Origin of the sequence: Amycolatopsis palatopharyngis (assembly GCF_003385185.1) — a bacterium.
Taxonomy (GTDB): Bacteria; Actinomycetota; Actinomycetes; order Mycobacteriales; family Pseudonocardiaceae; genus Amycolatopsis; species Amycolatopsis palatopharyngis.
In genome coordinates this window covers 57,444-147,346 of sequence record NZ_PQHZ01000014.1, presented here as the reverse complement: position 1 = coordinate 147,346, position 89,903 = coordinate 57,444, and the positions used below count along the sequence as shown (strand labels likewise).

74 protein-coding genes, 3 tRNA genes and 1 pseudogene (1 of these 78 only partly in view) are annotated in these 89,903 nt (G+C 67.5%); 47 read left to right on the top strand and 31 right to left on the bottom strand.

Translation table 11 applies throughout. The features are described from left to right. On the bottom strand, nucleotides 1-486 hold a 486-nt coding region (locus D0C15_RS13840), incomplete at its 3' end, for an epoxide hydrolase family protein (protein WP_170161339.1). Nucleotides 487-748: 262 nt separating this feature from the next. Here D0C15_RS13840 and D0C15_RS13835 point away from each other — a divergent pair. Beyond that, the gene (locus D0C15_RS13835; protein ID WP_116044978.1) at nucleotides 749-1,975 is read left to right on the top strand and encodes a cytochrome P450 family protein; all 1,227 of its coding nucleotides are present in this window, start codon (nucleotides 749-751) and stop codon (nucleotides 1,973-1,975) included. A gap of 29 nt (nucleotides 1,976-2,004) precedes the next feature. Continuing rightward, nucleotides 2,005-3,471 (top strand): MFS transporter, encoded by a 1,467-nt coding sequence (locus D0C15_RS13830; RefSeq protein ID WP_245975765.1) that lies wholly within the window; start codon nucleotides 2,005-2,007, stop codon nucleotides 3,469-3,471. Between the two features lie 67 nt (nucleotides 3,472-3,538). Here D0C15_RS13830 and D0C15_RS13825 read toward each other — a convergent pair whose 3' ends face one another. Together D0C15_RS13825 and D0C15_RS13820 are read right to left on the bottom strand one after the other, a co-directional pair. Further along, nucleotides 3,539-3,928 carry a YciI family protein gene (locus D0C15_RS13825; protein ID WP_116045031.1) on the bottom strand — a complete coding sequence of 130 codons (390 nt, stop codon included), beginning with the start codon at nucleotides 3,926-3,928 and terminating at the stop codon, nucleotides 3,539-3,541. Between the two features lie 152 nt (nucleotides 3,929-4,080). Next, nucleotides 4,081-5,001 carry a prephenate dehydrogenase gene (locus tag D0C15_RS13820; protein WP_162830072.1) on the bottom strand — a complete coding sequence of 307 codons (921 nt, stop codon included), beginning with the start codon at nucleotides 4,999-5,001 and terminating at the stop codon, nucleotides 4,081-4,083. 483 nt (nucleotides 5,002-5,484) lie between these two features. On the opposite strand from D0C15_RS13820, the gene D0C15_RS13815 reads away from it, so the two are divergent. Next, on the top strand, nucleotides 5,485-6,312 hold the full coding sequence (locus D0C15_RS13815) for a helix-turn-helix transcriptional regulator (protein WP_116044973.1): 828 nt from the start codon (nucleotides 5,485-5,487) through the stop codon (nucleotides 6,310-6,312). A gap of 122 nt (nucleotides 6,313-6,434) precedes the next feature. Here D0C15_RS13815 and D0C15_RS13810 read toward each other — a convergent pair whose 3' ends face one another. After that, nucleotides 6,435-8,102 (bottom strand): (2,3-dihydroxybenzoyl)adenylate synthase, encoded by a 1,668-nt coding sequence (locus D0C15_RS13810; protein ID WP_116044971.1) that lies wholly within the window; start codon nucleotides 8,100-8,102, stop codon nucleotides 6,435-6,437. Between the two features lie 201 nt (nucleotides 8,103-8,303). On the opposite strand from D0C15_RS13810, the gene D0C15_RS13805 reads away from it, so the two are divergent. The 4 genes from D0C15_RS13805 (at nucleotide 8,304) to D0C15_RS13790 (ending at nucleotide 11,986) form a co-directional block, all read left to right on the top strand. Further along, a complete protein-coding gene (locus D0C15_RS13805; RefSeq protein ID WP_162830071.1) occupies nucleotides 8,304-9,575 on the top strand; it encodes a glycosyltransferase in 1,272 nt (423 codons plus the stop codon). Between the two features lie 12 nt (nucleotides 9,576-9,587). Next, entirely contained in the window at nucleotides 9,588-10,295 is a 708-nt protein-coding gene (locus tag D0C15_RS13800; RefSeq protein ID WP_116044966.1) for a class I SAM-dependent methyltransferase, read from the top strand. A gap of 124 nt (nucleotides 10,296-10,419) precedes the next feature. After that, entirely contained in the window at nucleotides 10,420-10,839 is a 420-nt protein-coding gene (locus D0C15_RS13795) for an SgcJ/EcaC family oxidoreductase (RefSeq protein ID WP_116044963.1), read from the top strand. A 130-nt stretch (nucleotides 10,840-10,969) separates the two neighbouring features. After that, nucleotides 10,970-11,986, top strand: a complete 1,017-nt coding sequence (locus D0C15_RS13790) for a methyltransferase (protein WP_245975763.1) — start codon at nucleotides 10,970-10,972, stop codon at nucleotides 11,984-11,986. A 77-nt stretch (nucleotides 11,987-12,063) separates the two neighbouring features. Here the strand turns inward: D0C15_RS13790 and D0C15_RS13785 are convergent, their stop codons facing one another. From D0C15_RS13785 to D0C15_RS13745, 9 genes are all read right to left on the bottom strand, one after another. Beyond that, nucleotides 12,064-13,254, bottom strand: a complete 1,191-nt coding sequence (locus D0C15_RS13785) for a cytochrome P450 family protein (RefSeq protein WP_116044961.1) — start codon at nucleotides 13,252-13,254, stop codon at nucleotides 12,064-12,066. A gap of 80 nt (nucleotides 13,255-13,334) precedes the next feature. Next, nucleotides 13,335-14,174, bottom strand: coding sequence for a ChbG/HpnK family deacetylase (locus D0C15_RS13780; protein WP_211323190.1), 840 nt, complete (start codon nucleotides 14,172-14,174; stop codon nucleotides 13,335-13,337). Then, the gene (locus D0C15_RS13775; protein WP_116044954.1) at nucleotides 14,171-15,388 is read right to left on the bottom strand and encodes a glycosyltransferase; all 1,218 of its coding nucleotides are present in this window, start codon (nucleotides 15,386-15,388) and stop codon (nucleotides 14,171-14,173) included. The genes D0C15_RS13780 and D0C15_RS13775 overlap by 4 nt, the downstream gene beginning before the upstream one ends. A 310-nt stretch (nucleotides 15,389-15,698) precedes the next feature. After that, nucleotides 15,699-16,400, bottom strand: a complete 702-nt coding sequence (locus tag D0C15_RS13770) for a type 1 glutamine amidotransferase domain-containing protein (protein ID WP_116044952.1) — start codon at nucleotides 16,398-16,400, stop codon at nucleotides 15,699-15,701. Further along, complete coding sequence (locus D0C15_RS13765; RefSeq protein WP_116044949.1) at nucleotides 16,397-17,428, bottom strand: cupin domain-containing protein; 1,032 nt, start codon at nucleotides 17,426-17,428, stop codon at nucleotides 16,397-16,399. The genes D0C15_RS13770 and D0C15_RS13765 overlap by 4 nt, the downstream gene beginning before the upstream one ends. Continuing rightward, complete coding sequence (locus tag D0C15_RS13760; protein WP_116044946.1) at nucleotides 17,394-18,899, bottom strand: pyridoxal phosphate-dependent decarboxylase family protein; 1,506 nt, start codon at nucleotides 18,897-18,899, stop codon at nucleotides 17,394-17,396. The genes D0C15_RS13765 and D0C15_RS13760 overlap by 35 nt, the downstream gene beginning before the upstream one ends. Continuing rightward, a complete protein-coding gene (locus D0C15_RS13755) occupies nucleotides 18,892-19,212 on the bottom strand; it encodes a hypothetical protein (protein ID WP_116044944.1) in 321 nt (106 codons plus the stop codon). The genes D0C15_RS13760 and D0C15_RS13755 overlap by 8 nt, the downstream gene beginning before the upstream one ends. Then, nucleotides 19,209-20,027, bottom strand: a complete 819-nt coding sequence (locus tag D0C15_RS13750) for a hypothetical protein (protein WP_116044941.1) — start codon at nucleotides 20,025-20,027, stop codon at nucleotides 19,209-19,211. The genes D0C15_RS13755 and D0C15_RS13750 overlap by 4 nt, the downstream gene beginning before the upstream one ends. A 196-nt stretch (nucleotides 20,028-20,223) precedes the next feature. Beyond that, the gene (locus D0C15_RS13745; protein ID WP_116044938.1) at nucleotides 20,224-21,171 is read right to left on the bottom strand and encodes a DMT family transporter; all 948 of its coding nucleotides are present in this window, start codon (nucleotides 21,169-21,171) and stop codon (nucleotides 20,224-20,226) included. A 73-nt stretch (nucleotides 21,172-21,244) separates the two neighbouring features. On the opposite strand from D0C15_RS13745, the gene D0C15_RS13740 reads away from it, so the two are divergent. After that, nucleotides 21,245-22,135, top strand: a complete 891-nt coding sequence (locus D0C15_RS13740; protein ID WP_116044935.1) for a LysR family transcriptional regulator — start codon at nucleotides 21,245-21,247, stop codon at nucleotides 22,133-22,135. 440 nt (nucleotides 22,136-22,575) lie between these two features. Here the strand turns inward: D0C15_RS13740 and D0C15_RS13735 are convergent. From D0C15_RS13735 to D0C15_RS13720, 3 genes are all read right to left on the bottom strand, one after another. Continuing rightward, a tRNA-Arg gene (locus D0C15_RS13735) sits at nucleotides 22,576-22,649 on the bottom strand. A 305-nt stretch (nucleotides 22,650-22,954) separates the two neighbouring features. Further along, nucleotides 22,955-23,359, bottom strand: a complete 405-nt coding sequence (locus D0C15_RS13725) for a peptidase inhibitor family I36 protein (protein ID WP_116044930.1) — start codon at nucleotides 23,357-23,359, stop codon at nucleotides 22,955-22,957. Nucleotides 23,360-23,551: 192 nt separating this feature from the next. Further along, a complete protein-coding gene (locus D0C15_RS13720) occupies nucleotides 23,552-24,634 on the bottom strand; it encodes a LacI family DNA-binding transcriptional regulator (RefSeq protein WP_116044928.1) in 1,083 nt (360 codons plus the stop codon). A 93-nt stretch (nucleotides 24,635-24,727) separates the two neighbouring features. Between D0C15_RS13720 and D0C15_RS13715 the strand changes: the two genes are divergently transcribed. The 9 genes from D0C15_RS13715 (at nucleotide 24,728) to D0C15_RS13675 (ending at nucleotide 39,314) form a co-directional block, all read left to right on the top strand. Then, nucleotides 24,728-25,939 (top strand): MFS transporter, encoded by a 1,212-nt coding sequence (locus D0C15_RS13715; protein ID WP_245975761.1) that lies wholly within the window; start codon nucleotides 24,728-24,730, stop codon nucleotides 25,937-25,939. Nucleotide 25,940: 1 nt separating this feature from the next. Then, nucleotides 25,941-27,965, top strand: coding sequence for a bifunctional copper resistance protein CopD/cytochrome c oxidase assembly protein (locus D0C15_RS13710; RefSeq protein ID WP_211323189.1), 2,025 nt, complete (start codon nucleotides 25,941-25,943; stop codon nucleotides 27,963-27,965). A gap of 202 nt (nucleotides 27,966-28,167) precedes the next feature. Continuing rightward, entirely contained in the window at nucleotides 28,168-28,626 is a 459-nt protein-coding gene (locus D0C15_RS13705) for a single-stranded DNA-binding protein (protein WP_116044923.1), read from the top strand. Between the two features lie 101 nt (nucleotides 28,627-28,727). Further along, nucleotides 28,728-30,404, top strand: a complete 1,677-nt coding sequence (gene ettA / locus D0C15_RS13700) for an energy-dependent translational throttle protein EttA (protein ID WP_116044921.1) — start codon at nucleotides 28,728-28,730, stop codon at nucleotides 30,402-30,404. Between the two features lie 66 nt (nucleotides 30,405-30,470). Then, entirely contained in the window at nucleotides 30,471-32,768 is a 2,298-nt protein-coding gene (locus D0C15_RS13695; protein ID WP_245975760.1) for a hypothetical protein, read from the top strand. Between the two features lie 96 nt (nucleotides 32,769-32,864). Next, nucleotides 32,865-37,847, top strand: a complete 4,983-nt coding sequence (locus tag D0C15_RS13690) for an NAD-glutamate dehydrogenase (protein ID WP_116044918.1) — start codon at nucleotides 32,865-32,867, stop codon at nucleotides 37,845-37,847. 41 nt (nucleotides 37,848-37,888) lie between these two features. Continuing rightward, complete coding sequence (locus D0C15_RS13685; RefSeq protein WP_116044915.1) at nucleotides 37,889-38,290, top strand: acyl-CoA thioesterase; 402 nt, start codon at nucleotides 37,889-37,891, stop codon at nucleotides 38,288-38,290. Further along, a complete protein-coding gene (locus D0C15_RS13680) occupies nucleotides 38,283-38,918 on the top strand; it encodes a DUF8010 domain-containing protein (protein WP_116044912.1) in 636 nt (211 codons plus the stop codon). The genes D0C15_RS13685 and D0C15_RS13680 overlap by 8 nt, the downstream gene beginning before the upstream one ends. Nucleotides 38,919-38,969: 51 nt before the next feature. Then, on the top strand, nucleotides 38,970-39,314 hold the full coding sequence (locus D0C15_RS13675) for a hypothetical protein (protein ID WP_116044909.1): 345 nt from the start codon (nucleotides 38,970-38,972) through the stop codon (nucleotides 39,312-39,314). Between the two features lie 13 nt (nucleotides 39,315-39,327). Here D0C15_RS13675 and D0C15_RS13670 read toward each other — a convergent pair whose 3' ends face one another. Then, nucleotides 39,328-39,963 carry a DUF305 domain-containing protein gene (locus tag D0C15_RS13670; protein WP_116045020.1) on the bottom strand — a complete coding sequence of 212 codons (636 nt, stop codon included), beginning with the start codon at nucleotides 39,961-39,963 and terminating at the stop codon, nucleotides 39,328-39,330. 180 nt (nucleotides 39,964-40,143) lie between these two features. Here D0C15_RS13670 and D0C15_RS13665 point away from each other — a divergent pair, with 180 nt between their 5' ends. Next, nucleotides 40,144-41,562 (top strand): LVIVD repeat-containing protein, encoded by a 1,419-nt coding sequence (locus D0C15_RS13665; protein WP_116044906.1) that lies wholly within the window; start codon nucleotides 40,144-40,146, stop codon nucleotides 41,560-41,562. On the opposite strand, the gene D0C15_RS13660 is transcribed toward D0C15_RS13665, so the two are convergent. The 3 genes from D0C15_RS13660 to D0C15_RS13650 form a co-directional block, all read right to left on the bottom strand. Further along, nucleotides 41,525-43,186: a glycoside hydrolase family 13 protein gene (locus D0C15_RS13660; protein WP_116045018.1), complete on the bottom strand. Its 1,662-nt coding sequence runs from the start codon at nucleotides 43,184-43,186 to the stop codon at nucleotides 41,525-41,527. The two genes, D0C15_RS13665 and D0C15_RS13660, sit on opposite strands and share 38 nt — an antisense overlap. 20 nt (nucleotides 43,187-43,206) lie before the next feature. Further along, a complete protein-coding gene (locus D0C15_RS13655) occupies nucleotides 43,207-43,608 on the bottom strand; it encodes a globin (RefSeq protein WP_116044903.1) in 402 nt (133 codons plus the stop codon). 66 nt (nucleotides 43,609-43,674) lie between these two features. Then, on the bottom strand, nucleotides 43,675-44,655 hold the full coding sequence (locus D0C15_RS13650) for a mechanosensitive ion channel family protein (protein WP_116044900.1): 981 nt from the start codon (nucleotides 44,653-44,655) through the stop codon (nucleotides 43,675-43,677). A gap of 220 nt (nucleotides 44,656-44,875) precedes the next feature. On the opposite strand from D0C15_RS13650, the gene D0C15_RS13645 reads away from it, so the two are divergent. Beyond that, nucleotides 44,876-45,643 carry an HNH endonuclease gene (locus D0C15_RS13645; protein ID WP_425455388.1) on the top strand — a complete coding sequence of 256 codons (768 nt, stop codon included), beginning with the start codon at nucleotides 44,876-44,878 and terminating at the stop codon, nucleotides 45,641-45,643. Between the two features lie 182 nt (nucleotides 45,644-45,825). Here the strand turns inward: D0C15_RS13645 and D0C15_RS13640 are convergent, their stop codons facing one another. Next, the gene (locus D0C15_RS13640) at nucleotides 45,826-46,236 is read right to left on the bottom strand and encodes a hypothetical protein (RefSeq protein ID WP_116044897.1); all 411 of its coding nucleotides are present in this window, start codon (nucleotides 46,234-46,236) and stop codon (nucleotides 45,826-45,828) included. Between the two features lie 298 nt (nucleotides 46,237-46,534). Here D0C15_RS13640 and ctaJ point away from each other — a divergent pair, with 298 nt between their 5' ends. Together ctaJ and D0C15_RS13630 are read left to right on the top strand one after the other, a co-directional pair. Further along, the gene (gene ctaJ, locus D0C15_RS13635) at nucleotides 46,535-46,777 is read left to right on the top strand and encodes an aa3-type cytochrome oxidase subunit CtaJ (protein WP_116044894.1); all 243 of its coding nucleotides are present in this window, start codon (nucleotides 46,535-46,537) and stop codon (nucleotides 46,775-46,777) included. After that, a complete protein-coding gene (locus D0C15_RS13630; RefSeq protein ID WP_245975756.1) occupies nucleotides 46,764-47,258 on the top strand; it encodes a DUF5130 family protein in 495 nt (164 codons plus the stop codon). The genes ctaJ and D0C15_RS13630 overlap by 14 nt, the downstream gene beginning before the upstream one ends. A 111-nt stretch (nucleotides 47,259-47,369) precedes the next feature. Here the strand turns inward: D0C15_RS13630 and pepN are convergent, their stop codons facing one another. Then, the gene (gene pepN / locus D0C15_RS13625) at nucleotides 47,370-49,940 is read right to left on the bottom strand and encodes an aminopeptidase N (RefSeq protein ID WP_116044889.1); all 2,571 of its coding nucleotides are present in this window, start codon (nucleotides 49,938-49,940) and stop codon (nucleotides 47,370-47,372) included. Nucleotides 49,941-50,120: 180 nt separating this feature from the next. Between pepN and D0C15_RS13620 the strand changes: the two genes are divergently transcribed. After that, complete coding sequence (locus D0C15_RS13620) at nucleotides 50,121-50,750, top strand: mycothiol-dependent nitroreductase Rv2466c family protein (protein ID WP_116044886.1); 630 nt, start codon at nucleotides 50,121-50,123, stop codon at nucleotides 50,748-50,750. Here D0C15_RS13620 and D0C15_RS13615 read toward each other — a convergent pair. Together D0C15_RS13615 and D0C15_RS13610 are read right to left on the bottom strand one after the other, a co-directional pair. Continuing rightward, entirely contained in the window at nucleotides 50,743-51,453 is a 711-nt protein-coding gene (locus tag D0C15_RS13615; protein WP_116044883.1) for an MBL fold metallo-hydrolase, read from the bottom strand. The two genes, D0C15_RS13620 and D0C15_RS13615, sit on opposite strands and share 8 nt — an antisense overlap. Next, on the bottom strand, nucleotides 51,450-52,244 hold the full coding sequence (locus tag D0C15_RS13610) for a 2-phosphosulfolactate phosphatase (RefSeq protein WP_245975754.1): 795 nt from the start codon (nucleotides 52,242-52,244) through the stop codon (nucleotides 51,450-51,452). Before D0C15_RS13610 ends, D0C15_RS13615 begins: the two co-directional genes overlap by 4 nt. 58 nt (nucleotides 52,245-52,302) lie before the next feature. On the opposite strand from D0C15_RS13610, the gene D0C15_RS13605 reads away from it, so the two are divergent. After that, the gene (locus D0C15_RS13605; protein ID WP_116045011.1) at nucleotides 52,303-52,776 is read left to right on the top strand and encodes a ribose-5-phosphate isomerase; all 474 of its coding nucleotides are present in this window, start codon (nucleotides 52,303-52,305) and stop codon (nucleotides 52,774-52,776) included. A gap of 4 nt (nucleotides 52,777-52,780) precedes the next feature. After that, nucleotides 52,781-53,590: an Fpg/Nei family DNA glycosylase gene (locus D0C15_RS13600; RefSeq protein ID WP_116044881.1), complete on the top strand. Its 810-nt coding sequence runs from the start codon at nucleotides 52,781-52,783 to the stop codon at nucleotides 53,588-53,590. A 19-nt stretch (nucleotides 53,591-53,609) separates the two neighbouring features. Here the strand turns inward: D0C15_RS13600 and D0C15_RS13595 are convergent, their stop codons facing one another. Beyond that, nucleotides 53,610-54,368, bottom strand: coding sequence for a hypothetical protein (locus tag D0C15_RS13595; RefSeq protein WP_116044877.1), 759 nt, complete (start codon nucleotides 54,366-54,368; stop codon nucleotides 53,610-53,612). A gap of 75 nt (nucleotides 54,369-54,443) precedes the next feature. Further along, a pseudogene (locus D0C15_RS35705) lies at nucleotides 54,444-54,794 on the bottom strand (C40 family peptidase); the annotation flags it as partial. Between the two features lie 799 nt (nucleotides 54,795-55,593). Between D0C15_RS35705 and D0C15_RS13585 the strand changes: the two are divergent. Together D0C15_RS13585 and D0C15_RS13580 are read left to right on the top strand one after the other, a co-directional pair. Continuing rightward, a complete protein-coding gene (locus D0C15_RS13585) occupies nucleotides 55,594-56,463 on the top strand; it encodes a TIGR03619 family F420-dependent LLM class oxidoreductase (RefSeq protein ID WP_116044875.1) in 870 nt (289 codons plus the stop codon). An 11-nt stretch (nucleotides 56,464-56,474) separates the two neighbouring features. Beyond that, nucleotides 56,475-56,918, top strand: a complete 444-nt coding sequence (locus D0C15_RS13580) for a nuclear transport factor 2 family protein (protein WP_116044872.1) — start codon at nucleotides 56,475-56,477, stop codon at nucleotides 56,916-56,918. A 51-nt stretch (nucleotides 56,919-56,969) separates the two neighbouring features. On the opposite strand, the gene D0C15_RS13575 is transcribed toward D0C15_RS13580, so the two are convergent. Then, complete coding sequence (locus tag D0C15_RS13575) at nucleotides 56,970-58,322, bottom strand: HNH endonuclease signature motif containing protein (protein ID WP_245975751.1); 1,353 nt, start codon at nucleotides 58,320-58,322, stop codon at nucleotides 56,970-56,972. Nucleotides 58,323-58,494: 172 nt separating this feature from the next. Next, nucleotides 58,495-58,568: transfer RNA gene (locus tag D0C15_RS13570), tRNA-Gly, on the bottom strand. A gap of 82 nt (nucleotides 58,569-58,650) precedes the next feature. On the opposite strand from D0C15_RS13570, the gene D0C15_RS13565 reads away from it, so the two are divergent. From D0C15_RS13565 to D0C15_RS13535, 7 genes are all read left to right on the top strand, one after another. Next, nucleotides 58,651-58,724: transfer RNA gene (locus D0C15_RS13565), tRNA-Pro, on the top strand. Nucleotides 58,725-59,019: 295 nt separating this feature from the next. Beyond that, nucleotides 59,020-60,480 (top strand): trigger factor, encoded by a 1,461-nt coding sequence (gene tig / locus D0C15_RS13560; RefSeq protein ID WP_116044870.1) that lies wholly within the window; start codon nucleotides 59,020-59,022, stop codon nucleotides 60,478-60,480. A 140-nt stretch (nucleotides 60,481-60,620) separates the two neighbouring features. Next, nucleotides 60,621-61,226 carry a ClpP family protease gene (locus D0C15_RS13555; protein WP_116044867.1) on the top strand — a complete coding sequence of 202 codons (606 nt, stop codon included), beginning with the start codon at nucleotides 60,621-60,623 and terminating at the stop codon, nucleotides 61,224-61,226. 28 nt (nucleotides 61,227-61,254) lie between these two features. Beyond that, the gene (locus D0C15_RS13550) at nucleotides 61,255-61,878 is read left to right on the top strand and encodes an ATP-dependent Clp protease proteolytic subunit (RefSeq protein ID WP_116044864.1); all 624 of its coding nucleotides are present in this window, start codon (nucleotides 61,255-61,257) and stop codon (nucleotides 61,876-61,878) included. A gap of 299 nt (nucleotides 61,879-62,177) precedes the next feature. Continuing rightward, entirely contained in the window at nucleotides 62,178-63,473 is a 1,296-nt protein-coding gene (gene clpX, locus D0C15_RS13545; RefSeq protein ID WP_116044862.1) for an ATP-dependent Clp protease ATP-binding subunit ClpX, read from the top strand. A gap of 57 nt (nucleotides 63,474-63,530) precedes the next feature. After that, nucleotides 63,531-63,872 carry a hypothetical protein gene (locus tag D0C15_RS13540; protein ID WP_116044859.1) on the top strand — a complete coding sequence of 114 codons (342 nt, stop codon included), beginning with the start codon at nucleotides 63,531-63,533 and terminating at the stop codon, nucleotides 63,870-63,872. A 156-nt stretch (nucleotides 63,873-64,028) separates the two neighbouring features. Further along, nucleotides 64,029-64,958, top strand: a complete 930-nt coding sequence (locus D0C15_RS13535) for a sensor histidine kinase (RefSeq protein ID WP_116044856.1) — start codon at nucleotides 64,029-64,031, stop codon at nucleotides 64,956-64,958. A gap of 15 nt (nucleotides 64,959-64,973) precedes the next feature. Here D0C15_RS13535 and D0C15_RS13530 read toward each other — a convergent pair whose 3' ends face one another. Both D0C15_RS13530 and fdhD read right to left on the bottom strand, forming a co-directional pair. Further along, complete coding sequence (locus tag D0C15_RS13530; protein WP_245975766.1) at nucleotides 64,974-65,816, bottom strand: alpha/beta hydrolase; 843 nt, start codon at nucleotides 65,814-65,816, stop codon at nucleotides 64,974-64,976. Between the two features lie 150 nt (nucleotides 65,817-65,966). Next, nucleotides 65,967-66,797 carry a formate dehydrogenase accessory sulfurtransferase FdhD gene (gene fdhD / locus D0C15_RS13525; RefSeq protein ID WP_116044851.1) on the bottom strand — a complete coding sequence of 277 codons (831 nt, stop codon included), beginning with the start codon at nucleotides 66,795-66,797 and terminating at the stop codon, nucleotides 65,967-65,969. Between the two features lie 95 nt (nucleotides 66,798-66,892). On the opposite strand from fdhD, the gene D0C15_RS13520 reads away from it, so the two are divergent. From D0C15_RS13520 to D0C15_RS13500, 6 genes are all read left to right on the top strand, one after another. Next, nucleotides 66,893-68,257, top strand: a complete 1,365-nt coding sequence (locus D0C15_RS13520; protein WP_116044848.1) for an L-lactate MFS transporter — start codon at nucleotides 66,893-66,895, stop codon at nucleotides 68,255-68,257. Continuing rightward, entirely contained in the window at nucleotides 68,257-68,388 is a 132-nt protein-coding gene (locus tag D0C15_RS35480) for an MFS transporter small subunit (protein WP_281270704.1), read from the top strand. The genes D0C15_RS13520 and D0C15_RS35480 overlap by 1 nt, the downstream gene beginning before the upstream one ends. Nucleotides 68,389-68,487: 99 nt before the next feature. Beyond that, entirely contained in the window at nucleotides 68,488-71,040 is a 2,553-nt protein-coding gene (locus D0C15_RS13515; RefSeq protein ID WP_245975750.1) for a M14 family zinc carboxypeptidase, read from the top strand. Nucleotides 71,041-71,066: 26 nt separating this feature from the next. Continuing rightward, complete coding sequence (locus D0C15_RS13510; protein WP_116045001.1) at nucleotides 71,067-71,489, top strand: VOC family protein; 423 nt, start codon at nucleotides 71,067-71,069, stop codon at nucleotides 71,487-71,489. Continuing rightward, entirely contained in the window at nucleotides 71,486-72,268 is a 783-nt protein-coding gene (locus D0C15_RS13505; protein WP_116044845.1) for an SDR family NAD(P)-dependent oxidoreductase, read from the top strand. The genes D0C15_RS13510 and D0C15_RS13505 overlap by 4 nt, the downstream gene beginning before the upstream one ends. A 69-nt stretch (nucleotides 72,269-72,337) precedes the next feature. Further along, nucleotides 72,338-73,018, top strand: a complete 681-nt coding sequence (locus D0C15_RS13500) for a GOLPH3/VPS74 family protein (protein WP_116044842.1) — start codon at nucleotides 72,338-72,340, stop codon at nucleotides 73,016-73,018. Between the two features lie 18 nt (nucleotides 73,019-73,036). On the opposite strand, the gene D0C15_RS13495 is transcribed toward D0C15_RS13500, so the two are convergent. Further along, the gene (locus D0C15_RS13495; RefSeq protein WP_116044840.1) at nucleotides 73,037-75,355 is read right to left on the bottom strand and encodes an FdhF/YdeP family oxidoreductase; all 2,319 of its coding nucleotides are present in this window, start codon (nucleotides 75,353-75,355) and stop codon (nucleotides 73,037-73,039) included. A gap of 86 nt (nucleotides 75,356-75,441) precedes the next feature. Here D0C15_RS13495 and D0C15_RS13490 point away from each other — a divergent pair, with 86 nt between their 5' ends. The 8 genes from D0C15_RS13490 to D0C15_RS13450 form a co-directional block, all read left to right on the top strand. Beyond that, nucleotides 75,442-78,090, top strand: a complete 2,649-nt coding sequence (locus D0C15_RS13490) for a valine--tRNA ligase (RefSeq protein ID WP_116044837.1) — start codon at nucleotides 75,442-75,444, stop codon at nucleotides 78,088-78,090. 367 nt (nucleotides 78,091-78,457) lie between these two features. After that, nucleotides 78,458-79,981 carry a sugar ABC transporter ATP-binding protein gene (locus D0C15_RS13480; protein WP_116044832.1) on the top strand — a complete coding sequence of 508 codons (1,524 nt, stop codon included), beginning with the start codon at nucleotides 78,458-78,460 and terminating at the stop codon, nucleotides 79,979-79,981. Beyond that, a complete protein-coding gene (locus tag D0C15_RS13475; protein ID WP_116044830.1) occupies nucleotides 79,978-81,018 on the top strand; it encodes an ABC transporter permease in 1,041 nt (346 codons plus the stop codon). Before D0C15_RS13480 ends, D0C15_RS13475 begins: the two co-directional genes overlap by 4 nt. Nucleotides 81,019-81,032: 14 nt before the next feature. Further along, on the top strand, nucleotides 81,033-82,046 hold the full coding sequence (locus D0C15_RS13470) for an ABC transporter permease (protein ID WP_116044827.1): 1,014 nt from the start codon (nucleotides 81,033-81,035) through the stop codon (nucleotides 82,044-82,046). After that, nucleotides 82,043-83,230 carry a substrate-binding domain-containing protein gene (locus tag D0C15_RS13465; protein ID WP_116044825.1) on the top strand — a complete coding sequence of 396 codons (1,188 nt, stop codon included), beginning with the start codon at nucleotides 82,043-82,045 and terminating at the stop codon, nucleotides 83,228-83,230. The genes D0C15_RS13470 and D0C15_RS13465 overlap by 4 nt, the downstream gene beginning before the upstream one ends. Next, the gene (locus D0C15_RS13460) at nucleotides 83,227-84,096 is read left to right on the top strand and encodes a sugar phosphate isomerase/epimerase family protein (protein WP_211323188.1); all 870 of its coding nucleotides are present in this window, start codon (nucleotides 83,227-83,229) and stop codon (nucleotides 84,094-84,096) included. The genes D0C15_RS13465 and D0C15_RS13460 overlap by 4 nt, the downstream gene beginning before the upstream one ends. Nucleotides 84,097-84,173: 77 nt before the next feature. Then, entirely contained in the window at nucleotides 84,174-89,561 is a 5,388-nt protein-coding gene (locus tag D0C15_RS13455; RefSeq protein ID WP_116044822.1) for a ThuA domain-containing protein, read from the top strand. A gap of 110 nt (nucleotides 89,562-89,671) precedes the next feature. Next, nucleotides 89,672-89,903 carry the 5' end (the start) of a hypothetical protein gene (locus D0C15_RS13450; protein WP_162830070.1) on the top strand. 368 nt of this gene lie beyond the right edge of the window, so only the first 232 of its 600 coding nucleotides appear in the window; it begins with the start codon at nucleotides 89,672-89,674; its stop codon lies off the right edge, out of view.

Sequence of the window (89,903 nt, the reverse complement as noted above, 5' to 3'; positions counted from 1 at the left end):
GGGCATGAGGGTGGTCCAGGTTTGGGCGACTAGGGGGATGGTCCAGCCGGTGTCGGGGGTGGGGCCGGAGAAGCCGAATCCGGGGATGGTGGGGATGACGAGGTGGAAGGCGTCGTGGGGGTTGGCGTTGTGTTTTCTGGGGTTGGTGAGGGGTTCGATGATGGTGAGGAATTCGGTGAAGGAGCCGGGCCAGCCGTGGGTGATGAGGAGTGGGAGGGCGTGGGGTTCGGGTGAGCGGATGTGGAGGTAGTGGATGTTGGTGCCGTCGATGGTGGTGGTGTATTGGGGGTAGGTGTTGAGGTGTGCTTCGGCGGTGCGCCAGTTGTAGGTGGTGTGCCAGTATTCGGTGAGTTCTTTGAGGTAGTGCTGTGGTACGCCGCGGTTCCAGGTGGTGTCGGGGTGTTCGGTGGGCCAGCGGGTGTTGGCGAGTTTGTGGTGTAGGTCGTCGAGGTCCTGCTGGGGGATCTCGATCCGAAACGGATCCATACAACACTCCTCATAGGACATAAGTCTTGATCGCCGACGTGTCTCCGGAATCTCACCGTACTGCCGCCGGGGGATGCGATAAAGATCGCCGTGGTCGATGAAGCAGTTTTGAAGACAGCGGTTTCGATCTGGATCGCTACGGTGGATATCGATGTTGGACTGAACGGCACCTGGTGGCAGCGGAATGCAATCCGTAACCAGTCGCGGCTGCCACGATGTATCCACCCCGCGTCGGTCTATTCGCAAATCTTGGAGGCATCAGATGGAAAGCCGTTGCCCTGTCGTTCTCGATCGAACCGGTAGGGATATCCACGCGGAAGGTGCGCGAATTCGCGCGCAGGGGCCGGTTTCCCAGGTCGAGCTCCCCGGTGGGGTGCTGGCCTGGTCGGTGTCCGGTTACGACCAGGCCAAGCAGGTGCTGTCCGACAGTCGTTTCGCCAAGGACCCGAACAAGCACTGGCCCGCGTTCGCCAACGGGGAGATCCCGCCGGACTGGCCGATGATCACGTGGGTGGTCATGGACAACATGACGACGCACGACGGCGCCGATCACGCTCGGCTGCGCAAGCTGATCTCGCGGGGATTCACCGCCCGCAGGATCGAGGCCACTCGCCCGCTCATCGAGAAGATCACCGGTGAGCTGCTGGACGATCTCGCCGCCACACCGGCGGGTGCGCCGGTCGACCTCAAGGCCAGATTCGCGTATCCGTTGCCTGCCAGAGTCGTATGCGACCTGTTCGGCGTGCCCGAGGCCTCGCGCGCCGATGCGCTGCGCGGGGGCGAGGTGAACGTCAGCACGACGATCACCCCGGAAGAGGCAGCGGCGAACGTGGAGCAGTGGCACGGGGCCATGCAGGACCTCGTCGAGACCAAGCGCAGCACGCCGGGCGACGACCTCACCAGTCTGTTGATCGCCGCCATGGAAGCGGACGGATCGAGACTGACCGACGAAGAGATGGTCGGGACACTGCATCTGATGCTCGGCGCCGGATCCGAGACGTTGATGAACGTGCTGAGCCAGGCTGTTCTCGCCTTGCTCACCCATCCCGAGCAACGCGAGCTCGTCACGACAGGACAGATCTCCTGGGAGGACGTGATCGAGGAGACCCTCCGGGTGGAGTCCCCGGTCGCGCAGCTGCCGTTCCGGTTCGCGACGGAGGACGTCGAACTCGGTGGCGTGACGATCGCGAAGGGCGACCCGGTACTCATCGGTTTCGCCGCGGTCGGCCGTGATCCCGAGGTACACGGTGAGAGCGCGGGGCGCTTCGACGCCACTCGGGCGGACAAGACGCACCTCTCCTTCGGCCACGGTGTGCACTACTGCCTTGGTGCGCCGCTGGCACGGCTGGAGGCGGCGATCGCGCTTCCCGCCCTGTTCGATCGGTTTCCCGGCCTTGAGCTGGCCGTTCCCGCCGCGGATCTGGAGCCGCAGGGAACGTTCATCATGAACGGCCATCGGACACTGCCGGTCACTCTCGGAAACCGTTAGGTGATCGCGCCCCGATGAAGGAGGTTTAGATGGACCTCGCTCAACTTCCGTCCAGCAGGATGGACCTGAGGGTTCCCGATCCACGCCGCTGGAAGGCGCTGATCCTGCTCTGCACGGCGAACTTCATGGTGATCCTGGACTCGCAGATCGTCATCCTGGGGCTGCCGTCGATCACCAGGGATCTGGGTATGTCGCCCGGCGGGGCACAGTGGGTGCTGAGTGCCAACCTGCTCACCTTCGGCGGCCTGCTCCTGCTCGGCGGACGTGCGGCGGACCTGCTCGGTCGGCGTCGAATGTTCATGCTCGGCACCGCGTTGTTCCTGATCGTCTCGTTGTTGTCCGGCCTGGCCTGGAACGCGGAGGTGATGATCGCGGCGCGCGCGCTCCACGGAGTTTCGGCTGCTCTGATGGCGCCGACGGCGCTGTCCATCCTGACCGCGACCTTCGCCGAGGGCGCGGAGCGTAACAAGGCGCTCGCGGGCTGGGCAGGAATCGCCGGAATCGGTGCTACCGCCGGCCTGCTCATCGGCGGAGCGCTTACCGACGGCCTCGGCTGGGAGTGGATCTTTTTCGTCAACGTTCCCGTGGCTCTGGTCATGCTGGTGCTGAGCCCGGCGCTGCTGCAGGAGAGCCGGGACCTGAAACAGCGACGTACCTTCGATGTCGCGGGCGCGGTCACGAGCACGCTGGCACTCATTCTGGTCGTGTACGCGGTCGTGGAGGCGCCGGCGAGCGGCTGGCTGAGCCTGCGAACCCTGAGCCTGTTCGCTGGTGCCGCCGCATTGTTCGCGCTCTTCCTGGTGGTGGAGCGGCGCTCAACCGCACCGCTGGTGCCACCGCGGATCTTTCACCTGCGCGCGCTGGTTGGCGGAAACCTGGTCATGGTCACCATGGGCATGCTGGCGTTCGGCCTTTCGGTGACCATCTCGCAGTATGCCCAGTTGGTGCTTGGCTATTCGCCGCTCGAGTTCGGGGTCAAGCAGGCAGTGATGCCCTTCATGGCGTTCGTCGGCGCGTATGCGGGACAGGCCGTGGTCACCCGGCTGGGCTATCGGCCGGTCGCCGTGGTCAGCGTGATCCTGATGGGAACGGGCAGTCTGATGCTGAGCCAGGTTTCTGTCGGAGGCGACTACATCGGGGAGGTCTTCTTCGGTCTTCTGCTCTTCGGCACCGGCCTCGGAGCAGGTTCGGTGGCGGCTTTGGCGGCGGCACTCGCCGGGGTGCACGAGCGAGATTCCGGCCTCGCGTCGGGGTTCAGCAATGCCGCACTGCAGATCGGCGGGGCTTTCGGCGTCGCGGTGGTCTCCAGCGTCATCGCTTCGAGTTCGATCGGCCCTGAACCCGCCACCGCCATGACCGAGGGCTTCCGGGCGGGATTCGTGGCCTGTGTCGTCCTCGCGGTCATTGGACTGGCCGTCGCGGTCGCGCTGCTCAGGCCGTCTGGACGCAGGGGCAGAGCGGACAACACGACAAAGCACTCGGTCCCGTTCCGCTGATCAGCCGGAATCGTGAGTGCTGATCGAGGGTCTGCCGCCATATCCGGTGCGGCAGACCCTCGACACGTCACATCTCCATACCCGCGATCTCCATGATCGGCCGTACCTCCACCGCACAGTCGCGGGCGTCGGGGAACCGCGAGGCGATCTCGGTAGCTCGTTCGGGGGTCTCGCAGTCGATCACGAAGTATCCGGCCAGGTGTTCCTTGGCGTCCACGAAAGGGCCGTCGGTGATCGCGAGGCCCTTGTCCCTCACCCGTACGGTCTTGCTGTTGATCGGGTCCGCCAGTGGGGCCGAGTCGATGAACTCACCCGACTCGGTGATTTCGGTGAACAGCGCGGTGAACTCGTTCATCCGCGCGTCTCGCTCCTCAGCGGGAAGTGTTTCGTGCTGGTGCAGAAACATCGGGTGTTCCCAGCGTGCGGGATTGCTGTAGATGAGTAGCAGGTACTTCATGGTGCTCCTCGCGGTCGTGGCGCCACCTCCGGCGCCTTTCAGTTCGGTGTCGAAACACAGTGGCGGATCTCGACGTCCGCGCGACGACTGCATACCATTTTTTTCAGTTCTTTCTGGTGCACTCATGGCGAGTGGCCCAGGCACGACGTGCCTCACCAGGTCCAGAACCACTCTTCCTCGGGGCCAGGAACGCCGTCTCCTCGCGAAGACGTCCTCCGAAAGTGTTCGACCACCTTGTTGTGGCCGCGTTTGCCCTGCCCGAACAGGCGCGCCGGTTCCGGCACGCTCGCACCGCCCCTGTTCCGCAGCCCCTTCGCGACCCTGGTCAGCTCGCTGGTGATCAGGTCCAGTTCGTCGGCGACGTGGTTCGCGTTCTGTTCCACCGTGTCACTCCACAGGGCCGGCGCGGCGGTCGCGACCGACAGCGTGTCGTGGAACCTCGAGCCGCGGACCGGGAGTGTGTTCTCGTCGGCGTCGGCGAACCTGGCGGCGACCGCCGCTGCGATCAGTCGCGGCGCATGGGAGACAGCGGCCATATGGCGGTCATGGACGTCCGGCGCGAGCAGGCGGTACCTGCCGTCGCACAGTTCGATCATCGAGATCACCGAGTCGATGGCCCGCCGCGAAGTCCGGGGAAGCGGACAGAGGTGCCAAGGCCGTCCCGCGAACAGGTCAGGGTCGGCCGCGACGGACAGCGCCAGGTCAGCACCCACGACAGGATGCCCGGGAACGTAGGAGTCGAGTTCGGGTTCGGCGAGGACGACGTCGGAGGCGATCCGGCTCTTGGTGCTGGCGACGTCGGTGTACACGGAGCCGAGCCCTCGTGCGACGGCATCGAGGAGAACCTTGGCCACCGTCGAAGGCGGACTCGCGATCACCACCACGTCGGCGGGAAGGTCATCGGGGGTCAGTTGGGTGCCCGCACCTTTGCGCTGCGCCTGGAGTATCGCCCCGGCGTCCGGATCGCACAGCCGGACGTCGATTCCGTGCCGCCGGAGTCTGAGTGCGATGGATGTGCCGACTAGGCCGGCGCCGACGACGGTGACACGCTGAATGAAATGCGACTGGCTCACCGTGCCGAAGGTAAGGGACCGCGCGTACGGCGGCCTTCTTCGAGACTGCTCAGTTTCGCGGAGCGGCGGAACTGAATACTGGTCGGCACAGCCGAAGATGACGTGTGGTATCCGGGCGCGGCATGCTGTGATTCGCGGTCCCGCACCCGCCAGAAATGGTGGCGAAAGCCGGCCGCGGCCGCAGGCGGTGTCGGACAACCCGCCTGTGGCCGCGGCAACCACCAGGTTGGCATTCGGGTAGACCCGAAAAAGGAACGTGATCCGCGAAATCTTTTCTCGGGATGTTTGTAACTCGGTTATTGGTCCTTGTGGGTGTATTAGACATCTTTTGTAATCTCAAGCCAATCTCCGTTGCAGCTATATGTCTGCCGGATTGAATAAGAGTAGGGCAGCTTCTACACCTGGGGGACTCAGGTTTCGCGGGACGATGCCCTTCCGGTCGAGGTCCCTAGCTGCTGTGCTCGCAGTGGACAAGGAGCGCTGATGCAAACGGTTGTCGAGAAAGCAATATTGTCGATGCGTGAGCGGTATTATGATCCGCTCACGCTCCAGGAGATCGCCGCGGAAGTGTTCGTGAGCCCGTTTCACTTCTCGCGGATATTCACCAGGGATACGGGGGTGACCCCTGGCCGTTATCTGACTTCCATAAGGCTTTTCGAGGCCAAACGCTTGTTGTTGACCACCTCGCTGACGGTGTCGGACATCGTGTGCAGTGTCGGCTACAGCAGCGTCGGTACGTTCACCACGAGATTCACCCAGGCGGTCGGGCTGACGCCGACCCAGTACCGTGACCCCGAGGTCAACGACCTGCTCGTCGCGGTAGCGACAGATTTCCACCGTGTTCCATCCATAATGGACCTGGATCGGCTCCGCGTGGCGAATGGCGGCGTACGAGCGGCCATGGGCGGCTCGATCTCCGGTACCCTGCACCTGCCGGACAATGCGGACCTGGCTCCGGTGTTCGTCGGAGTCTTCGGCAACAGCATTCCGCAACGCGGTCCGGTCACCTTCACCTCGGCACCCAGTGGGGGAACCGCCGAGGTGACGATGAACAACATTCCCGCTGGGGACTGGACGGTCATCGCCACCGCCCAGGGCGCCTCGCCAGATGCCGAGCCCGGCGAGATCTACGCCGGCAGGTCACGCAGGCCGGTGCCGGTGGTGGCCGGCCGGGTCACCCGCGTCGCGGTACAGCTGCGCAAGGTCACCCGGCTCGATCCGCCGATCGCGATCACCCTCGCGACCGGAGAGACACTGAGTGGGATGCGAGCTCGTGCTGCGCGTCAGCGCACTGTGCGGGCCGCGGCGTAGCCACGGGTCGCTGTCCGCATTGGACAGAGTCTGGTGGCCGCACCTCGTATCCGGGTGCGGCCACCACCACTCGTGCACCGCTGTTCGAAGATGGACGATTCGCGGCCCTTCCGGGGCGGGGCTCAGGCGGCCATTCGTGCGGTGATGTCCTCGCGCAGGGCTTTTTTGTCGATTTTGCCGATGTTCGTCACCGGCAGGGCGTCGACGAGGACGAGCCGATCCGGATGTTTGAAGCGGGCGACCCCGGCCTGCTCCAGCACCGCGAGAACGTCCCCCAGATCGATCTGTTCTCCCGCGCGCGGCACGATGTAGAGACAGACACGTTCGCCGAGTTCGGGATCCGGCATCGCCACCGCGGCGGCCTGAAGGATGCCATCGACCTGATAGGCGAAGTTCTCGACCTCCTCGGCGGAGATCTTCTCGCCGCCGCGGTTGATCATGTCCTTGTCTCTGCCTTCGATGATCAAATTTCCGTTTGTCAGTTGCCGGACGACGTCGCCGGTCCGATACCAGCCGTCGACGGTGAACGCGAGGGCATTGTGCTCCGGGGCCCGGTAGTACCCGCGAACTGTGTAGGGGCCGCGGGTGAGTAGTGCTCCGGGTTGGCCGGGAGCCACCGGCTCGTCGTTCTCGTCGACCACCAGGACCTCGTCGCCCTCACTGATCGGCCTGCCCTGGGTGTGACAGGTGACGGCTTCGTCGTCGTGCGGGCGGGTGAAGCAGATCAGTCCCTCGGCCATGCCGTATCCCTGCTGGAGCCGGCAACCTAGGACCGGGTCGACACGTTGGGCGATATGGTCGGCCAGGCGCGCGCCACCGACCTGCAGGAGACCGAGCGAGTCGATGCCGTGCTTCCGCAGCGAATCGTGCTGGTCCAGCCACCGTTGCACGATCGCCGGAACCACCGACGTGACCGTCACCCGCTCGCGCTCGATCAGCTCGAACGCGGGTACTGCCGCTGGGGAGGAGCCGATCACCACCCGTCCGCCTGTCAGCAACGTTCCCAGTACTCCGGGACCTGCCAGGGTGAAGTTGTGGCTCATCGGCAGCAGCGCCAGGTAGACCGTCTCTGGACCGAAGCCGCATACCGCCGCGGAGCACGTGGCCCCGTAGGCGTAGTCGTCGTGCGTGCGGGCGATCAGCTTCGGTAGCCCCGTTGTCCCTCCTGACAGCAGGAACAGGGCGACAGATCGGCTCTCCGGGGCGAGCCGGTCGAGTTCGGTGCGTGCTTCCACCGGCACCGAGGCGGGCATGCACAGTTCCCCCAGCGGGACACTGCCTGCCCTGGCCGCCGTACCGGCGACGAGGACGTGCTGGACGAAGCCGGACTCCGCCGCGACACCTTCCGCCATCGCCTGGTGATCGAAGTCCCCCGTATGAGCCGGGACGGCGAGAGCTTTGGCTTCGGCCTGTTCGACGAGATGACCGATCTCGTGCTTGCGGTGTGCGGGCAGCGCCATGACCGGCAGTACGCCGAGCCGGAAGCACGCCAGGGTAAGGACGACGAACTCCCAGCGGTTCGGCAGCTGGACCACGATGCGGTCGTCCGGGCGGAGTCCGAGTGCGTGCAACCGGAGGGCCGCACCATCTACCCGCTCCATCAGCTCGCGGTAGGTCAGGCGAAGCTCGCCGTCCACAAGCGCGACCTTGTCCGGAACCTCGGCAGCGGTCGCAAGCAGACGCGCGCCAATCGGTTCACCGGTCCAGTACCCGTCCTCGACGTAGCGTCTGACGACGTCGGCAGGCCACGAGACGGTTCCTGTGCGGCTTGATCTGGCTTCTCCGGACATCGAACCAGCCCTTCTCCCGTTGCCTGGCGAGATCGGCATCGCCGCTTCGCCAATCGGTTCTCATCCTCTCGGCGACGCGTGGCTATGCGCTACTTCCCGGCTGCGTGTACGGCCGCTTGGTGACAGCAGCCAGAGAGATGCGTACTACGCGCCGCCGAGACCACGATGAACCCGCGAACGCCGAGTGCGAGAGGACAGGTCGTGGACCAAGATCCGGGACACCGGCCCGTCGTGGTGAGTCGCGGGGACGGCATCTTCGACGCCGTTGCGGCCACACCGGTCGCAACGGCGACAGCGGCCACGGTCGGTGTGGAGATCGTCATCCCGTTGTGTGCCGACCGGCGCGTTCTCGAGTCGAGAGTGCGCGGCCTGCACCTCCGTCTGGCTCGATCCCTGTCGGCGCCTTGGCGCATCACTGTTCTCGACAGCGGCGACGTCGAAGGCGCGGAACAGTGGGCAGCGGCGCTGGCATACGAACTTCCGGCCGTGCGGGTGAGGAAACTCCGGGTTCGAGGGCACGGTGCCGCGCTGCGCACAGTGTGGCGGGAGAGCGAGGCCGAGATCGTCGCCTTCCTCGACGGCGATCCGGTTGTGTGGATCGACGCGTTGTTGCCGCTGATCCGGCCATTGCGGGAAGGTCGTTGTGACCTCGTCTCGGGCAGCGTGCCGACACGGAGACCGATGACGCGGGACGTGGACGGAGCCGACCGGGTTTCCCGGACATACCAGCGCCTGATCCGTTTCGTGTTCGGGGTCGACTCCGGTCGTTCGCGTACCCGGATGACGGCCGCGCGACGGGATGCGGTCGTCCCGCTTCTCGGCAATGTCGCGGACGACGGCTGCTTCTTCGATACCGAACTACTGTTACTGGCAGAGCACAACGGACTGATCGTACATCGGCTGCCGCTCGCGGACCCTGTGGAAGGCGCACCGCGGGCGGCGGCGACCCGCCGGCAGGAGCTGGCAAAGCTCACGCGGGTTCTGTACGCGATCACCACCGGGCGAGCTGATGCCGTCGTGCCCAAACCCGCGCCGCGCCCGGTGATCGCGTCGAGCCGGGAAATCCGTCAGCCGCGTGCGGTCACGCTACTGAAGTTCCTGCTGTTCGGTCTGGTCGGGGCGCTGTCCGGGGTGCTTTACGTACTTGTCTATCTCGCGCTGCGGGACCTGACCTCGCCTGCTCTGGCCAATTTCGGTGCCCTGTTGGTTTCGGCCCTCTTCAATACGGAAGCGAACCGCGCTTGGACGTTCACCAGGGCCCGTGTTCCCCGGATCGGCATGCACCTCAGGGCGGCGATGCTCTTCGCCGCCCACTACGTCGTCACCACCGGAACCGTTGTCGTGGTGCTCGAACTCGCTCCTGGTGCCGGAAGAACCACCGAGGTGGTGGTGCTGCTCGCCGCCGACCTACTGATGACCGTGCTGAGATTCATCGGACTTGACCGCTGGGTCTTCCGGCGCGGGCGAGACTGAAAGGGCCTGCCGATGCAGAGTGGCGAGATCCGGCGCCTCACCGAACTCGAGGACCGGCACTGGTGGTACCGCGAGCGCAGGGCCGTACTGGCACGGGAACTCCGGCGACTGCCGCAGCCGGCGCGGGGTGCCAGGGCGCTGGACATCGGCGCCGCCGGTGGTGGCAACACCAAGGTGCTCCTCGAGCACGGTTGGCGGGCACTGGCGACCGACACCTCGGAGGTCGCGGTGTCCATCGCCAGAGAGCGCGGCGTCGAGGCGATGCTCGCCGATGCCTGCGAGCTGCCGCTGGAATCAGCTGCTTTCGGCGTGGTCACGGCATTCGATGTGCTCGAGCACATCGAGGACGATCACCGGGCCGCCTGCGAGATCGCCCGGGTGCTGCGGCCCGGCGGCGCGGCACTGATCACGGTGCCATGTGACTCGGCGTTGTGGTCCGCGCACGACGAGGCCGTCGGGCATGTACGCCGCTACGATCGAAACGGTCTCTCCACCGCCGTTGAGCAGGCTGGTCTGGTTATCGACCGGCTCTGGAGCTGGAACGTGTTACTGCGGCCCGTCGTAGCTTGGCGCCGCCGTACGTCGAGCGGTAGCGATCTGCAGGAACTGCACCCGCTGGTGAATGCTGGGCTCTCGGCGATAGTCGCCGCCGAACGCTATCTGCCGGTCACATCGCTGCCGGGTGTCTCACTGATGGTGCGCGCGCACCGGCCTCGATGACGTCCTCCGTACGACCCTCGCTGATCGCACTCGAGGAGACGCCTGCGTGCGGGGCGGCTGGAATCGTTGAATCGCACGGGTCGCGGCAGAGATGTGCCGACCTCAATGACGAGCAGGAGAAGACATGACGACAGTTGCCAACGCGGGTCCCACCGACGCCGACAAGGCGGCGGTCGCGGACCTACCGTCCCGCATCGTCCAGGCCTGGGCCGCCCACGACGCCGACGCCTTCGCCGGAGTCTTCACCGAGGACGGGAGCATCATCCTGCCCGGTGTGTACCGGAAGGGCCGCGACGAGATCCGTTCCTATATGGCGGAGGCATTCGCCCAGCAGTACAAGGGCACGCAGGTGACGGGGCAGCCGATCGACCTGAGGTTCTTCGACTCCGAGTGCGCCCTGTTGATCACTCAGGGCGGCGTGCTCGGGCCGGGGGAGACCGAGGTGTCGGCCGCACAGGCCATCCGCGCCTCCTGGCTCGTCGTCAAGCACGACGGCGAGTGGCACCTGGCCGCGTACCAGAACAGCCCTCGCGACGGCGCCTGATTCCGCCACGGACGTTCGAGGACCGACCGTAGGTGTGTCATGCCGGCCGATCACGATGCGGTGGCCGTTGTGCCGCGGCGCCGTGCTCGGTCGGCCTTCGCTGTCGTGCCGCTAGTAGTTGGGAGTTGTGGTGGCTGTTGTGAATGCGGGTTCGGATGTGCAGTCGGTAGTGCGGCTGACCGAGATGGCGGACTACGTCGTCCCGTTCGCGCTACGTGCGGCGTGCGAGATCGGGGTCGCCGACTTTCTGGAGGAGGGCCCGCGTTCCGTGGCGGACCTGGCGGAGCTGACGAGTACACATCCGCCGTCGTTGTTGCGGCTGTTGCGGGCACTGGCCTGTCGGGGCGTGTTTTCCGAAGTAGAGCCGGAGGTGTTCGCACTGACCTCGCTCGGGAAGCCACTGTGCACCGGCCACCCACGATCGTTGCGGGCCGCGTATCCGTTGCTGGCAGCGGATATTCAGGCATGGGCCATGTTCGAACACAGCCTGCGCACCGGGGAGGCGGCGTTCGATCGCGCTCATGGGACGGACTACTGGAGCCATATGGCGAACAACCCCGCGGACTCCGCGCGTTTCGATGCCTCGCAGAAGGCCGTGACCGGCAGGGAGGTAAAGGCACTCCTGCCGGCGTACGAGTGGGGCGGCTTCGCCACCATCGTTGACGTAGGTGGCGGTAACGGTGCATTCCTGAGCGCTGTGCTGACGGAGTTTCCCAGTGTGCGCGGGGTGCTGTTCGATCAGCCGCACGTGATCGCCGCGGCCGGCCCGGTGCTGGCTGATCGGGGCATCGCGGACCGGTGCTCCGTGGTCGGTGGTGACTTCACTTCGACCGTTCCGGCGGGTGGAGACGCATACGTGGTCAAACGAGCGCTGTACGACCTCGATGACGAAGGCGCGATCGCGTTGTTGCGGGCGGTGCGTACGGCGATCGGTGCGCAGGGACGGTTACTGGTGATCGAACCGGTGGCTGAGCCGGGCGACGAGTTCGACTGGGGAAAGTTGTACGACCTGTTGCTGCTGACCATGCGCGGCGGTGGAAGCCGTAGCCGCGTGCAGCACGAGAAGTTGTTCGCGGAGACAGGCTTCGAGTTGGTACGGATCATCCCAACCAGAGGTCTGTCGATCATCGAGGCCAGGCCCGTCTGACGTTCCTCGGCACGGAGCCTGGCGGTCTGTCACAGCGGCCGGGGCCACGGTGAACACCGTGGCCCCGGCCGCATCCGTCAGCGAAGGTGAACCGGGAGTTCGGACAGTCCGTGCATGATCATGCTGTTGCGCCATCGCAATGTCTCCGGCGGCCTGGCGAGCCGGAGCCGGGGGAACCGGGCGAGGAGTGAGCCGATGGCGATCACACCTTCGAGCCGGGCCAGTGGAGCTCCGATGCAGTGGTGGTAGCCGTATCCGAAAGCCAGTTGGGCATTGTCCGCCCGGTTCAGGCGTACCTGATCTGGGTCCGGGAACCTCCCCGGATCGCGGTTCGCGGCGAGCAAGGAGACCAGCACCGTTGACCCGGCCGGGATCAGGACACCGGCTAGTTCCACCGGCTCGGTGCTGAACCGCAGCGCCACCTGTACGGGGCTCTCGTACCGGAGCGTCTCCTCCACGGCACCGGGCAGCAGGCCCGGATCGGCCCGCAGACGACGCAGTTCGATCGGATTCGCCAGCAGGGTGAGGATGCCGTTGCCGATGAGATTGACCGTGGTCTCGTGGCCTGCGGTGAGCAGCAGGAAGACCATCGAGGTCAGTTCGTCCTCGTTCAGGCGGTCCTCGCCGTCGCGCACGGCGACCAGGGCGGAGAGCAGGTCGGGTTGCGGAGCGCGTCGCTTCTGGTCGAGCAGGAGTCGCACATAGTCGATCATCTGCCCGGCCGCCGCATTGAGCTGGTCGAGCGCGAGCGCACCCGAGGTGAGGGTGTTGGTCCAGCCGTGGAAGGCGCTGCTGTCCTCCTCGGGAATCCCGAACAAGTCGGTCAGCACCTGCAGCGGCAACGGCAGCGCGAGTGCCGCGATCAGGTCCGCGCTGTCCGCGGTGCCCGTCGCATCGAGCAGGTCATCGGTGAACCGCTGGATCCGCGGACGCATCTGTTCCATCCTGCGGCGGGTGAACGCGGCCGAGACCAGCCGCCGAAGGCGAGTGTGATCGGGTGGCCCGACGTTGAGCATGTGGCTGTTCATCGCGCGCCGTAGCTCATCGGGCATGTTTCGGCCGTTGCCGACCGTCGCCGTCCTGCCCTGCAATCTGACGTCGTTGAGCGCTGCTCGGGCGGCGTCGTGACCGGTCACCAACCAGCCCTTCTCGCCGGACTGCAGGGCGATGAGATGGACCGGACCGGCCTCGCGCAGCCGCGCGTTCGCGGCATGCCGCCGCGCGGCGTCGGCCAACAGGACGTCCGCACTGTTCAGTAGATCGGGCATGACACAGATCGTCCCGTCAACGGATGCCCGTCTGCATCTTCCCGCATGCGCAGCCACCCCGCATGGTTCCCATGTCTCCGTCAGGACACCGAAAGATCCGCGTAGCTACCGGTACGGAAACCGTGCCTGCCGATGGTGTCAGCCAGTTCCGGGCTCGTCAGCGCGGCCAGTTCGCCGCCCCAGCTGTAGTTCCAGGCGTACCGCGCGCGGGCTGAGTCGCCTGCCTCGCCAGGATGACAGTTGATCTCTATGCTGGCGGCGGCGGAGCCAGCCAGCTGTTCCAGGGTCCTCACGAAACGGGGAAGTGTGAGGTCGCCGGCCTCGTCGAGCCCGCCGTAGTCCTCGGGGGCGGCCAGGCCCGCTGCCCGGATGCGAGCCCGCAGGCGCCTGCTCAACAGGCGAATTCCCGCACCCTTTGGGCCGTGGGCGTGGCTGGTGGGCAACCGGACGGCGCCGATGTTCCACCGAAGGGCCAGGGCGAGGACGACGCGTGCCACCGAGGGCCACAGGTGGAGATGCTGATGAGTGTCCAGATGGGTCAGCTGGAGCCCGCACTCGTCGGTCAGCTTCTCCAGTTGGGCTTCGAACTCACGCTCCATGTCGTCCGGGTCGACACGGCCTGCCACGGCGCGGGCGAGAAAGGCTCGCCAGGTCAGCGGGAATCGGCCGTCGTCGGTGACCAGTGTCGGGATTTCACGACTGGTCAGAACGGGTGGATCTTCGCCGACCAGTGCCAGGTGCGCACCCGTGCCGAGTTCGGGTTCGTCGGCCAGCCAGGCGGCCGTACGCCGAACCGCCGGTCCCACCGCGAGTACCGACGTGCTGGTGACGGCACCGTCCCGATGCGCCCGCAAAATCCCTTGGGCCACCGCATCCGTCAAGCCGTAGTCGTCGGCGTTGATGATCAGAAGCTTGTTCACCGTGACCCTTCCCGTAATCTCCTCGGGTGGAAAACCCAGTTCCGTAGTAGGAGAAACCTGAGCACTGTGGACAGCGCGACAACCGCATAGACAACGATCAGTTCGATTGTCGGCGAGGCGTCCGGCCAGGATACGTTCAACACCAGAACGCTGGCGCTACTCAGTGCTAGCCGGATGGCGAAGTCGATGCCACCTTCGAGTTGGTGCCGGATCGCGTCGGCGGCCCCGCGGACTCCGAAAGTGAAGCGCCGGTTCGCTGCGGTGTTCAGGATCGCGGTGCTGACCAGCGCCACGGCATTGGCGCCCAGCGTGGGCATCACCGTGCGGAGTAGAAGGAACAGCACCAGGTACGCGACCGTGCTGAGTACGCCGATGATCGCGAACCTCGGCAACTGTCTGGCGATGCCGTCCGGAAGTGTCGCGCGTCGAGCGCTGGGCGGTAACGGAACCCGAAGGGCGTCGGATACCACGCGACGGGCTACGCGAGCCATCCCGAGTAGGTCGTCATACGCTGTTCGGAACAGATCGACAGAGGTATCTGGATCGTCCAGACAGTCCACTGGCACCTCGTGGATTCGCAGTCCGTGGCGCTGGGCCACCAACAGCAGTTCGGTGTCGAAGAACCACTTGTTGTCATCAACCGCCGGTAGTAGTGCCTGGACGACGTCTCTGCGGCCTGCCTTGAATCCACATTGGGCGTCGGAGAACCGCGCACCCATCGTGGTGCGCAGCAGGAAGTTGTAGCTTCTCGAGAGAACTGCCCTCTTCAGCGTTCTGGCCACGGTGGACCCGGTGGCGTAACGCGTTCCTATGGCCAGATCGCTGTGCCCGGACAGTACGGGCGCCACCAGTGGCAGGAATGCGTCCAGATCGATCGACAGGTCGACATCCATATAACAGACGACCTCTGCCTCGCTGGTGCTCCACACATGCCGCAGCGCCCTGCCTCGTCCCTTGGCCTCGAGCCGCACGGCACGCACATGCGCCAGTTCGCCGGACAGTTCGGTGGCCAGCTTCCAACTGTCGTCGGTGCTTCCGTTGTCCGCGATCGTGATGAGGAATGGATAAGGAAAGTTCTTTGACAGATAGTTGTTCAGGCGGCGGATACTGGTAGCCAGTACCTTTTCCTCGTTGTAGATCGGTATGACGATCTCGGTGAGATAGGTGCGTGTGCTCTGCTCCGGCGGTTCGAGCCTAACCAGATCTTCTGACATCTTTGATCCCGTGGGGTCGGCATGGAGGTCCGAAGCCGCCGACGAGGCCGGCTACTCTTGTGACGCAGCATCACACCGACCGGAAAGTGGTCGCGTCTTCCCGGTTGCGCACGAGGAATCAGATCACGGGATCATTCGGAATATCGGCGGATGGGCGAGGACAACTTCTTGCGGAGCCCGAATTGTGGTGGCCGCCGCAGGTGAGATTCGGACGCCGGAGTCTCCATCCGTGCCGATCGTGCCGCACCTTCGGGCGTTATCGGAGGGCGCACGGCTTGCCGGCATGACGGGCCGGCAAGCCGTGGCTCGTTCAGCAGAGCTGTCTGAGTAGCGCGCGAGCGACTCCGGTGCTCGATGCCGGATTCTGGCCAGTGATCAGGCCGGGGTGTTCCAGGACGTGCTCAGCCCATGGGGCAGCGCACCGGTACTCGGCGCCCGCGCCGACGAGCGCGCGCTCCAGCGTCCAGGACAACTTTCCAGCCATGCCGACGGTGTCCTCCTCCGCGTCGGAGAAACAGGTCAGTTCCTGGCCGGTGAACGGCCACGGTCCGCTCGCTGGCTCGTAGAGGGACAGCAGTGCCGCGGCGCCGTGGCACACGGTGGCTATTGGGGTTCCGGCCTGGCGTGCTTCGCCGAGCAGAGTGGTGACGGCGCGATGGTTGTGCAGCTGCGCCATCGGGGCGTATCCCCCGGGCACATACACTCCATCCACAGTAGACATGTCCAGCCGGTCGGCGGCTTCCGGTGTCTTCAGCTCACCTGCGTGCTCGTCGAGGAACGCCACCATCCGGTCGCATTCCTCGCGGCTCAACGACGCGGACTCCGGCACGAGGCTCGCTTCCTCGACCGGCGCCGCGTCGCCGTCGGGGGTGGTCACCACGACCTCGCCGCGGTCGGCGAACAACCGCCACGGCCCGACGAGCTCTTCGGCCCAGAACCCGCACGGCTGGCTCGATCCGTCCGCCAGCGGCAGCGCGCCGGCGGAAGCGAGCAGGATCGCGATCTTCGTCATCGGGTTTCCTCCTCGTGTTCGGCGCGGTAAAGCCCGGCGCCGCGCAGTAGCGGTGACTCGTCGTAGGCGAAGACCACGGCCTGCTCTCCCTTCGCGCTCACGTTCTCGATCGACCACCGCGCCCACGACGGCACGGCGACGGTGTCTCCCCGACCGGCCTGGAACGCTGTTTCACCCACGAACACGGTGACCGTGCCCGTGGCCACGATCAGGACCGCGGCGCCGGTGTGCCGCCGGGCTGGGGTGCTCTGTCCCGGCGCCACCGCGAGGAAGCGACCGGCCACGGTGGGGCTGAGGTCGGCCGTGCCGTCCGGTCCGCCCAGCCGCAGTTCGGTCCAGCCGCCGCCGGACGCACTCGGCTCCGCCAGTGCCACGAGGGTGTCCTGCCACCGGTACACCAGGACGCCCGCTTCGTGCCCGGTGACCGAGGGCAGGACCGGCGCCGGATCCTCGAGGTCAGGCGGGCCGAGATGGCTGCGTTCCGGGAACAGCTCGAAGTGGCTCGCCGCGAGCGCTGTCACGAGGGGATCGTCCGTGCAGTCCTGCCAGATGACCGGATCCGGGCCGTCATTGCCGTGCTCGTGCCACTTCATGGCCGGGGTCAGCACGACATCCCCTGGCCCGACGGGCATCCGCTCACCGTCCACCGCGGTCCAGCCGCCTTCGCTCTCGTGCACGAACCTCAGCGCGGTCGGCGAGTGCCGGTGACTGTGCATGTCCTCTCCCGGTACGAGCGCTTGCAGGCCCGAGTACAGGTGCCCGGCCGCGGCCTCCAGTTCTGGGTGGCCCGCGTTGAGCAGCGTCAGTACGCGTAGTGCGCCATTCTCGCCCCGGACGAAGCCGGTGGCTTCGAGCGCGAGCGCGCGCAGCTCGGAGTAGGCCCAATGTTGCGGCGCGGACTGGGGTTCGGGCCGCCACGGCAGGTTCTCGTTGGCCGAGGACCACCGTCCGACGACACCGGCCCGTGCGGCTCGCCGGTGGTAGCCGGCGATGTCAAGGGCGGGTGCGGGCGAGGTCGTGATCTCCATGCTCAACTCCTTCCAACACGGTCTTCTCCGCGCGCCGAATCGAGTCCCACAGCGACTCGATGTGCCGGTGCGCGGTGTGGATGTTGCCGATGGAGACGCGCAGCGCGTAGCGGTCCTGGTACCGCGTGTGGGAGACCGCGCTGCCGCCTTCCGCGTTGATCAGCCGGTGTACCTCCGCCGCCAGGCGGTCGCCACCTTCGGCGCCCAGCGCGGGATCGTCGTAGACCATCGTCACCAGCGGCAGTACCGACCGGCGGGCCGGTCGCCAGTGCGGGTGCTCGTCGATTCTCGCGGTGAGCGACTCCGCCAGTCGCACCGAGTGCTCCAGCCGGCTCCGCAGCCCCTCCCGGCCGAAGGACTGCAGCACCCACCACACTTTCAGCGCACGGAACTGCCGGCCGAGCTGCAGCGAGTAGTTCATATGGTCGAGCCGGTCATCACCGGTGGTGGTCCGCAGGTACTCCGGTACGAGCGAGAACGTCTCGCGCAGTGCGCCCGGGTGTCGGACGAACAGCGCGGACGCCTCCATCGGGCAGAACAGCACCTTGTGCGGGTTGGCCACCACCGAGTCCGCGCGGGCAAGGGTCGGGAGAACCTCGGCGATCTGTGGCACGATCCGCCAGAACCCACCGTAGGCGGCGTCGACGTGGAGCCAAACGCGCTCCTCCCCGCACACTTCGGCGATCTCCTCGACCGGGTCGATCGCGGCCACGTTGGTCGTGCCGAGGTTCGCCACCACCGCGAGGGGGACGAACCCGTGGGAGCGGTCCTCGGCAATGGCCCTGCGGAGCCTGGCAGGGGAGAGGATGCCGTCGTCGACGCGCAACTGCACGACGTTGCGCGTACCGATCCCGAGCGCGATCGCGGCCTTGGCAACGGAACTGTGCGTCTGGTCCGTGCAGTAGACCCGCAACCGAGGAGCGCCCGAAGCCCCCTCCTCGCGCCAGTTGTGGCCGCCCAGGCGTTGCCTGGCCGCGCACAGGGCGTAGCAGGTGGCCAGCGAGGCGCCGTCGACGAGCACCGAATCGGCTTCGGGCCAGTCCAGGCCGCACAGGTCCGCGAGCCAGTCCAAGGTCTGCCGTTCGACCGCAGCCGCCGCGGGCGCGGACTCCCACACCATGACGTTGACGTTGAAGGCGGCCGTGAACAGCTCGCCCAGCATCGCCGGAGCCGAGGAGCTGTTGCTGAAATAGGCGTGGTGCCCAGGGTGATTCCACTGTGTCAGGCCGGGAACCACGTCACGCCAGGTGCGGTCGAGCAGTTCGCCGAACGCCGTGCTCCGCTCGGGCAAGGGACCACGGAACGGCGCCGCGATCCGCTCCTCGGACAGGTCCTCGGGGCGGACGCGCTGGGTGTCGAGGGAGCTGAAGTGTGCCGCCAGCCGGTCGAGCAGGGCGATCCCCGCGTCGCGGAGCTCCTCGGGCGCCCAGTCGCCGAAGGAACCTCCAGTGCCGCCGGTGCCGTCAGACATCGACCGGCAACTCTTCGGCGTACTCGACCTCGCGCTCCCGGGTGCAGTAACGGGACATGAACTCGCTCAGCAACGGGGTTTCGGACTCCAGCAGCCGTTTGTGCTCCGCGTGTGTCTCCCACGCGTAGATCATCATGACGCGTGTGGGCTCGGAGCCGAGTTTGAAGAACCGCGCGTGGCCAGCCCAGCCCGGGCTGTCGTGCGCGTTGTCCTCCAGCAGGTCGTCCATCTCCTGCATCACTTCGAATGCCTTGTCCGCGAATTCCTGCTTGAGGTGCCAGTGTTCGATCACGGTAATGGGCACGCAGATCATCCCTTCTTCGTTTCGTCGAAATGTTGTTGCAGCAGCGACCCGCCGCCGGGTACGAATTTCTCGCAAATCAGTTTGTGCTCTCTGCGGTTTCGTGATTGCGCTTTCCACAGTGCGCGGGAAGTCGTCGCGACGTCCGCGGGCAGCGACCGTTCCGCAGTCCGGCCGCGCAGCCGGGGTTTCAAGCCGGTGAGGCTGTCCAGCAAGGTCTCGTGTTCCCGGTTGAACACTCCGGAGAAGCCCGGCGGCATCCACGGCGGCTCCATGGACGGGCGGATGGTCTCCTCGTAAGCAGAGACGGGGAAGGTCGACGCGTAGTGCATGGTGGCCGTGGCCGCGTCATAAAGCACGGTCAGTTCCGCCACCAGCAGCCGGACGGTGACCCAATCCGGCTCGTCCAGCGCGGACGCGATGCCGTCCGCGTGGGAGTTCATCAGCGACAGCACGTGGTGGAACAGGTGGTGGCCCAGTTTCCAGCGCAGGGCCGCCACGTCGTTCTCGCCGTGTGGTGGCACCCGGTTCGGCGTCGTGGTCCCGCTGTGTGCCGGGACTGAAGTGCTGGCCAGCAGCAGCCTGCTGACCCCGGCGAGGAGGTCTGCCTGGAGGTCCTCGTCGAGGCCGGCGGCGGACAGGTCGTCCACCACCAGCCTGACCACGCGCTGGGCACCCGCCCACCAGGCGGCAGGGTCCTCTGTACGGTCGATACGGAAGTAGTCGTCATAGTGCCGTGAATCCGCGGCGGATTCGGCGGTCGGTGCGCGCGCGTCGTTGCGGAGCGCAATGGTGTCGATCAGATCAGTTCTGGTCTCGGTGCTCAAGGCGAACAATCTCCCCAGAAGTTCTTCATTTCCGATGAGCTGCGTTCAGTACACCAGTAAAGGTTTCCGGCGGACACCGCCAAAAGCGTTAATAACAAACGAACATCGTATTGGGGAAACTTTCAACAGTGCCATGGGAAATGTGATCCAGGCAACAAATGCCGAGTTTCGTCGCGAGACAAGTTGTACTCGCGAATCAAGTCCGATGTGGACGATTCCAGACGCGGTTGGCCACGGCAATCGATGCGAGCACCAGCACCATTCCGCACACTTCGAGCGCGGACGGAACTTCGGCGAGTATGAGCAGGCTCAGCAGCACGGTCGCCACCGGCTGGGTCAACAGCAGAGCCGCGGTTTGGTTCGCGGGCAGGTGCGGGGAACCGGAATTGATGAGGAGCCACGCGAACACCTGGCCGAGCACGGCGAGACCGATCATCGCCAGCCACGAAGCCGGTGAGATCGCACCGAGGTGGATGCCGCTGCTGAGCGGGGAAAGCGCGGCGGCCGTGACCGCGGCGCTCGCCGTCGCGATGGCAAGCGGCGTCACGGTTCGCCCCGGTTCGGCCCGGCCCTGCCGTCGCGTCAGATACAGGTACAGCGCGTACGCGGCGCCTGCCAGGATGCCGAACACGGTGCCGCGCACGGTGTTCGGTGCGATAACTCCGCTTTCCAGTACCCCGCTGATGAGTACGATGCCGGCCAGCATGGCGGGGCAGGCCAGGACGAACCGCCTGCTGAGTCGTTCACGGTCGATGAGCAAACCGAGCAACGGGAGTATGACGACCTGCACGTTGATCAGTACGGTCGCGATTCCGGCGCCGACATCGAAGATACTGCGCGTCCACATGACATAGTCGGCACCAAGGGCCGCACCGGCGACGAGCGCCACCACGACCCCGCGGCGGGACAATGCCCCGAATCGCCGGCATTCCCGCCACGCCAGCGGCGCCAGTACGACGACCGCGATGGCGCAGCGCAGGAACGCTGAGGTCGCCGGGTCCACCGCCGCCACTTTCACCAGCACCGCGGAGGCCGACAGGCAACCCGCGCCGGTCAGTACGAGCAGCGCGGGCCCCGACCGCCCGCTGCCCGGAGCGGGCAGCGTCGTGCTGGAGGCCGGGTTCAGCTGGATGTCGGTCGCCACGGAACTAGTCTTGACGGGTGATCCATGACGGGTCCAGGTCGCATCCCTACCGGGTGCTGCTAAGCAGAACTACATGAACAACTGGACGTGGGACCGGCTGCGGGTGTTCGACGCGGTGGCCAGGACCGGATCGGTCGTCGCGGCCGCGCGCAGTCTGCGGATGACGGGTCCGGCCGTATCGCAGCACCTGCGCAGGCTCGAGGCGGAGGTTGGCTCGGCTTTGGTCGAGCGCGCCGGACGAGGCCTGCGGCTGACCGACGCCGGGTATGTGCTCGCCGGGCACGCGCGGACGGTCGCGCGCGTGGTGGAGCACGCCGAACGCGACCTCGCCGGGCGCGCCGGCGAGCTGCAGGGCACCGTGCGGGTCGGCGCGATCTCCTCGGCCATCAGGGGGTTCTTGCTCCGGCGGGTGCGCGAGTTCACCGACCGCAACCCGCGAGTGCGCGTGTCGCTGCGCGATGGCGAGACGGTGGACCACCTGAGGGCACTGCACGAGGACGGGCTGGACGTCGTCGCGGCCGAGTACTGGCACGACCTCCCCTCGACGATCTCGCAAGGCGCGGACGTCACCCGCCTGCTCACCGAACGAGCGCGGCTGGTCCTGCCGGACGGTCATCGGCTGGCGAGTCGGGACACCGTGCTGTTCTCCGAGCTGGCCGGCGAGGTCTGGACCTGCTGCCCGCCGGGTTCCGACGCGCACTCGGCGCTCGCGCATCTGGTGCGTCGCGCGGGTGCCCAGTTGCAGGTCGGGTTCCCCGTCGCCGACCACGCGACGCAACTGGAAGTAGTGGCGAACGGTCTTGCCGTGGCATGCGTCCCAGAACTCTCTTTGCCGCGAGAACCGTCCGGAATCCGGATCGTCGACACCGACCCCGCACCATTGCGTAGCATCGAGCTTGTTACCCAGTCGGAGGTACTTCCGTTGCACATCAACGAATTCGTGGCGGTCCTTTCGGGTCGCTGACCGGGAGACCGGTTGGCCGGGACAACTGCGGCCGTGGTGGGCGAGAGTCCACTCGGGACGAATCCGCGGTCCAAGTCGGCATCCCTGCGCGATGGGCGAACTGCTCAGTGGGATCTGCGGCTCGGATCTGCTGAACGCCCGATCCATTCGCCGCCGAAACCGGCTTTGGAGATACTGAAAAGACGTCACGTCGTTGCGGAATCGAGATGGGTGCCCCGTATGCCCGCGCAACGCCGAGTGGCCCAGACAACACCCGTCCGCGCGGTCCTCGCGAACTCTCCGTGCAAGGGTGCGCGCCCGCACGACCACCGTCATCTCGCCGCCGGAGTACTAGCCGAGGCGGATGGGTCCTGGCTGGACGTCCGAAGATCACTTCACTCGCTGAGGGAAGGGTCGGTGATCCGCGAAACCCCTGGTCGGCGCTGCGACCAGGGGTTCTGTGCCCCCGGCAGGACTCGAACCTGCGACCTAGAGATTAGAAGGCTCTTGCTCTATCCAGCTGAGCTACGAGGGCCAGTGTTGCCGACTGCCGGTGGCCATCCGCAAGCCCCCAGTTTAGTCGGCACCAATCAGTTGATCGTCTGACACCGGCAGATCGTTTCACTCTTGTTTCCAGGTCCGGCGACCGGCATCTCGCGCCGGGGCACGGCTGCGCTGGATGCGGGTTCCTGCCAGCCGCCGGACCTGGGGAAACCCGCGGACGCGGAGGCGTCGTCCGCCGCGTCCGCGGGCGGGATCGTGCTCGGGGACACGATCCCGTCGGGGCTGTCGGCCGCCTGTTCGTTCCCCAGGAGTCGGCGGCGACGGCCCTGTTCGGGGTCAGTTCCAGATCTGGATGGCCCGGACGGCGAACGGTGCCTGGGGGACGAACGTCCCGTCACCCGGATAGGTGCTGAAGTCGCCCTCGGTCGCGCAGTGGCGATCCTGGTACACCGTCACATACCGGTCGGTGCGGTTCGCGAAGGATTTGGCGTCCATATCCTCGGGCAGCGCGACACATTCCTCCGGATTGGTGTTCCGCAGGTCGTGCCTGGCGATCTCGCCCGCATGAAATTCGCTGCTCCACATGCAGAACTCGCCCTGCACGCAGTCGGTACCCGGCATCGCCGGCGGCGGATCCTGCTGTTGCGCCGTGGCGACGCCGGAGGCGGTGAACAGCGTCAACGCTGTCAGGACGAGTGCGTGCGGCAGCCGGTAGCGCAGTGCCCTGGTGTGCTGCTTCATCGGATTCTCCCCGTTTTCCCTGTGGATTCTGTTGGTGACGTGGTGACGTGGTGACAGAAACAACAATGACGAACAGGGAAAGGAATGTCAGCCCGCAAAAATACTTCTGTGGATAAGTAGTCTCGCTGCGCTCGAAAGGGTGGGAATCATCCACATTCTGGATGTGGTGCTTGTGCTGGTGGAGCGAGCCTGCTAGCCCGGCGCCGGTCCGGTGGAGCGCCGGACGACGAGTTCCACGTCGAGCACCACAGGGGCCGGTGGGGGAGAACCGGCGAGCAGGTCGAGGCAGAGCCGCCCGGCCGTTCTGCCCTTGCCGATCAGGTCCTGGCGGACCGTGGTGAGGGCGGGCTCGGACCAACTCGCGGGCGGTGTGTCGTCGAATCCGGCCACGGAGAGATCGGCAGGCACGGAGAGGCCACGCTCCCTGGCCACCGCCAGCGCGGCCAGTGCCAGCTCGTCCGACATGCACAACATGGCCGTCGGCCGAGGCCGTGCCCCGAGTAGCGCGCCGGCGCCCGCCATCGCCTTTTCCCTGGACAGACCGGAGGTCTCCCAGATGGGCACGTCCGTCTCGGGGACTCCCGCGGCAGTCAGCGTCTCCAGGTATCCGGCCAGCCGCTCCCGGTTGTCCCTGAACCGGGAGCGCATCGCTTCGGGCAACGTCAGCGGTCCCCCTCGCGGCTCGGAAAGGCACTGCGCCGACAGGATCCCGAACCGCCGATGGCCCAGGTCCAGCAGATGTCGCGCCGCCGCCACGGCACCGCCCCTGTCGTCGATACCCACCCGGGCCGATCCGGGCACCACGGGCTGGTCGATGACGACCAGCGGTAGTGCTCGGTCGCGAATCGCTCGCAGCGCGGGGGCGCCGTCGGCAAGTGAATAGGCCACCGCGAGATCCGCCTGTGCGGTCAGCACCCGTTCGGCGCGGGGACCCCCGTCGTCCCCGCCTGGCAACAGCAACAGTGCGTGCCCCTCCGCGTCCACCTGCGCGGCCAGCGCGTCCAGCGTGATGGACAACGCCGGGTCGGAGAAGGCCGCGGACAGGCCCGTGTCGAGCATGAATGCGATCGGGCCGGATCGCCGCGTCGCGAGGCTGCGCGCCGTCGGGTTCGGACCCGCGTACCCCAGCCGCTTGGCGACCCGCAGGATCTCCCGGCGCAACGGTGCGGACAGCTGGTCCGGCCGGTTGTAGGCGTTCGAGATCGTCGCCCTGGACACCCCGACAGCGGCCGCGACGTCGTCCAGCGTTGGATTCCGCCGGCGTGTCCCACTCATCCGCGCAGTGTAGGCCGGGCAAAACGGATGGACTTACTGAAGCGCTTAAGTCATTCTGTCGCAGTAGATCCGCGTCAAACTCTGGAGGGGCTCGTGGGGTCACAGCGGCTCGCGGTCACGGTGGTGTTCGCGATCAACGGTGCCGCGCTCGGCTCGTGGGCTCCACGGGTGCCCGCGCTGTCCGAGCAGATCGGCGCTGAGCCCGGCGCACTCGGCCTCGCGCTGCTCGGCGCCAGCATCGGAATGCTGCTGGCGGCGCTGGCCTCTGGCAGGCTGATCGAACGGTTCGGCTCACGCACTGTGGTCGCCGTCTCGACGATCGCCGCCTGCCTGTTCCTCCCGGTGATCGGCGCCTCCGGGTCGGTGCTCGCGCTGGGCATCGCACTCGCCGGTCTCGGCGCCTCGATGGGCGTGCTCGACGTCGGCATGAACACCGCTGGGGTGGTCGTGGAACGGCGGGCGAGCGGGCCGATCATGGCGACCTTCCACGCGGGATTCAGCGGCGGCGCGCTGGTCGGCTCGGCCGCGGCCGCACTGGCGGCGGCCAGTGGCTGGAGCCCCACACTGCACCTCACGGTCGCCGCGGCGGCCGCCTTGGTGGTGCTGGGCCTCGTGATCCGATCGGTGCCGGGAATCGCCGCCGACACCCGTACCTCGGTCGCTTCGCCGAGAGCGGGGGGCGCCGCTCCAGCGCGTCGGGTCGCACTGTGGCTGCTGGCCGCCGTCGCCCTCTGTTCGGCGATCGCCGAGGGTGCGAGTTCGGACTGGTCGGCGTTGCTGCTGGTGAGCGAACAGGGGATGAGCGAGGGCGCCGCCGCGCTGGCCTACTCGGCCTTCTCCCTCGCGATGGCGGTGGCCAGGCTCGCGGGTGCCTGGGTGCAGGCGCGCATCGGTCCGACCTGGCTGCTGGCCGGTGGTGCGCTGTGTGCGGGGGCGGGCCTGTGCGTCGCCGCGCTGATCCCGGTCCCGGCAGCTGGCTTCGCCGGCTTCGTGCTGGCGGGAGCGGGTCTCGCGGCCTCGTTCCCGGTGGCTCTCAGCCTCGCCGGGGAGGCGGGCAAACGAACCGACGACAGTGGCGGCGAACGCGAACTGGCCTTTGTCACAGCGGTCGCCTACAGCGGCTTTCTCGCCGGCCCGCCGGTGATCGGTGGCATCGCTCAGCTGACGTCGCTATCGGTCTCCTTCGTCGCGGTCGGGCTCGTCGCCGCGTTGATCGCGCCCGCAGCGATAGCGGCTACCCGCGCATTGCGGCGTGAGCAGGCAGGGGAGAGGGCGGCCACATCAGGGCCCGGCCTACCCTCATGAGGTGCCCACCGACGGATCCGTGCAGGCCCCACGACGTGACCGGGCAGCCCGGTCCAGTGTTCTGCCACTGCTCGCGGTCAATGCCGTTCTCGCCGCGGTGCTGGCGGTCGGCCTCGTCGCGCTGACCGGCGGCGCCGGCTACGTCATCGCCGGTCTCCCCGATCCCGGGACCGTGACCCGTTACGGCGTCACCGTCGCCAGGGTGCTCGCCGAAACCGCCTCCGTGGTGTGTATCGGAGGGCTGCTGCTGGCCGCCTTCCTGGTGCCTCCGCAACGGTCGGGTGTGCTCGGAGCTGACGGGTACGCGGCGGTGCGAACGGCGGGCGTCGCGGCCTGGGCGTGGTTCGTGGCAGCCGTCGCCTCGGTGTTCTTCAGCGCGGCCGACGGTGCCGGTAGGCCGGTGGCGGAGTTACTCGACCCGCAACGGTTGGTCAGCCTGGTCGAGGCCATCGAACAGCCGAAGGCATGGCTGTTCACCGCGGCCATCGCATTGCTGCTGGCACTGGGCTGCCGGCTCGTCCTGACCTGGGGCTGGACCGCGAGTTTGTTCCTCCTGTCCGTCGGGGGACTTATCCCGGTGGCGGTGACCGGGCATTCGGCCAGCGGCGGGGCCCACGACCTGGCTACGAACAGCCTGCTGTTCCACCTCGTGGGCGCGGCGTTGTGGGTTGGTGGCCTCCTCGCCCTGCTGGCGCTCGGCTGGCGCAGGGGCAGCCATCTCACGCTCGCCGCACGACGGTTCTCCCGGCTCGCCCTGGTCTGCTGGATCGTGATGGCGGTTTCCGGGGTGATCAACGCACTGGTCCGGGTTGCCCCGCAGAACCTGCTCACCACCGACTACGGCCTTCTCGTCCTCGCCAAGATCGTGTGCCTTGTCGTGCTCGGCGTGTTCGGTCACCAGCAACGCAGTCGCGGGGTGCGTGATCTGGTCGACGGTGCGGGCGGAGGGCAACTGCTGCGGCTGGCCGCGGTCGAGACGCTCGTCATGTTCGTGACCATCGGTATCGCGACGGCGCTGGCCAGGACACCGCCGCCACAGGAGGTCTACTTCCAGCCGTCGAACACCGAACTGCTCATCGGATACGTCCTGAACGGGCCGCCCACGCTGCTGCGGCTGCTGTTCGACTGGCGCTTCGACCTGGTGTTCGGCACCGCCGCCATCGCCCTCGCCGTGGTCTACCTGCTCGGAGTGCGCAGGCTGCGGCTGCGGGGCGACGCGTGGCCGGTAGGACGCACGATCGCCTGGGTCAGCGGATGTGCGGTGCTGCTGATCGCCACCTCGTCCGGGATCGGCCGGTACGCACCGGCGATGTTCAGCGTGCACATGGGCAACCACATGCTCCTGTCGATGGTCGCTCCGGTGCTGTTCGTGCTCGGTGGCCCGGTGACGCTGGCGCTGCGCGCGCTGCCCGCGGCGGGCAGGGCGGATCCGCCGGGGCCCCGGGAATGGCTGCTCGCGTTCGTGCACTCACCGGTGTCGCGCGCGCTGACCAACCCGGTCGTCGCACTCGTGCTGTTCGTCGGTTCGTTCTACGCGCTGTACTTCTCCGGCCTCTTCGACGCCGCGCTGAACTACCACTGGGCACATCTGGCGATGAACGCCCACTTCGTACTCGTCGGCTACGTCTTCTACTGGCCGGTGATCGGAGTCGACCCGGCGCCGCGGCGGATCCCCCATCTGGGCAAGCTCGGCATGATGTTCGCGTCGATGCCGTTCCACGCGTTCTTCGGCGTGATCCTGATGAACGAGCAGACGGTGATCGGGGAGGACTTCTACCGGTCGCTCGACCTGCCGTGGGTCGGTGACCTGCTGACCGACCAGCGTCTTGGCGGTGGAATCGCGTGGGCCTCGGGGGAGTTGCCCGTACTGCTCGTGCTGATCGCCCTGCTCGTGCAATGGGCACGCGCGGACGAGCGGGAGGCGCGCAGATCCGATCGCAGGGCGGACGCCAGCGGGGACGAGGACCTCGCGGCGTACAACGCGATGCTGCGGCAACTCGCGCAGAAGGGCCGCTCACGCGAGTGAGCCGGTGGCACGAGACGCCGGCGGATACGCCTCTTCCGCCGTCGCCGCCCGTGCGGTTGTGCAACACGAAGACGGTTGTCCACAGATTCCACACGATCTCCCGATCAGCCGTACATCCGCGAGACAGTGATCTGGCGAGCACGCGGGCAGGGCCGGCGAGCGACTCGAGATGAACCGGACGCTTCGGACAAGGGGATCGGCAATGGCAATTGGGGAAACAGTGGTCACCGTCATCGGTACCGTCGTCAGCGAGTTGAGCAGACGCAAACTCTCGGGCGGGGTGAGCGTCACGAGCTTCTGGATGCGCAGCACCGAGCGGCGGCGTGACCGGGACAGCGGCGCCTGGGTCGACGGCAGGCAGCTCGCGGTCAAGGTGTCCTGCTGGCGAGCCCTTGCCGAAAGCGTGCACGGATCGCTGGGCAAGGGTGACCCGGTAATCGTTACCGGTCGGTTGTACACCGGTGAAGCAGAGGTCGCGGGCCAGCAAAGGGCCGTGCCCGAGCTCGAGGCCTTCGCGGTGGGACCGAATCTGAGCCGGTGCAGCGCGCTCGTCCGGCGGCCAGCTCAGGGCCGAGGGGAACAGCGGGCCGTGGCGCCGCGGCAGCCGGAGGTCCAGCAGGCCGGGATGTGCAGGACAGGCGCGCGTGAGGGCAGCGCCTGACCGGCGAACGAGGAGGTCGCATCGTTAGGAGACGGTGACGACGGGTACTTCGACGGTGACCGCCGTCAGGGCGTGGACGGGCTCACTCTACGATCGCCAGCATGGCCGAGTTCATCTACACCATGAAAAAGGTGCGCAAGACCGTCGGGGACAAGGTCATCCTTGACGATGTCAGCACCGCGTTCTACCCAGGGGCCAAGATCGGCGTCGTTGGGCCGAACGGTGCCGGTAAGTCCACCGTTCTCAAGATCATGGCGGGGCTCGACCAGCCGAGCAACGGGGAGGCCTTCCTCCAGCCCGGCGCGACGGTCGGCATCCTCCTGCAGGAGCCGCCGCTCAACGAAGACAAGACCGTCCGCGGCAACGTCGAGGAAGGCCTTGGCGAGATCAAGGTCAAGCTCGATCGCTTCAACGAGATCGCTGAGCAGCTCGCAACGGACTACAGCGACGCGCTGATGGAGGAGATGGGAAAGCTTCAGGAGGAGCTTGACCACGCCGACGCCTGGGAGCTGGATTCGCAGCTCGAGCAGGCGATGGACGCGCTGCGCTGCCCGCCGGGGGAGGAGGAGGTCACGCACCTCTCCGGCGGAGAGCGACGCAGGGTTGCGCTGTGCAAACTGCTGCTGTCCAAGCCCGATCTGCTGCTGCTGGACGAGCCCACCAACCATCTGGACGCGGAGAGCGTGCTCTGGCTGGAGCAGTTCCTCGCCAACTACCCCGGCGCAGTCCTCGCCGTCACGCACGACAGGTACTTCCTGGACAACGTCGCCGAATGGATCATGGAGCTCGACCGCGGTCGCGTGGTCGGCTACGAAGGCAACTACTCGACCTACCTCGAGAAGAAGCGTGAACGCCTCGAGGTGCAGGGCAAGAAGGATGCCAAGCTCTCCAAACGGCTCAAGAACGAGCTCGACTGGGTCCGGTCGAACGCCAAGGCACGGCAGACGAAGTCGCGCTCCAGGCTGGATCGCTACGAGGAGATGGCCGCCGAGGCCGAGAAGACCAAGAAGCTCGACTTCGAGGAGATCCAGATTCCGCCGGGGCCCCGGCTGGGTAACGTCGTCGTCGAGGTTTCCAGCCTGAGCAAGGGCTTCGACGACCGGCTGCTGATCGACGGCCTCGCGTTCGACCTGCCGCGCAACGGCATCGTCGGGGTGATCGGGCCGAACGGTGTCGGAAAGACCACGCTGTTCAAGACGATCGTCGGGCTCGAGGAGCCGGACGGCGGATCCGTCAAGATCGGCGAGACAGTCAAGCTGTCCTATGTGGACCAGCAGCGGGCGGGCATCGACCCGGAGAAGACCGTGTGGGAGGTCGTGTCGGACAAGCTCGACTACATCCATGTCGGGCAGACCGAGATGCCCTCGCGCGCCTACGTGAGCGCTTTCGGTTTCAAGGGCCCCGACCAGCAGAAGCCGGCTGGTGTGCTCTCCGGCGGTGAGCGCAACCGGCTGAACCTGGCGATGACCCTCAAGCAGGGTGGCAACCTGATCCTGCTGGACGAGCCGACTAACGACCTCGATGTCGAGACCCTCGGTTCACTGGAGAACGCGCTCGAACAGTTCCCGGGTTGCGCCGTGGTGATCTCGCACGACAGGTGGTTCCTGGACCGGGTCGCCACGCACATCCTTGCCTGGGAGGGCACCGACGAGAACCCGGCGAAGTGGTTCTGGTTCGAGGGCAACTTCGAAGGGTACGAGCGCAACAAGATCGAGCGGCTGGGCGCGGACGCGGCCCGTCCGCACCGGGTGACCCACCGCAAACTCACCCGTGACTGATGCGTTCGTGGTACTCCTGAGCACTGCTGAGTGAGCACGCCGGAGCCAACACTGAGCGGAGTCCCTGTGGTAGCCAGCAAGCACACCAGGTCGGGTGCGTACACCGACCTGCGGGTGGACGCACCTCGCGTCACCGCGGGAGCGGTGGGCAACGGGGCCGTGGAGCACCTGCTCGACCAGGCGACCCGGCTGACGCTCCGGGCGCCGGAGTTGGCACTGGTGCTCGGCGAGCGGGCCGCCGCGCTCTCCGAGGCGTCCGGGTCGAACGACCTCTGGGTCCGGGCGGAGAGCCTGGTCGTGCTCGCCAGCGTGCGGCTGGGAGTCCGGGCGCCGACGGTCGGCAGGGCCGTCGCCGCCCTACGGGCCGCCGAGGACCTCGGCCAGGGTGAGATCGCCGCGCAGTTGCGGATCGATCTCGCGCTGTGCGCCCGCAGCGTCGGCCTGCCGCTGACCGGGCTGGCAGCGCTGCGGCCCGCACTGGCGGCCAAGGGGCTGCCTCCTGCCCAGCGGGCTGCCGCGCTGAGCCAGCTGGTGGGTTGCATGGGGCAGCTCGGCCGCAAGCCGGAACTGGACAGGGCGCTGCTGGAGGCCGACCGGCTCTGCCAGGCCGATGACGCATTCGACGACGACACGAGATCGCTGTCCAGGGCGTTGCTGCGGGTGGCCGTATCCGGGCACCGACGGCGCCACGGTGATCTCATGGGCGCCGCCGACGCGGCCAGAACCGGCCTCGGTCTTCTGGACGACCTGCGGGATCAGGGCGCCGACGGCGGTCTTGTCCGCTCCAGGCTGGTGCTGGAACTGGTCTGCGCGCTGCTTGATCGTGGTAACACCGGTACCGCGCTCGAGCTCGCGCAGCCGATACTGGACGAGCCCCATCGTGCGGCCGTCGTGGCACCCGCGGGATGGCTACGGCTCGCCGTGGCCACTCGCGTATACCTTCCCGCGGGTTCGGGAGACGCGGCGACGCAACTCATGCGCGACGCCGTGCACAGCACCGAGCGGCACGGCCTGCACGCCCTTACCGCCCGGCTGTGGTTCGAACTCGCCAATGTCGAGGAACAGCTCGACCGTCCGGCCGAGGCCATCCGTTGCCTGCACCGCTCTCGGGCAGCCGAACACGTCCACAGCAGAGCCCGGAGGCAGGCCTGTGCGCTGCTCACCGGCGAGTTCGGGGCAGGCGAGCAGCAGCCGATGGACCTCGACGAGTTGGTCGCGCCGGTGCCGAGCCCGCAGGCCGGACGAGAGGAGCAGCCGGGTCCCCCGTCGCCTCCTGTGCAGGAGCGGACGCAGGCCGCGGTGCCAGTACTGGCCCTGGCGCCGGAACTGGAGCCGGAACCGGTGCTGGCCCCGGACATCGAACCGGCGCAGGCCGCGGCGGCTCGGATCGTGGAAGCCGAACCACCGCCCGAACCCGAACCGGCGAAGCAGGAGCACCGGTACCGTCGCCGGTCCGCGGAACGCGACGGCGATCGTCCGGCCGCGCTACCGCAGGGGGAGGTACGCACCCGCCACGATTCCGAGCACGGTTCGGTCGCGGCCAGGTCGGTGCTGGACCGCCTCGGTATCGAGTCCGGCGGTTCCGGAGGCCGCCGGCGCGCTGCCGGGGGCGACTCCGCGAGTGCCACCCGAAACCGCGACAGTTCCGCGGAAACCGCGTCGGTGCGGCACCCGGCAGGGGAGGACTCCTCGCCCCTGTCGGCACTGTCCGCGCTTTCGGCGTTGTCGGCGCTGTCGCTGCCATCGGATCCGTCCCCTTCATCGGACCGGCCCGCGGGCAGGCGGCGGCGCGCCGAGGAGGACACACCTACCGGAACCGGCGAGGGTCCCGTTCGCGGGGAATCCACGGGAGGCAGCGGTTCGGACTTCTCGCCGGAGCCGCCAGCGCGGCCGGCACCCGAACCGGAGATCAGTGAGTGGTTGCCGCGGCTGAGACTGCCGCCGTCGCTGGCGCCGATGGAGGATCTCGGTGCGGCAGCATTTTCGTCCGTGTACGCCGACGATCGGCGCGATTCCGGAACCGGCGACGCGCGGGGACGTGGTCTCGACGAGAGCAGCGACTCCGACCCGGACCCGGCGCCCGATCTCGCCGGCGGCCGCTCGAACGGGTCCTACAGCACGTCCTTCACCAGTGCCTATGACGACAACTCGTTCGATCGCGGTCCGTACAACTCCTACGAGGCCGTCGTCCCGTCCGAGGAGCCGCCGCCGGGCGCTGGGCTCGCGGAACTCCTCGCCAGGGCGTTGGCCGAGCACCAGGCCGGTACGTCGAGTGCGGCGGCCCTGGTCAAACGACTCGGATCGCGGCAGGACGAAACCGGCGAGGCGCGCCCGGTCAACGGCCGGCACCGCGATGACGACTGACATGCGTCCTCGGGTCCGTTATTTGGTGTCCTGTAACCGCGTTAGGGTGAGCCGAACCGGCACATTGTGGTGCCAGGAAGTGGAGAGTTGCCTGACATGAGCTCGACTGGAGTGTCGTCCCGCACCGCAAAGGACGATGGGGACCGGGACGAGACGACCCAGCAACGGCCTCGGAGCCCGGAACAGGTCCGGGACGAGCTGGTCGAGGCGGCCGCCGCGCACGCACCCGACATCGGCGATCTGATCCGCCTCTACTACCGGCACATTCCGGCCGAGGAGATTCTGGACGACGACCCGCAGGAGCTGGTCGGCGCCGTTCGCTCGCACCAGGACTTCGCGCGGGAGCGAGTGCCGGGACGGCCGAAAGTCCGTCTGGTCAATCCCTCGAACGCCGCGGACGGCTGGACCCGCGAGGCGACCGTCGTCCAGCTGGTCACCGACGACATGCCCTACCTTGTCGACTCGATCGTCGCCCAGCTGTCGCGCTCGGGCATGCAGGTACAGCGCATCGTGCACCCCATCGTCGTGGTGACTCGCGATCTGACCGGGAATCTGCGCGACATCCACCCGACGGCCGACGTCGCGGATCCGCCGCAGGAATCGTCGATCGAGTCGTGGATGTACCTGGAGATCGACCGGATCACCGATGCGGAGCGGGCGCGGGAGCTCGAGATCCGGTTGACCTCTGTGCTGGGCGACGTCCGGGAGGTCGTCGAGGACACCGAGAAGATGGTCGAGACGGCACAGGGCATCGCCGCGAGCCTGGACTCCGTGCCGCCACCGCTGGCGGTCGACGAGGTGAGCTCGGGAGCCGAACTGCTGCGCTGGCTGGCGGCCGGTCACTTCACCTTTCTCGGGTACCGGTACTACGAGCTGATCCGGGAGTCCGACGCGGGGGAAGAGGTGCCCGCCCTGCGCGCGGCGCTGGCCTCAGGACTCGGCGTGTTACGCCAGGACAGCCTCGCGGCCCGCAGCCTGACCGCCGGGCCCGACGCGGCCGAGAAGGCACTGGCTCCGGAACTCCTGGTGCTCACACAGGCCAGCGCACCCTCCACCGTGCATCGCCCGATCTATCCCTACTACGTCGGCGTCAAGACGTTCGATGAGCACGGCGAGGTCACCGGCGAGCACCGCTTCCTCGGCATGTTCACGACAACGGCCCTGCATGAGGACGTGCTGGACATCCCTGTCGTGCAGAGCCGCGTTCGCGAGGTCATCCACCGGGCCGGTTTCCCGATGGAGTCCTACTCCGGTCAGCGGATGCTCGAGGTACTGCAGAACTGGCCGAGGGCGGATCTGTTCTCCGCCGACACCGACTCCCTCTACGCCACCGCGACCGGGGCCATCACCCTCGCCGACCGGCGCAGGCTCCGTCTGTTCCTGCGCCCGGATCCGTACGGCCGCTTCTACTCCTGCCTGGTCTTCCTGCCGCGCGACCGCTACACCACCCGGTCCAGGCTGAAAATGCAGGAGGTGCTGCTGGACGAACTCGAAGGCACGCATCTCGAGTACGGCACACGGCTCGGGGAGACCGTGCTCGCGCAGGTCCACTTCACCGTGCACACCGAGCCCGCACGCTGGGTCGAGCCCGACACCCTGCGGATCCAGGAGCGGCTCAACGAGGCCGTACGCGGCTGGGACGACCGCATGGTCGAGGCGATCCTCACCGAGCGAAGGGACGGAGCGGAAGTCGCGTCCGCGGCGGGGGCAGGTGAGGAGTCGACCACCGAACTGGGCCAGCGGTACGCCGCGGTGTTCCCCGAGGCCTACAAGGAGGACTTCGCCGCGTCGGCTGCGCTGGCCGACCTGCGCAAGCTGGAGGCGCTGAACGTACCGGGCGACCTCTCCATGTCGTTCTACCTCCCCGAGGGTGCCGAGCCGGGGGAGCGGCGGTTCAAGCTGTACCTGCTCGGCGAGGGCGTCACGCTGTCGAAGGTGCTGCCCGTGCTGCAGTGCATGGGAGTCGAGGTCGTCGACGAGCGGCCGTACGAACTCCACCGGGAGGACGGCAAGCGCTCCTGGATCTACGATTTCGGACTCCGGATCGAGCAGCGGGTGCTCGACGAGATCACCGAACGTGCGACGCTGGACCTGCAGCAGCGGTTCCAGGATGCGTTCGGCGCGGCCTGGTATGGCGACTGCGAGGTCGACGGGTTCAACAGCCTGGTCCTGCGGGCCGGGCTGACCTGGCGGCAGGCTGTCGTGCTGCGTGCCTACTCCCGCTACCTGCGGCAGGCGGGCAGCCCGTACTCGCAGGAGTACATCGAGAACGCGGTGCTCGCGCACACCGATATCGCCACCGCGCTGGTGCGGTTGTTCGAGACCAGGTTCGATCTCACGACCGAGCCCCAGCAGCGACAGGAGCAGGTGGACGCGCAGGTCGCGGAGATCAACGCCACGATCGACGCGGTCCGCAGCCTCGACGAGGACCGGATCCTGCGCAGGCTGACCGCGGTCATCGTGGCCACCCTGCGCACCAACTACCGGGTGACCGACGACGAGGGCAACCGGCGGTCCTACCTGGCCATCAAGATCGATCCCGGTTCGGTGCCCGATCTGCCGGAGCCGCGGCCGCAGTTCGAGGTCTTCGTCTACTCGCCCCGGGTCGAGGGCGTGCACCTGCGCTTCGGCTCGGTAGCCAGGGGTGGCCTGCGCTGGTCGGACCGCAGGGAGGACTTCCGTACCGAGATCCTCGGGCTGGTGAAGGCACAGGCGGTGAAGAACGCCGTGATCGTGCCGGTCGGCGCCAAGGGCGGGTTCGTGGTCAAGCGTCCACCGGTTCCCACCGGGGACGCGGGCCTCGACCGGGACGCCGGACTCAACGAGGGCATCGCCTGCTACAAGATGTTCATCTCGGGCCTGCTCGATCTGACCGACAACCTCGTCGACGGCGCCGTCGTGCCCGCGCCGGACGTGGTGCGCTACGACAGCGACGACACCTACCTCGTCGTCGCCGCGGACAAGGGCACGGCGTCGTTCTCCGACATCGCCAACGCCGTGTCGGCGAGCTACGGTTTCTGGCTCGGCGACGCGTTCGCCTCGGGTGGCTCGGTCGGTTACGACCACAAGGCCATGGGAATCACCGCCCGCGGTGCCTGGGAGAGCGTGAAGCGGCACTTCCGGGAACTCGGCGTGGACACCCAGAGCCAGGAATTCACTGTCGTGGGCATCGGGGACATGGCCGGTGACGTCTTCGGCAACGGGATGTTGCTCTCGGAGCACATCCGCCTGGTGGCCGCGTTCAACCACCTGCACATCTTCCTCGATCCCAATCCCGACGCGGCGACGTCGTTCGCCGAGCGCAGGCGGCTGTTCGAACTTCCGCGCTCGTCCTGGGAGGACTACGACCGCTCACTGATCAGTGAGGGCGGCGGCGTCTACTCCCGGAGTGCGAAGACGATCCCGATCAGCCCACAGATCCGGACCGCGCTCGGGCTCGCCGACGACGTGGTGAAGTTGTCGCCGGCCGAGCTGATGCACGCGATCCTGCTCGCCCCGGTCGACCTGCTGTGGAACGGCGGCATCGGCACGTACGTCAAGGCCGGTACCGAGACGCATGCCGACGCGGGGGACAAGGCCAACGACGCGATCCGGGTCGATGGCGCGGACCTGCGGGTCAAGGTTGTCGGCGAGGGTGGAAACCTCGGGCTCACGCAGCTCGGCCGGATCGAGTTCGCGCGGACCGGCGGCAAGATCAATACCGATGCGCTGGACAACTCCGCGGGCGTGGACTGCTCCGACCACGAGGTCAACATCAAGATCATGCTCGATCAGCTGGTGAACTCCGGCGAGCTGGAGCGTGCGCAGCGCAACGCCCTGCTGGAGGACATGACCGGCGAGGTCGCCGATCTCGTGCTGACCGACAACCAGCGGCAGAATGCCGTGCTCGGGATCAGCAGGGCACACGCGGCCCCGATGCTCACGGTGCACCAGCGGCTGATCGCCGCGCTGGAGAAGAAGGGTGCGCTGGACCGGGAGCTGGAGGGGCTGCCCAAGCCCGCCCAGTTCAAGTCGATGGACAAGGCAGGCGAGGGCTTGTCCTCGCCGGAGCTGGCCACCCTGCTCGCGCATGTGAAGCTCGACCTGAAGGACGAGCTGCTCGCCAGTGAGCTGCCCGACGCGGAGGTCTTCGCCCGCAGGCTCGGGGAGTACTTTCCGCAGCCGCTGCGTGAGCGGTTCCCCGATGCCATCGGGGACCACCCCCTGCACCGCCAGATCATCACCACGCTGATCGTCAACGAGGTGGTCGACGGCGCCGGGATCTCCTTCGCGTTCCGGCTCAGCGAGGAGATGAACGCGACGGCGACCGACGCCGTGCGGGCCTTCGCGGTGGTGACCAGCGTCTACGACCTGCCGTCGCTGTGGGCGACGATCGACGCACTGGACAACGTCGTGGCGACTGAGGTCGCCGACGAACTCGTGCTGGAGACGCGTCGCGTTCTCGACAGGGCGGCCCGGTGGTTCCTCACCAACCGGCCGCAGCCGCTGGCGGTCGGCGCCGAGATCAGCAGGTTCGGCCGCACGGTCGGCCATCTGATGTCGCGGCTGCCCGAACTGCTTCGTGGCCGCGAGGCCGAGTCGGTGCAGGGCAAGGCCGAGGATCTGATCGGTAAGGGCGTGCCGATGGATCTGGCCAACCGAGTCGCCGCACTGCTGCACACCTACGGACTGCTCGACGTCACCGAGGTCGCGGAGCTGGCGGAGCGGGAAGCAGGCCTCGACGCCCAGCGCAGCCCGGACGAGACGGCCGAGTTGTACTACGCGCTGTCCGACCATCTGGGAATCGACAAGATGCTCACGTCGGTCAGTGCGCTGGAGCGAGGCAACCGCTGGCATGCGCTGGCCCGGCTGGCCCTGCGGGACGATCTGTACTCCTCGCTGCGCGCGATCACGCTGGACGCCCTGCAGCACAGCGACCCAGGCGACGATGTGCACGACAAGATCGAGCAGTGGGAGCAGGCCAACGCCTCGCGACTCGCCAGGGCGAGGGTCTCGCTGCACGAGATCGAGCAGTCCGGCCGTCTCGACCTGGCGACTCTTTCGGTGGCGGCCCGCCAGATTCGCAGTACGGTCCGCTAGTGCCGGGATATGTCACAACGATCCGGCCTCGCTGGTCCGATATGGACGTGTTCGGTCATGTGAACCACGCCAACATGGTGACGCTGCTGGAGGAGGCACGGGTCCCGCTGCTCTTCGGGGACGCCACCCGGCCGGGTCTGCCAGGGTTCGCCGAGGGCATCGTCGTCGTCCGGCTCTCCGTCGACTACCGTGCTCCGGTCGTCGTCAGGGGTGTCGAAGTGCGGGTGGAAATCTCGTTGCGGGAGTTGCGATTCGCCTCGTTCACCCTTGACTACGAAGTCCGTGACGGACTATCCGAAAAGGACACGTTGGCGGTGAGTGCGCAGACCGTGCTCGCGCCATACGACATGCGGACCGGGCGTCCGCGACGGCTCGGCGAGGACGAACGCGAATTCCTCCGGCAACGGCTGGACGAAACCGGCGCAGGAGGTTCCGATGCCTGAACTCCGCATCCCCGATCCGGCGGAGCGCGACACACTGGCCGCATTCGTGGCACGTGCCGTTCGCCTGGACGGGCAGAGCGCTGTCCGGCTCCGCGAACGTGGACAGGGCAGGCTGGAGGCCTGGGTGGCCACGCCTTTCGAGGTGCTGGTCACGCGATCGGTCGCGGGCGAGGTCAGTCCCGCGGACGTGACCGTTTCCGGCAGCGAACTACTCGCGGCACTGACCGTCGCGGGTGGCGAGCGGATGGATCCTGGGCCCGCCCGTGACCTGTTGTGGCAGTCCGAACTTCCCGTGTCCACGCAATGGCAGCCGGTGGACGAGCTGCCGGCCACGGTGGTCGCAGGTCTCACCGATCGGGGAGTGGCGCTGGCGCGGGAGCACGTCGGCCCGCACGGCACGCCGCCCGCCTCGCTGATGGATCAGACCGTGCTCACGGTGACCGGGGACAACGTGGAGATCAAGGTGCCGATGCGGTGCCTGTTCGCGCTGTCCGGCATGGGCTTCGTGGATTCCTCCCTGCCGGGTGATGTGGTCCGGGTGACCGCGACCGAATCCTGGATGCGCCTGGACGCCAGGTACGGCGCGGTGTTGCGCCGTCGCCACGCCCTGCTGCCACTACTGTTCTGAGTGCCGGATCCGGGGCGATCCCGGGCGCGGACCCGACGGGGAGGCAGGGACATGGCCACTGACGAGGGACACCAGGGAGAACGGCGACCCGACGACGACCCGACAGCGGAGTTCCTCGCGGCCGTGCGGCCGGAGGTCACGCCCTGGCGGGTGGATCGTCCGAGTGCCGGGCAGGACAGCGGCGAACTCGTCCCCGGCGACGATCCGCGACCGGAGCGGTGGCAACCGGCCAGGGCGGTGGCCCGAGCGGCAGGGCGAACAGCCCCGTTCGTCCAGGGTGCGACCTTTGGCGTACTCGCTGCCGGCGCGGTCGCGGACAGCGAGGAGGACGAGCCCGGACAGTCGATCGACAGCGGCGACAACGGGTTCGATCTCGGCGGCACGGGCGGCGGCTGACCGTCCGCGCCGGTTACTCGCCCCGGATCGCCCGCATCCGCTCGATCTCGGCCATCTGCCCGGCGACGACGTCCTGCGCCATCTCGATCGCCCGCGGCTGAATTCCGTCGGCGAGCTCCTGCTCGGCCATGGTCAGTGCGCCCTCGTGATGAGTGATCATCAGATCCAGGAACCGCTGGTCGAACTCGGCTCCGGTGGCTGTCCGCAACGCGGCCATCTGCTCCGGAGTCGCCATCCCCGGCATCAGTTCGTGCGCGCCGTGCTCGCCATGCCCGTCCGGTCCGCCATGGCGGGAAAGCCAGTCACGCATCATCGCGATCTCGGCTTCCTGCACGTCCGCGATCCGGCCCGCGAGTGCGTGCACCCGTTGGTCGGCGGCCCTTCGCTCGACGAGGCCGGTCATGGTGAGCGCCTGCTCGTGATGCGGGATCATCATCGTCACGTAGCGGAGGTCGGCTTCGGTGGCCGCGTCCTGTCGAGGCTTACCTGATGCGGGCACGGTGGTGAGCCGTGCCTGCTCGCCAGGGCCGCCCGGGACCAGCACAGGTGCGGCGGGCTCGGCCGACGACTCGGGCTCGGCGCCGGTGCAGCCGCCGAGTGTCAGTACGGCAAGACAGCCCAAAGCCGTAACGGGGGCGGAGAATCGCATGCGGTCAGCGAACAGCGCGCGACAGGTGAAAGTCAATCGGCGGTATCCCATCGCCGGTCGTGATACCCCCATTCGTCGCTTTCTTCCGTACGGCGCAACCGGAATACTCGGCGCAACCGGTCCGGTCGAGAGGAGTCAGCCATCGTGAGCGACGTTCGTAGGACTCGCCGCTTGTCCCGGATGCTTCTCGCGGCCGTGGCGGCCTCGGGGTTGCTCGTGTCCGGTGTGCTCAGCGCGCCGGCGGTCACCGCCGAGCAGGAGCAGGGCAGCGAGTCGGACGGCACCCCCGGTGTGGACGAGATCGTGCACAGCCCCAACCTTCGGCAGATCGCGCATCTGCCGAAGCAGGCTCCGTTCGACAATCCGGACGCGGTCGGTACCGACATCGCGTTCACCGGAGGGCACGCAATCGTCGGCAACTACGACGGTTTCGTCATCTACGACGTGCGCATCCCGTTCCGGCCACGCATCGTCAGCCAGGTGCTCTGCCCCGGCGGGCAGAACGATGTCTCCGTGCACGGAGACCTACTGTTCCTCTCGACGGATTACCCGCGCAGCAACGATTCCTGCACCAGCGAGGCAGTGCCCGGGTCGACCCCGACCGCGTGGGAGGGGATCAAGATCTTCGACGTCAGCGACCTCTCCGCGCCGCGATATGTGTCCTCCATCCGCACCGACTGCGGTTCGCACACCAACAGTTTCGTTCCCGGCAAGCAGGGGACGGTCTACATCTACGTGTCGTCGTACTCGCCTGCCGCGCAGTTGCCGAACTGCCAGCCTCCGCACGACAAGATCTCCATCATCGAGGTCCCGCTCCGCGCGCCCGAGCGGGCCGAGGTCGTCGCCACACCGGTGCTCTTTCCGGACGGCGGCAACGCCGGAGGCCCGAACCCGGACGGCACGCGGCGATCGGCCACCACCGGATGCCACGACCTGACGGCGTACCCGACGAAAAACCTGATGGCCGGGGCCTGTATGGGTGACGGTGTTCTGATCGACATCGAGGACCGTCTCAGGCCAAGGGTTATCGAGCGGGTCCAGGACAACGTCAACTTCGCCTTCTGGCACAGCGCCACCTTCAACAACGAAGGCACGAAGGTCATCTTCACCGACGAACTCGGTGGCGGCGGCCTGGCGACCTGCAACGAGAAATTCGGCCCGACCCGCGGTGCCGACGGCATCTACGACATAGTCGGCGAAGGGGACGACAGGGAGCTGGAGTTCCGCAGTTACTTCAAGATTCCCCGGCACCAGACCGACACCGAGAACTGCGTGGCGCACAACGGTTCGCTGATCCCGGTGCGTGGACGCGACATCATGGTCCAGTCCTGGTACCAGGGCGGCATCTCGGTATGGGACTTCACCGACTCGGCCAACCCCAAGGAGATCGCCTACTGGGAGCGCGGCCCCCTGTCGGAGACCGAGCGAGTGGGCGGCGGTTCCTGGTCGGCGTACTACTACAACGGCTACATCTACTCCTCGGACCTCACCAAGGGCCTCGACGTCCTGTCGATCAACGATCCGAGGACCGCTCGGGCGAAGGCCGTCCGCTACGACGAGTTCAACCCGCAGAGCCAGCCGCACTACGGCCGGCGCTGACGCCGGCCGCCGGCCCGACGAGCCAGGCTGCCGCGTCCGGCGGCAGCATCCCGTCGCGCAGGGGCGCGCTGGACAGGAGTACCTCGCCCGGTGGCAGTGCGACCGGGGAGGCCGAGGTGTTCAGCGCGCAGATCAACCCACCAGGACGCCTGCGTAACGCGAAGCAGCCCGCAGGAGCGCCGTACCATTCGACGTCGTCGCCCGAGCAGGCCGGATGCTGCTGGCGTAGTTCGATCGCCCGCCGGTACAGCGACAGCGTCGACTCGGTGTCCTCGAGCTGCGCCTCGACGGTCAGTTCGGCCCAGTCCGCCGGGGCGGGTAACCATGAGCGGCCGGTGCTGGAGAACCCGAATGGTGCTTCGGTGCCCTCCCACGGCAGCGGGACACGTGCCCCGTCGCGACCGCGGTCCGTGGCATCCTCGTGCAGCGCGCGGGGGTCGGTGAGTGCCTCGTCGGGCAGTTCGACGTTGCCGAGTCCGAGTTCCTCGCCGTTGTACAGGTAGACCGCCCCTGGCAGGGCCAGCTGCACCAGCGCCATCGCCCGTGCCCGCTCCAGCCCCTGACGCCCGCCCCCGTACCTGCTGACCTGTCGCCAGACGTCGTGATTGGACAGTGTCCAGGTCGGTGGCGCTCCCGCGGTCGCGGCAGCGGCAAGGGAACGTTCGATCGTCGCCTGCACGGCGTCGGCGTCGAAGTGGGTGAGGACCAGCCGGAAGTTGAACCCCAGGTGCAGTTCGTCCGGCCGTAGATAGTGCGCGAGCCGGTCGTCGTCCATCGTCCAGATCTCGCCGACCGCCATCGTCGACGGGTATTCGTCGAGCACCTTGCGGATCATCCGGTGGATCTCGTGCACGCCGTCGTCGTCGAACCTGGGGTCGAAGAACTCACCGGTCGCGAAGGCCTTGGCAGCGCGGAGGTCCATGTCGGGCAGCGCGGCCGGCTTCGCCATGCCGTGGGCCACGTCGATCCGGAACCCATCGACCCCACGATCCAGCCAGAACCGCAGCGTTCGTTCCAGATCCGCCTTGACCTCGGGGTTGGCCCAGTTCAAGTCCGGTTGCCGGGAACCGAACAGGTGCAGGTACCACTGTCCGTCCTCGAGCCTGGTCCAAGCCGGTCCACCGAACATGCTGACCCAGTTGTTGGGTGGCGTCGTACCGTCCGCGCCGGTGCCGTCCCGGAAGATGTAGCGGTCGCGCTCCGGGCTGCCCGGTTCCGCCGCGAGCGCGGCGGTGAACCACTCGTGTTCGTCGCTGGTGTGGTTCGGCACCACGTCGATGGTGACCTTGATGCCGTGCCGATGCGCGTCGGCCACCAGGGCGTCGAAGGTGGCCAGGTCACCGAACAGGGGATCCACCGCGCGGGGGTCGGCGACGTCGTAGCCGTGATCGGCCATCGGTGACCGGTAGAAGGGGGTGAGCCAGAGTGCGTCGACGCCGAGCAGTTCCAGATAGCCGAGCCGGTTACGCAGCCCTTCCAGATCGCCGACTCCGTCGCCGTCGGAGTCGGCGAACGACCGCACGTAAACCTGGTAGAAGACGCAGTCCCGCCACCAGTCCGTACCGTTCTGATCCTCCGCGCCGGGCTCCGCCGCCCGGCGTGCGCGGCGCGCTGCTTCGGTCATCCTGAGCTCGATCGCACCCGTCACGTCCAGCTGTTCATCATCGAATGGGCGGCCATCTCCAGGTAGTTCCAGAGTTGCTGCCGGTAGGGCTCTTCGAGACCGGCCTCATCCACCGCGATACGCATCGCCCGCAGCCAGGCGTCCCGCTCGATCGGGCCGATGGAGAACGGGGCGTGCCGCATCCGCAGCCGGGGGTGGCCGCGCTGGTCGGAGTAGGTGTGCGGGCCGCCCCAGTACTGCATCAGGAACAGGCGCAGCCGATCCTCCGCAGGGCCGAGGTCCTCCTCCGGGTAGAGGGGCCGCAACACCTCGTCGTCGGCCACCTCGGCGTAGAACCGAGCGACGATCTTGCGGAACGTCGGCTCGCCACCGACGGCCTCGAAGAAGCTCTGCGGGTCGGCATCTGCCGGTTGGCTCGTCACGTCTGCCACATCTCCATCTTGCCTTCAGTGGTGGGTGGGTCGCGAACGGGGAACGAACTCGCCGCTCTAGTTGCCGTTCTGCGGGTTCATGTACAGCCTTCCGAGGGGCGGCTGGAAACCGGCTTCCTCGAGCGCGGTCATGATCCTGGCGCGCAGGGCACGCTGCACGGCCCACTGCTTGCCGGGCCTGACCTTGACGGTCAGCCGGAGCTGGATTCCTTCGGGTGTCACGCTTTCGACACCGAGTACCTGCGGCGGTTCCATGATGTCGGGGGCGATCGAGTCGCTCGCGGCGGCCTCCATCGCCACCTTGCCGAGCACATCGGTGGCGCGGGTCACATCGGTGTTGTAGCTCAGCGGAATGTCCACCAGCGCGACCGCGAAGCCCTGGCTGGAGTTGCCGACCCGAAGGATCTCGCCGTTGCGGACGTACCAGACCGTACCGTTGATGTCGCGCAGCGTGGTGATGCGCAGTCCGACCGCCTCGACCTCGCCGATCGCCTCACCCACGTCCACGATGTCACCGACGCCGTACTGGTCCTCGAGCATCATGAAGATTCCGGACAGGAAGTCGCGGACGAGATTCTGCGCACCGAACCCGAGTGCGACACCCACGATTCCTGCCGAGGCGATGATGGGGCCGAGGTTGATCCCCAGTTCGCCGAGGATCAGCACGAACGCGAGTCCGTAGACGATGAAGGTCGTGACCGACTTCAGTACTGAGCCGATCGTCCTGGCACGCTGCCGCCTGCGCTCGATGACCAGCGGACCGAGCATCTCCGGCGCCCGGTCGCGCAGTGGCCGCAGGAGAGTGGGCAGCTTGCCGGAGTCGTCCACGGGGATCGTCGTCACCCGGTGGATCAGCTTGCGCGCGACCAGCCGGACGAGGAATGCGATGACCAGGATCAACAGGATGCGCAGCGGCTTGGCGACCAGCCAGTCCGCCGACCCCGCGAGCCACTCGTTGTTCGTCAGCGTATAGACCTGCGCGCACCAGGTACCTGTCTCGTTGATGCAGGCCGGTGGCTCGCTGAGCAACTCGATCACGGCGAGGCGCACTCCTTTCCGGCTGAATGGTTGGGCAACGGTGTTGACACCCCGGCACAACCGTACTTCGCTCGGCCGCCGAGCCTGACGCTGCGGTGACGATGACGACAGACAGGAGTCGGCCGAAATTTACCGAACTGTCCGTGACACGTGAGCGAACGCGCGTGCGTTCCAGGGGTGATCTGTGGTCGACTATGGCTGCACCTGTGGAGGTGGTCGAGTGCCAGACCGACAACCCAGCCCTCGTGGCGCTCCGAGTCTCGTCGAGACCGGGCGGGCGCCCGAGGTCGTGTTGTGTTCGACAACGTCTTCCGTGTCTGCCGCGCCGTCCGGGGCTGCCGAGCCGCGCAACGGTGGGCTCGACGCCAACGGGCCGCCGTTGCGGGCGAGTCGAATCCCGCGAGGGCACCGGCGTTCCCGGGAGGCGCATTCCGGCTCTACCGGGACTTCGGGGTCTGGGCCACCCGTGCTCTGGGGCAAGCGCCGGGTCCTGCTGCTCAACGCCACTTTCGAGCCATTGACGGCGCTACCACTGCGCAGGGCGATCGTCCTCGTCATCTGCGGGAAGGCGGAGGTGGTCCATGGTGACCCCTCAGGCCTGACTCTGCACGCCGCGACGGTGGCTGTTCCGGTGCCGTCGGTGATCAGGCTGAGTAACTACGTGCGCGTACCGTATCGGGCCCAGGTGCCGCTGACCCGCGCGGGGCTGATGCACCGGGACAGGTACCGCTGCGCTTACTGCGGCAGCAGGGCGGAGACCGTCGACCATGTCGTTCCGCGCAGCCGCGGTGGCCCGCACACCTGGGAGAACTGCGTCGCCTGTTGCGCGAAGTGCAACCATCGCAAGGCCGACAAACTGCTGGCCGAACTGGGCTGGCGGTTACGTATCGTGCCGCGCGCACCACATGGACCGCACTGGCGGCTGCTCGTGCACTCGACGGAGTCGGATCCGCTGTGGCACCAGTACCTCGGCGTACCCGCAGCCTGAGTGCCCGCCGCCTGACTCGGACGTGAATCGAGCCGGAAGAAAGAGGACCTCGGCGGCCCAGCCGCGATAGTGCCGGTGGCGGCGGCTGGGCGGGCCGATGTGCGTCCTGGGGTACTCGCCGTTCGACGAGGTACCCGTCTATTCGTGTTTCCCGGTGTCCGCTGCTCGGGAGCGGAGCCGGCTCAGGCCGCCAGTGCGAACTCGGACCTGGCGCTGGTGACGCGAGTGCCCGCGGTGACCCTGGTGCCGCGGGTGACCCTGGTGCCCCTGGTGACGCGGGTACCGGCGGTGACGCGAGTGCCCGCCGTGACGCGGGTGCCCCTGGTGACCCTGGTGCCGCGCGTGACTCGGGTTCCGCAGGTGACGCGGGTCCCGCAGGTGACCCTGGTGCCGCGGGTGACCCTGGTGCCCCTGGTGACGCGGGTACCGGCGGTGACGCGAGTGCCCGCCGTGACGCGCGTGCCCCTGGTGACCCTGGTGCCCCGGGTCACCCTGGTGCCGGCCGTGACCCTGGTGCCGCGTTCGGTGCAGACCTCCGACGGTGACGGAGTGGTGTCGACGATCGCCTGGGTAGGTGGCTGGGTGATGTGCATAGTGAGTCCTCCCGGGACCGGTGTGTCACTTATTAGGGACGAGGAGCTGGGCGCAAGGCCCGTACAGGTGAAAAAACTACGAGCATTTCACTCGGGGAACAAGACAACGTCGATGGGTGCCGCCGCCCGTACGTTGAGTTGCAACCTTTCGCGCACACTGCTTCACCTCAACGTGGGATCGGACGCGTGGCAGTCGGCGGACGGGCCCTTTTCGGCGTCTAACGGTCGGATGTGGACATAGGTACGGCAAAGTGCGGCGCGCGGACCTCGGCTGGGCCGATCGGATACGCTTCGCGACGTGAATATGGTCGAGACGATTCTGGTCTTCGCGCTGATCCCGCTCGCCATTTATGGTGCGGTCAGCCTGGCCACGCTGAGGTCCAAGTTCTCCGGTGCGCAGCGCTACCGGCCGGGTCAGCCGTGGGAGTACCCGCCACAGTGGTGGAGTGCCAACCCGGAGGGCGTCGGGACAGCTCGCATTCAGCCCGATTCGGACGGTACGGGCACGACGGCACGGGGAGGCGCTCGTGGCAACTGGTGAGATGACACATTCCGCGAGTGCGGCCCGAATCGACGAGGCGGACCTCGAAGCGGGTGCGGCCATTACGGCAAGTGGCCGTATTTCGCAGGCCAAAATGTACGAACCCGATACTCCATCTGGCCCATTCACCCCGATGCAGCTGTCCAGGCTGGACGAGGCACTGACTCTGTCCAGCCGCGAGACGGGGCTGGACTTCAGTGTCTACCTCGGTGAGCTCGGCGAGGACAGCCGGGAGGCCGCGGAGGCGCTGCACGAGTCAATCGGGCAGGCTGCCTCGCGTTCCGTGCTGATCGCGGTGTCGCCCGGCGAACGTGTCGTCGAGGTGGTCACGGGCGCGGACGCACACCACCGCCTCCCCGACCGCGGCGCCAAGCTCGCGGTGATGAGCATGGTCGCCTCGTTCAAGGAGGGTGACCTGGTCGGCGGGCTTGTCAGCGGCCTCCGGATGATGACCGACCAGGCGGGCCCTGTCCCGGCCTGACCAGGCTTCGGCCAGGCACAGTGCCCATGAGTGCCGTGTTGAGGGCTCGCGCTGGACTGGATGCCCCCAGCACGGCACTGGGGGCATCCAGCCCAGCTCGGGCGAACCGGGTCAGCTCTGGTCGAACTCGCGGGCTGCGAGTGCGCGGACGATCCCCGCGCGACCTTCGGAGACCAGCCTGCGCAGCGAAGCCGGTCGGTCGCCGGTCAGCCACTCGTCAGCGGCCTGCACGGTCGACTTCGCCACCGCCCATGCCGGGAAGAGTCCCACCACGGTCGGTTGCGCGCGCTCGCTGGAGCGCCGCTGCCACACCTCGTCGATCACCGCGAAGTAGCGCTGGACGTACCCGCCCGCACTGAGCAGCGGCTTCTGTCCTGGGTGCGCGAACCCGGCGATGAGTGCGTCGCTGACGGCGTTGGGCAGCTCGTCGTCGTACACCGCCCGCTGCCACGCGTCGGCCTTGGCCTCCTCGGTCGGACGTAGCGCCCTGCACCGCTCGGCGTGCCTGCGCCCCGCGGCCGTGTCGTCGCGAGCCTGCTCGGCGTCGATCTCCTCCGCTCCGGCCCGGCCGTGCGCCACGAGCGCGTGCAGCAGCCGCCACCGCAGGTCCGTGTCGACGGTCAGCCCTTCCAGCGGCGCGGATCCATCCAGCCAGCCGGCCACTGCCTTGAGTGCCTCGTCGTCGAGCACCGATCCGGTCAGGGAGTTCACGAAGGCCAGCTGGTGGTCGGACCCGGCGTCGGCGGAGCGGACCAGCTCCAGCAGCCGGGCGGTGAAGGCCGGCCAGCCATGCTGTTTGGCCCAGCTCTCCTCGGCGTAGGAGTTGAGTGCGGTCTGGGCCTGCAGCAGCAGCCGCTGCACCACGCCGACCTCGGTCTCGCCGTGCACTCCGCGCATGACGAGGGTGACGAAGTCCCGAGCCTTCAGCTCCGCCTCACGGGTCATCTCCCATGCTGCCGACCAGCACAGCGTGCGGGGGAGCGGCTCGGTGATGTCGGCGATCCGGTCGATCAGCGTCGCCAGCGACCCCATGTCCAGCCGCATCGTGCAGTAGGTGAGGTCATCGTCGTTGACCAGTACGAGCTTGCCCGCCTTCGTGCCGACGAGTGCGGGCACCTCGGTCCGCTCGCCGTCGACGTCGAGTTCGACGCGCTCGGTTCGCACCAGCTTGCCGTCGCCGTTCTCGTCGTAGACGCCGATGGCCACCCGGTGGGTGCGCAGCTCGCCCTCGCCCGGCTTGGCGCCGGTCTGGGTGACGGCGAAGGAGGTGAACTCACCGTTCTCCCCGACCTCGAACCTGGGGGTGAGTGAGTTCAGCCCGGTCGTCTCCAGCCACTGGGCGCTCCACCAGGACAGGTCCCGGCCGGAGGCCTCCTCGAGCGCGGTGAGCAGATCGGCCAGCGTCGCGTTGCCCCATGCGTGTTTGGTGAAGTACATCCGTAGCGCGGACAGGAAGTTGTCCAGGCCCACGTAGGCCACCAGCTGCTTGAGCACACTTGCGCCCTTGGCGTAGGTGATCCCGTCGAAGTTCACCTCCACCGCCTGCAGATCCACGATGTCCGCGGCGATGGGGTGAGTGGACGGCAGCTGGTCCTGACGGTAGGCCCAGGACTTCTCGATGTTGGCGAAGCTGGTCCAGGCGTGCTTGTACTCGGTCGCCTCCGCCTGGGCCAGGACGCTGGCGAAGGTCGCGAAGGACTCGTTCAGCCACAGGTCGTCCCACCAGCGCATGGTCACCAGGTCGCCGAACCACATATGCGCCATCTCGTGCAGCAGCGTCTCGGCCCTGCGCTCGTAGGCGTAGCGGGTGACGCGGCTGCGGAACACGTAGTCCTCGAGGAACGTGACGGCTCCGGCGTTCTCCATCGCGCCCGCGTTGAACTCCGGCACGAACAGCTGGTCGTACTTCGAGAACGGGTAGGTCGTGCCGAAGCTCTTGTGATAGAAGCCGAAACCCTGCTTGGTCTCGGTGAACAGCCGCTCGGCGTCCATGAACTCGGCGAGCGAGGTGCGGCAGTAGATGCCGAGCGGGATCGTCGAGTGCTCGTCGGTGTAGGTGTCGCGCCACTCCGCGTACGGCCCCGCGATCAGCGCGACCAGGTAGGTGGAGATGGGCTCGGTCTCGGCGAACACCGTCCGCACCGCACCCTCGGCGGTGTCTTCGGCGGATTCGGCCAGCGCATTGGAGATGACCTTCCAGTCCTTCGGCGCCACGACCGTGAGGCGGTACCCGGACTTGAGATCCGGCTGGTCGAAACAGGCGAACATGCGCTTCGCGTCAGCCGTCTCGAACTGGGTGTAGAGGTAGACGCCGTCGTCCACGGGATCGACGAACCGGTGCAGTCCCTCGCCGGTGTTCATGAACCGGCAGTCGGCCTCGACGACGAGCTCGTTCGAATCCGCGAGGTCCGGCAGTTCGATGCCGTTGTCCTCCACGTAACCGGACACGTCGAGCGCGGTTCCGTTCAGCGTGGCCGACCGGACGTCCGCCGCGACGATATCGACCCATGAGCTCTCGCCCGGCCGGGAGCTGGTGAACCGGATGGTCGTCCGTGAATCGAAGGTCTTCTCGCCAGGACCGCCACGGCCGTCGGTGAGGTCGAGTTCGATGTCGTAGGACCGGACGTCCAGGAGTTCGGCGCGGTGTGAGGCTTGCTCACGGGTCAGGTTTGGGGCGGGCACGGGCACCTCGGCTGCTGGTAGCGGTTGTCGGTTGCATCTGCTTCCTGGCATCCAATCATGAGCGGGCCGATACTGACGACGGGGAATGCCGGCCAGGGAACAAGGGCGGTTCGGGTGCTGTTGGTCGCTGTGAGGGCACGTTTCGCCGTCTGGCGAGCAATCACAACCAGGGAGAACCCGATGACGACAGGTCAGCACGCAGCCGCACCGACGCGAGTGGACTTCTACTTCGACCCCGCGTGTCCCTTCGCCTGGATCACCTCTCGCTGGATCCTGGAGGTGGAGCAGCAGCGGGATCTGGACCTGCGATTCCGGATCATGAGCCTGTCGGTGCTGAACGAGGGGCGTGCGGACCTGCCCGAGGAGTACCGGGAGTTGCTGAGCAAGGCATGGGGACCGGTACGGGTGGCCATCGCGTTGTCGCAGAAGCTCGGCGAGGAGTCGCTGCGCGACTTCTACACGGCGGTCGGTACGCGCATTCACAACCAGGGGAACAAGGATTACCGGGCGGCCGTCGTCGAGGCGCTCGCGGAGATCGGTGCGCCGGCCGAACTGGCCGAGGCGGCCGACTCCACCGACTTCGACGAGGCGGTGCGGGGGAGCCACCACGAGGGTATGGACCCGGTCGGGATGGACGTCGGCACTCCGACCCTGCACATCGACGGTGTCGCGTTCTTCGGTCCGGTGCTGACCTCGATCCCGCGTGGCGAGGACGCGGTGAAGGTGTTCGACGGCGCCCGGCTGCTCGCGGGTTACCAGGACTTCTTCGAGCTGAAGCGGACGCGGACCGGTGAGCTGAACTTCAACTGAGTTCGCGGAGTTCGTCGCGCTGCCGGGAGACGAACTCCGCGTCGACGGGGTCGCCGTGCCCGGGCACGATCGTGTCCGGGCCCAGCTGCAGCAGCAGATCGAGCGCGTCCGGCCAGGTCGCGGGGTGGGCATCGGAGCCGATCGAGGGTGGCGCGCCCTGCTCGACCAGGTCGCCCGCGAACAGCACGTTCGTGTCCCGCACGTGGACGGCGACGTCGTGGTCGGTGTGTGCCGGGCCGGGGTGCAGCAGCACCGCGGCCCGGCCGCCGAGGTCGAGTTCGGTCCGGTGGGTGAACACCTCGGTGGGCAGTACGAGTTGCGCCGCTTCGAGGAGCAGGGCGAGGTCGTCCTCGCCCTCGCGGCGGTAACGCTCGGCCCAGGCCCCGCGGATCTGCTCGGCGGATTCCACGAGCACGTCGCGACAGCGGGTGTGCGCCCAGACCGGGCAGGGCAGGAACGCCGCCGTGCCGAAGAAGTGGTCGAAGTGGGCGTGGGTGATCACCACCGTCCACGGCAGGTCGGTGATCTCCCGTACCGCCGCCGCGAACTCGGCGCCGAAGGCCTCGTCGCTGCCGGTGTCGATCACCAGACAGCGCTCGTCGCCGACGACCAGTCCCAGTGTCTGGTCGAGTTCGGTGTATCTGCGGGCGTAGGTGCGATCCGCCACCTCGACCCAGCGTCCAGGTCGTCGCGTCGGCGTCACCGGGCCGCCACGTTCTGGAAGGCACCGTCGACGAGGTACGGCGCGACCTGCGAGCGGTTCACCGCGATCGCCAGCTCCACGTCGCCGCGGTGACCGCCGTTGATGAGCTCCTTGCCAGAGGCCGAACCGGCTACGACGGCGCCGACGTCCGGCCCGGCCGCGCGGAAGGCGCGGGCCGCCTGTGCCGCTTCCGGTGACGGCCGCTCGAGGCCGAGCGCGATCAGGGCGTCCACGATCGCCCCCGCTCCGAGGTGGTCCTCCACGCACGGCCGTAGTGGTCCGACGGTTCCTGGCTCGGCGAGGATGTCCACGCCCCAACGCTCACCGGCGGCGATCACTCCGACTGGCTCGCCCTTCGCCACCGCCCTGGCCAGTTCGGCGACCGCCTTCGCGTTGCGCAGGCAGCCGGTCAGCACTTTCGCCCCCGTGTCCGCGGCTGTCGCGCACAGGGTGGCGCCGTTGGGGGAGGGCAGTGCGAGCAGCGTTCCCGGCGGCGTGCGCAACACCGAGGTCGGCCGCAGGGCGTGACCGTCGTCGTCGTACAGCGCGGCACCCGCGGTCGCCGCTGTCTCGGTCGCGGCCTTACCGCCCCACGGCAGCGGAAGTACCCGGCTCCCGCGCATCAGGGCCAGATCCACTGTGGTGGAGAAGGACAACACGTCGACCACCACCAGCACCGCGCACTCGTCGGCGAGTGCCGAGACCCCCTCGGCGCTCCACTCCAGCCGGATGTCGTGGCCCCCCTGACCGAAGATGTCCAGGTCCCACAGTTTGTGCCCGAGTACGTCCACGTCACAAGGATGCCGGGCGGCCGCCGGCGTGGATAACGGGGATGGCAGACTGCGCGCCGTGCGTGTCTATCTGGGATCCGACCATGCCGGCTTCGAACTCAAGAACCACCTTGTGGCCCACCTGCGCGAGCAGGGGCACGAGGTCACCGACATCGGTCCGCATGTCTACGACGCGGCCGACGACTACCCGGCCTTCTGCATCGAAACCGCCCGCCAGGTCGTCGCGGACGAGGGCAGCCTCGGCGTGGTGATCGGCGGGTCGGGCAACGGCGAGCAGATCGCCGCGAACAAGGTTCGGGGTGCGCGCGCTGGGCTGGCCTGGAGTACGGAGATCGCTCGCCTGACCAGGGAGCACAACCACGCCCAGCTGATCGGTGTCGGCGCCCGGATGCACACGGCCGAGGAGGCGACCGAGATCGTCGAGGCGTTCCTGGCGACGCCGCCCTCGCCGGAGGATCGGCACGTGCGCAGGGTGGACCAGCTGCTCGACTACGAGCGCACGGGCAACCCGCCGCCGCTGCCCGCTACCTGAGCGGATGCCTGAAGGGCACACCCTGCACCGGCTTGCCCGGTTGCACCGGCGCCGCTTCGCTGGGGCCGAGGTGGGGGTGGCGAGCCCACAGGGCAGATTCGCCGCCGAGGCAGCGGTACTGGACGGGCAGGTGCTGCGTGGCGCTGAGGCGCACGGCAAGCACCTGTTCCACGACTACGGCGAGCGCGGTGTGGTGCATGTGCACCTCGGTCTCTACGGTGCGTTCACCGAGGCGCCGCTGCCGGTGACCGCGCCAGTCGGGCAGGTACGGATGCGCCTCGTCGGCCGTAGCCACTGGACTGACCTGCGTGGGCCGACGCGCTGTGAGCTGCTCGACGAGGCACAGGTCGACGCGATAAGGGCGCGGCTGGGTCCGGATCCGCTCCGCCGCGATGCTCGCCCGGATGAGGCCTGGGAACGAATCTCGCGGTCCCGAAGCTCGGTGGCGGCGCTGCTGATGGATCAGTCGGTGCTCGCGGGTGTCGGAAATGTGTACCGAGCGGAGGTGCTCTTCCGGCACGGGGTCGCCCCGATGCTGCCCGGCAGGTCGTTGGACCGGTCGCTGTGGACTGGCATCTGGGCCGACCTGGTGGTGCTCATGCGGGCGGGTGTGCGGACCGGGCGGATCGACACCGTCGCCGATGAGCACCTGCCGGAGGCCACCGGCCGAGCGCCACGGCAGGATCGGCACGGTGGCGAGGTCTATGTCTACCGGCGTGCGAGCCTGCCCTGTCTGGTGTGCGGCACACCGGTGGAGCACGCCGTCCTGGCCGCCAGGAACCTGTACTGGTGTCCGGTCTGCCAGCCGGCGTGATCAACCCGGTGGGGCCGGCTCAGAAGCCGCCGTCGAAGCCGCCGAAGTCCATGCCGCCACCCATGTCACCCATGTCACCGCCCATGTCTCCGCCGTCGGCACCGCCGCCGTCACCCGCATCTGCGCCGTCGGCACCGGCGTCGGCCGGGTCCATCGAGGCTTCGGCGGGAACTCCGGCCATACCCGAGAACATCGCGCTGAACAGCAGCATCGAACCCATGCCCCAGGCACCGGCTACGAGCGCGGGCTTCCACCACGGCTCGCTGTACCAGCCCTGCGGCACCGGACGCCCCGCGACCCGGCCGCCGGGGTAGTAGTGCGGGGTGTTCTGGCCTGGCTCGGGCGACGCCTCGTAGGTCCGGCCCTCGACGTCGACCGAGCGGTGCTCGCTGACGGCGCCCGCCCGTTCGCGTTCCACATCGGTGGGTAGTTCCGGGCCTGGGTCCATGCCCATGGCGGTCCTGGCTGCCCGGACGTAGTAGAGGCCCTCCAGTGCGGTCTCCCGCACCAGTCGCGCCTGTTCGACGGTCTCGGCCTGCTCCATCTGTGAGCCTGCGGCGTTGTAACGCTCCGCCGCGTCGGCGACCGCCTGCTGGGACGCGGTGTCGGTGCCGGTCAGGTTCAGTACCTGGCCGCCGAGGCGCTCCAGCCAGCGCCGTGCTTCTGCCTTCGCGTCGTCCAGCGTGCGCTGTTTCGAGGCCGCGTGCGATCGCAGAAGGTACACCGCACCCACGACGACGAGGGCAACCAGCACGATCATCACGATCGCCGTATCCATTGACTCACACTCCGGTTGCTCGGCTCCCTGAAACCGGACAACGAGAACAGGCGGCGATCAGTTCCCGATGGTGTGTCACCAGGCACGGCCGACGGTGTAGGCGTCGGTCCAGATCTCCTGCTTGCGTACGACGTCACCGGACTCGGGCGCCGCCCACATGGTGTTGCCACCTGCGTAGATACCCACGTGGTACACGTTGCCACCGTCGGCGAAGAAGATCAGGTCGCCGGGCTGCTTTTCGGCCTTGGCGATCTCCGGCAATGCGGCACGCTGGTCATCGGACGTGCGGGGCAGGTCGATCCCGTGTTGCTTGTGGACGTACTGGGTCAGTCCCGAGCAGTCGAAGCTGTCCGGGCCCGACGCGCCGTAAGAGTAGGACTTGCCGGCCTGGGCGGAGGCCGTCTCGACGAGCCGTTCACCGATGGACTGCTTGGCCTTCACCGTGACCGGCTTGGACGCGGCGGGGTCGTTCATCCGGTCACCCGGGTAGCTGATCCGCCACTGCGCGGTGCGGTCCACACTGGCCGGGATCTCGGCGACTCCCTTGTCATCGGTGGTGTCGGTGCCGCCCTCGTGCCAGGGCTGCCCCTGACCCCCACGCCACTGAAGCTTGACGTCCTCACCGGACAGTGGTCTATCCCCGACCCCGGAAAGGGTGCCCCGAAAGGTGACGGTCGTTCCTTCGTCGACCGACGAGGGGGCCGAGTCCATGGTCTGCTCCGTTGGAACGGCGGCAGCGGCGGTGCCGGACAGGCCGAGCAGGGTTCCTGCGCCGACCGCGCAGGCGATTCCCGCCGAGCTGAGGGCGCGAGCGGCCTTCCTGCTACCGGACGTTGTGGTGGGCGCGATCGTGTCCTCCGTGGTTGTGCGGTATCGGACGGTCGCCGAACGGACCCGGATGACGGACCGGCAGCTCGGCGGTAACGAAACGGTAACCACGTGATCGGGGGACTTGGCCACCGTCGCCCGCCGGTCGGCAATGCGCTCGGTCACAACGGGAAATCGTTGTCCCGTAAGGCTTTCCGTCTCGACCTGGGTAAGTCTGCCGACTCGGCGAGGACCCAAAGCGCGGCCGGAATGACCTGAATCACGGCTCTGGTGTGTTGTGCGTCACCGGCCTACTGGCAGGTTCGCCTCCCGTCACACCCCTGGTGGGCGAAACTAGAACACGTTATAGTTCTGCGCGTCAGCGGTTCTCGGTGCGTGCCGACGGGAGTGATAGGCCATGAAGTTCACGTTGTCGGTCGCGATGAACCCACTGGACCAGCTGACGGAGCTGGCGGTGACGGCCGAGGAGTGCGGTTTCGCCTCGGTGGCGCTTCCGGATTCGCTGTTCTACAGCGAGACCGTTTCGGCTGACTACCCCTATACGCCGGACGGCGCCCGGTTCTGGAACGAGGAGACGCCGTGGGCGGACCCGCTCGTCGCCTCCGCGGCGATGGGGGCGGCGACGAGCAGAATCCGGTTCTACACCTCGGTACTCAAACTGGGTTCGCGCAATCCGGTCCTGCTTGCGCGCCAGGTCGGTTCGGTGGCGGCCCTGACCGGCGACCGATTCGGCCTCGGTCTGGGAGTTGGCTGGTCACCAGAGGAGTTCGAATGGTGCGGGGCGCCGTACGCGAACCGGGGTAAACGCGTCGACGAGGCGATCGAGGTCCTGCGGCTCATTCTCGACGGTGGAATGGTCGAGTACCACGGAGAGTTCTTCGACTTCGACAAGCTGCGGATGAGCCCGGCGCCGCGGTCAAGGGTGCCGTTCTTCGTCGGTGGGCATACCGAGGTCGCGCTCCGGCGCGCCGCTCGGGTGGGAGATGGCTGGGCCTCGGCCATGATGAAGTTCGACGATCTGCGCTCGACGATCGACCGCCTTCGGTCACTGCGCGCCGAAGCGGGCAGGGGTGCGGATCCCTTCGAGATCCAGGCCGTGTGTATCGACCGGTTCGGCCTCGACGGATACCGCGAGCAGGCGGAGATCGGCGTGACGGACGTGATCACCATGCCCTGGGTCTTCGACGGCCTCGGCTTCGACGCCGACCTGCGGTCCAAGAAGGATTCAATCAGGAAGTTCGCCGACGAGATCATCGCCAGGTTCTGAAAGGGAGCGACATGAGCATCTCCGTCTGCTGGGACACCTCTGTCGAACAGCCGCCGGCGCGACAGGCCGCGATGCGTTCGATGGAAGCGGTGACGAGCGGGGCGAAGGAGGAGTGGCTGGCCCTGTTCGATCCGGACGGTGTGGTCGAGGACCCGGTGGGTAAGTCCGGATTCGACCCCGAAGGAAAGGGACACCACGGCCGGACGGGTATATCCGCCTTCTGGGACAAGGCGATCGCGCAGGTCGAACGCTTCGAGTTCGTCATAAGGGACTCGCATGCCGCGGGCGACGAGGTGGCCAACGTCGGCACGATCACCACGTTCCTGCCGGGGAACTACCGCGTCGACACCGACGGCGTGTTCGTCTACCGGGTGGGGGAGTCGGGGTTGATCGCCTCGATGCGGGCGTTCTGGGAGACCGAGCGGGCGCTCGCCACGGCCCGGCAGGTGGAGTAAGACGCGGTCAGGTCACTTGCCAATCCACGCAGATCTGGCTCCGTGCCCCGGTCACCAGGGATTGGTTCCAGCCATCGCCATTTTGCTGGCAGGCTTGGTGCAGGGGTGTGTGACCACCCGCGCCGGGAAGGCCGGTGAACGGGCCGGGCGTCGTGGTGGGTCGTGGACGGTGTTGCGTATGGGTTGCCTGCCGGGATCGAGCCAGGGCGGTGGCAGGAACTCCGGGACGCCGTGACGAATGCGGACTTCCCACTCACTGTGGTGCAGTATCCGATGATGCCGCGCGCATACCAGCACCAGATTGTCCAGATCGGTCAGTCCATGATGGACCCACCAGGCCACGTGATGCGGAGTGCACCACTTTGGCGCCCGATCACATCCGGGAAACGCGCATCCACGATCCCGTAGCACCAGGGCCCGCCGCTGGGCGGAACTCGCGTGCCGCGCTGACCGGCCAAGGTAGAGGATTTCGCCGTCGTGGCCGAAAATCGCCGGCACCACTCGCGATTCACACGCCAGGCGCCGGAGCTGGTGCACGGTGTCGGTGCCGGACACGTCCAGCACTGCTGCTTTGGCCCGTACTTCCAGTTCGGCCAGGGTGACCGACACGATCAGTACCGCTCGTTCCCCGCCCTGTACCGACAGGTCTTCCGCACGGGCGGCGAGTTCGATGATCTCGGCCAGAGCGTCACCCTGGCGCTGCACGACCGTCCGCATGTCGGGCTCGCCGTCCTCATCCTTCGGGCGCGGCTTCGCCAGTGGGCCCAGCAGCCCTTGCAGGGTGGCGCCGGTTTCGGCGTCGAACTCGCCGCTGAATCGCATCCGCCCGTCCAGCCCGTGCCGGAAGCGGAACTCTCGCCGAGGTTCAGTGGCCTGCTCGTCCTTTGGCTTCGGGCCGTCCTGGTCCCAATACCCCCGCAGCCGCAGGCCGGCCCGATGTACCTTCTCCGGGCTCGCCTGTGCGGCCACGTCCAGCAAAGTGCGCTCGTCCGCGGCCCGGCGGTCGGCGGGCAGCCACTCGGGGCAGTGTTCGAAGACCGAGCAGATCTGCCGGACATGCTCGGCGTTGATCTCACCCCGGCGCAACGCCTCTCCCGTCGCCGCCAGCCCCGCGCCCAGCGGGGTCCCGGCGCCAGTCGGGGCAGCAGCGGGTTGGGTGGCCACGGCCTGGGTTCGACGTGCCTCCGCCTCCCGGCGCGACACGCGAGCAGTTTCGGTCAGTAGCGAGATGGTGTCGCTGAACCCCAGATCGGTGGCCAGTCCCCGCCGTTCCACCTCACTCACTACCTCCAGCATCTCGCTGTAGGCACGACGAAGAACTCCCTCGCGCGTCAGCAGCGTCGTGATCAGCTCCTCGCCGGAAAGCTGCCACAACGTCCGCGTCGCGCGAAGGTCTTCATCCACCCCTCCATCCTACCGCGATTTCTCGAACACACGTTCGAATTCGCCCGAAAGAGGAGGGTGGTCACGGCACGTCGCGACCGGCCCCTGTCAAGAAAGAGCAGCAGCGCCCGCGCTCGGGCCCTGCCGCTCTTTCTCTGACCTGCTCTGTGTCTCTGGCCTGCTGTTCTATCTGTGGAGCGGGCGACGGGAATCGAACCCGCGTAGCCAGTTTGGAAGACTGGGGCTCTACCATTGAGCTACGCCCGCGTGCCCCGGAGGACCGGGTGCGACGCCATCATAACGGGTACCGCTAAGGTGGTCACACACCGCCCAGGGCGTGGCGGAACATCGGGGTGTGGCGCAGCTTGGTAGCGCATTCGCTTTGGGAGCGAAGGGTCGCAGGTTCAAATCCTGTCACCCCGACAGCACGGTCTTGATCACCAGCACGTATCCGGTCCGCCGGGTACGTGCTGGTTTCGTTTTGGGCCCTCACGTCTGGTCGGCGGGTATCGCCTCGCCCCTGGGCATGCGGGCCTGTGGGCGACGGGCTGTCCGGCGCGAAGAGTGGCCGGGCCGCGCCTATCCGCAACCCGGGCTCGAGCTGCCGAGTCACTGCCCTAGACTCGGGGGTCCGGGTTGCCTCATGCAGGGATAATGACCTGGGATCATCCGATTGCTTTCTGTCAAGACAGCACCGCCACGGCTCGAGGAGAAAACGTTGAAGAGCACCGTCGAGCAGCTCAGCCCGACGCGCGTAAAGATCAATGTCGAGGTGCCGTTCGACGAACTCAAACCTAACTTCGACCGCGCCTACCGCAAGATCGCCCAGCAGGTGCGAATCCCGGGGTTCCGTCCCGGCAAGGCTCCGGCCCGTGTGCTGGAGAGCCGGATCGGCCGCGCCCCGGTGCTCGATGAGGTCGTCAACGAGGTCATCCCGGCGAAGTACATGGAGGCCGTGCAAGCCGGTGAGGTGCGCACCTTGGGTCGTCCGGACTTCGAGGTGACCAAGCTCGAAGACCGTGAGGTGCTCGAGTTCACGGCCGAGGTCGACGTGCGTCCGGAGATCAACCTGCCCGACTTCTCGGGCATCTCGGTCAGTGTCGACGACGTCGAGTTGAACGAGTCCGAGGTCGACGAGCAGCTCGACGAGCTGCGCGCCCGGTTCGGCACGCTCGCGGGCGTGGACCGGCCCGCCGAAAACGGGGACTTCGTCTCGATCGACCTGTCCGCCACGGTCGACGGCGAGGAGGTGCCCGACGCGTCCACCTCCGGCCTCTCCTACGAGATCGGCTCCGGCCAGCTCGTCGACGGCATCGACGAGGCCATCATCGGGGCCAACGAGGGTGAGACGAAGACGTTCACCACTCGGCTCGTGGCCGGAGACTACGCGGGCAAGGACGCCGAGGTCAGCGTCACCGTCCAGTCGGTGAAGGAGCGCGAGCTCCCGGAGCCCGACGACGAGTTCGCGCAGCTCGCGAGCGAGTTCGACACGCTCGAGGAGCTGAAGAACGACCTGCGCGAGCGGCTCAGCCGCGTCAAGAAGATGCAGCAGGGCGTCGAGGCCAGGGACAAGGTCCTCGAGTCGCTCCTGGAGTCCACCGAGGTGCCGCTTCCGGAGAACGTCGTCGCGGGCGAGATCGAGAACCGCAAGCACGACGCGATCCACCCGTTCGACCACGACGAGGAGGCCTTCGCCAAGTCGCTCGAGGCCGAGGGCAAGACGGTCGAGGACTTCGAGAACGAGGCGCGCACGGAGTCCGAGAAGGCGGTTCGTACCCAGCTGCTGCTGGACACCATCGCCGACGCGGAGAACGTCCAGGTCAACGATGCGGAACTGACCGAGCGGATCATCTACCAGGCGCAGCGCTTCGGCGTCAGCCCGGACGAGTACGTGCAGCGTGCCCAGCAGTCGGGGCAGCTCGGCGCGATCTACGCCGACGTCCGGCGCGGTAAGGCGCTGGCTTCGATCGTCCGGGGTGCCACGGTCACCGATTCCGCCGGCGAGCCGATCGACCTCGACGAACTGTTCGGCAAGGAGGACGGGGCCGAGGAGAACGACGCCGCCGCGACCGAAGCGACGGACGCAGTCACAGCCGAGGCCACCGACGAGGTGACCGCATCGGGTGACGCGGACGAGACCGACGTCACCGAGACGGCGGGAACAACGACGGATCGGTAATGCTCTCAGCGAACTTGGGCGGTGTCAGGCATTCTGCACCGCCCAAGTTCGTTAAGGTCGAGTGCAAGATCCTCAGTGACGAAAGACAGCAAAGTGGGTCGCGTACGCCGGGGCCCACGGCGGCGAAAAGGCAGGCAGACGTGATGCAGCACATGCCCGAGGCGCGGACGAGCACCGCGGGACTCAACCTGACCGACTCGGTGTACGAACGACTGCTCCAGGAGCGCATCGTCGTTCTCGGATCCGAGGTCAACGACGAGGTCGCCAACCGGATCACGGCGCAGTTGCTGCTGATGGACGCGGACGACTCCGAGTCGGACATCCGCTTCTACATCAACTCTCCCGGCGGCTCGGTGACCGCGGGCTTCGCCATCTACGACACGATGCAGCTCATCTCGCCGGACGTGCAGACCTACGCGATGGGGCTGGCGGCCTCGATGGGGCAGTTCCTGCTCTCCTCGGGCACGCCCGGCAAGCGCTACTCGCTGCCGCACGCGCGGATTCTGATGCACCAGCCATCCGCGGGAGTGGGCGGCACGGCCTCGGACATCGCCATCCAGGCCGAGGTCTTCGGCAAGTGGAAGCGGCAGCTCGCCGAGATCACCGCCGAGCAGACGGGGCAGTCCGTCGAGCAGATCATCGCCGACGGTGACAGGGACCGCTGGTTCACCGCGGAAGAGGCCCGCGAGTACGGCTTCGTGGACCAGGTTCTGACGCGCGAAACGCGCCCTGGTGCGGGCAGCTGACCGGTATCGCGCTGACAAGGAGACCTTCATGAGCCAGCTTCACCTTCCGCAGTCCCGGTACGTGCTGCCCTCGTACATCGAGCGCACCAGCTACGGGGTCAAGGAATCCAACCCCTACAACAAGCTGTACGAAGAGCGGCAGATCATGCTCGGCGTGCAGGTGGACGACGCGTCGGCGAACGACGTGATGGTCCAGCTGCTGCACCTCGAGCACGAGGACCCGGACCGCGACATCATCATCTACATCAACTCGCCCGGTGGCTCCTTCACCTCGCTGATGGCCATCTACGACACGATGCAGTACGTCCGGCCGGACATCCAGACCGTCTGCCTCGGCCAGGCGGCCTCCGCCGCGGCCGTGCTGCTCGCGGCGGGCACCCCCGGCAAGCGTCTTGCGCTGCCGAACGCTCGCGTGCTGATCCACCAGCCGGCGACCGAGGGCACCTACGGTCAGGTGTCGGACCTCGAGATCCAGGCGAACGAGATCCAGCGTGTCCGCCGGCTGTTGGAGTCGACGCTCGCCAAGCACACGAACAAGTCGGTCGACGACGTGCGCACCGACATCGAGCGGGACAAGATTCTGACGGCCGAGGAGGCCAAGGAGTACGGCATCATCGATGAGGTCCTGCCGTACCGCAAGGGCTCGGCGTAGGGCTGACAGGCGGCTGGGAACCGCGGATCACCGATCGTGGTGATCCGGGTTCTCGGACAAGCTCTGACATCGGCAGACCTGAATCGCTGACCGGTGTGTGTCGGGTGACGACACACACCGGTCTCCTGGTCTAGGGTCTGCCCCGGCGCGCCCCGCCTGGCCCAGGTCCTCCCCACGAGGGCGTCGGGCGGGTACCGTCAAAGGAAGCGCGTGAGTCCCCGGCCGGTTGTAGCGCGGCGGCGGGGGTGGGTGAGACAGTCAGGTGTACCTGTGCACCGGAGGGGACGAGGTCAACGGTCATGGCACGGATCGGCGACGGCGGAGACCTGCTGAAGTGTTCTTTCTGCGGGAAGAGCCAGAAACAGGTGAAGAAGCTCATCGCCGGCCCCGGCGTCTACATCTGCGATGAGTGCATCGACCTGTGCAACGAGATCATCGAGGAAGAACTCGCCGAGGCCGGGGACGTCAAGCTCGACGAGCTGCCCAAGCCCGCCGACATCCGCGACTTCCTCGAGCAGTACATCATCGGCCAGGACGACGCCAAGCGGACGCTGGCGGTCGCTGTCTACAACCACTACAAGCGCATCCAGTCCGACGACAAGGGCGGGCCGAAGGATGCCAAGGACGAGCCGGTCGAGATCGCGAAGTCCAACATCCTGATGCTCGGTCCCACCGGTTGCGGTAAGACGTATCTCGCGCAGACCCTCGCGAAGCTGCTGAACGTACCGTTCGCGATCGCTGACGCCACCGCGCTCACCGAGGCCGGCTATGTGGGCGAGGATGTCGAGAACATCCTGCTGAAGCTGATCCAGGCCGCGGACTACGACGTCAAGCGGGCCGAGACGGGCATCATCTACATCGACGAGGTCGACAAGATCGCCCGCAAGTCGGAGAACCCGTCGATCACCAGGGACGTCTCCGGCGAGGGTGTGCAGCAGGCATTGCTGAAGATCCTCGAGGGCACGACGGCCTCGGTACCCCCGCAGGGTGGGCGCAAGCATCCCCACCAGGAGTTCATCCAGATCGACACCACGAACGTGCTGTTCATCGTGGCGGGAGCCTTCGCCGGCCTGGAGAAGATCGTCAACGAGCGGGTCGGCAAGCGTGGTCTCGGATTCGGCGCGGAGATCCGGACCAAGTCCGAGATCGAGGAGAGCGACGTCTTCACCGACACCATGCCGGAGGACCTGATCAAGTTCGGGCTGATCCCCGAGTTCATCGGCAGGCTTCCGGTGGTCGCGAGCGTCACCAGCCTCGACAAGGAATCGCTGGTCCGGATCCTCACCGAACCGCGCAACGCACTGGTCAAGCAGTACAAGAAGCTCTTCGAGATGGACAACGTCGAGCTCGAGTTCACCAAGACCGCGCTTGAGGCGATCGCCGACCAGGCGGTTCTGCGCGGCACGGGTGCGCGTGGGCTGCGGGCCATTATGGAAGAAGTTCTGCAGCCGGTGATGTACGACATCCCGAGCCGTGACGACGTGGCGAAGGTCGTCATCACCGAGCAGACCGTGCGGGAGAACGTGAACCCCACGATCGTCTCGCGCCAGCCCTCACGGAGGCAGCGCAGCGAACGTGGCGAGAAGTCGGCCTGACCCGCGGCCTCATGACGGTTCGTGCGCTGCGACCGGTCGGCGAGTGAGGCGAGAAGAATGACTCAGCAGCCAGGCCCGGACAATTCGACCGAGGTGTACGGGGTCAGCGAGCTGGCTCAGCGCATCGTCGGGGCGGCACACCGGCGCTACCCTGTGCTGCACACGGTCGCGGTCGTGGCCCTCTCGGTACTGGCCACCGTATGCGTCGCCGCGACGTTCACCCGCCTTTCGCCCCTGCCCCTGCTGCCGTTGCCGCTGCTCGGTGCCGGCTTCTTCGCGGTGCACAGGGCCAGAAGGGCAGACGACGACCGTTCGTTGCTGCTGTGGTCCACAGTGCTTGTCTCAACCACTGCTGTGGCATTCTGGCTGATCGGCGTGATCGCGCGTGGATTGGACTGAACCTGAGCTGATGTCGCGTTCCGTAGTGCCGGTGGTCGCTGTGCGTGTTCACTCCCGGAGAGCCTCGTCACAGCTCGGTCTCTCCGTTCACTCCCGGGTTTGCGATTCCCGGAACCGGGGTAGAACCGACCCGGATAACCAACGGGAGGACAGCAAGTGACGGCTCACGCTGCCGAAACCGGCACGTTCTCGCACCCCGCGCTTTTCTATCGTGGTCGTGACGAGTACCTGGCGGGGACGGTGCCGTTCGTATTGGACGGCCTTGCCGCCGGGGAGCCCGTCGCGGTCGCGGTTCCCAGTGGCAATCTGGATCTGATCAAGGCCGAACTGGGGGCCGCCGCCGACTCCGTTCACTTCGTGGACATGGCCAGCGCTGGCGTCAACCCTGGTCGCATTCTGCCCGGTGTGCTGCTGGCGTTCGCCGACCAGCATCAGGGCCCGGTGCGGTTGATCGGCGAACCCATCTGGCCCGATCGCTCCGACCTGGAGTATCCCGCCTGCGCACAGCACGAGGCTCTGATCAACCATGCTTTCGCCGGGCGCACCGCGACCGTGCTCTGCCCCTACGACGCGGCGAGCTTGACTGCTGATGTTCTCGAGGACGCCGAGGTGACCCATCCCGAACTGATCGGGGCGGATGGCTCGACGACCAGCGTGTCCTACGATCCCGATCGAATCATCAAGCAGTACAACTTCGTCCTCGATCGGCCGGGCGATGCCCCGACTTCCGCATTCGACCTGAGTGGTCTGCGTGTTGTGCGTTCCTTCGCCGTCGACCGGGGCATCGAACTCGGTGTCCGCGGTGAGTTGCTGGACGATCTGGCGCTCATCGTCGCGGAACTGAGCGCGAACAGCGTGGTGCACGGGGGCGGAACCGGTGCTCTCTGGATCTGGCGCGAGGGCGATTATGTCGTCTGCGAGATCGAGGACAAAGGCCATATCGCCGACCCACTCGTCGGCAGGATTCCCGCACCCCCGGATCAGCTTGGCGGCCGGGGGTTGTTGATGGTCAACCAGATCGCCGACCTGGTGCGGGTGTACTCCGAACCGGGCAGCACCACGGTCCGGACCTACCTGCGAGTGTGAACGTGCCCGTCGCCGTCACGCCGGCGACGGGGCACGTTTTCCGAGGAACCGGACGAGACTCGGCACGGCGGAACGAAAGAACCTTTCGTTGTGACCACCGGGCCCGACATACGCGATTTCTGGTCTGGCCAGTGCGATGAAGCGGCGATTTCCTTCGATGAACCGGTCGTTGGTGCCGCACCAGATTCCGGTCGGTATGTCCTGGGTCGCGAGAACGTTGCGCAGCGGATCCAGCGAGGCCCAATCCGCCCTGTCGCGGAACGCGCGCCGTTTACGCATCTCGGTCCATGAGGTCAGCAGGGCCGCCGAGAGCGTGGCGATCGCGGCGGGTGGATGACGGTGTTCGGTCCGGCGCCGCGCGTAGAGCAGGGCTCCGAAACCGCCCATCGACGTTCCCGCGCAGGCGAAGGGAGTGCCGCTCGCACCCCCGAGCCCGCGTTCGCGAAGCCAGCCGGGAAGTTCCTCGAGCAGCATCGCCATCGGGTCGTCACCGCGCCGGTGCTCGTGCCAGTAGGTGTCGCCGCCGTCGACCGCGACGAACCCGAAGGGGGGCACCCTGCCCCGCGCGACATCCCCGCTGAGTTGCCGGAGCAGGCCGCCGGGCAGAGCGCTGCGAGCGCTGCCCCGTAACCCGTGCAGGAACAAGACCATCGGCAGTCCTGGGCGCGGCGATCTGGTCGGCAGGGTGGTGACGAGGTCGACCGGGCGTCCACGGGCGAGTGAGAACACCTGCTCGATCCTGGTATGGCCGAGTCGCGTGACCGGTGACGGTGAGGCGACCCCGAGCGCGCGCTGCATGGCCGCGCCGAAAGGCAACGTCTCGGTGGCTACCCCGACCGCGAAGCCGGCGACGCCCATGGCGGACGTACCGGCGATCAGCAGTGAGCGCCGGGAGTGTCCCGGCCGGACGAACTCACGTTCGGCGGCACGGGACGGTCCTCTGTCGGCCGGGTCATCCATGGCGGTCCTCGCCTTCGCATGCTCCGACCCCAGTCTGCCTCTGGTTGGTCAGTCCGCGCCAACGATGCGTTCGGCTCCGCAGTAGACGTTCATACTCTCGCCCCGCAGGAAGCCCACCAGGGTGATGCCGTGTTCCTCTGCGAGCTCCACGGCCAGCGAGGACGGTGCGGACACGGCTGCCAGAACCGGTATCCCGGCCATCGCCGCCTTCTGGACGAGTTCGAACGAAGCCCGGCCCGAGACGAGCAAACCACAGGTCGCGAGCGGGATCCGTTCCTCGAGCAGGGCCCAGCCGATGGCCTTGTCCACCGCGTTGTGCCTGCCGACGTCCTCCCGTACGACCAGCAATGAGCCATCGGCGTCGAAGAGCGCGGCGGCGTGTAGCCCACCGGTACTCGCGAACACCCGTTGCCGCTCGCGTAGCGCGTCGGGCAGGCCCGCGAGCACCTCCGGAGTCAGGTTCAGTGTCGATCCGGACGGATCGAAGCGGGTTTTCAGCCGGACGGCGTCCAGCGCGGCCTTACCGCACACCCCGCACGAAGAGGTCGTGTAGAAGTTGCGTTCCACCCCGGCCTCCGGAGGCGGCACATGGGCGGCGAGGGCCACGTCGAGCACGTTGTAGGTGTTGCGTCCGCTGTCGTCGACACCGTCGCAGTAACGCGCGGTCAGCACGTCAGCCCGGGCGCCGATCACCCCTTCGGACAGCAGGAATCCGTGCGCCAGTTCGACGTCGCTGCCCGGCGTGCGCATCGTGACCGCGAGGGCCTTGCCGCCGACCCGCAGTTCCATCGGTTCCTCGACGGCGAGGGTGTCCGGCCGGACACGCTGTCCATGCGAGGAGAACCTGCGCACCGGTCGACGGACGGTGAGCCGACCCATGGGGCTCCTTTCGTTCGGTGCATTGGTACTGCGAACATATGGCCAACCACATAGATTGAATGTTTGACCAACCGTCAGCGTACGGAGGCGCCTGTATGGCTGTCAGCTTCCTGGACCGGTCTCACAGCATCGCACCACCCGGCTGGAGTCGCTGGTTGATCCCCCCCGCGGCACTGTCGATCCACCTGGCGATCGGCCAGGTGTACGCGTGGAGCGTGTTCAAACCTCCGTTGGAGGAGTCACTCGGTCTCTCCGGTACACAGAGCGCGCTGCCATTCCAGCTCGGCATCGTGATGCTGGGGCTGTCCGCCGCCTTCGGGGGCACCATGGTGGAGCGCAAGGGACCGCGCTGGGCCATGTTCGTGTCGATGACCTGCTTCTCCGCCGGCTTCCTGATCTCGGCCCTGGGCGCGCTGACCGCACAGTACTGGCTGATCGTGTTCGGCTACGGCGTCGTCGGTGGCATCGGCCTCGGTATCGGCTACATCTCACCGGTGTCCACGCTGATCAAATGGTTCCCCGACCGGCCCGGGATGGCCACGGGCATCGCCATCATGGGCTTCGGCGGGGGTGCGCTGATCGCCTCACCCTGGTCGAGCCGGATGCTGCAGTCCTTCGGCACGTCGACCGAGGGGATCGCAGGCAGTTTCGCCACACACGGCGTGGTGTACGCGGTGTTCATGACCGTCGGTGTGCTCCTCGTGCGGGTGCCGCCGGAGGGGTGGCAGCCCGCCGGGTACCGGCCGGAGGCCGCCCGCACCGGAACGCTGATCACGACCGCGCACGTTTCGGCATCCAACGCGCTGCGCACACCGCAGTTCTGGCTGTTGTGGATCGTGCTCTGCTTCAACGTGACGGCGGGCATCGGAATCCTGGAGAAGGCCTCGCCGATGATCACCGACTTCTTCGCCGGCACCGCGGTTCCGGTCGGCGCCGCGGCCGCGGCCGGATTCGTCGCACTGCTCTCACTGGCCAATATGCTCGGCCGCTTCGTCTGGTCCTCCACATCGGACCTGATAGGCCGGAAGAACATCTACCGGATCTACCTCGGCGTGGGAGCGCTGTTGTACCTGCTGATCGCGCTGACCGGCAGCTCGTCGAAGCTCATCGTGATCCTCAGCGCGATGGTGATCCTGTCCTTCTACGGCGGCGGCTTCGCGACCGTTCCCGCCTACCTGAAGGACCTGTTCGGCGCCTTCCAGGTCGGCGCCATCCACGGCAGACTGCTGACCGCGTGGTCGACGGCGGGCGTGCTGGGTCCGTTGATCGTCAACGCCATCGCCGACGCGCAGTCGGCGGCGGGCAGGAGCGGGCCGGACCTCTACCGGATGTCGTTCTACATCATGATCGGCCTGCTGGTGCTGGCCTTCGTCGCGAACGAACTGGTCCGGCCCGTCGATCCGAAGTACCACGAGCCCGCAGAGGACAAGGTGAGTGCGGGAACCGGAGGTGAGAAGTGATGGCCGCGTCCGAGCAGGGCGGTTCGCGCAGGACTCCGCTGCTGGTGTTCGTGTGGTTGTGGGTCGGGCTTCCGTTCGCGTACGGCCTGTTCGAGCTGGTACGGAAGGTGATCCAGCTCTTCGGCATCTGACCGGGCTCTGAGCCGTTCGGGTCGCGGTTCGAGATAACTCTTGCCTTGTTATTAGCCAGGCGAAAGACTCGGGCGCGTTCCGGACCCGGAGGTAGTTCAGTGTCCCGATTCCGCCCAGCTCGCGCCGTTGTCCTCGCGCTCGTCGCCCTGCTCACCCTGTCCGGGGCCATGCTGCCCACCGCGGCAGCGGCTCCACCGGTCCCGCCCGACACGGCGACGCACCGCGAGCAGGGAAACGGCGCCGAACGTAACCGGGTCGCGGCGACCGACCCGGCCAAACGAGCTCTGGCCGCACGGGCCGGTGCGAATCGCGACTGGGGCGACCAGGAGGGGTACCCGCGCAGGACCGAGTTGCGCGAGTACCCCGCCGACCCGTCCGACAAGGCGATCAAGCTGGGGCTGGTGCCATATCACGAACTGGCGCCTCAGCTGAACGAACTGCAGGCCCGCAGCGACAGGGTCTCGGTGGAGGTGGCCGGAACCTCCACGCTGGGCCGGGATCTGTACCTGGTGACCGTGACCGCCCCCGAACGCCCCGCCGAGACCCGGCGCCAGCACCGCTGGCGTGAGCTGATCGAGGACGACCCGAGGGCCGCGGCGCGCGACCGTGCGCTGGCCAGGAACTACAAGGCTCCGGTGTGGATCAACGCCAACATCCACGGTGACGAGTGGGAGGGCACCGACGGGGCGATGCGCGTCATCGAGCAGCTGGCGACAGCGCAGGACCAGGCGACCCGGCAGCTGCTGGACAACACCAGGATCTACTTCACGGTGACCAACAACCCTGATGGCAGGGTGGCCGGTACCAGGGCGAACGCCGCGGGATTCGACGTGAACCGGGACCACATCACCTCGACTCAGCCGGAGTCCCGCGCGGTGCGTGACGTGGTCATCGGCACGCAACCGCTGGTGATGCTCGACGAGCACGGTTACACGGGTACGACCCTGATCGAGCCGGCGACACCGCCGCACGGGCAGAACTACGAGTACGACCTCTACATCAAGCACGCCTACGCCAACGCGCTCGGCATGGAGAAGGCGGTCGGTGAGCTCGGCCATCCGGAAACCAACACGGCGAACATCCCCTTCCGCGACTTCGAGCCGGGGGAGTGGGACGACTGGCCGCCGATCTTCACGCCGATGTACTCGATGTACCACGGCGCTGTCGGGCACACCATCGAAGTACCGCTGCGCGTCAACCGGGCCCAGTACGACCAACTCCCGGTCGAGGAACTGCGCAGGCGTTCGCGCATCAACACCGACGTGGCCGAGGCGACCATTCGAGCGGGGATCGACTACACCCTGAGCAATCGGCGGGAGTTGATCGCCGACCAGATCGAGCAGTTCCGCCGGGGCTGGGCGGGTGAGCCCGCACGGGAGATCGCCGACGGATTCGTCCCGGGGTTCGGGCAGGAGGACCGCTACTCGGTGGAGTTCCCCCGGGCCTACGTGATCCCCTCGGGGCAGGACCAGCGGTCCGCTCCCGCCGCTGCCCGCCTGGTGGACCACCTCGTGGCCAATGATGTGCGGGTCGGCAGGGCGGAGCGGGCGTTCCGGCTCGACGGCGAGGACTATCCCGCCGGCTCCTATGTCGTCGACATGCACCAGCCCAAGCGCGGACTGGCCAACGTGATCCTGGACGAGGGCGCCGACATCTCCGCCGACGTGCCACGGATGTACGACATCTCCGGTTGGAGCCTCAGTCTGCTCTGGGGAGCCACCGTCAACACCGCTGAGCAGGCACCGAAGGGGCGGTTCACCCCGGTACAGGTCGCCGAACCCACCGGCGCCGTGGTGGCGCCTCCCGGCGCGGACCTGGCGTTGCGGCTCGTCGACGGCAAGGACGTGCAGGCGCTGAACGCCCTGCTCGCACAGGGTATTTCCGTGCACCGGCAGGAAGACGGCAACGTCGTCGTTCCCGCGTCGGCCCGCGAGGCCGTGGCGGCCGTGGCGGAACGGTTCGGTGTGGAATTCACCCGCGCCGCTTCCGGCGACCGTGGCCCGATGCTGCACCGGCCGGTGATCGCCGCCGCGGTCGCCCCGGACGAACTCGCTGTGCTGCGCGAACTCGGCTTCGAGGTGCGGCCGGTGTCCACGACCGCGCTCAACGACGGATTCGACCTCTCCCGCGCGGATCTGCTGTACGTCTCGAGCGGGCTGTCCTACTCCCGGCTCGATCCGGAAGCCAGGGCAGCGGTCGATGCGTTCCTGGCGGACGGTGGCGGTGTGGTCACCAGGGGCACGACCGGGGCCACGTTCAACGATGAGGCCGGGCTGCTCGATGTTCGCGCCGTCAACGGCAGGCGAGACGCCAACGGCGTGGTGACCGTCGCCCGTGGCGAGGGACCGGTTGCCACGGGCACCGGGGGACACGCGTTCGTGTACTCCCCGATCTGGTTCACCGACCTGGGTGCGGGGGTGAGCGCCGAACAGCTCTACGGCGAAGGTAACCCGCTGATCGCCGGTCACTGGGCGAAGGATGCCGAAGGTCGCGGCCCCGAGCAGGCGGCGGAGTCGGCGGCCGTGGTGTCCGGCATGGCGGAGCGGGGCACGCGTACCGTGCTGTTCGGGACGGAGCCGCTGTTCCGGGGCCACCCGAAGGGATCGTATGCCCAGGTCGCCTCGGCGGTGTTGTGGGCCGCCGGCGGCTGAGGGAGCAACAGGAGGGACAGCACAGCATGACGGAGCGACCGGGTTTCCACCTGGCCATTCCGGTGGACGACCTTGGGCGGGCGCGCGAGTTCTACGGTGCGGTACTCGGCCTGGCCGAGGGCAGGTCGGACACCGCGTGGGTGGACTGGAACTTCCACGGACACCAGCTCGTGACGCACGTGGTGCCGGGCGCGCGGAGCGAGGCCGGGCACAACCCGGTGGACGGGCATTCCGTGCCGGTGCCACATTTCGGCCTCATTCTGCAGGTCGAGGCCTTTCACGTGCTGGCGGAGCGGTTACGGGCCGCGGGAACCCGGTTCGTGATCGAGCCCTACCAGCGGTTCGCGGGCGAACCGGGCGAGCAGTGGACGATGTTCCTGCACGACCCGGCTGGAAACGCGTTGGAGTTCAAGGCGTTCCGGGACGAGTCGCAGATCTTCGCGACGTGACCGCCGAGGAGAACGGGCCGCGCGGGGTGCTGGTCACCGGCGCGTCGAAAGGGATCGGCAGGGCGGTCGCACTGGCGTTCGCCGAACGCGGCGACAGGGTGGCCGTGCACTACGGGAGCGACGCCGACGCGGCCCGGCGGACACTGGCGGAGCTGCCCGGATCCGGGCACCTGCTCGTCCAGGGCGACCTGTCCGAACCGGAGGGTGCTCAGGCCGTCGCCGATCGCGCCGAGGAGGGGCTGGATGGCGTTCGGGTGCTGGTCAACAACGCGGCGGTCGGGACCACACTGGACAACGCCCATCCCGTGCCAGAAACGTCCTATTCGGACTGGCAACGAGCGTGGCAGACGAGCTTCGCGGTCAACGTGTTCGGTGCGGCGAACCTGACCTACTGCGTCACCAGGCATATGATCGCGGCCGCGGCAGGCGGCCGGGTGGTGAACGTCGGTTCGCGAGGTGCGTTCCGCGGCGAGCCCGACCATCCGGCCTACGGCGCGGGCAAGGCCGCGCTGCACGCGCTCGGTCAGTCACTCGCGTTGTCCCTCGCCCCACACGGGATCGCGGTGACCTCCGTGGCCCCGGGGTTCACCGCGACGGAGCGGGTGGCCGGTCGTCTCGCAGGCGCCGCGGGTGAGGCGCTGCGAGCGCAGAGTCCGTTCGGCCGTGTCGGCAGCGCCGACGAGATCGCCGAGGCCGTGCTGTACCTGGCCTCCGGCCCCGCGGAGTGGGCCTCGGGTGCGATCCTGGATCTGAACGGCGCGTCGCACTTCCGAACCTGACGGCCTCGAGTTGGGATTCTCGATCGAGTGGCCTGCGGAGGAGATCCCCTCAGCCCTAGGCTGGGGCGCATGTTGATTGCGGAGGACCTCATCCTGCTGGCGTTCGACGACGAGACAGGTAAGGCGTCGGCGGGGGTGGGCAACCTCGACTACGCGCTGGCCGGGGCCTTGTTGATCGAGCTGGCCATGCGCGGCCGCATCGATGTCGCAGGGGAGGAGGACGAGGCCGAGGCGGGCAGGCTGATGGTCCTCGACACGGCACCGACCGGCGAGGCAGCGCTGGACGAAGCGTTGAGCCGGTTGGCGAAACTCGACGGCAAGAAGCCCAAGGACGCCCTCTCCCCGCTCACCCGCGACGGACTGCGGACCCGCCTGCTCGACCGGCTGGCCGACCGCGGCATCCTGGCCAAGGACCAGGGCAAGTTCCTCGGCCTCTTTCCCACCACCCGCTGGCCCGCCACCGACTCGGAGCACGAGGCGGGGGTCCGCCACGCGCTGCATCGCGTGCTCGTCGACGGTGAGCGGCCAGCCGAGCGGTCTGCGGCGCTCATCGCACTGCTGACGGCCACGGACTCGGTGACCAAGGTGCTCGACGTCGCCTCCGCGGACCGCGATCTGGTGCAGCGCAGGGCAAAGGAGATCGCCGAGGGCAACTGGGTCTCCGACGCGATGCGCAAGGCGGTGGAGGAGATCACGGCCGCGGTGATGGTCGCCGTGTTCGTGCCGACGATCATGACCTCGGGCAACTGAGTCCGCCGAGTCCGTGTCCTATTCCGTTGCCGGTTCCAATCTGACCACAATGGACTTGGACACCGGAGTGTTCGACGTCTTCGCTACCGAGTCCAGCGGAACCAGGGCATTGGCCTCGGGGAAGTAGGCGGCCGCGCAACCGCGCGCACATGGATAGGCCACCGCGCGGAATCGGGTGGCCCGCCGGTCCCCGGCGCCCTCGCCCTGCCACTCGGACACCAGATCGACCAGGTCGCCGTCCGCGAAGCCCAGTGCCGCGAGGTCGTCCGCATGGGCGAACACCACTCGCCTGCCGTCCTCGATGCCGCGGTAGCGGTCCGAAAGTCCGTAGATCGTGGTGTTGTACTGGTCATGGCTGCGCAGGGTCTGCAACAACAGCCTGCCCTCCGGGACCGCTGGGTACTCCAGCTCGCTCGCGGTGAACGTCGCCTTTCCCGTCGCCGTGCCGGTGAACTCGCGCGCGTCGCGAGGAGCGTGGGGCAGGACGAAGCCGTCGGGGTGGCGGACGCGTTCGTTGTAGCCTTCGCAGCCGGGCACGACCCTGGCGATACGGTCCCGGATCAGGTCGTAGTCCTGGGTGAGTTCGGCCCACGGCACGGGATGGTCCTGGCCGAACAGGGCCCCGGCGAGGCCGCACACGATAGCCACCTCGGACCGCAACTCCCGGGCCGCGGGTTCGAGCCTGCCCTGGGATCGGTGCACGACGGACATGGAGTCCTCGACGGTGACGAACTGCTCGCCGGAGGCCTGCAGGTCCTGTTCGGTGCGGCCCAGGGTGGGCAGGATCAGGGCGGTCCGGCCGTGCACGACGTGCGAACGGTTCAGCTTGGTCGACACCTGCACGGTGAGCTCGCACGACCGAAGTGCCCGTTCGGTGAGTTCCGAGTCCGGGGTCGCCGCGGCGAAGTTGCCCCCGACGCCGAAGAAGACCTTGGCCCTGCCGTCGCGCATCGCGCGGATCGAGTCCACTGTGTCCCAGCCGTGTTCACGCGGGACGGTGATCCCGAACTCTCGCTCCAGCCCGGCCATGAACGGTTCCGGCATCTTCTCCCAGATCCCCATCGTGCGATCACCCTGCACGTTGGAATGCCCGCGGACCGGACACAGACCCGCGCCTGGCTTGCCGATCATGCCGCGAAGCAGCGCCACGTTGGCGATCTCGCTGATCGTGGCCACCGCATGCCGGTGCTGGGTCAGGCCCATCGCCCAGCAGTAAACCGTGCGCTCGGAGTTGGCCAGCAACCGCGCGATCCGTTCGATCTGCTCGCGGGGCAGGCCGGTGGCCCGGTCCACCTCGTCCCAGTCGAGGGTGTGCACCTGCGCCGCGTACTCGTCGAAGGCGTGGGTGCGCTGCTCGATGAACTCCCGGTCCAGCACGGTGCCGGGTGCTTCCCGCTCCCAGGTGAGCAGCAGGTGGCCCAGCGCCTGGAAGAAGGCGAGATCCCCGCCGAGCCGGATCTGGGCGAACTCGTCGGCCAGCGCACTGCCCTTGCCCAGCACACCGCGGACGTTCTGCGGGTTCTTGAACCGCATCAGCCCGGCCTCCGGCAGCGGGTTGACCGCGACGATCGTGGCACCGCCCGCCTTGGCCTTCTCCAGTGCCGAGAGCATCCGAGGATGGTTCGTGCCGGGATTCTGGCCGACCACCAGGATCAGATCGGCCTGGTGGATGTCGGCGAGGCTGACCGAACCCTTCCCGATGCCGGTGGTCGCGGTGAGCGCCGCACCGGAGGACTCGTGGCACATGTTGGAGCAGTCCGGCAGGTTGTTCGTGCCGAAGGACCGGACGAGCAGTTGGTAGAGGAATGCCGCTTCGTTGCTGGTCCGGCCCGAGGTGTAGAAAACGGCCTCACCCGGATCGGCCAGCTCGCGCAGGTGGTCCGCGACGAGCGCGAACGCGTCGTCCCACGCGATCGGCTCGTAGTGGGTGGCATCCTCGCGCAGCACCATGGGATGGGTGAGCCTGCCCTGCTGGCCCAGCCAGTAGTCGGTCCGCTGTGCCAGTTCCCGCACGGGGTGGGCGGCGAAGAACTCCGGGCCGACCTGACGCCGGGTCGCTTCCTCGGCGACGGCCTTTGCGCCGTTCTCGCAGAACTCGGCCGGCCCGCGGTGCCCGCCGTCGGCCTCCCGCGGTTCCGGCCACGCACACCCGGGGCAGTCGAATCCCTCGCGCTGGTTGAGCAGGCGCAGGGTGCCGAGCGTGCGGACCGGCCCCATCTGCTCCATGCCTCTGGCCAGCGACACCGCGACTCCGGGCAGGCCTGCCGCCCAGGTCTTGGGCTTGCCGACCTCGAGGCGGCTCTCGTCTACATCGTCTTTGGGTCCGTTCCGAGTCACCCGCACATCCTGCGGGTTCCCGCTCCATAACGCGAGTACCGGTGCCAGCGGAAGGCAGTTGGGACCGGTTCGTAGACTTACCTACTGTGACGGTTAATGGCACCCCGCAGCAGACCGACCTGCCCGGCAACTGGAACCCCGCGGACTCCGAAGCCGCGATCTACCAGCGCTGGGTAGACGCCGGCTACTTCACGGCGGACGCGGAGTCGGACAAGCCGCCGTTCTCCATCGTGCTGCCACCGCCGAACGTCACCGGCAGCCTGCACATGGGTCACGCGCTGAACCACACGCTCACCGACGCGGTGAGCAGGCGGCGCCGGATGCAGGGCTACGAGGTGCTGTGGCTGCCAGGCATGGACCACGCCGGGATCGCCACCCAGAACGTGGTGGAACGCCAGCTCGCCGGGGAGGGACTGTCCCGGCACGACCTCGGTCGCGAGGCGTTCGTGGAGCGGGTCTGGGAGTGGAAGAACGAGTACGGCGGCAAGATCCTGGACCAGATGAAACGCCTCGGCGACGGCGTCGACTGGTCCCGTGAGCGGTTCACCATGGACGAGGGCCTGTCGCGGGCGGTGCAGACGATATTCAAGCGTCTGTACGACGACGGGCTGATCTACCGCGCCGAGCGAATCATCAACTGGTGCCCCCGCTGCCACACCGCGCTGTCCGACATCGAGGTGGAGCACTCCGAGGACGAGGGCGAGCTGGTCTCGATTCGCTACGGCGACGGTCCCGATGCCATCGTCGTCGCCACCACCAGGGCCGAGACGATGCTCGGGGACACCGGCGTCGCCGTGCATCCCGATGACGAGCGCTACGCGCACCTCATCGGCACCGAGGTGGAGCTGCCGCTGACCGGCAGGCTCATTCCGATCGTGGCCGACGAGCACGTCGACCCGGAGTTCGGGACCGGCGCCGTGAAGGTCACCCCGGCCCACGACCCGAACGACTTCGAAATCGGCAGGCGGCACGGGCTGCCGGCGATGACGATCATGGACGAGCGGGCGGTGATCACCGCGCCGGGTCCGTTCGAGGGACTCGACCGGTTCGAGGCACGGCCCGCGATCGTCGCCGCTCTCCGTGAGCAGGGCCGGATCGTCGCGGAGAAGCGTCCCTACCTGCACTCGGTCGGGCACTGCTCGCGATGCGACACGGTCGTCGAGCCGCGGCTGTCACTGCAGTGGTGGGTGAGCGTCGAGCCACTGGCCAGGGCCGCGGGGGACGCGGTGCGCGACGGCCGCACGAAGATCCACCCGCCGGAGCTGGCCAAGCGATACTTCGACTGGGTCGACAACATGCACGACTGGACGATCTCGCGCCAGTTGTGGTGGGGGCATCGGATCCCGGTCTGGTACGGCCCCGACGGTGAGACGGTCTGCCTCGGACCGGACGAGCAGCCACCGGCAGGGGAAGGCTGGCACCAGGATCCGGACGTCCTCGACACCTGGTTCTCCTCGGGGCTCTGGCCGTTCTCCACGATGGGCTGGCCGGAGTCGACGACCGAGCTGGCGAAGTTCTACCCGACCAGTGTGCTGTTCACCGGATACGACATCCTCTTCTTCTGGGTCGCCAGGATGATGATGTTCGGGCTGTACGCGATGCAGGACAACGGGGAGCGGCAAGCGGTTCCGTTCGAGCACGTCTACCTGCATGGACTGATCCGCGACGCGGGCGGCAAGAAGATGTCGAAGTCGCGCGGCAACGTCATCGACCCGCTTGACTGGATGAACACCTACGGCGCGGACGCGACTCGCTTCACGCTGGCGCGGGGCGCGAACCCGGGCAGCGACATGGCGCTGGCCGAGGAGTGGGCCGCCGGTGCGCGCAACTTCGGTACCAAGCTGTGGAACGCCACGAAGTTCGCGCTGCTGAACGGGGCCACAGTGCAACGGCCGGTGCCGTCAGTCGAGGAACTCACCGAGGTCGACAAGTGGATTCTCGGCAGGCTCGGCACCGTTGTGTCCGAAGTGGACGATCTGTTCGAGACTTTCCAGTTCGCCAAGATCGGCAACCTGCTCTACCACTTCGTCTGGGACGAACTCTGCGACTGGTACGTGGAACTGGCGAAGGTGCAGTTCTCCGGACCGACCGGGGACGGCACAAGGGCGGTGCTGGGGCACGCGCTGGATACCGTGCTGCGACTGCTGCACCCATTCATGCCGTTCATCACCGAGAAACTTTGGGTCGCGCTCACCGGCGGGGAGTCGCTGGTTGTGGCGTCCTGGCCGCAGCGTCATGCGGACCACGAGGCTCACGCGGACCCGGTGGCCGCGGCCAGGGTCGCCGACGTGCAGAAGCTGATCACCGAGATCCGCAGGTTCCGGGCCGATCAGGGGCTCAAGCCGGGGCAGAAGGTGCGGGCCACCCTCTCCGGTAGCGGCTTCGAGGCACTCGCGGGCCATGAGGACGCGATCCGCGCACTGGCGCGGCTGACCGAGCCCGATGCGGATTTCGCGGCCAGCGCGTCGATCGAGGTCGGACTTGCCGACGGAGTGGCCGACGTCCAGTTGGACCTGTCCGGTGCGGTCGACGTCGCCGCCGAGCGTAAGCGGCTGGAGAAGGACCTCGCGGCCGCGCAGAAGGAACTCAAGCAGACCGAGGGAAAACTGGGCAACCAGGCCTTCATGGACAAGGCACCCGCCGAGGTGGTCGACAAGATCCGCACGAGGCGGGACATCGCGGTGGCCGACATCGAGCGCATCGACGCCCGGCTGGCATCCCTACCTCAGGCCTGACACCACTCTCTCCACCCTGCCGCCAACGGCGCTCCGCCCCGACGATCGCACGCCGGAGCGCCCCTCCCGAATGCCCCGGGACGCCCCGGAGGATGTCCCCAATGTGGCGTTGGGGAACTTGGATGTCCCCAATGTGGCGTTGGGGAACTTCAACGTCCCCAATGTGGCGTTGGGGAACTTGAGCGTCCCCAATGTGGCTTTCGGGAACTTCGACGTCCCCAATGTGGCATTGGGGAACTTCGGTGCGCGCTATGAGGGCCCGGTCGGGCGACACTGGATAACTTTTTGATTTCATGAGCCGAGTTTCTGCGTATGTGCAACAAACTTTTGTTTGACACGCACTGAAGCTCTCCGTAATGTCCGGCTCATGTCTGTGACTGGCCTCACGCCACCCGATCGTGTCGGACCGGCTGTCAGGTTGAGTGCGATCCGTAAGCAGTTCCTCGGCGTCGAGGTGCTGCACGGTGTCGATCTGGAGTTGTGGCCCGGCGAGGTGCACGCCCTTGTGGGTGAAAACGGTGCCGGTAAGTCAACGCTGATGAAGGTGCTGGCCGGGGTCTACCGCCCGGACGGCGGCACGGTGGAGGTGGAAGGACAACGGCAGACGTTCGGTTCCCCGAGGGAGGCACAGCGCGCCGGGATCTCGATCGTGCATCAGGAGTTCACCCTGCTGCCGGATCGCACGGTGGCCGAGAACGTCTTTCTCGGCCGGGAACCGGTGCGCCGGGGGCAGGTGGACCGGGCCCGGCTCGAAGCGGACACCGCCGAGCTGTTCGAGAGCCTTGGCGAGCAGGGCATCTCTCCGCGTACCCAGGTCCGCCGACTGCCGGTGGCTCAACAGCAGGTGGTCGAGATCGTCAAGGCGCTGTCCACCGACGCGCGGGTACTCGCCATGGACGAGCCGACGGCGGCGCTGGCCGACCACGAGGTCGAACTGCTCTACTCCCTCGTGCGGCGCCTCTGCGAACGCGGGATCGCGGTCCTCTACGTCTCACACCGGTTGCGCGAGGTGTTCGACCTCAGCTCCAGGATCACGGTGCTCAAGGACGGCTCGCTGGTCACCTGCCAGGAAACCGGCGAACTTACCAGCGAGAGCCTGGTCAAGCACATGGTCGGCCGCCCACTCGAATCGCTCTTTCCCGACAGGGCCACAGCGGCTGAGACCGGACCGGTTCGCCTGGCACTGCGGGCAGCTGGCAACGACCGGGTCCGGGAGCTGTCCCTCGAGGTGCGTGCGGGCGAGATCGTGGGGCTCGCCGGACTGCAAGGGGCGGGCCGATCAGCGGTGGCCAGGGCCATCTGTGGTGTGCAGCCCTTCACCGAGGGCACCCTCGAACTCGACGGCGCGCCGGAACGCATCCGCTCACCGCGCGCGGCGGTGCGCCACGGCATCGCGCACGTCACCGAGGATCGCAAGGGGGACGGACTGGCCTTGCGCCAGTCGGTTCGGGACAACCTGCTGCTGGTGCGCAGGGCGGCGTTCGGCCGCAGCCGCGGTGCGCGGGGAGTCGAGGAGCTGCTGCGTGAGGTCGCCGTCGTCTTCCGGAGCACAGATCAGGACGTGCGGTTCCTGTCCGGCGGAAACCAGCAGAAGGTGGTGCTGGCCAAATGGCTCGCGGTGGAGCCGAAGATCCTGGTCGTCGACGAACCGACAAGGGGGATCGATGTGGGTGCCAAGGAGACGGTCTACGAACTGCTCCGTGGTCTCGCCCGCGAGGGGGTGGCAATTCTGATGATCTCGTCCGAGCTGCCGGAGTTGATCGGCATGAGCGACCGCGTGCTGGTGATGCACGACGGTGAACTCGCCGGGGAGCTGCCCGCGGGCGCCAGCGAGGAGTCCGTGATGGCGCTGGCAACGGGGCATCGGCTCGGGATGCAGGAGGCTTCGTGAGCAGCACGGCGGTTCGCTCCGATCCCCAGCCCACTCCACCACCAGTAAACCGTCCTCGATGGACTCAACGGATCACACCGACGGTATCGGTGTACCTGGCGCTGGTGCTCGTCCTCGTTGTCGGCAGTGTGCTGGTGGCGGCGGACGGCGGCATGTTGCTGGACCAGGGCGGGATCCAGAACATCCTGACCCGAAGCACGGCGCTCGGACTCGTCGCCATCGGACAGACGATGGTGATCCTCACCGGAAAGCTCGACCTCTCGGTGGCTTACCTGATCGGGCTCACGTCGTTGATCGCGGCGGAGACGATGGCAGGCGATCCCGCGATGATCGTGCCGGGAGTACTGCTCGCCGTCGGCTGTGCGGCCGCAATCGGCCTCTTCAACGGCCTGGTGGTGACCAAGCTCAAGGTCAACGCCTTCATCGCGACCCTCGGGACCGCCCTGATCATCCGCGGCTACCTGGAGAACGGTTACAGCGGCCCCGCGGGGCAGGTCCCCCGGGTCTTTCAGCATCTCGGGTTCGACCGCATCGGCCCCGTGCCGATCTCGACACTGCTGATGCTCGGTCTCGCCGCGCTTGCCTGGTGGTATCTGACCAGGACCCGCAGTGGCTACCACTTCTACGCCGTGGGCGGGGACGAGGATGTCGCCAGACTCTCCGGCATCCGCACCGACCGCACGGTGATCAAGGCGCACGTACTCTGCTCTGTCCTCGCCGGACTGGCCGGGGTCTTCCTGGCCAGCAGGCTCGGCTCCGGAGCACCGTACGTGGGCACCGACGCCGGTTACGACCTGGAGTCGATCGCCGCCGTGGTCCTCGGCGGCACCTTGCTGGCAGGCGGTAGAGGCGGTGTCGCGGGCACGATCGGCGGCGTCCTCATCCTCGCCTCGCTGGACACGACCTTCGACCAGCTCGGCGTCTCCTCGTTCTTCAAGGATGTCGTCCGCGGAGTCGTCCTGATCGTCGCGGTGGCGTTGTACGCGCGCCGCCAGATGTCTCCGGGAACACGACTGCTTCCAGGGAGGCGACGATGACGCAGGGAAGCGATATGACCCGCACGACCGAAGCGACTGCCGGTTCCGCGCGCTCGTGGCGGCCGCGGTTGGCCCAGGGCACCGGACCCGTGCTCGCGGTTCTGGCGGTCCTGCTGATCGCGCTGGCGTTCGCCGGCTCCGCGTACAGCGAGCCCGAAGGTTACCTCGCGCTGCTCAAGCGCGCGGCTCCGCTGATGATCCTCGCGATCGGCCAGTACTTCGTCATCGTCAGCGGCGGATTCGACCTCTCGGTCGGCTCGCTGGTGACCGCGGAGGTCGTGATCGCGGCGCGGCTGATCGACGGCGAAGAGTCCGCGACCTCATGGGTGATCCTGTTCATTCTCGGCTTCGGTGCACTGATCGGGCTGGTCAACGGCCTCATCACCACGCGACTGCTGGTGCCGTCGTTCATCGTCACCCTCGGCATGCTGCTCGTTCTCGACGGCGCCGTGTTCCTCTGGACCGGCGGATCGCCGCGGGGCGCGCTTTCCGAGTCGTTCCGCATGGTCGGCCGGGAAGGAATCGACGTCCCGCTGATCGGACAGCTGCCGTGGTCGGTGCTTCTGCTCGCGGTGATTGTGGTGCTCGCGGTGCTGTTCATGCGGGGCAGCACCGGTCGCCTGCTCGTGGCCATCGGCGACAACCCTGCCGTCGTTCGCCTCGGCGGGGGCAATGTCGAACGTGTTCGCACACTCGCGTTCGTCCTTTCCGGACTGTCGGCGGCCGTGGCCGCGGTGTTGCTCGGTGGCTTTGCCGGCGTTTCGGCTCAGGTGGGGGAGGGGCTGGAGTTCCGCGTCATCACCGCGGTTGTCCTCGGCGGCGTATTGCTCGGCGGCGGTCGCGGTTCCGTGGTCGCCGCGATGGCCGGAGCGCTGACGTTGGAAGCCCTGTTCTCCCTGCTCAATCTGCTCGGTGTCTCCGGTGGACTCGAGTCGGCCGTACAAGGGGTGATCATCATCGCTGCCGTCGCCTATGCCTCGGTAGGAAACCGGTTCTCGCTCCGCAAACTGTTCAGGAGAAGCGAATGAAGAAAGTGACCACCGCCGTGCTCGCCGCGGGTCTGCTGACCCTCGCGGCCTGTTCCAGCGACCTGCCCGCGGGTAGTGGGGACGCGGCCACCCCGGCGGGTGAGTCGTCCAGTCAGGACGGTCAGGCCGCCTCGGAGTTCTTCGATCAGGCGGAGTACGAGCGGCAGCTGGCACTGCGTGACGCGACACCGGAAGGCCCTGCGGACAAGCCGTGGGAGCAGGCGCTTGAGCCGGAGATGGTGGATACGTCCCAGTACGCCAAGGACGGGCCACACAAGGTTTGCTTCTCCAACGCTTCGGTGGACAACCCATGGCGACAGGTCGGCTGGAAGACCATGCAGGCCGAGGCCGATCTGCACGACGAGATCGCGGAGTTCACCGTTCTGGACGCCGAGGCCAAGGACGACAAGCAGATCAGTGACATCCAGTCCCTGACCTCGCAGGGTTGCGACGCGCTGATCGTGTCCCCGAACACGACGGCCACGCTGACCCCTGCTGTAGAGCAGGCTTGTGGCACGGGCATCCCGGTGATCGTTTTCGACCGCGGCGTCGACACCGACTGCCCGGTCACATTCGTGCACCCCATCGGCGGATACGCCTTCGGCGCCAGTGCTGCCGAGTTCCTCGCCGACGAGGTCGGTGAGGGCGGCAAGGTGCTTGGCCTGCGCGTTCTGCCGGGCGTGGATGTGCTGGAACACCGGTGGGCAGCGGCGGAGCGCATCTTCGAGGAGCGGGGCGTGCAGGTCGTTGGCGCCGAGTTCACCGAGAACGACAGCGCGACAGCCAAGAGCGTCGTCTCCGACTACCTGCAGCGTGAAGGCACGATCGACGGTATCTGGATGGACGACGGCACGGCCGCGGTCGCGGTGCTGGAAGCGTTCGAGGACGCCGGGGTCGAGGCGCCCGCGATTTCGGGTGAGGACCAGCAGCAGTTCATGGAGAAGTGGAAGAGCGAGAACCTGACCGCGCTCGCCCCGACCTACCCCACCTACCAGTGGCGGACTCCGGTCATCGCCGCGCTGAAGATCCTGAACGGCGAAGAGGTGCCGAAGGAGTGGATTCTGCCCCAGCCAGTGATCGACTCGGCCTCGCTCGACCAGTACCTCACCGAAGGGATGCCGCCACTGCACTACGGCCTGTGCGGTTGCCAGGACATGCCGGACTACCCGGAACGCTGGCAGTGACCGTCGCTCACGCGATCGGGGTCAACACCTGGGTCTGGGCCTCGCCACTCGATGACGCCGCGCTGCGCATGCTCGCACCGCACGTGGCCGATCTCGGCTTCGGCGTGATCGAGCTGCCGATCGAGAACCCCGGTGACTGGGATCCGGCAGCGGCGGCGACGCTGCTGGCGGACCTCGGGCTCTCGGCCACGGTGGCACTGGTGATGCCACCGGGCCGGGAGCTCGTCCTGGACTCCGACGCGGTGATCTCCGGTACCCAGGACTACCTCCGGCACTGTCTCGATGTCGCGGCCGAGGTCGGCTCGCCGGTCATCGCCGGCCCGGCCTACTCGTCGGTGGGGCGTACCTGGCGGATGACCGAACAGGAGCGGGCCGACTGCCTCGCCCAGTGGCGGGACAACCTCGCTCCCGTGCTGGCCCATGCCGCTTCGCTCGGCGTCCGGGTCGCTGTGGAACCGCTCAACCGGTACGAGACCAGTCTGTTCAACACCATCGAGCAAACTCTCAGCGGTCTTGGTGACCTTGAAGAAAGCGCTTGCGGTGTCGCACTGGACATCTACCACCAGAACATCGAGGAAACCGATCTGCCCGCCGCGATCCGGTCGGCAACTGGCCGGATCGCGCACGTCCAGGTGTGCGCTAACGACAGGGGAGCACCGGGCCGGGACCACTTCGACTGGCCCGCCCTGCTCACGGCGATCGGTGAAGCGGGCTACTCCGGCCCGCTGTGCATCGAGTCGTTCACCGCACACAACCGCAGTATCGCCACGGCGGCCTCGATCTGGCGCCCGCTGGCCGAGAGCCAGGACCTGCTCGCGTCCAACGGCCTACGCCACCTCGAGGAGGTGATGTCGCATATGGCCTGATCCGAGGCTCCTTGCTGTACGGCGCCGGCACGCCGAGGAACCCACAAAGTTCTCCAGTCCCCTTACGTGAGGAACCCATGAGCACACGCAAGAGATTCTTGCTGCGGGTGGGCGCCGTCGTACTCTCCACTTTTGTCGCCCTCGGCTTAGTTCCGGCGGCAGTGCAGGCGCACCCCGGGCACGAACAGGATCCTGAGTTCAGTGCCTTGTTGTTCACCAAAACAGCCGGCTACCGGCACGACTCCATCCCCGCCGGCGTCGCGCTGTTCGAGCAGCTGGCCGTCGATAACCATTTCACGTTGGACCACACAGAGGATTCCGCGGTCTTCAACGACGCCAACCTCGCCAACTACGACGTCGTCATCATGTTCCAGACCTCAGGCATGGTCTGGGAGAACGACGAGCAGCGCCAGGCCATCCAGACCTATGTGGACAACGGCGGCGGTATCGCGGCCATCCACAACGCCACGGACATGGGGATCGAGTCCGAGTTCCCGTGGTGGGACGATCTGGTGAACGCGGGTGCCCACATGCCCTCGCACTCACCCGGCGTGCTCCAGGGCACCGCGAAGGTCGCCGACCGGCAGCACCCCTCAACCGCAGGCTTGCCGGAGCGCTGGGAGCGCGCGGAGGAGTGGTACAACTTCGACCAGAACATCCGCGGTAAGGCGCACGTCCTGGTCACCGCGGACGAGTCGACCTACAACCCCGGTGGCGACGCGATGGGTGCTGACCACCCGATCTCGTGGTGCCGCGAGGTGGGTACCGCCCGTGTCTGGGCGACGGCCATGGGGCACCCGCAGGGCGCCTACAGCGAGCCGCTGTTCGTCGAGCACCTGCTCGGCGGAGTCCGTACCGCGGCCGGGGTCGAGAAGGCCGACTGTTCCGCCACTGTGGACAGCGCTTTCGAGAAGGTGGCGCTGGACAGCAACACCAAGGCGCCGACCGCACTGGACATCACTCCGGACGGCCGCGTCTTCTACACCGAGATCCTCGGCCAGGTGAAGGTCTACGACCCGGCCAGCGGCAGCACGTCCGTCGCTCTCGACCTGCCGGTCTACTCCGGCGGTGAGGACGGCCTCGTCGGGCTCACGCTCGATCCGGCGTTCGCCGACAACGGCTGGATCTACCTGTACTACTCACCTCCCGGTGACGCCGAGATCAACCGGGTCTCGCGGTTCAACGTGGAGGGCAACTCGATCCTCGCGGACACCGAGCAGAAGTTGCTCGACATTCCCGCTTCCAGGCTGGAGGAGCCCGGTCACACCGGTGGCTACCTGACCTTCGGGCCGAACGGGGATCTCTACATCGGCGTCGGTGACGACACCAACCCGTTCCAGTCCAGCGGTTACTCCCCGATCGACGAGCGCGAAGGGCGGGCACTGTTCGACGCCCAGCGGGCCTCGGCGAACACCAACGACCTGCGCGGCAAGATCCTGCGGGTGCACCCGCAGGCCGAGGGTGGTTACAGCATCCCCGAGGGCAACATGTTCGCCCCGGGGACGGAGAAGACGTTGCCGGAGATCTACGCGATGGGTTTCCGCAACCCGTTCCGGTTCAGCGTCGACACCGACGGCACGATCTACATGGCCGACTACGGTCCCGACTCGCGCAGTGCCGACCCCGACCGCGGTCCGGACGGCAAGGTCGAGTGGAACATCATCCGCGAGCCCGGGTTCTACGGCTGGCCGTACTGCATCGCCGACAACATCGCGTACAACGACTACGACTTCGCCACGTCCACGTCGGGCGCCAAGTTCGACTGTGCCAACCCGGTCAACGACTCACCCAACAACACGGGGCTGACCGAACTGCCCGCGGCCAAGGCCGCGGACGTCTGGTACGGCTACGGCGAGTCGGCGGAGTTCCCGGTACTGGAAACCGGCGGCGCCGCGCCGATGGCGGGCCCGGTGTACCGGTACGACCCGGAACTGGAGTCGGAGACCAAGTTCCCCGCCTACTACGACGGCAAGCCGTTCTTCTACGAGTGGGCGCGTAACCGCATCTTCAACTTCAACCTCGACGACCAGGGGTCGCTGCTCGAGATCGCGCCGTGGCTCGACAGCGTCGAGACCCTTGCCCCGATGGACATGCGATTCGGTCCGGACGGCTCGATGTACCTGCTGGAGTGGGGCGGTGGTTACGGAAGGGACAACCCCGACTCCGGCCTCTACCGCATCGACTACACGCAGGGCAACCGCAGGCCGATCGCGAAGGCGGCCGCGGCGCCGTCCTCCGGGATCGCGCCGCTGGAGGTGGCCTTCTCCAGCGAGGGTTCGGCCGATCCAGAGGGAACGGGACTGACCCACGCCTGGACGTTCGGTGACGGTGGTACCTCCAGCGAGGCCAACCCCGCACACACCTACACCGAGAACGGCACCTACAACGCCCAGCTCACCGTCACCGACGAGACCGGCAAGGAGGGAGTCGCGAACGTGACCGTGACCGTGGGCAACACGGCTCCGGTCGTCGACCTCGCGACACCACCGGACGGTGGGATGTTCGACTTCGGTGACGAGATCGCTTTCGACGTCGGTGTGACCGACGCGGAGGACGGCGAGATCGACTGCGCCAAGGTCGTGGTGCAGCCCGCACTCGGCCATGACGCACACGCCCACCCACTGGATCCGGTCAATGCCTGCACGGGCACGATCGAGACCATTGTGGACGATGGCCACGCGGACGCGAACATCTTCTACTCGGTGGACGCGAGCTACTCGGACAACGGTGCCGAGGGCCTTCCGTCACTGGTCGGCAGGGACACCGCGATCCTGCAGCCGAAGCACAAGCAGGCCGAGTACTTCTCCGGCTCCTCGGGTGTCCGGGTGGTCGAGCAGGGCGGCGCCGAGGCAGGCAGGCGGATCGGTGACATCAGTGACGGGGACTGGATCTCGTTCTCGCCGATGAATCTCACCGGTATCGACCAGGTCGCCGTCCGGGCCTCGTCCGGCGGTGGCGGCGGTTCCGTCGAATTCCGCGCTGGCGCGGCCGACGGAGATGTACTGGCGACTGTGGACGTGCCGAACACCGGGGGCTGGAACAACTACGTCACGCTCCCGCCAGTGGACATCACCGATCCCGGTGCCACCACGGAGTTGTTCGTCGTGTTCCGTTCGGCCGCGGCCGGTCCGTACGACCTCGACTCCCTGTCGTTCGTCGGCAAGGGCGTCGCGGTGAACGCGGCTCCACACGTGCAGGTGGACGCCACACCGACCACGGGCAATGCCCCGTTGAAGGTGGACTTTACCGCCACGGCAACCGATCCGGAGGGCGACGAGCCGCTCACCTACGAGTGGGTCTTCGGCGACGGTGCCACGGCTTCCGGGGCGCAGGTCAGCCACACCTACACCGAGGCGGGGGAGTACACCGCCAAGGTGACGGTGACCGACACGGCGGGTCGCAGCAAGCAGGCGTCCGTCCCGATCGTGGCCTCGCCGAAGGTGTCACCACCGATCGAGTGCCTCACCCCTGGCTCGGACGAGTTCACCGGGGACTCCCTCGACGGCGAGCGCTGGACCAGCGCCCGGCCGGACGGGGCGCAGTACTCGGTGGCCGACGGTCAGCTGGTCCTGCCGACGGCGGCCGGTGACATCAACGGTGGCGCACAGGGACCGATCTCGTTCGTGGGCCAGGCGGCGCCGGGCGGCAGCTGGTCGGCGACCACGCTGGTGACGATCGACGCCAACCAGCAGTGGCAGCAGGCCGGGCTCATGTTGCTGGCGGACAACGACAACTACGCCAGGGTCAACGTCCAGTCCAATGGATCCGGAAGGGAACTGGAGTTCGTCCGGGAGTCGGGGGGCCAGCGGGAGATCCGCAAGGGTGCCCTCGCCACCGACGGCACCAGCTTCCACCTGCGGATGGAGACTGACGGCACGTCGCTGACCGCGTACACCTCGGCGGACGGGGTCACCTGGACCGCCTTCGGTGACTCGTACCCGGTCGAGGGTGTGGCAGCGGGCCAGCTTGGCCTCTACGCACTCAAGGGCGACACCCCCGCGCCGGTGATCGATGCGTCGTTCGACTACTTCCGCGTCTCCTCGGGTACCGGGGCCGAGGTAGAGCCGGGTGACGAGTTCGAAGGTGACCGGCTCGACGGTTGCCGCTGGGACGCGGTCGTGCGACCCGACCTCACGACCATGCGGGTCGAGGAGGGCGAGCTGCGGATCGACACCGTGAACGCCGACATCAACGGAGGAGCGAACGACGATCCGTCCAACTTCGTTCTGCAGCAGGCACCCGAGGGTGACTGGACCGTGGAGACGAGGATGCGCGCACCGCTGGTCGAGCGTTACCAGCTGGCCGGGTTCATGGTGCACGGCACCGACGACGACTACGTCAAGTTCGACGTCGTCGCCGTGAACACCCCGGGCTCGGCGACGAGCCTGCGAGCCGAACTGGTGTCGGAGAACAACGGGCAGTTCGGTAACGGTGGCAACCGTTCGATCGCGCTCGGGGACACCGAGAGCGGTTGGTGGCATCTGCGCCTGGCCAAGGTGGGCGACACCTACGAAGGCTGGGTCAGCCACGACGGCGAGCAGTGGACCTCGGTCGGCGCGCCGGTGACGAACGCGGTGCCCGAGGCGAAGGTCGGACTGATGGCGATCGGCCCGCAGCAGACGGCGGGTCCGGTCACGGTCGGGTTCGACTGGTTCCACCTCAGCAGCGGGCAGGCGGACGAGCAGGCGCCGGTGACAACCGCGAGCCTCGATCCGGGCGAGCCGGACGGTGAGGGCGGTTGGTACCGCTCGGCGCCGACGGTCACGTTGTCCGCGGACGACGGTGCCGGTTCCGGTGTGGCCGGATCCGAGTACCAGGTGGACGGTGGCGAGTGGATCGCTTACACCGAGCCGTTCGCGGTCGAGGGAGACGGTGCGCACGAGGTGCGATACCGCTCCACCGACCAGGCGGGCAACGTCGAGGAAGCAGGCGTCACCGAGGTGAAGATCGACGCGGTTGCGCCGGAGGTGACGGTGTCCGGTGTGCAGGAGGGCGCCAGCTACGGCGATTCGGCCGATCTGACGCTCGCCTGGGAGACGGCCGACGCGACCTCAGGCGTTGGCACGACCGGAGCCACGCTCGACGGCGAGGCGCTGGACAACGGTGCTGTGGTGCCGCTGCACACCATCGCGCTCGGTGAGCACGAGCTCGTGGTCACCGCGGCGGACGTGGCGGGCAACGTCACCGAGCGGACGGTGACGTTCACCGTCGAGACCTCGCTGGCCGACGTGCGCACGCTCGTCGACAGGTTCACCGAGGAGGGCCGGATCGACGCCAAGACGTCGAAGCAGCTGAAGGCCTCACTCGCGGTGACCAGCCTCCTGGTGGCCAACGGCGTGGAACGCGGCGCCGTGCACACCATGGGCGTCTTCGTCAGAATCGTCGAGCGCAATGTCGAGGACGAGCAGGTGAAGGCGGTCCTGGTCCGCGATGCCGAGGAACTGATCGGCCAGTGGCGCGGCTGATGGTTCCTCCGAAGACGCGAGGTCGGATGCCGGGCCGATCCTCGCACCGGCCGGTGCCGCGACGGGTTCGCTCGTCGCGGCACCGGCTGCCCGGCCTCGGGAAGAGGGGGGTGGCCGGTCTGGTCGCCGCCCTCGTCCTGGTGGGACTCGCCCTGGTGCTACCGGGGCTGTGGAGCTCGGATGACGCGCTTCAGGAACGGACGGCCGAACTGCAGGAGGCCGAGCGGCAGCGCGATGCCGAACTGACCGGCGACCTCGTCTCGCTGGCCGAGGCCGTGCGGGCGGACGTGCTGCCGGTCCTGGCCGGGTTCGGCGGGCAGGACGGCGACGCGGATGCGGCCG

Coding starts and splice junctions, on each gene's coding strand:
- D0C15_RS13685 (WP_116044915.1), top strand. CDS start 37,889: ATGGACGTGTTCGGTCATGTGAACCACGCCAACATGGTGACGCTGCTG.
- D0C15_RS13770 (WP_116044952.1), bottom strand. CDS start 16,400: ATGACGAAGATCGCGATCCTGCTCGCTTCCGCCGGCGCGCTGCCGCTG.
- D0C15_RS13810 (WP_116044971.1), bottom strand. CDS start 8,102: ATGTCCGGAGAAGCCAGATCAAGCCGCACAGGAACCGTCTCGTGGCCT.
- D0C15_RS13800 (WP_116044966.1), top strand. CDS start 9,588: ATGCAGAGTGGCGAGATCCGGCGCCTCACCGAACTCGAGGACCGGCAC.
- D0C15_RS13500 (WP_116044842.1), top strand. CDS start 72,338: ATGTTGATTGCGGAGGACCTCATCCTGCTGGCGTTCGACGACGAGACA.
- D0C15_RS13580 (WP_116044872.1), top strand. CDS start 56,475: ATGAGCATCTCCGTCTGCTGGGACACCTCTGTCGAACAGCCGCCGGCG.
- D0C15_RS35480 (WP_281270704.1), top strand. CDS start 68,257: ATGGCCGCGTCCGAGCAGGGCGGTTCGCGCAGGACTCCGCTGCTGGTG.
- D0C15_RS13835 (WP_116044978.1), top strand. CDS start 749: ATGGAAAGCCGTTGCCCTGTCGTTCTCGATCGAACCGGTAGGGATATC.
- D0C15_RS13705 (WP_116044923.1), top strand. CDS start 28,168: ATGGCAATTGGGGAAACAGTGGTCACCGTCATCGGTACCGTCGTCAGC.
- D0C15_RS13455 (WP_116044822.1), top strand. CDS start 84,174: ATGAGCACACGCAAGAGATTCTTGCTGCGGGTGGGCGCCGTCGTACTC.
- D0C15_RS13520 (WP_116044848.1), top strand. CDS start 66,893: ATGGCTGTCAGCTTCCTGGACCGGTCTCACAGCATCGCACCACCCGGC.
- D0C15_RS13720 (WP_116044928.1), bottom strand. CDS start 24,634: ATGAGTGGGACACGCCGGCGGAATCCAACGCTGGACGACGTCGCGGCC.
- ettA (WP_116044921.1), top strand. CDS start 28,728: ATGGCCGAGTTCATCTACACCATGAAAAAGGTGCGCAAGACCGTCGGG.
- D0C15_RS13775 (WP_116044954.1), bottom strand. CDS start 15,388: ATGTCAGAAGATCTGGTTAGGCTCGAACCGCCGGAGCAGAGCACACGC.
- D0C15_RS13595 (WP_116044877.1), bottom strand. CDS start 54,368: ATGGATACGGCGATCGTGATGATCGTGCTGGTTGCCCTCGTCGTCGTG.
- D0C15_RS13680 (WP_116044912.1), top strand. CDS start 38,283: ATGCCTGAACTCCGCATCCCCGATCCGGCGGAGCGCGACACACTGGCC.
- D0C15_RS13830 (WP_245975765.1), top strand. CDS start 2,005: ATGGACCTCGCTCAACTTCCGTCCAGCAGGATGGACCTGAGGGTTCCC.
- D0C15_RS13825 (WP_116045031.1), bottom strand. CDS start 3,928: ATGAAGTACCTGCTACTCATCTACAGCAATCCCGCACGCTGGGAACAC.
- D0C15_RS13510 (WP_116045001.1), top strand. CDS start 71,067: ATGACGGAGCGACCGGGTTTCCACCTGGCCATTCCGGTGGACGACCTT.
- D0C15_RS13530 (WP_245975766.1), bottom strand. CDS start 65,816: ATGGGCGTCGCCGGCTTCGCGGTCGGGGTAGCCACCGAGACGTTGCCT.
- D0C15_RS13815 (WP_116044973.1), top strand. CDS start 5,485: ATGCAAACGGTTGTCGAGAAAGCAATATTGTCGATGCGTGAGCGGTAT.
- D0C15_RS13550 (WP_116044864.1), top strand. CDS start 61,255: ATGAGCCAGCTTCACCTTCCGCAGTCCCGGTACGTGCTGCCCTCGTAC.
- fdhD (WP_116044851.1), bottom strand. CDS start 66,797: ATGGGTCGGCTCACCGTCCGTCGACCGGTGCGCAGGTTCTCCTCGCAT.
- D0C15_RS13640 (WP_116044897.1), bottom strand. CDS start 46,236: ATGCACATCACCCAGCCACCTACCCAGGCGATCGTCGACACCACTCCG.
- D0C15_RS13690 (WP_116044918.1), top strand. CDS start 32,865: ATGAGCTCGACTGGAGTGTCGTCCCGCACCGCAAAGGACGATGGGGAC.
- D0C15_RS13470 (WP_116044827.1), top strand. CDS start 81,033: ATGACCCGCACGACCGAAGCGACTGCCGGTTCCGCGCGCTCGTGGCGG.
- D0C15_RS13725 (WP_116044930.1), bottom strand. CDS start 23,359: ATGAAGCAGCACACCAGGGCACTGCGCTACCGGCTGCCGCACGCACTC.
- D0C15_RS13755 (WP_116044944.1), bottom strand. CDS start 19,212: ATGATCTGCGTGCCCATTACCGTGATCGAACACTGGCACCTCAAGCAG.
- D0C15_RS13765 (WP_116044949.1), bottom strand. CDS start 17,428: ATGGAGATCACGACCTCGCCCGCACCCGCCCTTGACATCGCCGGCTAC.
- D0C15_RS13465 (WP_116044825.1), top strand. CDS start 82,043: ATGAAGAAAGTGACCACCGCCGTGCTCGCCGCGGGTCTGCTGACCCTC.
- clpX (WP_116044862.1), top strand. CDS start 62,178: ATGGCACGGATCGGCGACGGCGGAGACCTGCTGAAGTGTTCTTTCTGC.
- D0C15_RS13760 (WP_116044946.1), bottom strand. CDS start 18,899: ATGTCTGACGGCACCGGCGGCACTGGAGGTTCCTTCGGCGACTGGGCG.
- D0C15_RS13795 (WP_116044963.1), top strand. CDS start 10,420: ATGACGACAGTTGCCAACGCGGGTCCCACCGACGCCGACAAGGCGGCG.
- D0C15_RS13670 (WP_116045020.1), bottom strand. CDS start 39,963: ATGCGATTCTCCGCCCCCGTTACGGCTTTGGGCTGTCTTGCCGTACTG.
- D0C15_RS13675 (WP_116044909.1), top strand. CDS start 38,970: ATGGCCACTGACGAGGGACACCAGGGAGAACGGCGACCCGACGACGAC.
- D0C15_RS13740 (WP_116044935.1), top strand. CDS start 21,245: ATGAACAACTGGACGTGGGACCGGCTGCGGGTGTTCGACGCGGTGGCC.
- D0C15_RS13480 (WP_116044832.1), top strand. CDS start 78,458: ATGTCTGTGACTGGCCTCACGCCACCCGATCGTGTCGGACCGGCTGTC.
- D0C15_RS13600 (WP_116044881.1), top strand. CDS start 52,781: ATGCCTGAAGGGCACACCCTGCACCGGCTTGCCCGGTTGCACCGGCGC.
- D0C15_RS13620 (WP_116044886.1), top strand. CDS start 50,121: ATGACGACAGGTCAGCACGCAGCCGCACCGACGCGAGTGGACTTCTAC.
- D0C15_RS13585 (WP_116044875.1), top strand. CDS start 55,594: ATGAAGTTCACGTTGTCGGTCGCGATGAACCCACTGGACCAGCTGACG.
- D0C15_RS13665 (WP_116044906.1), top strand. CDS start 40,144: ATGCTTCTCGCGGCCGTGGCGGCCTCGGGGTTGCTCGTGTCCGGTGTG.
- D0C15_RS13785 (WP_116044961.1), bottom strand. CDS start 13,254: ATGCCCGATCTACTGAACAGTGCGGACGTCCTGTTGGCCGACGCCGCG.
- D0C15_RS13660 (WP_116045018.1), bottom strand. CDS start 43,186: ATGACCGAAGCAGCGCGCCGCGCACGCCGGGCGGCGGAGCCCGGCGCG.
- D0C15_RS13540 (WP_116044859.1), top strand. CDS start 63,531: ATGACTCAGCAGCCAGGCCCGGACAATTCGACCGAGGTGTACGGGGTC.